We start from the raw sequence: 114,667 nt of genomic DNA, 5'->3' as shown, positions 1-114,667 counted from the left end.
CAGCGTGGTGCGCAGGGCGAGCTCGACATGGCGGTCGTGGGACTTCGCGACGAGGGTGATCACCTCGGCGCCCGACTCCAGAAGCGCTCTGACCTGCGGGTCCTCGGAGGCCTTTGCGCCGGCCCGCCGGGTCGCGCCGAAGGCGACCAGCCGGGCGTGCTGGAAGTCGATCTCCTTCTGGGCGCGGGCGAAGAACTCGGTGTCCCGCGGGTTGGCGCCGGGCCAGCCGCCCTCGATGAAGCCCACGCCGAAGTCGTCCAGGTGCCGTGCGATCGCCAGCTTGTCCGCGACGGTGAGGTTGATGCCCTCCCGCTGGGCGCCGTCGCGCAGGGTGGTGTCGAAGACGTGGAACGAGTCGTCGAGCTCGCTGGTTTCGGTCATGGTGTCAAGGCTCCTGTGTTGGATCTCGGTCTACCGGAATGACCGGCTCCACCGTCCCCAGATGGTCCCTCACGCTCTCGCCTCCGGCTGTGGGTGGGCCAGAAATGCGAAAAACCTCTCGCGGGTGCGAGAGGTCTGCGCGCGGGTCGAGACGACGGTGTCCGCCCGTACCTTGTCGTACGTGGCGGTCACTGCGGACCGGCGCGCCTGCTGCCAATAATCATGGCGAACGAGAGCACGGGGGCATTCTGGCACAACCCGCCCCCGTGCTCACGGCCCGTCTCAGCATGCGAGCCCGCGATCTTCCGCCCGGGACGTCCGGGGCCCGGAAGGCACAGCGGAGTCGGCGGACGAAGCCGTCGTAGTGGCCGTTGGTTTCGTCGCGGCCCGGGGCCCGCCTCTTCGTCGACCGCGGGGCGGTCAGCCCAGCTTGTGCATCCAGCCGTGCTTGTCCTCGGTCACACCCCGCTGGATGCCCAGCAGGGCCTCGCGCAGTCGCAGTGTGACGGCGCCCGGGGTGCCGTCGCCGTGGGTCCAGGCGGAGTCCTTGGTCTTGACGTGGCCGATGGGGGTGACCACGGCCGCGGTGCCGCAGGCGAAGACCTCGGTGAGGGCACCGGAGGCGGCGTCCGCGCGCCACTGCTCCAGGGTGATGACGCCCTCCTCGGCGGTGTAGCCGAGGTCGCGGGCGGCCTGGAGGAGGGAGTCGCGGGTGATGCCCTCCAGGATGGAGCCGGTCAGCTCCGGGGTGACGATGCGGTCGCCGTAGACGAAGGCGATGTTCATGGAGCCGGACTCCTCGACCTTCGTGCGGGTCACCGCGTCGAGGTAGACGACCTGGTCGCAGCCGTTGGCCGCGGCCTCGGCCTGCGGCAGCAGGGAGGCCGCGTAGTTGCCGCCCGTCTTGGCGTCACCGGTGCCGCCGGGGACCGCGCGCACGTGGTCCTCGGAGACCCAGATGGTGACCGGCTTGACGCCGCCGGCGAAGTAGGCGCCGGACGGGGAGGCGATCAGCATGAACAGATACTCGTTCGCCGGGTGCACGCCGAGCGCGGCCTCCGTGGCGAACATGAACGGGCGCAGGTAGAGGGACTCCTCGCCGCCGTGCGGCGGCACCCAGTCGGCGTCCTGGCCGAGCAGCGCGTCGAGGGCCGCGATGAACAGCTCCTCGGGAAGCTCCGCCATGGCCATGCGGCGGGCCGAGCGCCGGAACCGGCGGGCGTTGGCCTCGGGGCGGAAGACCGCGACCGAACCGTCGGCCTGGCGGTACGCCTTGAGACCCTCGAAGATCTCCTGGCCGTAGTGCAGGACGTGGGTCGAGGGGTCGAGGGAGATCGGCCCGTACGGGACGAGCTGCGCGTCGTGCCAGCCCCGCCCCTCCGTCCACCTGATCGTCACCATGTGGTCGGTGAAGTGGCGGCCGAACCCGGGGTTGGCCAGGATCGTCTCGCGCTCGGCGGCGGAGAGCGGGCTGGCGGAGGGCTTGAGCTCGATCGTCGTGGGCGTCGTCATGAGTGGTGTCCTTCACCGGTTGTAGTGACGGGCCGCGCTCACGCCCGTACTGCCAGTGGCCAGTGCTAGGACGTCCGAGCATTCCCTCATTCCGCGGCTCCGCGTCCGATTATCGCAAGCGGGAGTCCGATGGGGGTACCGCCCATGCCTTTGCGGGCGTGGGGGAGGAAACGGCGTGAAATGCGACCCGGGGATGATGGTGGCACCCGGCGGGAACATGCGAAAGCCGCCGGGTACGGAGTGACCCGGCGGCTTACAGGAAGCGGCGGGTCAGCCGGCTACGCGTACGGCGAGCGCGTCGCCGATCTCGGAGGTGCTGCGGGCCGGCTTGCCGGTGCGCTCCGCGAGGTCGACGGCGACCGCCTCGTCGATACGGGCGGCCTCGGCCTCGTAGCCGAGGTGACGCAGGAGCAGGGCGATGGACAGGACCGTGGCGGTGGGGTCGGCCTTGCCCTGGCCGGCGATGTCCGGGGCCGAGCCGTGCACGGGCTCGAACATCGAGGGGAACTCGCCGGACGGGTTGATGTTCCCGCTCGCGGCGACGCCGATGCCGCCGGAGACGGCCGCGGCGAGGTCGGTGATGATGTCACCGAAGAGGTTGTCGGTGACGATCACGTCGAAGCGCTCGGGCTGCGTGACCAGGTAGATGGTCGCCGCGTCCACGTGCATGTACTCGGTGGTGACGTCGGGGAACTCCGCGGCCACCTTGTTGAAGATGTTCGTCCACAGGTGACCCGCGAAGGTCAGCACGTTGTTCTTGTGGATCAGCGCGAGCTTCTTGCGCGGGCGGGCCTGGGCGCGGGCGAACGCGTCCCGGACCACGCGCTCCACACCGAAGGCCGTGTTGACGGAGACCTCGGTGGCGACCTCGTGCTCGGTCCCCTTGCGGATGGTGCCGCCGTTGCCCGTGTACGGGCCCTCGGTGCCCTCGCGGACGACCACGAAGTCGACCTGCGGCTCACCGGCCAGCGGGGTGGCGACACCCGGCAGGAGCTTCGAGGGACGCAGGTTGACGTGGTGGTCGAAGGCGAAGCGGAGCTTGAGCAGGAAGCCGCGCTCCAGGACGCCGGACGGCACCGACGGGTCGCCGATCGCGCCGAGCAGGATGGCGTCGTGCTGCTTGAGGGCGTCGAGGTCGGCGTCGGTGAGGGTCTCACCGGTGGCGTGGTAACGCGTGGCGCCGAAGTCGTAGTCCTTGGTCTCCAGCTTCACATCCTGCGGAAGGACGGCGGAGAGGACCTTCAGGCCCTCGGCCACGACTTCCTGGCCGATGCCGTCACCGGGGATCACTGCGAGATTGATGCTGCGAGACATGTCGGAACCGTACTCCCTGTCCCATGGGATGACATGCGGTGTCCGCGATACGGACACGACAGGGGGAGGTTCGCGTCAACACGTTGCCGTGCGTTCACCCGTACGTATGGCGGGTGTTGTGGCGAGCGTTGAGGTCCGCTGGGAACTTATCCCCATGGAGACACCCGACTGCGGCATTCCGGCCGACCTCGCGCGCCGGATGAGCATGGCCGAGCAGCACGAGTACCTGCGCACCAAGCTGTCCCGGCGCCGCACGCTGGTGACGGCGGGCGCGGTGGCCGGCGGGCTGCTGACGGGGTGTTCGAGCGGCGACGTGCCGCGCGGCGCGGTCAGCCCGACAGCCCTGTCCGCGTCGGCATCCGCCTCCACGTCCGCGTCGGCGTCCCGGGTGAACGGTTCGGCCGTGGCGCCCTTCGGCCGCCATCTCGCCTTCGGTGCCGACCCGAAGACCCAGATGCGGATCTCCTGGCAGGTGCCGCTCGCGGTGCGCAAGCCGTACGTCCGGATCGGTACTCGGCCCGACGAGCTGAGCCGGAAGATCGACGCCGAGATACGCGACCTGCACACTCCGGGTGTGAGCGGGGTACGTCTGGCGCTCGACCAGTTCTACGGGCACGCGGCGCTGGACGGCCTGCTCCCCGGGACGACGTACTACTACGGCGTGGGCCACGACGGCTTCGACCCGGCCGCCCCCGCCCACCGCTCGACGATCGGCTCGTTCCGTACCGCCCCGTCGGCCCCGGAGCGGTTCGTGTTCACCGCGTTCGGCGACCAGGGCGTCAGTCGGGCGGCCGCCGCCAACGACCATGTCCTGCTGCGCCAGAAGCCCGCCTTCCACCTCCACGCGGGCGACCTCTGCTACGCCGACGGCACCGGCCACGGCGAGAAGTCGGACGGCTACGACCCCGGCTACTGGGACCTGTTCCTCAAGCAGAACGAGCAGGTCGCGCGGTCGGTCCCGTGGATGGTGACGACCGGCAACCACGACATGGAGGCCTGGTACTCCCCGGAGGGCTACGGCGGCCAACTGGCCCGCTGGTCCCTCCCGGACAACGGCGTCGACCCGCGTACCGCACCGGGCGTGTACGCGTTCACGTACGGCAACGTCGCCTGTGTGGCACTGGACGCGAACGACGTGTCGTACGAGATCCCGGCCAACCTCGGCCACACGGGCGGGAAGCAGACGGCCTGGCTGGACGCGAAACTGGCCGCACTGCGGGCGGACCCCTCGGTCGACTTCGTTGTGGTCTTCTTCCACCACTGCGCCTTCTCGACCTCCTCGCACGCCTCCGACGGGGGCGTGCGCGAGGAGTGGTTGCCGCTGTTCGCGAAGCACCAGGTGGATCTGGTGATCAACGGGCACAACCACGTCTACGAACGCACGGACGCCATCAGGAACGGCGAGGTGGGCCGGCCGGTCCCGATCGGCGCCTCGACCGACCCGACCCGCGACGGGATCGTGTACGTCACGGCGGGCGGCGGCGGCAGGGACCTGTACGGCTTCCCGGTGGGCGTGAAGGAGAGCTACGAGGGGCACGTCAAGGACCGCGAGTCCGTGGAGTCCTTCCAGTGGACGAAGGCGCAGCAGCCCAGGAAGGAGACCGTGGAGTGGTCCCGGGTGCGCTACCGCGGGTTCTCCTTCCTCTCGGTGGAGGCCCAGAGCGGTACGCGACCGAAGCTCACGGTGTCGGCGCTGGCGCAGAGCGGGGAGCGCATCGACCATTTCGAGGTGCGGCGCGGCGCATGAGCCCGCGCCGCACCTCGTACGGGTGCGGCTCCCGGCTGGTACGGCTCCCGACAGGCGCGTCGGTTGCGACTCCCCGCCGGTACGGCTCCCGACGGGTACGGCTCCCGACGGGTGCGACTCCCGCTGCTGCGGGCTTCGCGCCGACATGGGGCTTCGCGGCTGGTGCGGGCTTCCCTGCCGGTCCGGGCTTCGCGGCTCAGTGGCCGGTCGAGCCGCCGTTGTCGCGGCGGTCGAGGGCGCGCTGGAGCGCGGCGGCGGCGTTCTTGCGGTCGGACTCGCTCGTACGGGAGATGTGACGGACTCGAGGGCGGACGGTCGTCTCGGCCATGGGGAATCGACTCCTTCGAGATCCCGGACTGCGGAACAAGGGTGACGAGATTCCCCCCACTGCCTCACGGGCGTGGGAGGTGCCCCCGGAGGGAGCGGGAAGCGGTGCCGCAGGGATCGCCTGCACGGGCCCGACTCGCGACCGTCATTCGCTGGATGGAGCGAGACGTTCAGCTTCTACAAAGCTAAGGGAGGGCGGCCTGCCTGTCTGCACAATTACTCGGACTTCCTACTATCTGAGACGGTGGAATGAGTCACCCGCCCAGTTGTCCGATGTATTTTGCTGCACAACTTCTTGACAGCCTCATTCGCGACGTCCACCCTCACAGTCATCCGATGACTGTGACTGGGAGAGCCGCATGCCCCCCATACCGGCCCTGTTAAGACCACGCCCCCTCGCACTGACTCTCTGTTCCGCACTGCTCGCCACCGCGGTGGCCGCGCCGTCCGCCCTCGCCGGCCCGACGGACCGGGGACGGTCCTGGGAGGTGGCGGGTCCGCCGGGCTCCCCCACGGCCGTGGTGGCGCTCGACCCGACCGACGGGCACCCCACCCTGGCCGTCAGACGCGGCGGCCGTACGGTCCTGGAGCCCTCGCCCGTCGGCCTGGTCACCGAACGGGCCGACTTCTCCAAGGACCTGACCTTCACCGGCCGCACCAACCGCACGGTGGCCGGGAGTTACACCAGCACGACGGGCAAGTCCGAGCGACGCGTCGTCCGCATGACCGAGTCCCGCTTCCGCTTCCGTACGGCGGCCGGGGCCCGCGTCGACCTGGTGACCCGGGTGGCCCGGGACGGCGTCGCGTACCGCTATGTGCTCCCCCGCGACCAGGGCGACGTCCTGCGCGAGACCTCCGCGTTCACACTGCCCGCGGGCACGGACGCGGTCATCGGCAAGTACCGCGCCGACAACGAGCTGCCCTTCGTCCGGTACGCGTCCGCGACCGAGCCGGCGACGGGCCCGTACGCGATGCAGGCCCTCTTCAAGACCCCAGGCGGCCAGGCTCTGATCGCCGAGTCGGACGTCAACGGCAGCTACTCGGGCGCCCACCTGACGCACGAGGCGGGCTCCTCGACCTACCAGGTCGGCCTCTGGAACGACGAACCCGTTCAGGTCCCGGACGGCTCCGGGCTCACCACGCCCTGGCGGGCGGTCATCACCGGCGACCTCGCGACCGTCACCGAGTCGACCTTCGTCGACGACCTGGCCCCGCCCTCCCGCGTCCGCGACACCTCGTGGATCAAGCCCGGTCCCGGGCTGTGGACCTGGCTCGCGGGCGGCAAGACGGCCGGGCAGAGCCTCGACGCGCAGAAGGGTTACGTCGACTACGCCGCCGAGCGCGGATGGCCGTACGAGGTCGTGGACTCGGGCTGGTACTTCAAGCCGGGCGAGTGGGAGGTCATCGACCCCGACTGGCAGACCAACAGCTGGATGCCCGAGCTGGTGCGGTACGGGGCGGCCAAGGGCGTCAAGATCCAGGTCTGGCTGCACTACACGCTGCTCACGGACCCGGTCGAGCGCGAGAAGTGGCTGTCCACGCTGGAGCGCTGGGGCGTGAAGGGCGTCAAGATCGACTTCATGGACTCGGAGTCGCAGGAGCGGTTCCGCTGGTACGACGACGTCCTGGAGGCCACCGCCCGCCACCACCTGATGGTCAACTTCCACGGCTCGACCATCCCGAAGGGCATGCAGCGCACCTGGCCGCAGGTGCTGACCTTCGAGGGCGTCGGCGGCGAGGAGAAGCGCAACAACACGGCCGAACACCTCGCGTCCCTGCCCTTCACCCGCAACGTCATCGGCTCGATGGACTTCACCCCCGGTGCCTTCCACCGTCCGTACCGGCCCAACGTGGCCTCGGACGCGGGTGAGCTGGGCCTGACGGTGCTGTACGAGTCCGGCATCCAGAACCTCTCCGGGACGCCCGAGTCGTACGAGGCCCGTCCCGAGGCCCGTCGCTACCTGGAGCAGCTGCCCGCGCGCTGGGAGCGGACCCGGCTGCTGACCGGTGATCCCGGACGCGCCGCGGTCCTCGCCCGGCAGGCGCCGGACGGCCGGTGGTTCATCGGCGGTACGTTCGCGGGCGCGGCGCAGACCGTGGACGTACCCCTGCGGCTGGGTGCCGGCCGCTGGCTGGTGGAGACCGTCACGGACGGCCCGGCCGGACTCGTCCGCACCCCGCACGTGGTGCGCGACGGCGCCACCCTCTCCGTACCGGTGATCGCCGACGGCGGCTTCGCCGCGGTGGCGTGCCACTGGCGGGCGGGCCGCACGAGCTGCGACAACTGACCCTCGTCAGTCGCAGCACAGGGCGGTCGCGCCGGTGTCGGAACACCGTCGCGACCGCCTCCTGCGTGGTGGCGCCCCCTTCAGCGAGGGCACCCGTCAGCGCGGGCGTCAGCCCATGTGGGGGTACGGGTAGTCGGTCGGCGGGACCAGGGTTTCCTTGATGGCGCGGGTCAGGGTCCAGCGCATCAGGTTCTGCGGGGCGCCGGCCTTGTCGTTGGTGCCGGAGGCGCGGCCGCCGCCGAAGGGCTGCTGGCCGACGACGGCGCCGGTGGACTTGTCGTTGATGTAGAAGTTGCCGGCCGCGTACCGCAGCTTCTCCATGGTGTACGCCGCCGCGGCGCGGTCGTTCGCGATGACCGAGCCGGTCAGGGCGTACGCGGACACCTTCTCCATCTGCTCCAGCATCGCGTCGTACCGGTCGTCCTCGTAGACGTGGACCGCGAGGAAGGGGCCGAAGTACTCGGTCGTGAAGACCTCGTTCTCGGGGTCCGTGCACTCGACGACCGTCGGGCGGACGAAGTAGCCGACCGAGTCGTCGTACGTGCCACCGGCGACGATCGTGCAGGACGGGTCCGCCTCGGCCCGGTCGATCGCGGCCTTGTTCTTGGCGAAGGCCCGCTCGTCGATGACGGCGCCGACGAAGTTCGTCAGGTCGGTGACGTCGCCCATGGCGATGCCGTCGACCTCGGCCGCGAACTCCTCCTTGAAGCCGGAGTTCCAGATCGAGGCCGGGATGTACGCGCGGGAGGTCGCCGAGCACTTCTGGCCCTGGTACTCGAAGGCGCCGCGGGTCAGCGCGGTCTTCAGGACGGCTCGGTCGGCGCTCGGGTGGGCGACGACGAAGTCCTTGCCGCCGGTCTCGCCGACGATGCGCGGGTAGCCGCGGTACTTCTCGATGTTGGCGCCGACCGTCTTCCACAGGTGCTGGAAGGTCCTGGTCGAACCGGTGAAGTGGATACCGGCGAGCTCCGGGTGGTTCAGCGCCACCTCGGAGACGGCCAGGCCGTCGCCCGTGACCAGGTTGATGACGCCCTTGGGCAGACCGGCCTCCTCCAGCAGCCGCATCAGCAGCACGGCGGCGTGCGTCTGCGTCGGGGAGGGCTTCCAGACCACCACGTTGCCCATCAGCGCGGGCGCGGTGGGCAGGTTGCCCGCGATCGCGGTGAAGTTGAACGGCGTGATCGCGTAGACGAAGCCCTCCAGCGGGCGGTGGTCGAGGCGGTTCCAGACGCCCGGGGAGTTCGCCGGCGGCTGCTCGGCGAGCAGGTCACGCGCGTACGTGACATTGAAGCGCCAGAAGTCGACCAGCTCGCAGGGGCAGTCGATCTCGGCCTGCTGGGCCGTCTTCGACTGGCCGAGCATGGTGGAGGCGGCCAGCGTCTCGCGCCAGGGGCCGGCCAGCAGTTCGGCGGCGCGCAGGATGATCGCGGCGCGGTCGTCGAAGGACATCGCGCGCCAGGCGGGCGCGGCGGCCAGGGCCGCGTCGACGGCGTCCTGGGCGTCCTGCCGGGTGGCGTTGCCGTACGTGCCGAGGCGCGCCTTGTGGTGGTGCGGCTGCACGACGTCGACACGCTCGCCGCCGCCCAGTCGCTTCTCGCCGCCGATGGTGCAGGGCAGGTCGATCGGGCTGTCGGCCAGCTCCTTCAGCTTGGCCTCCAGCCGGGCCCGCTCGGGCGAGCCGGGGGCGTAGCCGTGCACCGGCTCGTTGACGGGGGTGGGGACCTGGGTCACAGCGTCCATGAGTGGGGTAACTCCTTACTGAGCGGGTGGGTCAGCCCTTGGTGACGAGGGAGCGGGCGAAGAAGCGCAGGTTCGCCGGCTTCTCCGCGAGCCGCCGCATGAAGTAGCCGTACCAGTCGGTGCCGTAGGCGGTGTAGACGCGCATCCGGTGGCCCTCGGCGGCGAGCCGCAGGTGTTCGTCGCCGCGGATGCCGTAGAGCATCTGGAACTCGTACTCGCCGGGCTTGCGTCCCGCGCGGTGGGCCAGTTCCTGGGCGATGGAGATGAGACGCGGGTCGTGGGACCCGATCATCGGGTACCCCTCGCCCTCCATCAGGACCTTGAGGATCCGCACGTACGCCTTGTCGATCTCGTGCTTCTGCTGGTGGGCGACCTCGGCGGGCTCCCTGTACGCCCCCTTCACGAGTCGTACGCGACTGCCGTTCCCGGCGAGACGGCGGGCGTCGGCCTCGGTGCGGAAGAGGTAGGCCTGGATGACGCAGCCGGTCTGCGGGAAGTCCTTCCGCAGCTCCTCGTGGATGGCGAACATCGAGTCGAGGGTGGTGTGGTCCTCCGCGTCGAGCGTGACCGTCGTACCGATGGCGGCGGCGGCCTCGACGACGGGCCGGACGTTGGAGAGCGCCAGATCGTGCCCGCCGCCCAGCGCCTGACCGAACATCGACAACTTGACGGACATCTCGGCACGCGGGCCCAGCTCCAGCTGCTTCAGCCGGTCGACGAGCTCCAGGTAGGCGTCCCGGGCGGCGGCGGCCTGCCCGGGGGTGGTGATGTCCTCGCCGACGACGTCCATCGTCAGCTCCAGGCCCCGGCCGGTCAGCTCCCGGACGATCGGGACGATCTCGTCCACCGTCTCCCCCGGGATGAAGCGGTCGACGACCTGCTTGGTCACCGGGGCCGCCGAGATCAGGCGTCGGATCCGGTCACTGCGCGACGCGGCGAGAATCACGGGACCCAGCACGGGGCACCTCCACATACCAACCCGGATGAGGCCGTACCCGACGGTTCGGGAACGGCACGGAGAACCACCGTGAAACCTAAGGATCCCTCCGATCGTCGGCCATCGACAGCTGTCACGCATCCGTGCCGCAGATCTCAGACAGATGTATGAAGGCCGCGCGGAAACGCGGGAGAATGGCCGGGTGACATCGGAATTCAGGGACCCTTTCCATGACCACAAGGGCGACTACCAGGATCTGGTCGACGAGATCTCCGAGCTGCTGGGCGCTCCCGCGACGCTGGAGAGCCGGGACTTCGAGCTGATCGCCTTCGGCGCCTACGACAGCGAGGGCGAGCTCGACGCGGCGGCACTGGATCCGGTGCGCACCCGCTCGATCCTGACCCGCCGTTCGACGGCGGCCGTCCGGACGTGGTTCGAGGGCTTCGGCATCACCCGGGCCACCGGCCCGGTCCGCATCCCGCCGACCCCGGAGGCGGGGGTGTACCGGGGGCGGATCTGTCTCCCCGTGCGACATCGGGGGGTCGCCCTCGGATACGTCTGGCTCCTGGAGGAGGATCCGGGGCCGACCGAGCGGCAGCTGACGGCGGCGATGGAGGTGGCCACCCGCATCGGCGCCCTGCTCGCGGACGAGGCGCAGCACGGGGCGGATCTGAGCCGGGAACTGCGGGCCGTGCTGACCGCCGAAACTGACTGGCAGCACGACATGGCGGTCGCCGAACTCCGCACGGCCCTCGGTCCCCGCGCCGACGCTCTCCACACGGTGGTCTGCGTCGCCCCCTGGCCCTCGGCCGACCCGCAGGACGCGCCGTCGGTCCGCACGGTGCCGGGAGCGACGGCCCTGTGCTCGATCCCGTGGCGTACGACAGCCCACGCCCTCGCCCTGCTGGTGCGACTCCGCTCGGCGGACGTCCTGACACCGGCCACGTCGGCGGCGGGGCGGCTGCTGGAGCGGGCGCGGGAGGGAAACGGGAAGGGGACGGGGCAGGGGAAGGGGAAGGGGACGGGGACGGGTGCGGGTGCGGGTGCGGGTGCGGGGACGGGGACGGGGACGGGTGCTGGGGAGTCGGGGGCGCGCGCCGGGATCGCCGTTCCCCGCACCGGCCTCGCGGAACTGGGCGCCGCCTGGCGGGAGGCGTCCGCCGCCGCCCGGGCCGCCCTGGCCGAGCCCCGGTTCGGGCCGGTCGCCGAGTGGGCGTCCGTCGGCCCGTACCGGCTGCTGACCTCCCTCCCCCCGGACACGGACCACGACCCCGCCGTCCGCGCCCTCCTCTCCCCCGCCCACCGCGAACTCGCCCGCACCGCCGAGGTCTACCTCGACCGCGCCGGCCAGGCCGGACGCACCGCCGCCGAGCTGGGCGTCCACCGCCAGACCCTCTACTACCGGCTGTCCCGGGTCGAGAAGCTCACCGGCCTGGACCTGGACGACGGCGAGGACCGCCTGCTGCTGCACATGGCGCTGAAGCAGGCCCGGCTGCGCCCGCTTGCGGGGTCCACGATTCCGTGAGCTTTTCCGCGTGCTCATGAGCGCTGTCCGGGCACATCCGGGTGATCACGAGCACTGAGCCCTTTCACTGACTCAACGACCGCCTGGCTCACAGGGGCAGCGAATCGACATCGCCGCTCGGCCGCTTCCAGGCGCCATTTGCTGTGGCCGCGTACCGCCTGTTGGCGCCGCTCTTGTCAGGCGGACTGCTCAATCGTGCTTTGAAACGGCATCGATTCCAAGCTGCCACATTTCATAGTTCCCACATTCTGCCGTGATCTCGGCCGTCGCCTGAGCCGCGGTGAAGAAGTCATCGACCAACGGCGAGGTGCGCAATGCCGCCACCGCGAGGCACACCTGGTCGGGCGCCAGCTCCGGGATGGGCACATAGCTGACGTCCGGATGTGAGTAGAACACGGTCGCCGAACGGGCCAGGAACGAGATGCCCCGGCCGGCCGCGACATACTCGAGCGTCTCGTCCATCCCGCGCACCCGGTACCCGGCGTTAGGGTGCGGGCGCCTGGTGGGCTGCGTGCTCGGGTCGGCATGCCAGACCAGCGGTTCGCCGGCCAGGTCGGCCTCGGTGACCTGCTCCTTGCCGGCCAGCCGGTGACCGGCGGGCAGCACCGCCACCCGCGGCTCGGCGTACAGCGGGGTGACGCGCAGGCCGGCCTCGTCGATGGGCAGCCGCACATAGCCGATATCGATGCGGCCGTCGAGCAGCATCGATGCCTGGTCGTCCCATTCGATCCGCTGCACGTCCACGACCACGTCCGGGTGCCGGGATTCGAACGCCCGCGTCGCCGGGATGACCGCGACGCCCGCCCGGAAGCCGACCGTCAGCCGCTGGCTTCCGCGCGCGGCCACGGACACCCGACGGCGGACCGCGTGCGCGGAGGCGAGCAGCGGACCGGCGTCCGCCAGCAGTTGTCGGCCCGCGTCGGTCAGCCCCACGCCGTGGCGATCCCTGGTGAACAGCGAGGCGCCGAGATCCTGTTCGAGCGCGCGGATCTGCCGGCTGAGCACCGGCTGCGCGATATGCAGCTCATCGGCGGCACGGCCGAAGTGCAACTGGTCGGCCACGGCGACGAAGTAACGCAGTTTGCGCAGGTCCAGATCCATGGTTACCTCCCGGCCCGGTGATGCCTCCAGGGTATCACCGCGACTGAAAGAGGTCTTGGACACCCGCTCAAGCAAATGGCAACCTGAATAAGTACCTGATGGGGCCGAAGCGAATTCGGTATAAGACTTCGCCATCGAGGACTTGATGGCAGGGCACAGGCCCATAAATGGGCCCATCAGGAATTGAGCGCCGTTCATCGCGCAATTCGACCGCGCCGACGACGCAATTGTTGACCGGTCACAGCGACAGGGTGGGCATGGCGTCCTGTCCAGCTCCAGAAAGCAGGCATTCCATGAGCAGCATCAGCATTATCGGCCTGGGGAACATGGCGAGCGCCCTGGCCGGCCGGGCGCTCGCCGGCGGCAACGCCGTCGAGATCATCGGCCGCGACCCGGCCAAGGCCAAGGAATTGGCCGCCGCGCTCGACGGCGCCACTGTCGGGACGGCCGGCGCCGCCCCGGCCGGGGACATCGTCATCCTCGCCCTGCCGTACGCCGGCGCGGCATCGGTGGTCAGCGAGTACGGGGACGAACTACACGGCAAGGTCATCATCGACATCACCAACCCCGTCTCCCCCGATTCCCAGGGCCTCGTCACCCCCGACGGCAGTTCCGGCGCACAGGAGATCGCCAAGGTCGCCCCCGCCGGCACGCACGTCGTGAAGGCGTTCAACACGGTCTTCGGTCACATGCTGGCGCAGGGCAACCCGCTGGACGTGCTCATCGCCGGCGACGACGCCGAGGCCAAGGCGACTGTGTCGGCATTCATCAAGAGCCTCGGGCTGCGGCCGATGGACACCGGCCCCCTGGGGATGGCTCGCTGGCTGGAGGGAACGGGCCTGGTGATGATTGGCCTGGGCCAACGTGGCGCGGGGAGCTTCAACTTCACCCTCGACGTCAACACTTCTGCCTGAGCGCGCCCGCACCGCCACTTCTCGCGCCCACATCAATCACAAGGACCAGTAACATGCGCGTTTTCGTCACTGGAGGGACCGGCCATTCCGGTTCGTACATCGTTCCCGAGCTCATCGCCGCCGGGCACGAGGTCACCGGCCTGGCTCGGTCGGACACGGCCGCGGCGGCGCTGTCCGCGCTCGGCGCGAAGGTGCGCCGCGGCGACATCGAGGATCTCGACGGGCTCAAGGAGGCGGCCGCGGACTCCGACGGCGTCATCCACGTCGCGCACAGGCAGGACCTGCTTCCGTCCGGCGGGATCGACGCCGTGGCCGCCGCGGAGCTCCCGGTCATGCTCGCGTACGGCGAGGCATTGAGGGGAACCGGAAAGCCGCTGGTCGCAGCGGGGAGCATCGGCTCGCCCGGGCAGCACCTGGGCCGGCCGGCCACCGAGGAGGACCCTGCCCTTCTCGGCGGCGATGAGCACAAGGGCACCCTGCACGTTCGCAACGTCGTGGAAACCGCCGTAGTCGGCCTCGCTGAGCAGGGAGTGCGATCTTCGGTCGTGCGGATTGCCAACATCGCGCACAGCACGACCGACCGTACCGGCTTCCTCCCCACACTGATCGCGCTCGCGAAGGAGAAGGGCGTCGTCGGCTACCCCGGAGACGGCGCGAACCTGTGGAACGCCGTGCACATCCGCGATGTCGCCTCCTTGTTCCGCCTGGCGCTGGAGAAGGGGCCGGCCGGCAAATACTGGCACGCGGTTGGAGACGGGGCCATCCCGTTCCGCGACATAGCCGAGGCCATTGGCAGCCGTCTGGGCCTGCCCGCCGTGAGCATTCCCGCGGACGTACTGATGGTGCCGGGATACTTCGGGTTCCTCGCGAACATAGTCACGCAGAATTACCCGGCGTCCAACCTCATCACCCGCCGGACCCTTGGCTGGGAACCCGCCCAGCCAAGCTTGCTCGCCGATTTGGACAACGGCCATTACTTCTCCGCCAACTGACGGCAGGGACCCGAATCGCAACGAGCCCGGCATATGACAAGGGTTCGGCTCTTCTGGAAGGCGCTGAGAATATGACGACTGTGGGATTCATCGGAAGCGGATACATCGGCACTACGATCGCGCGGCTCGCCATCCAGGCCGGGCACCAGGTCGTGCTCAGCAACTCGCGCGGTCCCGAAACGCTCGCGGACACGGCTGCGGAACTGGGGCCGCGGGCGTCCGCGGCGACGAGCGGGGAGGCCGCGGCGGCCGGTGACATCGTCGTGGTCACGGTGCCGGTCAAGGCATTCCCTCACGTGCCCGCCGCGCCACTGGCCGGGAAGACGGTCATCGACACGTGCAACTACGGCCCCGAGCGTGACGGGCACATCCCCGAGCTCGACAGCAAGTCGCTCACCTCAAGCGAACTGCTGCTGCGGTACATCCCGGACGCCATGCTGGTGAAAGCGTTCAACAACATCTTCTACAAGCACCTGCTGTCACTCGCCCGCCCGGCGGGGGCGGCCGACCGCTCCTCCCTGCCGATCGCCGCGGACTCCGCGCCGGCGAAGGCGGCGGTGACCGAATTCATCGAATCCATCGGGTACAGCGTGGTGGACGCGGGACCGCTGGCCGATAGCTGGCGGCAGGCGACGGACACGCCGGTGTGGGGGACCCCGTACGGGCCGACCTCGAACGAGAAGGGCCAGCCGGTCGGCGAGGACGCCATCCGCGCGGCACTGGCCACCGCAACGCGGTAACCGCAAGTTGGCGCGGCCTCGGTGAAGCCCGGCCGTGTGACGGCCCCGTCCGGCAGGCGTCGGAGGGGGCCGTTTCCCGTTCCGTACGTGATCTTCCGTACGTGATCCACCGCCGCGACCGCCGAATCGTCCCGTCCCCGAGGACCGGACGCGGGGCGCGGGACACGCGGGTCACTTCCTGGTCGCGGCCTCGATCACCTGGCGCAGTCCCTCGGTGAGCTGCTCCGCGCCGGGCGCGGTCTTCGGGTCGAAGGTCCACTGCGCGATGAGGCCCGTCATCAGGGTCACGTAGAACATGCCGAGGGTGGCGACGGTCTCGTCCGAGACGTCCTCCTCGCGCCCACCCATGAGCAGGGCGATCAGAGCGCGCCCGGCCTCCCGCTGAGCGACCGCCAAGTGGTCGCGGACCTCCGGAAGCTGGTCACCCATGACCACGATCTCCATGCTGAGGCGCCACACAGAACCGGGCCGCAGGGTGCCGATGATGTTCGACCACACCTCCCGGAACCGCTCGACCGAGCCGGGCTCGGTGGTGAGCCCGGCGCTTTCCCCGCCCTCGAAGGTGTCGCCCATCCCCTCGACCAGCGACACGTAGGCCTGCGCCAGCAGCGCGTCCTTCGAGCCGTAGTGGTAACCGATCGAGGCGAGGTTGGTCCGCGACTCCTTGACGATGTCGCGCGCCGTCGTGCGCACGAACCCCTTCTCCAGCAGGCAGCGCTTCGCGCCTTCGAGCAGATCCTCACGGTGTCCCATGCGGTCCAGCCTACCCTTCGATCCATACAAGCGTCCCAGACGTACGACTTAAACAAACGTACTATACAAGCGTACTAGACAACCGTTTAAGACACTCGTACAGTCCTCGCCATGACGAATCCGAAGTGCACTTCCGCGGGCCCGTCGATGGCCGCGGTGCTCCCGGTGATCTACGGCATGAAGGAGATCCCCTCGGAGGGCTGGAACGTCCGCTACGTCGTCTCGATCACCGTCGGGCTGCTCTTCGCGGCCCTCTTCGTCCACCGCCAGCGCACCACGGCCGCCCCGATGATCTCCTCGGCCCTGTTCCGCGGTCGCGGCTTCGCGCCGTCCGTCGCCCTGAACCTCGTCTCGGCGTTCGGGATCATGGGGTCGGCCTACTTCACCACGCAGTACCTGCAGTCGGTGCTCGACAAGAGCGCGCTGGAGGCAGCCCTGTGGGCGCTGCTGCCGTCGCTGCCGATCGGGGCCGCGGCGCCGATCGCGACCACCCTGGTCCACCGGGGCGTCGACCGCGCCCACGTCGTGACCGCGGGCTTCGCGATCGCCTCGTGCGGCTTCGTGCTGCTGGCCCTCGCCGGTACGGACTCGATGTGGCTGGTGCTGGTGTCCTGCGGTGTCCTCGCCGTCGGCGGCGTCATCGTGATGTCCCTGATCATGGACCTCGCGATGGGCACCGTCCCGGTGGAACGGGCGGGCACCGCGTCCTCGCTGATGGAGACCGGCACGGAGTTCGGCGGCGCCCTCGGCATGGCCGTCCTCGGCTCCGTCGGCACGGCGGTCTACCGCCACGAGATCCCGGCCTCGGCACCGGACGCGGCCCACGAGACGCTGGGCGGGGCGTTGGCCGTGGCCGACCGGGTGCCGGGTCTGGCTACGGCGGCACGGGAGGCCTTCACCAGTGGAATGCAGGGTGCGGCGGTCGCGGGTGCGGTGGTGCTGGCGGGAGCGGCGGTGCTGGCGGCGGTGACGCTGCGGCACGTCAGCGTGCGGGAGGCACCGAAGACACCCGAGCCGGAGCGGGCCACGGCCTGAGGAACGTACGCACACGAAAAAACGCCGGACGGGCTGAGGGTTTCTCAGCCCGTCCGGCGTTTGCGGACGAGACCGTTCAGACCGAACCGGGGACCTGGGGGCAGCGGCCGCCCCCGGCCACGCTCACCTCGGCTGACGGCAGTCTCAGACCAGGTTCACCGCTCGCGCGGACGTCGCCCCGATCTCCTCCGCGACCTCGGCCAGTACCCCGGCCGGCACCGCGTCGTCGACGGTCAGCACGGCCAGCGCCTCGCCGCCGGCGACGGCCCGCGACACCTGCATACCGGCGATGTTGATCCCTGCCTCGCCGAAGACACGGCCGACCGTGCCGACGACGCCGGGACGGTCCTCATACCGCAGGACGACCATGTGGTCGGCGAGCGCGAGGTCGACGTCGTACTCGCCGACCGCGACGATCTTCTGCAGGTGCTTCGGCCCGGCCAGCGTGCCGGAGACCGACACCTCCTCGCCACTGCTGAGCGTGCCGCGCACGGTGACGACGTTGCGGTGCTCGGCGGACTCCGAGCTGGTGGTCAGCCGTACCTCGACGCCGCGCTCCTGCGCGAACAGCGGGGCGTTGACGTACGACACCGTCTCGTCGACGACGTCCTCGAAGACACCCTTGAGGGCGCTGAGCTCCAGCACCTTCACGTCGTGCTGGGTGATCTCGCCGTACACCTCGACGTCGAGACGGACCGCGACCTCACCGGCGAGCGCGGTGAAGATACGGCCGAGGCGCTCGGCGAGCGGCAGACCCGGCTTGACGTCCTCGGCGATGACACCGCCCTGGACGTTCACCGCGTCCGGCACCAGTTCACCGGCGAGCGCGAGGCGCACCGAGTTGGCGACGGCGATACCGGCCTTCTCCTGCGCCTCGTCGGTGGAGGCACCGAGGTGCGGGGTGGCCACGACCTGGTCGAACTCGAAGAGCGGGGAGTCCGTGCAGGGCTCCTTCGCGTACACGTCGAGACCGGCGCCGGCGACCCGGCCCTCCTTGAGGGCGGAGTACAGCGCCACCTCGTCGACGATCCCGCCGCGCGCGGCGTTGACGATCCGCACGGCCGGCTTGACCTTGCGCAGCGCCTCGTCGCCGATCAGGCCGAGGGTCTCGGGGGTCTTGGGGAGGTGGACGGTGATGAAGTCGGAGACCTCGAGCAGCTCGTCCAGCGACAGCACCTTGACGCCCATCTGCGCGGCCCGCGCGGGCTGCACGTACGGGTCGTAGGCGACGACCTTCATGCCGAAGCCGGACATGCGCTGGGCGACCAGCGCACCGATCCGTCCCAGGCCCACGACGCCCAGGGTCTTCTCGGCCAGCTCCACGCCCGTGTACTTGCTCCGCTTCCACTCGCCGTTCTTGAGCGCGGCGTTGGCCTGCGGGATGTGGCGGGCGGTGGCGAGGATCAGACCGCAGGCCAGCTCGGCGGCGGTCACGATGTTGGAGGTGGGGGCGTTGACGACCATCACGCCGGCCTTGGTGGCGGCGGAGACGTCGACGTTGTCCAGGCCGACGCCGGCTCGTGCGACGACCTTCAGCTTCCTCGCGGCGGCGACGGCCTCCGCGTCGACCTTGGTGGCCGAACGGATCAGGATCGCGTCGACGTCGGCGATGGCCGGCAGCAGTTCGGCGCGGTCGGCGCCGTTGCAGTGCCGGATCTCGAAGTCGGGGCCAAGCGCGTCCACGGTCGCGGGCGACAGCTCTTCAGCGATGAGTACGACGGGTTTCGAGCTCACGTGAGTCCTCACATATCCCAATGCGGACGGCCGTCCCGACGGCCGCATGCGGTGGAGGGTGCTAGCCGCGTGGAAGACGCACGACGCTGTGGGCCTGACGCGTATGTAGTACGGCAGTGTAGTGGCGCGGCGGAGGTCGTCTTACGCCTCTGCGGAAGGATCACCCGGACGGGAGAGGTCCGGCCGCGGCAGGCGCCACGGCCGGACCCCGACGTCACGCGTCCTCGTCGTTGACCCAGCTCATGAGCTTGCGCAGCTCCTTGCCGGTGGTCTCCAGCAGGGACTCGGCGTCCTGCTTCTTGTACTCGTTGTACTTCTTCAGACCGCCGTGGTACTCGTCCATCCAGGCCTGGGCGAAGGTGCCGTCCTGGATCTCGGCGAGGACCTTCTTCATCTCGGCCTTGGTGGCGTCGGTGATGATCCGCGGGCCGGTGACGTAGTCGCCCCACTCGGCGGTCTCGGAGACGGACCAGCGCATCTTCTCCAGCCCGCCCTCGTACATGAGGTCGACGATCAGCTTCAGCTCGTGCAGGCACTCGAAGTACGCGATCTCCGGCTGGTAGCCGGCCTCGGTCAGCGTCTCGAAACCGGCCTTGACCAGCGCGGCCGTACCACCGCAGAGGACGGCCTGCTCACCGAACAGGTCGGTCTCGGTCTCCTCGGTGAAGGTCGTCTTGATGACGCCGGCGCGGGTGCCGCCGATGCCCTTCGCGTACGACAGGGTCAGCGCGAAGGCGTTGCCGGTCGCGTCCTGCTCGACAGCCGCGATACACGGAACGCCGCGGCCCTCCTCGTACTGACGGCGGACCAGGTGACCCGGGCCCTTCGGGGCGACCATGCAGACGTCGATGCCGGCCGGGGGCTTGATGAAGCCGTAGCGGATGTTCAGGCCGTGGCCGAAGAACAGCGCGTCGCCGTCGCTCAGGTTGGGGGCGATGTGCTCCTCGTAGACCTGGGCCTGGATCGGGTCCGGGACGAGGATCATGATGACGTCGGCCTCGGCGGTGGCCTCCGCCGGGCTCACCACACGCAGGCCCTGCTCCTCGGCCTTCGCCTTGGACTTGGAGCCCTCGTGCAGACCGACACGCACGTCGACACCCGAGTCACGGAGCGACAGCGCGTGGGCGTGGCCCTGACTGCCGTAACCGATGACCGCGACCTTGCGGCCCTGGATGATGGACAGGTCGGCGTCGGCGTCGTAGAACAGCTCGGCCACTTTGGGTTCTCTCCTTGGTGTGCAGGTGTTACGTCCCACCGTATGACGGGGGGCGGAGGGGACGTTTCGGGGTCTCGGTATGCGGGCGGTCGGTGTCCACCGGGGCCGCCCGGATCCGTCGTTATGCCGACCGGTCCAGTGCGCGTAGCGACCGGTCCGTGATCGAACGAGCGCCGCGGCCGATCGCGATCGTGCCGGACTGGACCAGCTCCTTGATGCCGAACGGCTCCAGCATCTTGAGCATGGCCTCCAGCTTGTCACTGCCGCCGGTGGCCTCGATGGTGACGGCCTCCGGGGAGACGTCGACGGTCTTGGCGCGGAACAGCTGGACGATCTCGACGATCTGGGAGCGCGTCTCGTTGTCGGCGCGCACCTTCACCAGAACGAGTTCGCGCTGGACGGCCGATCCGGGCTCCAGCTCGACGATCTTGAGCACGTTGACGAGCTTGTTGAGCTGCTTCGTCACCTGCTCCAGCGGCAGCGCGTCGACGACACCCACCACGATGGTGATGCGGGAGATGTCGGGGTGCTCGGTGACACCGACGGCGAGCGAGTCGATGTTGAAGCCGCGACGGGAGAACAGGGCGGCGATCCGGGCCAGGATGCCCGGCGTGTTCTCCACCAGGACGGAGAGCGTGTGCTTGGACATGTCTCTTGGGTCTCTCTCGCTCAGTCGTCTTCGTTGTCGCCGAAGTCGGGGCGGACGTCCCGGGCGGCCATGATCTCGTCGTTGGAGGTGCCGGCGGCGACCATCGGCCACACCATCGCGTCCTCGTGGACGATGAAGTCCACGACGACCGGGCGGTCGTTGATGGAGTTCGCCTCTTCGATGACCTTGTCGAGGTCGGCGGGGTCCTCGCAGCGGATCGCGTAGCAGCCCATGGCCTCCGACAGTTTCACGAAGTCGGGGACGCGGGTGCCGGAGCTCGGCTGCTTGCCGTCCGCCTCCGGGCCGCTGTGCAGCACGGTGTTGGAGTAGCGCTGGTTGTAGAAGAGGGTCTGCCACTGGCGGACCATCCCGAGGACGCCGTTGTTGATGATGGCGACCTTGATCGGGATGTTGTTCAGAGCGCAGGTGGTGAGCTCCTGGTTGGTCATCTGGAAGCAGCCGTCACCGTCGATCGCCCAGACCGTCCGGCCCGGGACGCCGGCCTTGGCGCCCATCGCGGCCGGGACCGCGTAGCCCATGGTTCCGGCGCCACCCGAGTTCAGCCAGGTGGCCGGCTTCTCGTACTGGACGTAGTGCGCGGCCCACATCTGGTGCTGGCCGACGCCCGCGGCGAAGATCGTGTCCTCAGGGGCGAGTTGGCCGATGCGCTCGATGACCTGCTGCGGCGACAGCGAGCCGTTGTCGGGCTGGTCGTAGCCCAGCGGGTACGTCTCGCGCCAGCGGTTGAGGTCCTTCCACCAGGCGCTGTAGTCGCCGCGGTTGCCTTCGCTGTGCTCCTTCTGCACGGCCTGGACCAGGTCCGCGACGACCTCGCGGGCGTCACCGACGATCGGCACGTCGGCGGCGCGGTTCTTGCCGATCTCCGCGGGGTCGATGTCGGCGTGGACGATCTTGGCGTACGGGGCGAAGCTGTCCAGCTTGCCGGTGACGCGGTCGTCGAAGCGGGCTCCGAGGGCGACGATCAGGTCGGCCTTCTGCAGCGCGGTGACGGCGGTGACCGCACCGTGCATGCCCGGCATTCCCACGTGCAGGGGGTGGCTGTCGGGGAATGCGCCGAGCGCCATCAGGGTGGTGGTGACGGGCGCTCCGGTCAGTTCTGCGAGGACCTTCAGCTCCGCGGTGGCCTGTGCCTTGAGGACACCGCCGCCGACGTAGAGGACGGGCCGCTTCGCGGTGGTGATCAGCTTGGCGGCCTCGCGGATCTGCTTGGCGTGCGGCTTGGTCACCGGGCGGTAGCCGGGCAGGTCCATGACCGGCGGCCAGGAGAAGGTGGTCTGCGCCTGGAGGGCGTCCTTGGCGATGTCGACCAGGACCGGGCCGGGACGGCCGGTGGAGGCGATGTGGAACGCCTGCGCGATCACCCGCGGGATGTCCTCGGCCACGGTCACGAGGAAGTTGTGCTTGGTGATCGGCATCGTGATACCGACGATGTCCGCCTCCTGGAAGGCGTCCGTGCCGATCGCCTTGGAGGCCACCTGCCCGGTGATCGCCACGAGCGGCACCGAGTCCATGTGCGCGTCCGCGATCGGCGTCACCAGGTTCGTGGCACCAGGGCCGGAGGTCGCCATGCAGACGCCGACCTTCCCGGTGGCCTGCGCGTAACCGGTGGCCGCGTGGCCCGCGCCCTGCTCGTGCCGGACCAGGACGTGGCGCACCCGGGTGGAGTCCATCAGCGGGTCGTACGCGGGAAGGATCGCACCGCCCGGAATGCCGAATACCGTGTCGGCCCCGACCTCCTCAAGAGAGCGGATGAGGGACTGCGCACCCGTGACGTGCTCGGGTGCGGACTGTCCTCCGGATCGGGGCCGCGGCTGCGGGTGATGGGCCCCGGTGGCCTGCTCGGTCATCGGCATTCTCTTCTCGATGCTGAGGGTTTCATGCTGGGGGTTACGTGTAGTTTGTGCGGTGTTCGACTGCTGCACGGAAGGCGCCCGTGCAACAAAAAACCCCTCGTGCCATAAGGCAAGCGAGGGGAGCGCGCCGGGTGGGGTCGCTGGGAGTTCCGGGTCCGTCCGGACGTCACCAGCTTCAGCCGACGCGCTTTCCAAGTACGAGAATTCGGGTGCGCATGGCACTGACCCTCTCCCCGGCGCACACCCACTGTCAAGCGGGTGGGACGGGAGTCTCATTATGTGAGCGCAGCGCCGTACCGCCGCTGAGCACGGCGGCCACACTCCCGCTGTACACCCCTGCGCCGCCGCCCGCGAACGCGGGCTCGGCCGGGCCGCGCGGCACCGGATAGCGGCCGCTGCCGAGCGCCCGGCGCAGCCGGTACTCGTCCAGCGGACCGGAGAACGCCAGGCCCTGCCCGTGTGTGCAGCCCATGGCCCGCAGTGCCACGACCTGCTCCGGCAGATCCACGCCGTCCGCCACGGACTGCAGCCCGAGATCGCCCGCGATACGCAGCAGCCCACTGGTGATCTTGTACAGCCGCGTGGACTCGACGACGCCCTCGACCAGATCGCGGTCGAGTTTCAGTACGTCGACGGGAAGCCGCCGCAGGGCGGTGATGGCCGCGTATCCGCTCCCGAAGCCGTCCAGAGCGATCCGGACGCCGAGTCTGCGCAACGCGCTCAGCCGGCGCTCCAGCTCGTCCAGGGAGACCCGGGGATCGATGTCGGACAGCTCGATCACCAGGTCGGCGGACGGCAGCCCGTACCGGGTCAGCAGGGCCTCCAGCGAGCCGGGCGGCGTCGAGCGGTCCAGCAGCCGACGGGCGCCCATCCGGACCGCCACCGGCGCGTTCAGCCCGGTTGCCGCCCGCGCGGCGGCCTGCTCGACGGCCTGCTCGAGCTTCCAGCGGTCCAGTTCGGCGGTCTTGTCGCTGTCCTCGGCCACCCGCAGGAACTCGGCGGGCGTGAACAGCGCCCCTTGCGCGGACCGCCAGCGCGCCTGAGCGGACACGGCCGTGATCCGACCGTCCTCCAGGCCCACCACCGGCTGGTGCAGCAGCGTGAACTCGCCGTCGTGCAGCGCGGCCCGCAGGCGCGTGGCCAGCTCCGCCTTGCGTGCGACGTCCTGCTGCATCTGGGGGGCGTACAGCTCGACCCGGCCCTTGCCGCGCGCCTTGGCGCGGTACATCGCCAGGTCCGCGTTGCGCAGCAGCTCGCCCGCGCCGAGGCCCGGTTCGGCGAAGGCGACGCCGATGGACGCGTTGACCCGGACATCGTTGCCGTCGATGAGATACGGCTGCGAAAGCGTGATCCTGAGCCGGTCGGCGAGCTCCAGGATGTGGCGTTCGCGGGCGGGGCGGTCCCGGGTGCCGTCGCCCACGATCAGAGCCGCGAACTCGTCGCCGCCGAGCCGGGACGCGGTGTCGCCCTGCCGGACCGCGTCCTGGAGTCGGCGGGCCGCCTGGACGAGCAGTTCGTCCCCGGCCTGGTGTCCGATCGTGTCGTTGACGGCCTTGAAGCCGTCGAGGTCGATGAAGAGGACGGCCGTGCCACGCAGGGCGGCGCCCCGGTCGGAGGAGCGGCGGCCGGAGAGCGCCTGCTGGACGCGCCGGGTGAACAGGGCACGGTTGGGCAGGTCGGTCAGCGGGTCGTGCTCGGCGTTGTGCTGGAGCTGCGCCTGCAGCCGCACCCGTTCCGTCACGTCCCGGCTGTTGAAGATGAGGCCGCCGTGGTGCCGGTTGACGGTGGACTCTACGTTGAGCCAGCCGCCGTCCCCGGACCGGAAGCGGCACTCGATGCGGGTGGTGGGTTCTTCGAGGGGACTGGCGGCGAGGAACCGCCGCACCTCGTGCACCACGCAGCCCAGGTCCTCCGGATGGATGAGCGCGGCCAGTTCCGTGCCGACGAGTTCTTCCGCGGGGCGTCCGTAGACCCCGGCCGCGGCCGGGGACACGTAGCGGAGGATGCCGTTCGGCGCGGCGATCATGATGACGTCGCTGGACCCCTGCACCAGAGAGCGGAAGTGGTTCTCCTTCTGCGCCAGCTCCTGGTTGAGGGTGATGTTGTCGAGCAGCATGATGCCCTGGCGCACCACGAGAGCGAGGACCACCGTGCCGCCGGTGAGGAGCACCACGCGGTCGACGCTGCGACCGTTGAGGACGTTGTAGAGGATCCCGAGGGTGCAGACGGCGGCGGCGAGGTAGGGCGTGAGGCCGGCCAGTGAGCCGGCGATGGGCCGGCCGGCCGGGTACCGGCTGTGATCGCCTTCCGGGGCGGGCGGGGGGTACTGCTGGCCCGTGCGCTGCCCGGGCAGGTGCTCACGCACCACGCGCGTGTGCCCGGGCGGGTGCGGTCCGGGGTCGTCGGCTCCGGACCGCGGGGCGGCCCAGGGGGCGTACGCGAGCAGCAGCGAACCGGCGAACCAGCCCGCGTCGAGCAACTGGCCGGAGCGGTAGCTGTTGTGCAGCAGCGGCGAGGTGAACAGGGCGTCGCACATCACGGTCAGCGCGAGCGCGCCGATCGCGGTGTTGACCGCTGTACGGTTCACCGCCGAACGCCGGAAGTGCAGCGCGAGCACCATGCTGACCAGGGCGATGTCCAACAGCGGGTAGGCGAGCGAGAGCGCGGTGTGCGACACGCTCGCCCCCTCGGACTTGGCCGCCTGCGCGAGGGCGAGGCTCCACGACAGCGTGAGCAGGGAGCCGCCGATCAGCCAGGCGTCGAGGCCGAGACAGACCCAACCCGCCTTCGTCACGGGCCGCTTGGCGAGCACCAGCAGGCCCACGATCGCGGGTGGCGCGAAGCACAGGAAGAACAGGTCGGCGTAACAGGGGCTGGGGACCTCGGTACCGAGGACGACCTCGTACCACCCCCAGACCAGGTTGCCCAGGGCGGCCATCGCGGAGGAGAGGGCGAACAGCAGCCACGCGGGCCGGAAGCGGATCCGGCGGCTGCGGGCGTGGAGGAAGCAGGACACGGCCGCGGCGCCCGCCGCGGCGCTCAGCCCGAAGTCGCCCATGATCAGCGCGACTTCGTCTGAACCCCAGCCAACCGCGGAACCGACGGCGTATCCCGCGCACACCAGGGCCAGAACGAGTTGGCGGACCAGGCTCGACCCGCTGCCGGCGGCCAGGGTCCGGGGCGGCGTCTCTCCCGGCGCGGGCTGGACTCGCAGCACCGAGTCGAGGGGGGTCGTGGACGTCGGGGGTGCGCTCACCGGGCCCTCCCGTTCCGTGCCGCTCCGGCGACCCTCGGGTCCCGGGGCGGCAGCTGCGCATGCCTCCTGCGGCTGCTGTGCGTGCGGTGATGGTGGCCGGGTTGGTGATGGTGGCCGGGTTGGTGATGACTGGGGTGGTGATGACTGGGGTGTCCGGCATGACCGCCGCGATGGCTGCCGTGGAGACCGCGGCTGCGCGCGGCCGTGTGCCAGGGTCGCCGTCGGCGGCTCCGCCGCGTCGGATCGTTCGTCCATAGGCCATGCATCGCCCGTCGCCCCCCTCACAGTCTGAAATGTCCTCCCCGGCGCCGAACGGTGTCGACGCAGCCCCTGCCGGGACGATACACCAGACTCGTCACTCAGGGACATAGTTCCTCTACGCTCCGTGACGACCAGCGACGATGCGGGCACGGACCGCGTCCGGGAGGTCGCAGAGGGTACCGAAAACAGATGGCGCCACTGTTGCGCCCTTCGCGCGGATCGCGCGCGTGCGGCTCAACCCGCGGGCGTCAGGCTCCTTTCGGGGCCGTCGTACCGGCGCCCGTTGCGCCCGTTGCGCCCGTTGCGCCCGTTGCGCCCGTCGTGAGGATCACGTTGCGCAGCGGCTCCTGGTTCACGAAACGGTGCAGCTGGTCCACGAGGAGTCGCTTGGCGCGCGGCAGGAACGCCGACGTGGGGCCGCCGACATGGGGGCTGATGAGCAGGCCGGGCGCCTCCCACAGGGGATGGCCCGGGGGCAGCGGTTCGGGGTCGGTGACGTCGAGGGCCGCGGTGAGGCGGCCGCTGTCCAGTTCGGCGAGCAGCGCCTTGGTGTCGACTATCGGGCCGCGGGCCACGTTGACCAGCAGTGCGCCGTCTTTCATGCGGGCGAGGAAGTCGGCGTTCGCCAGGTGTCGGGTGGCCTCGGTGAGCGGTGTGACGAGGACGACGACGTCCGCGTCCGGCAGCAGGGAGTTCAGGTCGGTGAACGGGTGCACTGGCCCGCGCGCTGTGGTGCGCGCGGAGCGCGCCACGCGCGCCACCCGCGCGACCTCGAACGGAACAAGCCGGTCCTCGATCGCCGATCCGATCGCGCCGTAGCCCACGATGAGCACGTTCCGGTCCGCCAGCGCCGGCCGGAACCCGCCACGCCACTCCCCTCGGTCCTGGGCGCGGACGAAGTCCGGTACGCCCCGCAGCGAGCCAAGGATCAGCGTGAGCGCGAGCTCGGCCGTGCTCGCCTCGTGCACCCCGCGCGCATTGCACAGCCGCACGCCCGGGCGCAGGTGGGTAAGGCCCGGCTCGATGGCGTCGGTGCCCGCGGTCAGCGTCTGCACCACCTGCACCGAGCTCAGCCTCGGCACGGGCCGCAGTACGACGTCGACGGGCTTCATGTAGGGGACGACGTAGAAGGCGCAGTCGGCGGGGTCGGCGGGGAAGTCCTCCTCGCCGTTCCAGAAGCGGTAGTCGGGGCCCTCGGGAAGTCCTTCGATCTCCTCCGGCGGGACGGGGAGCCACACGTCAGCAGCAGTCATGTCAGGAGGCTATGTCAGGCGCCTGCGACGGCAGAGGTTAGGTTGGGGGCCAGGGAGAGGGAGGGTCACGAGCAGGTGGAGCGCAGGACGATCGGCGCGGCGGCGCTCGCGGTGGGAGCCGTCGGAGTCGGATGCATGCCGATGAGCTGGGCGTACAGCGGGTCACGGCGGCGCGGCGAGGAGTCGCTCAGGGCCGTGCACCAGGCGCTGGATCTGGGCTCGACGCTCCTGGACACGGCTGACATGTACGGCCCCTTCACCAACGAGCTGCTGATCGGACGGGCGCTGAAGGAACGGCGCCAGGACGCCTTCGTCTCGACCAAGGTCGGCCTGCTGGTGGGCGAGCAGCACATCGTGGCCAACGGCCGCCCCGGCTATGTGAAACGGGCCTGCGACGCGTCCCTGCGCCGGCTGCAGACCGACGTCATCGACCTCTACCAACTGCATCGGGCGGACCCGGAGGTTCCGGTCGAGGAGACCTGGGGTGCGATGGCCGAACTCGTCCAGGCCGGAAAGGTACGGTCGTTGGGGCTGTGCGCGGTGGGCGCGCGGGGCGTCCGCCGGTCCGCCGGCGGGTTGCACGACGCGACGATCCGGCAGCTGCGGCGGGTGCAGCAGGTCTTCCCGGTGAGCGCGGTGCAGGCGGAGCTGTCGGTGTGGTCGCCGGAGGCCACGGAGGCACTGCTGCCCTGGTGCGAGAGCCGCGGTATCGGTTTCCTCGCCGCGATGCCCCTCGGCAACGGCTTCCTGACCGGCACGCTCGTCCCCGGCGAGGGCTTCGAACCGGACGACGTGCGCGCCCGCCATCCCCGCTTCACCGCGGAGATGATGGCTGCGAACCAGCCGATCGTGGCCGGCCTGCGCCGGGTCGCGAGGCGCCACGGCGAGGACGTCACCCCGGCCCAGGTGGCCCTGGCGTGGGTCCTGGCCCGGGGACGCCATGTGATCCCGGTGCCCGGCACCAAGCGGGAGCGCTGGGTGACGGAGAACGCCCGGTCGGCGGCCCTGCGACTGACCGCGCAGGATCTGGCGGAGGTGGCGGAACTGCCGCGGGGGCGGGGATCCTGGGACTAGGGGATCCTGGGACCAGGGGGACCCGTGGTTGTTCACCGGGGTGAGGTGATCGTGGGCCGGCCGTCGGGTGCGGCGTTCGGTCTTGCTGTACAGGACCGCTGGTAGCGGCTGGGAAACCGGCGCACGGTGATCGGCCGGGACGGCCTCGTCGGCTGCACGGTGCGGCGGCACGGTACGGCGCGGTACGGCGCGGTACGGCGGTGCGACGCGGCGACGCGGTACGGCGCGCATCGGGTTTCGGTGATCGGGAACCTGTGAGGCGCGAGCGGTGTATGAAAAGTAGAACCTGCCGCTGAACCGCCCCGTCGAAGGGACCAACATCGTGCAACGTCGAGCTGTGTCGGCCGTGGTGGCCGCGGCCGCGCTCCTGCTGACCGCTGGCTGCTCCTCCGACGGCGGGGGCGGCGGATCACCGTTTGGTGGTGAGAGCACGACACCCGGTCGTGCGGCGTCGGGGTCGTCGCCCTCCAAGAAAGCCGCGGAGGAGGCGCCTCCCGCCAAGGGGTCGGTGAAGGTGGTGCGTACCGTCACCGAGGGCCTGAACACCCCGTGGGGCCTGGCCCCGCTGCCGGACGGCGACCTGCTGGTCTCCTCCCGTGACGAGGGCACGATCACCCGGGTCGACGGGCAGTCGGGCAGGAAGACCGAGCTGGGCGAGGTGCCGGGCGTCTCCCCGGCCGGTGAGGGCGGCCTGCTGGGCATCGCCCTGTCCCCGGACTACGCCTCGGACCACATGGTCTACGCGTACTTCACCTCGGCCTCGGACAACCGCATCGTCCGCATGCTGTACGACGAGAAGAAGCCGTCCGGCGAGCAGTTGGGCGCACCGGACACGATCTTCAAGGGCATCCCCAAGGGAGTGATCCACAACGGCGGCCGGATCGCCTTCGGCCCCGACAAGATGCTGTACGCGGGCACGGGCGAGACCGGTGACACGGGCCTGTCCCAGGACACCAAGTCCCTGGGCGGCAAGATCCTCCGGCTGACTCCGGAGGGCGACCCGGCGCCGGGCGACCCGTTTCCCGACTCCCCGGTGTATTCGTACGGCCACCGCAATGTGCAGGGCCTGGCCTGGGACTCCAAACAGCGTCTGTTCGCCTCGGAGTTCGGCCAGGACACCTGGGACGAGCTGAACGCGATCAAGCCGGGCGGCAACTACGGCTGGCCCGACGCCGAGGGCAGGTCCGACACCTCCTCGTACCGCAACCCGATCGCCCAGTGGCGCACGGACGACGCCTCTCCCAGCGGCATCGCCTACGCCGAGGGCTCGATCTGGATGGCGGGCCTCAAGGGCCGGCGTCTGTGGCGTATCCCCCTCAAGGGCACGGCGGCCTCGGCCGCCCCGCAATCCTTCCTCCAGGGCGAGTACGGCCGGCTGCGCACAGTGGTCGCAGCGGGCGGCGACAAGCTGTGGCTGGTGACCAGCAACACGGACGGCCGGGGTGCCCCGAAGGCCGGGGACGACCGGATCCTGGAGATACAGGTGCGCTAGCGGGGGGCGTGCCGGGCGTCGCGACGGGGCGAACATTGCCTGGCGCGGCACCAGGTGTACTGCCCGGTGAGGCGGGGGCTCGCTGCCGCGCGCTCACTCCTCCGGGGAGTCCTCTTCGTCCGGCGTCGACGGCCGTACGACGACCTTCCCGGACGCGAGATCTATCGGTCCGCGCCCGGGATCGCCGTTGCCGACGTCCTCCCGGGTCAGCTCCAGCCGCTTCTGTTCGTCGCGGGTGTGCTTACGGCCGGGTGCGAACAGCTGCTCGAACATGTTGAACACGGCGCCTCCCTGCCGGTCACTTGTAGCGTACGCCTCAACCCGTCCTCGGCACCTGGGAAGCGGCGGCGGCGAACAGTCCCAGCCGATGGGCCACCGCCGCCGCTTCGCCCCTGCCGGAGACCCCGAGCTTGGCCAGGATGTTCGAGACATGGACGCTGGCCGTCTTCGGGGAGATGAACAGTTCCTCGGCTATCTGGCGGTTGGTGCGGCCGGCGGAGACCAGGCGCAGGACGTCGCGTTCCCTGCCGGTGAGGCCGAGGGCCCGGGCCGGGTCGTCCGGCGTGCCGGTCTCGGCCCCGCCCGGTCCGGCCCCGCCCCGTCCGGCCCGGCCGCCGTTCAGGGCGCGGGTGCCGGTCAGGGTGAGGCGGCCGCGGTGGGCGAGGCGGGCGGCGGATTCGGCGAGGGGGCGGGCGCCCAGGTGCTCGGCGACGGTGTGGGCGAGGCGGAGCAGTTCGGTGGCCCGGGCCCGCTCGGGCTCCCCGCCGCCCGCGAGCAGGGCCTCGGCCAGCCGGTACCGAACACGGGCGAGGTCGTAGGGGTGCTCCAGGGGTTCGAAGGCGGTGACCACCTCCGACCACACTTCGGGGGTGTCCTGCCCCTTCGCTCGGCGGACCTCGGCACGGACCCACTTCTCCACGGCGAGCCAGACGGGTGCGCCCGTGGTGATCTTCTTGACGGCGCCGAGGATGCCGTCGAGGGCGGCGGCCCGGCCCTGCTCTGCGGCGGGCAGGTCGCGGGCGTCGGTCTCGGCCATGGCGGCGGTGAGCAGTACCGGCCAGCCGTAGCGCTGGGTGCCGGGCGGAAAGCCGGCCTTCAGGACCCGGTCCAGTTCGGCGCGGGCGTCGAGCAGACGGCCCTCCCCCGCGGCCACTCCGATCACGATCCGGGCGAGAGGCAGGGCTTGCTGCGGCATGGGGTCGTGGGTGCCGTCATAGGCACGGGCGGTCGCCAGATGGGCGGCGGCCCCGGCGAGATCGCCCCGGACCAGAGCGAGGTGGGCCAGGCGCACCGCGCCGGATCCCTGGGGCTTGGCGCTGTGGCCGACCCGCAGCGCGTTCTCCGCGGCCTCGGCGGCCTCGTCCCAACGGCCCAGCGAGTAGAGGGAGTCGGAAAGGTTGCCCCAGATCCACGCCTCGGCGTCCAGCAGACCGTGCTTGCGGGTGTAAGCGATCCCTTCCTCCAGGATGGGGACCGCTTCCCGCGAGCGGCCGACGGCCTCCAGTTCCGAGGGGAGGTTCACATGGGCGCGTCCGGCCACGTGGGTCACGCCCTCCTCGGCCCCGCGCTCCTTGACCTCGTGCAGCTCGGTCAGTCCGGCTTCGACGTCGCCCGAGTCGACCATGAGGCAGCCGAGGGTGAGGCGGGCGTTGAGTTCGATCTCGCGGGCGCCGACCATGCGCGCGTACTCCACCGCCCGCTCGGCCGCGGAGAAGGCGTCGGCGCCGGGTTCGTGGAGCATGGCCCAGTTGGCCACGGTGGACAGGACCTCGGCGTGCACCTCGGACGGCTGCAGTCCGCGGACGAGCTCCTGGGCGGTGGCCAGTTCCTGTCGGCCGTCGCCGCGGGCCTGGGCCTGGACCAACCGGGAGCGCTGAACCCAGAACCAGGCGGCGCGCAGCGGGTCAGCCTCGTCGTCCAGGAGCCGCAGTGCCCGCTTGCTGATTTTCAGGGCGCGTTCGCGTTCCCCGCACAGCCGGCCGGCGACGGAGGCCTCGGCCAACAAGTCGAGGTAGCTCAGCGGAGTGGCCGCAGGGGCACTGCCGCTGGGGGTCCCCGCACGTCGTTCGGACAGTGGAGGAGGGTAGACCTCGGCGTGGTCGACGGGGCGCAGCCGCCCGTGGACGTCCTCGGGGGCCGTGTCCCACAGCTCCATCGCGCGTTCCAGCAGCCGCAGTTGTTCGGAGTGGGCGTGCCGGCGGCGGGCGGTGACGGAGGCGTCCAGGACGGCGGGCAGGGCCTTGGCGGCGTCGTGGGCGCGGTACCAGTAGCCGGCCAGGCGCATCACACGTTCGTCGGCGGGGACGAGCGTGCGGTCTGCCTCCAGGGCTTCGGCGTAGCGGCGGTTGAGGCGGGAGCGTTCGCCGGGGAGCAGATCGTCGCTGACGGCCTCACGGACCAGGGAGTGGCGGAAGCGGTAGCCGTCGCCGCCCGGCGTGGCGAGCAGGATGTTGGCGCCCACGGCGGCCCGCAGGGCCTCGATGAGGTCGTCCTCGGTGAGCCGGGCGACGGCGGCGAGCAGCCGGTACTCGACGGTGGAGCCGCCCTCGGCGACGATCCGGGCGACCCGCTGGGCGCTCTCGGGCAGGGACTCGACGCGGACCAGGAGCAGGTCGCGGAGGGAGTCGGTGAGACCGGTGCGGCAGCCCTCGTGGGCGGCGACGGTGAGTTCCTCGACGAAGAAGGCGTTGCCGTCGGAGCGTTCGAAGATGGCGGCGACCTGGGCCGGGTCGGGTTCGGCAGCGAGAATGCCGGCGATCTGGCGGCCGACCTCGGCGCGGTTGAAGCGTCCGAGTTCGATACGGCGGACGGTGCGCAGCCGGTCGAGTTCGGCGAGCAGGGGGCGCAGTGGGTGGCGGCGGTGGATGTCGTCGGCGCGGTAGGTGGCGAGGACGACGAGACGGCCGGTGCGCAGGGTGCGGAACAGGTAGGCGAGGAGGTGGCGGGTGGAGGCGTCGGCCCAGTGCAGGTCCTCCAGGGCGACGACGACCGTGCGGTGGGCGGCGACGCGTTCCAGCAGCCGGACGGTGAGTTCGAAGAGGTGTGCCATGCCCTCCTCGTCGTGCCGGCCGGGGGAGGCCTCACCGAGTTCGGGCAGCAGCCGGGCCAGTTCCTCCTCCTGGCCGGCGGCCGCGGCGGCGAGTTCGTCGGGCAGTTCGCGGCGCAGGGCGCGCAGGGCGGTGGAGAAAGGGGCGAACGGCAGTCCGTCGGCGCCGATCTCGACACAGCCGCCGAGCACGACGACGGCATCCCGGCGGCACGCGGCGGTGGCGAACTCCTCGACGAGGCGGGTCTTGCCGACCCCGGCCTCGCCGCCGAGCAGCAACGCCTGCGGCTCGCCCTCGGCGGCGCGCGCGAGCGCGTCGTTCAACGTGTCCAACTCGTCGCCACGGCCGACGAACACGGGACTGACGGACCTGGTCTCCACGGTCCCGAGCATCGCACGCGGGTCCGACCGCACGGCACCGGTTTCCCCCACAGCACCCCACACGGCACCGGTTTCCCCCACAGCACCGCCCGCGACGACCGACTTGGCGTGGCCGGGCACCGCGACGTCCGTGAGGAGAGCAGCAGCAGCGCGGGACGCCCAGCACCCACGACACCGTGCGCCGCGCCACGGGCCTCGGAGTCCTGCGCCGTGCCACGGGCCTCCGAGTCCTGCGCCGTGCCACCAGCCCCGGAGTCCTGCGCCGTGCCACCAACCCCCGAATCCCCCACCGCAACACCGGCCTCGGCACCCCGCGCCGTAGTTCCGCATCGTCGTCACGGGAGGGGTCTTGGACGTGCCGGAGGGGCCCCAGGGGCGTCCGTATGGTACTCACGGATGCCCTGAGGCCCCTCAGGAACTGCGGTGATGCCGCTCGGTCCGTCAGCTGGTGGACGGCAGTCCCAGCAGGAGGTCGGTGTACTTGAGGACGGCCAGCAGAAGGCCGATCACGCCGAGCGCGACACCGCCCCAGGCGACCGACTTGATCCACGGTGCCTGGGGCCTGCCGGGCGCGCCGAACGCGGGCCGGGCCAGGACGACGACGCCGACGATCAGCGCCAGCAGGGCGAACACGCCGCCCCACAGCGCGGCGGCGTGCCAGGCGTCGCCGTACACGTTGATCTGAGCGGCGACGCTCGGGGTCTGGGACATGTGCAGCTGGCCGTCGAGCGTCTCACGGGCGGAGGCGACCGTGGAGATCCAGCCACCGGTCAGCGACACGACCCCGAGCGCGGCGGAGACGACCGCACCCGCGCCCTGGGCGACACCGGAGGAACGCTCGCCCTCTGTCTCCCCCGCAGCGAGATCCTCGACATCCGCGTCCTCGACATCCGCGTCCTGGACATCCGCGTCTCCGGCATCCGCGTCTCCGGCCGCCCTGTCGGCGCCTGCTTCGGCTCCGGACTCCGTCACCTCGTCGTTCTTGGTGACGTTCACCTTCTCCTCGTCGGTCGTGGTCTCGGCACCCGTCGTGGCACCGGTCTCGTCAGCTGTCTTGGTTCCCATGGTGCGCACCGTACGGATCCTGTCTGAGAAGTTTCTTAATGATCGCTGTGTGGGGCACGCGCCCGTACCGCGCGCCATTCGGGGGCGAGGATCGACCACACCTCGAGGTCGAGCCGTACGCCGTGGTGGGGGCGGCTCTCCCGCCGCACCCCTTCCCGGGTCATCCCCAGGCGCCGGGCCACGTTCAGGCTGGACCGGTTGTCCACGGCCGCTACCCACTCGACCCGGTGGATGCCGCGCTGCTCGATCGCGAAGTCGAGGAGCACCCGCATGGCCCGGGTGACCAGACCGCGTCCGGTACCGGCGGGTTCCAGCCAGCAGCCGACCTCGCAGTTGCCGTTCTCCGCGTCGAAGTTCAGGAAGAGCACCCCGCCGACGAGCTTCCCGTCCAGCCACAGGCCGTGCAGGGAGGCGCTGTCGGCGGCGCGCAGGTCGGCGTACCGCTGGAGCATCGCTCGGGCGCCGTCCAGGTCCGTGGCGTTCTCGCCGAACGGAATGAAGCGGTTGATGAACTCGCGCCCCCGGTCCAGATGGGCCAGGAACTCCTCGGCGTGCCACGGCTCCAAGGGGCGCAGATCGGCTCCGTCGTCACCCAGAGATATCGCGTACATCCCGTTCTTCCCACCCCTTCGCCAGTACGTCCGCCACCCCGGCGTCCGTCGCGGCGGCCAGCCTCTCATGGGCGGCGCGGCACTCGGGCGGCTCGATGCTGATGCGGGGCATACGGCGGTCCAGCCAGCCCGGCACGCGGAGCCGGTGACGACGGCGGCTGTGCCGACCGAGCCGAGGGTGAGGAGCCACAGCAGGACGACGACCGGATCATCAGAGTCGAATCTGCCATCTCAGTCGAATCTGCCATCTCAGTCGAGCTGATCACCCCACGCCATCACCATCGCCCCCGCGACGAGCAGCCACAGGGCCCGCCGGGTACGTCCCCGGGAGCCGAGGACCGACGCCAGCACGCACACCGAGGCGCCGACGGCATAGGCGGTCGCGGCGAGGGCCGGCGCGGATCCGGTGAGGCGGAGCAGCGAGGCGGCCAGGCCCGCGAGGGCCAGCAGGGCCCCGCTCCCGGCAGTCGTCCAACGGGCCCGCCGCACCTCTCCCGCCTCCCCCGTCCCCGTCCCCGGCCCCGGCGGAGAATCCGGGTGCGGGGCGGACCGGAGCGCTGCCGGCGTCCCGGCGTCCGTCGTCCCCGGCATATCGCCGCCGACAGAAGCAGGTGCATTGTTCGAAGGTCCGACCGAGCTCCTCTGCATCTCCTTCCCCTACGAAGGACTCAAGGAGCCCGTTCACCGATGTCCGAAATCACACCTGACAATGCGCCTGACGCACCTGGGGGGCTGATCACACACCTGGGGGACGCATCGCAACCGATGCGTCCCCCAGGTTGCCGTCCTACGGCGGGCCTCAGCCCTCGCTGACGCCCAGCTTCTCCAGGATCAGTTCCTTGACGCGAGCCGCGTCCGCCTGACCCCGGGTGGCCTTCATGACCGCGCCGACCAGGGCGCCGGCCGCGGCCACCTTGCCGCCGCGGATCTTGTCCGCGACGCCCGGGTTGCCGGCGATGGCCTCGTCGACGGCGGTGGTGAGCGCCCCCTCGTCGGAGACGACCTTCAGTCCACGCTTCTCGACGACCTCGTCCGGGGTGCCCTCGCCCGCGAGAACGCCCTCGATGACCTGGCGGGCCAGCTTGTCGTTCAGGTCGCCGGAGTGCACCAGCTCGGTGACCCGGGCGACCTGCGCCGGCGTGATCGCCAGCTCGTCCAGCGACCTGCCCGACTCGTTGGCGCTGCGGGCCAGCTCGCCCATCCACCGCTTGCGGGCGGAGGCCGCGTCGGCACCGGCGTCGATGGTGGCGACGATCAGGTCCAGCGCACCGGCGTTGACGATCGACTGCATCTCGTTGGCGCTCACCCCCCACTCCTCGCGCAGGCGGTTGCGGCGGACCAGCGGCAGCTCGGGCAGGGACGACCGGATCTCCTCGACCCACTCGCGCGAGGGGGCCACGGGCACCAGGTCCGGCTCCGGGAAGTACCGGTAGTCCTCGGCCTCCTCCTTCACGCGGCCTGAGGTCGTGGACCCGGTGTCCTCGTGGAAGTGCCGGGTCTCCTGGATGATCGTGCCGCCGCTGTTCAGCACGGCCGCGTGCCGCTGGATCTCGAAGCGGGCCGCACGCTCCACGGACCGCAGCGAGTTCACGTTCTTCGTCTCGGACCGCGTGCCGAACTTCTCACGGCCGTGCGGGCGCAGCGACAGGTTCACGTCGCACCGCATCTGGCCCATCTCCATCCGGGCCTCGGACACGCCGAGCGCCTTGATGACCTCGCGCAGCTCACGGACGTACGCCTTCGCCACCTCGGGAGCGCGCTCGCCCGCACCTTCGATCGGCTTGGTGACGATCTCGATGAGGGGGATGCCGGCGCGGTTGTAGTCGAGGAGTGAGTGCGAGGCGCCGTGGATACGACCCGTCGCGCCGCCGACGTGCATGGACTTGCCGGTGTCCTCCTCCATGTGGGCCCGCTCGATCTCCACGCGGAAGGTCTCGCCGTCCTCCAGCTGCACGTCGAGGTAGCCGTTGAAGGCGATCGGCTCGTCGTACTGGGAGGTCTGGAAGTTCTTCGGCATGTCCGGATAGAAGTAGTTCTTCCGGGCGAAGCGGCACCACTCGGCGATCTCGCAGTTCAGCGCGAGACCGATCCTGATCGCGGACTCGATACCGATCGCGTTGACGACCGGGAGCGCGCCCGGCATGCCGAGGCAGGTCGGGCAGGTCTGCGCGTTGGGCTCGGCGCCCAGCTCGGTCGAACACCCGCAGAACATCTTGGTCTTGGTGCCGAGTTCGACATGGACCTCAAGGCCCATCACGGGGTCGTACGACGCCAGCGCGTCCTCGTACGACACCAGGTCGGTCGTGGTGGTCACGGTGAAACTTCCCTCTCAGCCCAGCAGGACGTCGTCGTCGCCCAGCCGCTTCAGCTCGCGGTAGAGGATGGCGAGGCCGGTGACGATGGCGACGGCGGACACGGTGGCGTCGATGAGGACCAGGGTGTCCTTGTCGGCGCGGGCCTTCTTGAGCCGCTTGGCGACGCCGAACGCGCCGAACGCGGTCCCGGCGATGGACAGGTACGTGCCGGACTTGGACTTCTTGAAGCCCTTGGCCTTGGTCAGTGCGCTCACAGCGACGGAGCCTCCTCGATCAGCGGGTGACCCCACCTTTCCACGAAGGCGGCCTCCACAGCAGCGCCGACCCTGTAAAGACGGTCGTCCTTCAGCGCGGGGGCGATGATCTGCAGCCCGACCGGGAGGTTGTCCTCCGGGGCGAGACCGCAGGGCAGCGACATGGCCGCGTTGCCCGCCAGGTTGGTCGGGATGGTGCACAGGTCGGCGAGGTACATCGCCATCGGGTCGTCGGCACGCTCGCCGATCGGGAAGGCGGTGGTCGGCGTCGTCGGCGAGACGATGACATCCACCTGCTCGAACGCCTTCTCGAAGTCCCGCGTGATGAGCGTACGGACCTTCTGGGCGCTGCCGTAGTACGCGTCGTAGTAGCCGCTCGACAGGGCGTAGGTGCCGAGCATGATGCGGCGCTTGACCTCGGGGCCGAAGCCCGCCTCACGGGTGAGGGAGGTGACCTCCTCGGCCGAGTGGGTGCCGTCGTCGCCGGTACGGAGGCCGTAGCGCAGGCCGTCGAAGCGGGCGAGGTTGGAGGAGCACTCGGACGGGGCGATCAGGTAGTACGCCGACAGGGCGAGGTCGAAGGACGGGCAGTCCAGCTCGACGATCTCGGCGCCCAGTTCCTTGAGGAGGGCGACGGACTCGTCGAAGCGCTGGATGACGCCGGCCTGGTAGCCCTCGCCGCGGAACTGCTTGACGACGCCGACGCGCATGCCCTCGACGCTGCCGTTGCGGGCGGCCTCGACGACCGGCGGGACCGGGGCGTCGATGGAGGTGGAGTCGAGCGGGTCGTGTCCGGCGATGACCTCGTGGAGAAGCGCCGCGTCCAGGACCGTACGGGCGCAGGGCCCGCCCTGGTCGAGGGAGGAGGAGAACGCCACCATGCCGTAACGGGAGACCGCCCCGTAGGTCGGCTTCACGCCGACCGTGCCGGTGACGGCGGCCGGCTGGCGGATGGAGCCGCCGGTGTCGGTGCCGATGGCGAGGGGCGCCTGGAAGGAGGCGAGCGCGGCCGAGGAACCGCCACCGGAGCCACCGGGGATCTTGGTGAGGTCCCAGGGGTTGCCGGTCGGGCCGTAGGCGCTGTTCTCGGTGCTGGACCCCATGGCGAACTCGTCCATGTTGGTCTTGCCGAGGATGACGACGTCCGCGTCCTTCAGCTTCTTGGTGACGGTCGCGTCGTACGGCGGGATCCAGCCCTCGAGCATCTTCGAACCGACGGTCGTCGGGACGCCCTCGGTGGTGAAGATGTCCTTGAGCGCGAGCGGCACACCGGCGAGGGGGCCGAGCTTCTCGCCCTTGGCCCGCTTCTCGTCGACGGCACGGGCCTGCGCGAGCGCGCCCTCCCGGTCGACGTGGAGGAAGGCGTGCACCTTCTCGTCGACGGCCTCGATACGGGCCAGGTGGGCCTCGGTGACCTCGACCGCGGTGAGCTCGCCGGAGGCGATCTTCGCGGCGGTCTCGGCGGCCGTGAGCTTGATGATGTTGACGTTGTCCGTCATGGCGGTTAGTCCTCCCCCAGGATCTGCGGCACCTTGAAACGCTGCTGCTCCTGGGCCGGGGCGCCGGAGAGCGCCTGCTCGGGGGTGAGCGACGGACGGACCTCGTCCGCCCGCATGACGTTCGTCAGCGGGAGCGGGTGCGAGGTCGGCGGTACGTCTTGGTCGGCGACCTCACTGACGCGGGCGACCGCGCCGATGATGTCGTCCAGCTGTCCCGCGAAGTGGTCGAGCTCTTCGGGCTTCAGCTCCAGACGCGCCAGCCGGGCGAGGTGGGCGACCTCCTCGCGCGTGATGCCAGGCATGCAGCGATCCTCTGGGGTGAGTGTGTGCGGTTGGGGCCAGGGTTTGTCGTCACTTCCCGCCGTCCGCCCGAGGGGCGGGTGCCCGGAGGGCGGGCGGGAAGGTGACGTCAGGCCCTAATCCTATGGGGCGGGGGGCCGTGGCCGTTAAACGGATTCCCGGGGCCGGGTATTGGGGGCGGCGCGCAGGGCGGTGCCGGAACGGCCGACGGCGACCGGTCCCCGTGCGACGTCCGCGTCCGCCACGTCCGTGCCGGCGTCGGTGTCGGTGTCTGTGTCGGCGTCGGCATCGGCATCGGCGTCGGCATCGGCATCGGCATCGGCATCGGCATCGGCATCGGCATCGGCATCGGCATCGGCTACGTCCTCCACGAGGTCCCAGCGGCCGACGGCGGTGACTCCCATGGCGACGGCGGAGCAGGGACTGCGGGGTCGGCGACCCGATCGGGCGGAGACATCACTCGGCGGCGGGGAGAGCCGCCCGTGGCCGCTGCCACCCCCGGGACCCTCGCGCCCGCAGCCACGCCGTCGTCTCCTCCGGAGGCATCGCCGCCGCCACCAGCCACCCCTGTACGGCGTCACAGCCCAGGTCCCGCAGCCGCTCCCACGTCTCGTCGTCCTCGACGCCCTCCGCGACGACGAGCAGGCCGAGGGAGTGGGCGAGGTCGACCGTGCAGCGCACGATCGCCGCGTCCTCGGTGTCGACGGCGAGCCGGGCCACGAAGGAACGGTCGATCTTCAGCTCGCTCACCGGCAGCCGACGCAGGTGCACCAGCGAGGAGTACCCCGTACCGAAGTCGTCCAGGGACATCTTCACCCCGTGCCCGGCCAGCCCCGCGAGGGTGTCGGCGGCGCGCTGCGGGTCCTCCAGGAGGACATGCTCGGTTATCTCCAGTTGGAGCGATCCCGCGGGGACACCGTGCCGGGCGAGCCGGGCGGCGACCGAACCCGCGAAGCCGGGCGTGTGGACATCGCGCGGGGAGACATTGACCGCCACCGGCACATACAGCCCCTGCGAGCGCCACTCGGCGACCTGCCCGAGAGCGGTGTCCAGGACGTACTCCGTGAGGTAGGGCATCAGCCCGGACGACTCGGCGATGGCGATGAACTCGTCCGGTGGGACCTTGCCGCGTTCGGGGTGCACCCAGCGGACCAGGGCCTCAAGGCCGGCCACCTGTCCGTCGAAGCGGACCTTGGGCTGGTAGTGCAGCTGGACCTCGTGGGCCTCCAGCGCCCGGCGCAGATCGCCGAGCAGCCCGAGCCGGTCCGGGGTGTTGGAGTCCCGCTTGGACTCGTAGACCTCGACGCCCGTACGGTCCCGCTTCGCCTGGTACATCGCCACGTCCGCCCGGCGCAGCATGCCCTCGGCATCGAGGGCGTGATCCGGGAAGATGGCGACTCCGGCGCTGGCCTCCAGCACGAGGGTGAGACCGTCGAGGTCGAGCGGTGAGCTGAGGGCGGTGACCAGCCCGCGGGCGATCCGGGTCGCGGAGGTCGTGGAGTCCGCGACCGGCAGTAAGACGGCGAACTCGTCGCCCCCGAGCCGCGCCGCCTCCGCACCGCGCGGCACCGCCAGGCGGAGCCGGTCGGCTATCTGCAGGAGCAGCCGGTCACCGGCGAGATGGCCGAGCGTGTCGTTGACCGAGCGGAAGCGGTCGAGGTCGATGAGCATCAGGGCGGAGCGGGCGCCGATGCGTTCGGCGTCGTCCAGAGCCATCCAGATGCGTTCCAGCAGCCACTGGCGGTTGGGCAGCCCGGTCAGCGGATCGCGCAGTTGTTCCTCCGCCCGGGCCCGGGCTATCCAGAGGGTGGAGTCGAGGGCGATGAGGGGGATCGCGAACAGCGGCAGCAGGATGGGCTTGGCGGTGGCGACCACGCAGACCAGGGGCGCGATGCCGAGCAGCGCGACCGCGACCAGGCCCTGTCTGACCAGGGCGGTGCGGGCGACGGTGGGCAGGCCGCCGGAGCGCGGGGCGTGCAGATACCAGCCCACGGTGCGGCTGACCGCGAGATAGGCGACCGCGACCAGCACCACCTGGGGGGCGGTGTAGAAGGTCCAGGTGTCGGAGCTCCAGGGGTGCTCGACCGACGGCACCCGGCCGAAGGCGCGCAGCAGCAGGGCTCCGGCGGCGATGCCGAGGATGTCCACCGATCCGTGCAGCACGCCCTGCCGCCAGCGGTGGCGCCGGGCCACGCCGACCAGCAGGACGACGGTCAGGCTGACTAGACCGGCCGACACCCAGCCGTACAGCAGCAGGACCGAAAGGGTGAGAGCGGCGCCGGAGCCGGTGCCGCCCCACCAGCGAGCACGGCCGAGCGCGACCAGGTGGCCGACGATGACACCGGTCAGCAGGGCCAGCGACCAGCCGACCGTGCCGGACGGGAAGAGGGCGTGGCCGTCGGTGAAGGCCCGGTAGAAACCGGCGCCCAGGACGAACCCGGCCGCCGCGACGACCGCCGCGGGCAGGGCGGGCCAGGACGGGTGCCGTTCCGGCTCGTCGCCCGGCAGCCCGGACGAACGTTCGGCGGTGAGTGGGGAGGCGCCGCGGCCTTCGACCGCCGTATAGGGTCCGGCCGGGTACTGTCCGGCGGCGGGTCCCTCCCCGCCCGGACGCTCCCCGGGTCGCCCGGTCCGCCGGCTGTCCTGCCATGCGCCGACCATCCGGCGCAGCCGTGAGTCCGGAGCGGCGCTCTCGCTCGGTTCCATTCCCGTCCCTCTCACAGCCGGCGGTGCCGCCACGCGACCCGATGCCCGACAACAACCCTCGACGGCGCCGTGTTGGAAAACCCTTCTCTCCGCTCCTGAAGGTCCTTCAGGAGCAAAGGGGCGCCCCTGCCGCGGCTGGGCACGGCAGGCGCACATCCCCACAGTAGGCCGGAGAGGGCTTTCACGGGCACCGGTCGTCGGCGGTTGCCCCAATGCGCCCCGGCCACCCGTATGCATCTGGTATGCGCCGATCGGGTGGCCTTCAACCGCTGCTCCTCGCTACTCCTCTGCCGGCAGCGCGACTTCGGCAGCCGCTTCAGGGCCCTGTTCCAGCAGGACGGCGAACCCGTCCTCGTTCAGCACCGGAACCTTCAGCTGCATCGCCTTGTCGTGCTTCGATCCAGGATTGTCACCCACAACGACGAACGACGTCTTCTTCGAAACAGAACCGGTCACTTTCGCGCCACGACTCTGCAACGCCTCCTTGGCTCCGTCCCGCGTGAAGTGCTCCAGCGTGCCGGTCACGACGACGGTGAGCCCTGCGAGGGGACGCGGGCCCTCGTCCTCGCCGGAGCCCTCCTCCTCCATGCGGACGCCGGCGGCCTGCCACTTTCGGATGATCTCGCGGTGCCAGTCCTCGGCGAACCACTCCTTGACGGCGGCGGCGACGATCGGGCCGACGCCGTCGGTGTTCTTCAGTTCCTCCTCGGTGGCCTGGTCGATCCGCTCGATGGAGCGGAACTCGCGGGCCAGCGCGACAGCGGCGACCGGACCCACGTGACGGATCGACAGACCGGTCAGAACGCGGGCGAGCGGGCGCTCCTTGGCGGCCGCGATGTTCTCCAGCATCGCCAGCGCGTTCTTCTTCGCGTTGCCCTCCTGGTTCGCGAAGATGGTGACGACCTTCTCCTCGCCGCTCTTCGGGTCCCGCTTGGGCAGGCCGCTGTCCTGGTCGAGAACGTACGCCTTGATGGGCAGCAACTGCTCGATGGTGAGGTCGAACAGGTCGCCCTCGTTGGTGAGCGGCGGCTCGGCGGGCTCCAGCGGCTGGGTGAGGGCGGCCGCGGCGACATAGCCGAAGTGCTCGATGTCCAGCGACTTGCGCCCGGCGAGATAGAACAGACGCTCGCGCAACTGGGCGGGGCAGCCGCGGGCGTTCGGGCAGCGCAGGTCGACGTCGCCCTCCTTCATCGGCCGCAACGCCGTATCGCACTCGGGGCATTCGCTCGGCATCACGAACTCGCGCTCGCTGCCGTCGCGCAGGTCGGCGACCGGGCCGAGGATCTCCGGGATGACCTCACCGGCCTTGCGCAGCACGACGGTGTCGCCGATCAGCACGCCCTTGGCCTTGACCACGTCCTGGTTGTGCAGGGTGGCGAACTCGACCTCCGAACCGGCCACCGTGACCGGCTCGACCTGCGCGTACGGCGTGACCCGGCCCGTACGGCCCACGCCCACGCGGATGTTGATGAGCTTGGTGTTCACCTCTTCCGGCGCGTACTTGTAGGCGATCGCCCAGCGCGGCGCACGCGAGGTGGAACCGAGGCGCCCCTGCAGCGGGATCTCGTCGAGCTTGACGACGACTCCGTCGATCTCGTGCTCCACGGAGTGACGGTTCTCGCCGTAGTACGCGATGAACTCCCGTACGCCGTCGAGGTCGTCGACCACCTTGTTGTGCGGGGAGGTCGGCAGGCCCCAGGTCTTCAGCAGGTCGTACGCCTGGGAGAGACGGGTCATGCCGTCGAAGCCCTCCAGGGCCCCGATGCCGTGGACGACCATGTGCAGCGGCAGGGTCGCGGTGACCTTGGGGTCCTTCTGGCGCAGGGAACCCGAGGCGGAGTTACGGGGGTTGGCGTACGGCTTCTCGCCGGCCGCCACCCGGCGGGCGTTGAGGTCCTGGAAGGCCTCCATCGGGAAGTAGACCTCGCCGCGGATCTCGACGAGCCGCGGGACCCGGTCGCCCTTCAGGCGGTGCGGGATCTCCGCGATCGTCATCACATTGGGGGTGATGTCCTCGCCCATGCGTCCGGTGCCCCGGGTGGCGGCCCGGGTCAGCCGGCCGTCCTCGTACGTCAGGTTCACCGCGAGGCCGTCGACCTTGAGCTCGCACAGCAGGTGGTAGTCGGGCCTGCCGACGTCCTTGGCGACGCGGTCGGCCCACGCGGCCAGGCCCTCGTCGTCGAAGACGTTGTCGAGGGAGAGCATGCGTTCGCGGTGCTCGACCTCGGCGAGGTCCGTCTCGTACTCGACAGCGACCTTCTGGGTCGGCGAGTCGGGTGTCCGCAGCTCCGGATGCTCCTCCTCCAGCGCCTCCAGAGTGCGCAGAAGCTGGTCGAACTCCGCGTCGCTGACGACGGGAGCGTCCTTCACGTAGTACCGGAAGCGGTGCTCCTCGATCTGCTCAGCGAGCTGCGCGTGCTGCTCCCGTGCCTCGGTGGGCACCGTGGTCTCCGCTTGCTCTTCGCCGGCCACCGTGTCGTCCTCCCGTTACTCTGGGTTGTCCGCGAGGGATCTCGCCGCCCGGGCGCAGTGGGCCAGTGCCTCGCGTGCGTACGCCGGGGAAGCCCCCGCGAGTCCGCACGACGGAGTGACCGTGACCGCCTCCGCGAGAAGCCCCGGGTGCAGCCCCAGCCTGCGCCACAACGTCCTGACACCCATGACGCTACCGGCAGGGTCTGACAACGGGCCGTCCGTGCCCGGCACGACACCGACGAAGAGCCGGGTCCCCCCTTCCACCGCCTCACCGATCGCGTCGTCGTCACGTTCGGTGAGAAGCGAGAAGTCGAAGGAGACCGCGGCCGCGCCCGCCCGTCGCAACAGGGCGAACGGGACCTCCGGTGCGCACGAGTGGACGACGACCGGTCCGCCACCGTGAACCCCGACGACGTCCCGGAGTGTGGCCTCGATGACCTGGCGGTCGACGGCTCGGTGGGTGCGGTAGCCGCTGGCGCTCTTCACCTGGCCGCGCAGTACGGCGATGAGGGACGGCTCGTCGAGCTGGACGACGATCTGGGCGCCCGGTACGCGCCGTCGGACCTCCTCCAGGTGCAGCCGCAGGCCCTCGGCGAGGGACGCGGCGAGGTCCCGGCAGGCGCCGGGATCGGAGAGGGCGACCTCGCCGTTCCTCAGCTCCAGGGCGGCGGCGAGGGTCCAGGGGCCGACGGCCTGCACCTTCAGCTGTCCCTCGTAGCCCTGCGTGAACTCCTCCAGCGCGTCCAGGTCCTCGCCGAGCCATGACCAGGCCCGCCTGGTGTCCCGTCCCGGCCGGTCACCGATCCGCCAGCCGCTGGGCTCCACGCGCGCGTACAGCTCGACGAGCATCCCGACGGTCCGGCCGATCATGTCGGCGCCGGGGCCCCGGGCGGGGAGCTCGGGCAGGAACGGGAAGTCCTCGAAGGAACCGGTGGCGGTTTTCGCGGCCTCCCGGGCATCACCGCCGGGCAGGGAACCGACGCCGGTGGCGGGGGCGAAGCTGAAGTGTGCGTTCACAGGGGAAGCCTACGTAGGTTGCGGGGCGCGGGGCCCGGGAGGAGTCCCCGACGACAGCGGCCTCAGCGTCCCGGCCGTACCGTCAGATCGTTGATCTCCGCGTCCCTCGGGAGGTCGAGAGCCAGGAGGATCGTCGTGGCGACCGATTCGGGGTCGATCCACTGGGCGGGGTCGTACTCCTTGCCCTCCTGCTGATGGACCTTGGCCTGCATGGGGCTGGCCGTACGGCCGGGGTAGACCGTGGTGACGCGGACGCCGTTGTCGTGCTCCTCGTGGCGCAGCGAGTCCGCGAGGGCCTTCAGGCCGTGCTTGGAGGCGGCGTAGGCGGACCAGTCGGCACTCGCCCGCAGGCCCGCGCCCGAGTTCACGAACACCACATGGCCCCGTGCGGCGCGGAGTTGGGGCAGGAAGTGGCGGGTCAGTTCGGCGGGCGCGATCAGGTTGACGTTGAGCTGGTGACGCCAGGATTTGGGGGTCAGCTCGGCGACCGGGCCGAGGTCGACCACCCCCGCGATGTGCAGGAGCGAGTCCACGCGGTCCGGAAGGGTCTGGTGGGAGAAGGCCCAGGAGAGCTTGTCGGGGTCCGCGAGATCGCCCACCAGCGTCTTAGCTCCGGGAAACTCCGCCGCCAACTCCTTCGCCCTGCCCGCGTCGCGCGCGTGCAGCAGGAGATCGTCCCCGCGCGCGTGCAGCCGACGGGCGACGGCCGCGCCGATACCGGACCCGGCTCCGGTGATCACATGTGTAGCCATGCCCGCCATGCTCGCATCACCCACTCCCGCCCCACACCCGCCTCACCTCACTCGACGTTCTGGCCTCACTCGATGCCCTGGCTCTCCTCCAGGTACGCCAGCGCCCCCACCGGCTCCTCCGCGAAGAACACCAGGTCGGTCAGCGGACGGGGCAGGAACCCCTCGTCCTCCATGCGCCGGAACTGCTCCTTGAGACCGTCGTAGAAGCCCGCGGTGTTGAGCAGGACCACCGGCTTGTCGGTGTGGCCGTGCTTCTTCTGCTCAAGGATCTCGGTGGCCTCGTCGAGTGTGCCGGTGCCGCCCACCATGATCACCACCGCGTCGGCGTTCTCCAGGAGGAGCTTCTTCCGCTCGGCGAGGTCCTTCGCCACGACCATCTCGTCGGCACCCGCGCGCGTCCTGGCCGCCAGGAAGTCCACGGAGACCCCGTGGAGTCGGCCGCCCGCCCCCTGCACCCCGTCGGCGACCACCTTCATCAGACCGACGTCGGAGCCGCCCCAGACCAGAGTGTGCCCGCCCTTGCCGATCAGTTCGGCGAACTCCCGCGCGGGCCGGGTGTACCGCTCGTCGAGGTCGGCGGCGGAAAGGAAGACGCAGATTCGCATGCGGTCACCGTACCCGGGAAGAACCGGGGGCCCGCGAGTGCTTTTCCGGTATGGCCGATGCACAGGTGACACCTGACAGGACACACACGATCACGATCGAGCTGGGCACACGACGCGTACGGGTCACGCAGGGCGACCAGGTGCTTGCGGAGAGCGAGCGACCCCTCCTCCTGCGGGAGACGGGCTGTCCGGTGCGGTACTACCTCCCGCCCGAGGACGTACGGCTCGACCTGCTGACCCCCTCCGAGACCCACACGTACTGTCCGTTCAAGGGCACGGCCTCCTACTGGTCGCTGCCGGACGCGGCGGACCTGGTGTGGGCGTATCCCGAGCCGAAGCCGGACGTGGCCGGCATCAAGGACCACTTCTGCTTCTACGAAGTAGAAGTGTTGTGACCGATTAGTTCGGTGCTTTCGGGCAGTCTTCACAGTCATGGACAAGAAGACCCTTTCGCGCGACGGAACGCCCCTCGCGTACGAACGCACCGGACAGGGCCCGGCGATCGTCCTGGTGAGCGGCGCGATGTCGACGGCCGGCACGGTGCGGCCGCTGGCCGCGGCCCTGTCGGACCGTTTCGATGTCCTCGTGTACGACCGCCGGGGCCGTGGCGAGAGCGGCGACACGGCCCCGTACGCGGTGGAACGCGAGGTCGAGGATCTCGCCGCGCTGATCGAGGTGACGGGCGGCGAGGCGGCGCTGTACGGCATCTCGTCGGGCGGTGCGCTGGTGCTGCACGCGGCGGCGAGCGGGCTGCCGGTGCGCCGGGCAGCGGTGTACGAGGTGCCGTTCGCCGTGGGCGAGGGCGGGGCGAAGGAGCGCGCCGAGTACACCGAGAACCTGACGGAGGCGCTCGCTCAGGGCCGGCGCGGGGACGCGGTCGAGCTGTTCCTGAGGCTCACCGGCCTCGCCGAGGAGATGATCCAGGGCGCCCGCCGCTCCCCCATGTGGCCCGGCATGGAGGCCATCGCCCCGAGCCTCGCCCACGACGACGCAGTGATGGGCGACGGCCGGGTCCACCGGGACCTGCTGGCGTCGATCACGTTGCCCGTCCTGTCCGTCGCGGGCGGGGCGAGCCCCCCGTGGCTCCGAGAGGCCGCCCGAGCGGTCGCGGACGCGGTACCCGGGGGCGCGTACCGGGTGCTGGACGGGCAGACCCACATCGTGGACCCGCAGGCGCTGGCGCCGGTGTTGGCGGAGTTCTTCGGGGACTCGCCCCCGCACACCTAGGTTCAGCCACTCCGGTTCGCGCCGATGTCCGGGCCGGATAGGGAACTCCGGATGGAGAACCACGGGTTGTACCGGGGCTTGAAGGCGGCAAGCAGAACGCTGGTGTCGGCCACCGCGAGTGTGACGGGGACGGTCATGCGGAGCTCCCGCCGCGCAGGTAGTCGTGCACGCGGCTCGCGAGATCGGGGGCGACGGTGGGCGGGGCGAGGGGCAGGCCCGCTGTTCTTCCCCTCTCGCCGACCCAGTTGGAAACTTCCGCCTGCGGCTGGACTTGGCCGAGCAGGCAGCGTTGGCTCCGAAGAAGTCCGCGGATTTCATCCGCAGGATCGCCAAGGACTTGTCAGAGGGACCATGTCTTGCCCGAGCCGGGCTGGCTCAAGCCGTCCTTCTCCGGAGAGGGCGGCAACAACTCCGTCGAGATAGCCGCGACGGCCCCTGAGGACATAGCGCTCCGGGAAAACGAAGCCCCGCCAGTGCTTTGAGGACGGACCGGGCTGCGTTGAAGGCGCTGATACGGACCCTGAAGGTGGGGCCGCGGAGCTGAGCGGGCGTCTGTGACACGTTCAGCAATGGGCGGATTTGTATCAGCGAGCACGACACCTAGCAGGCGTTTCAACAACCGACTCGGGAAGAAACCCACCAATCGCACGCCGAGCACCGCGCGAACTGCTCCGCCGTGCGAGCTGTTCGGACCTGCCGGTCTACGGTTCCTGAGGGCTTCGGCGAAGTCGCGGGATGCCCGTTTGTGTTCGTGAGGTCCCAGGAGGTGAGGGGCGCCGAACGTCGCAGGCCCCACGAACTCGCGTGCTGATAGCTTCGCGTCCGTGATCGTGTATCCGCTGTGGCATGTCGGCCACCAGAACGAAGCCGGCGACGACGGATCGACGGTGCACGCCGATGAGAGCGGCGTGTTCTGCGACGAGGCGGACGGCGACGACGTAAAGCTGCTCGGTATCTACTCAACCCTCGAACGGGTTGAAGAGCGTGTGCGCCAGGCACGACTGCTACCGGGATTCAGTGAGGAACCCGAGTGCTTCTCCTTCGACGCCTGCGAGCTCGATGAGGACTATTGGACCGAGGGCTTCGTTCGAGTTCCGGCGGGCGAGTAGGCCCCTGGGCAGAGTCTCGGTGGGATGCCGTTCCGTGGGCACGTGAGCCCCAACACCGCGCGGATCTCGCGGGTCGGGCACCTCGTGCAGTCGCGGCTTTAGGCCCGGGATCTCCCCGGGAACGGCTTGGGGCTGCGGGCGGAGTTGGTCAACGGCAGGCGGGGTCGGCAATGACTCGCCCGTAGGCGGGGTCTTCCACCGGGATCACAGGCCGTCGACAACTCCCTGATCTTGGAAGTCCGCACCCGTCACGTTCCCGGAACCCCGCCGGGCCGGCAGATCATCACAAACCGGACGTCATCACGAACCGGACGTCAAGCGCCTACGCCGAATCCCTGCGGTTTCCGGGCTGGTCAGCCACGTACCGCAGCCAGGCACTCGTCGTACAGATCCATGATGTCGCCCTTGCCGTCATCGTCGACCCACGTCATCGATGCGGCATCCAGGCATGCGAACGCCGTCGCGATCACCGCGCGGGCCCTCGGAGCCGTACTGCCGACAGCAGCGTCCATGCGCGCCTCGATGAGCGGCAGCAGGTCCTCTTGGAACCGCAGTCGCTTTTCGAGCCAACCGGCACGCAGCGAGGCGGTGTTGTGCAGGAGACGGAACCGCTCCAGGGCCTGCTCGGGGCTGTCACGCAAGGCCAGTACGGCAGCAACCCCTGCCCGCAGGGCCTCCCAGACACCGACTTCGGCCGGTAGTTCGCTGATCGTGTCCGTCAGGACTTGCCCGAACCGGTCCTGGTCAGCGCCGAGAAGGTCCTCCTTGGCGCCGAAGTAGCGGAAGAGGGTGCGCTGGGAGACGCCGGCCTCCCTGGCGATCTGGGCGACGGTCGTCTCGTCGTAGCCCTGCTCGGTGAACAGGCGCAGAGCCGTCTCGAGGATCGCCTGGGAGGCCAGCTGCCGCGTCCGGTCCCACAGCGTGGTCGGTGCGCCCGTCGCTGTCTTGGCTTCCTGCTTCATGCCACCAGATTACCCGGCACTGCCAGACTGGCAGTCACTTCACACTTGGCAGTCACTGCCAATCAGTCGTACGCTGCCAGAAAGGTGGTCGCCGTCGCGTCCCGGTCCAGCCCGCCGTCCCACGGCAACCCGGAACCGCTCACCGATCACCCCTTACCTCCCAGAAGCACGCAAAGGAACGCATCATGTCCGCACCTGCAGCTTTGATCACCGGTGGAACCAGCGGTATCGGCAAGGCGACCGCTGAACTGCTCCGCTCCCGCGGCTACCGCGTCATGGTCACCGGCGTCAGCAGCCTCGCCGACGCCGCACTTCCCGAAGACGTCACGGTCGTCCAGGCCGACGCACGATCCCTGCCGGACATCGACCATGCGGTGGAGCAGGCACGCCGGCAATTCGGCTCCCTCGACCTGCTCTTCCTCAACGCGGGCATCTCCCGCCCCGGCCCGATCGAGTCAACCGACGAAGCCGCCTTCGATGCCCTGTTCGACATCAACGTCAAGGGCAATTTCTTCACCCTGCAAAAGGCGCTCCCGCTCCTCAACGAGGGCGCATCGGTCGTATTCACCGTGGGCGCCGGCGAAGGGGTCGGAGCCGCCATGACAGCCGCCAAGGGCGCACTGTTGCCCCTCATGCGGTCCCTCGCGCTCGAACTCGCCCCCCGCCGCATCCGCGTCAACGCCGTCAGCCCAGGACTGATCAACACCCCTGCCTACAGCAAGATGGGCGTCTCCCAGGAAATGATCGACTCCTGGGCTCGGGACGTCCCGCTCGGCCGCGTCGGCGCTCCCGCCGACATCGCCGAAGCCGTGGCCTTCCTCGCCTCGGACTCGGCCGGCTACATCACCGGCGACAACCTCGTCGTCTCCGGGGGTCTCGGTGTTCACGCCCGCCCCTGACGAGCAGTTCCGCACTCGGCTCTGACCGGGAACGTTCACCGGGGCCGGCGATCAGGCTGCGGCCTTTGTGAGCCGCTGACTCCAGCGGATGCCCTTCTCGCTGCGGATACGTGCGCGCTCCCGGCCGATGCGGATCGGCCCGGTGGGTAGGCGCCGCACATGCTCGGCGAGTGCTCGGCAAGCGCACAGAGGGAGTGCGGCACTTCCACGTGAAGTGCCGCACTCCTGTGGCCGGTTGCCCGGCCGGGCGGATCGACCGGCGGGATCAGGCCGCGAGCGTGGGCGCCATCGGTGACGGCGGGAAGGGCAGGTTCAGCTCGAACCAGATCGTCTTGCCGGAGGGCCCGTACGGCCCCTCGCCCGTGCCGCAGCCGCCCCAGCGGTCGGCGAGCAGATCGAGGATCAGGAGACCCCGCCCCCTGTCCGCGTGCGCCGGTACGGCCGGGGGTGGCACGAGTGTCGGCAGGTCAGGGCTCATGTCCCACACGCTGACCCGGAGTACGGGATCCAGCCAGTGCAGGCGGACGAACGCGGGCCCCCTGGTGTGCCGCACGGAGTTCGTCGCGAGTTCGGACGTCAGAAGTTCCGCCCGCTCTACGAGTTCGGCGAGGCCATGAGCGGTGAGGACGGCTCGGAGGGTGAGGCGGGTGATGCCGGGGGCGCGGGGGTCACAGGGGAAGTGGAGCTCGTAGCTCCAGGGTGCGGTGAAGGGGAGCGGGCTGGGGTGTGGAGGGGGTTCGGGGTCGTCGGCGTGGGTGGTGAGGGCGTCCGGGGCGGTGGGGGTGGTGGGGGTGGTGGGGGGGTGGGTCACGCGGCACCTCCGTTGGTGCGAGTGGCTGTGGTGGGTGCGCGCGGTTACTGATCGCGCGGGTGGGCCGTGGCCTCCGGCTCCCGGTGGGTGCGGTGTCTCTGTCGGCACCCTTGCCGCCCTCCGGATGGGCGATTGGGGTGCCGGTGCTCTTCCGCTGGGCGGGGCGGGGGTGGTGGCCTGAGTCACACCATAGCGAGAGGGATTTAACCCGTGCCATTCACATCACTGGAACGGGTGTAGTTTTTTTGCGAGATGGACTCAGAGCGCGACCATCGGCACACTGTGCGCGAAAAAGGAGGGGCTTGATGGCACCGAACACCCCGACCATCCGGCAGCGGCGCCTGGGTTTGGAGTTGCGGCGACTTCGTGAAGCGGTTGGCATGTCAGCCCCCGCGGCTGCCGGCGCGCTCGGTACTGATCGCACGAACATCTCGAACATCGAGGCAGGGCGTTACGGCATCGGTGAGGAGCGACTACGACGACTGGCCAGCATCTACGAATGCAACGACGAGGACCTGATCGACACGTTGGCCGCGATGACGGGTGGTCGCAAGCCAGGCTGGTGGGACGAGTACCGGGGCAAAGTGCCTCCAGGGCATCTCGACATCTCCGAGATCGAGCACTACGCCGTACACCTGCGCACCGTGCAGACGTCCCATCTCCCGGGGCTGTTCCACACCGAGGACCACGCCAGAGCGATCTTCGACCTCGTCGTGCCGAAACTGCCGCGTCTGGAAGTCGAGTTGCGGATCGCGCACCGGCTCACACGGCGGCGTGTACTCACGGAGGACAAGGCGGTGCCCTACATCGGGATCATTCACGAGGCCGCCCTGCGGATGCAGTTCGGCGGTCGAGACGTGGCGCGCGCCCAACTTCATCACTTGCTGGACGAGAACGAGCGTGACAACGTGACCTTGATGGTGATCCCGTTCGCCAACGGAGGCTTCCCCACGGTGGGGGACGCCGTCCTGTACGCGAAGGCCACCAACCCACACCTGGACACCGTGCACATGGATTCACCAGCCGGCCCCCTGTTTTTCGACTCGCCGACCCAGTTGGAGAACTTCCGCCAGCGCCTGGACCTGGCCGAGCGAGCGGCGTTGACTCCGACAGAGTCGGCCGATTTCATCCGCGCGATCGCCAAAGACATGTAAGAGGAGCGGGTCTTGTCGGAGTTGTGCTGGTTGAAGTCGTCCTTCTCCGGGGAGGGCGGCAACAACTGTGTCGAGATAGCCGCGCCGAGCCCCGAGGGCATCGCCCTGCGCGAGAGCGAGAGCCCGGCCCGGGTTCTCACCACGGACCGGGCTGCGCTCGGGGCGCTGGTGAAGAGCATCAAGGCGGGGCTTGGCAGTTGAGCAGGCGGCTCCGCTCAGGCAGCTGAGGGCTCGGCCCGCCCGAGCAGCAGGTCCTCGATCACTGCCCGTTGGACAGCCCTCAGCTTGGCGATCTGCGTCTACAACGCCCCCGAACGCCTCGTGACCCCGCGAATCGGGCGGCGAACGATGTACGTACCTGGCGGACGATCCGCAAGCAGAGCCTACGACGGCGGCGGGGCCGGGGGCGGCCCCGAAGATCTTCTCTAGGCCACGCCGACGGAAGCCCGCACCGTAGCCGCGATCGTCGCCGACCCCACCACGCGCGTGCCGTCGTACAGCACGATCGCCTGGCCGGGGGCCACCCCGCGGACCGGCTCCGCGAAGGTGACCTCCAACGTGCCGTCGACCACCGCCGCCGTCACCTCTGTCTCGCCGCCGTGGGCGCGGAGCTGGGCGGTGTAGGTGCCGGGGCCGGTGGGGGCGGCGCCGCACCAGCGCGGCTTGACGGCCGTGAGCGCGTGCACGTCGAGGGCGTCGGCCGGGCCGACTGTCACCGTGTTGTTCACCGGGGAGATGTCGAGGACGTAGCGCGGCTTGCCGTCGGGGGCCGGGGTGCCGATCCGGAGGCCCTTGCGCTGGCCGATGGTGTAGCCGTACGCGCCCTCGTGCGTGCCGAGCTTCGTGCCGGACTCGTCGACGATGTCACCCTCCGCCTTGCCGAGGCGGGAGGCGAGGAAGCCCTGGGTGTCGCCGTCGGCGATGAAGCAGATGTCGTGCGAGTCGGGCTTCTTGGCGACGGCGAGGCCCCGGCGCTCGGCCTCCGCGCGGATCTCGTCCTTCGTGGTGAGGGTGTCGCCGAGCGGGAACATCGCGTGGGCGAGCTGTCGGTCGTCCAGCACGCCGAGGACGTACGACTGGTCCTTCGCCATGTCGGAGGCGCGGTGCAGCTCGCGCGTGCCGTCGTCGCGCACGATCACCTGGGCGTAGTGGCCGGTGCAGACCGCGTCGAAGCCGAGGGCGAGCGCCTTGTCGAGCAGGGCCGCGAACTTGATCTTCTCGTTGCAGCGCAGGCAGGGGTTCGGGGTGCGGCCGGCCTCGTACTCGGCGACGAAGTCGTCGACGACGTCCTCGCGGAAGCGGTCGGCGAGGTCCCACACGTAGAACGGGATGCCGATGACGTCCGCCGCGCGGCGGGCGTCGCGTGAGTCCTCGATGGTGCAACAGCCACGCGCGCCCGTACGGAACGACTGGGGGTTCGCGGAGAGGGCGAGGTGGACGCCGGTCACATCGTGCCCCGCCTCGGCCGCACGGGCGGCGGCGACGGCGGAGTCGACTCCGCCCGACATGGCGGCGAGGACGCGAAGAGGACGGGTGCGCTGCGTGGTGTCAGTCATAACCCTTCCAGGGTACGGGGCCGCGGGAACCGGAGCTCACGAGTATCCGTTCACGGTCACATGGGGGAGACACGAGCCAACGAGAAGGACGCCGACCGGCGCATCGGTCGGCGTGCTCTGCTGATCGGCGGTGCGGTGGCCGCGGCGGGCACAGCCGTGCTGGCCCGCGGCGAGCTGACGCGGCTGTGGTGGCGCGCGCCCGGTGTCGAGAAACCGCGTAAGGAGGGCGAGGTCGACTCCGTGGGCGCGCGGTGGGTGTCCGCGTCCGACGCGAACTGGCGGCGCGCGGACCGGCCCGACGACTACCGCATAGACATGGTGGTCGTCCATGTCACCCAGGGCAGTTTCGACAGCGCGGTCAAGGTGTTCCAGGACCCGGGGCACGGAGCCGCCGCGCACTACATCGTCGGCAAGGACGGCCGTGTCACGCAGATGATCCGGGAGCTGGACGTGGCCTTCCACGCGGGTAACCGGGTCTTCAACGAGCGCAGTGTCGGCATCGAGCACGAGGGCTTCGTCGACCGGCCGGAGGACTTCACGGACGCGATGTACGAGGCCTCGGCGCGGCTCACCGCCGGGATATGCGCGCGCTACGGCATCCCGGTCGACCGCCGGCACATCATCGGCCATGTGGAGGTGCCGGGGACGGACCACACCGACCCCGGGAAGCACTGGAACTGGGACCGGTACATGAGGCTCGTACGACAGGCGCGTACGGCCGTGGCGTGAGCGTGCCCCCCCAAGGCTCCCAAGGCTCCCAAGGCTCCCGGGAGCGTTGAGGACGTCCCGGGGCGCCCAAAGCTCCCCAGGTCCTGGGTCCTAGCTCAGTCCCGCCGCCCGGGCCCGCTCCACCACCGGGCCGATCGCCTTGGCGACCGCCTCCACGTCCGCCTCCGTGGAGGTGTGGCCTAGGGAGAAGCGGAGGGTGCCGCGGGCGAGGTCGGGGGCGGTGCCGGTGGCGAGGAGGACGTGGCTGGGCTGGGCGACGCCCGCGGTGCAGGCGGAGCCGGTGGAGCACTCGATGCCCTGGGCGTCCAGCAGGAGCAGCAGGGAGTCGCCCTCGCAGCCCGGGAAGGTGAAGTGCGCGTTGGCCGGGAGGCGGCCACCGGGAGCGGGGTCGCCGCCGAGGATCGCGTCGGGGACCGCCGTACGGACCGCCTCGACCAGGCCGTCGCGCAGGGCGCCGATCTCCCGGGCGAACCACTCGCGCTGCTCGGTGGCCAGTCGGCCGGCCACCGCGAAGGACGCGATCGCGGGGACGTCGAGGGTGCCGGAGCGGACGTGGCGCTCCTGGCCGCCGCCGTGCAGGACGGGTACGGGGGTGTACTCGCGGCCCAGGAGCAGAGCGCCGATGCCGTAGGGGCCGCCGATCTTGTGGCCGGAGACCGTCATCGCGGCGAGCCCGGAGGCGGCGAAGTCGACGGGGATCTGACCGAATGCCTGGACGGCGTCGGCGTGCAGGGGAATGTCGAACTCGGCTGCCGTTTCGGCGAGTTCACGGATCGGCAGGACCGTGCCGATCTCGTTGTTCGCCCACATGATCGTGGCCAGGGCCACGTCGTGGGGGTTGCGGGCGATGGCTTCGCGGAGCGCCTCGGGATGGACCCTGCCGTACCGGTCGACCGGGAGGTACTCGACGGTGGCGCCCTCGTGTTCGCCGAGCCAGTGGACGGCGTCGAGGACGGCGTGGTGCTCGACGGGGCTGGCGAGGACCCGGGTGCGGGCCGGGTCGGCGTCGCGGCGGGACCAGTACAGGCCCTTGACGGCGAGGTTGTCGGCCTCGGTGCCGCCGGCGGTGAAGACGATCTCACTGGGGCGGGCACCGAGCGCTTCCGCGAGGGCTTCCCGGGCCTCCTCCACGGTGCGGCGGGCCTGCCGGCCGGACGCGTGGAGGGACGAGGCGTTGCCGGTGACGCTCAGGTGCGCGGTGAGTGCCTCGACTGCCTCGGGAAGCATCGGGGTGGTCGCGGCGTGGTCGAGGTATGCCATGGTGACGCCGATTCTACGGGCCGCCCTCGGCGGGGCGCCCCACCCCCGCTCCACTCATGAGCTCCAGGAGATCAGAAGCTCCAGGACACCGAGTTGTCCAGCTGCATGAACGTCACGAGGACCACCAGATCGGCGATTCCCAGGCCCAGGCCGAGACAGGCACGGCCCTTGCGGGTGGTGCCCCGCCAGAGCGACACCGCGGCCAGCACGATGGCGATCGGGCCGAGGAAGAGGTTGAGGACCAGCAGGCCGAGCAGGCCGAGGATGAAGGACGCGACGGCCATGCCGTCGGCGTCGTGGATGCCGGTGCGGCGGCCCGTGGTGGTGTTGTTGTCGGTAGTGGCGGCCCGTGCGGTGAGTTGCATGACGGGTCAGCTCCCTTGGGTCGAGTCGGTCGTACGGTCGTACGGACGGCTGGTCGGTGCACAGCTGGAGGTGTACGGCGGTCAGCGCGGCGACCGGTCGGTGCACAGCCGGTCACGCTGCGACCGGTCAGTGCGTGCGACCGGTCAGTGCGCTGACGTGCCGTGTCGGCGGCCGTGGCGCTCGCGGAGCGCGAAGATGCCGAGCCAGACGGCGATGACGACGGCCGCGACGAGGGAGAAGGTCAGCGGGGCGTGGGCGACGGTGCCCAGAACCGCGCCGAACAGCAGGAGTGCGGCGACCAGGAACAGCATGGCGGGGATCCCCCTCCGTTTACGTTTCGGTGAACGCTTGTAGTCACAGTCGTTCACTGACTCTCAAGTCTAACGCGCCCGCTCGCTTTGCAATTCCAGAGAACAGTTGTTAACTGCATGGCATGAGTCACACTCTCGGCATCCGGCAGGCCCAGAAGCAGCGGACCCGGCAGGCACTCCTGGACGCGGCGTTGGGGCTGCTGGAGGAGCAGAGCCTGAGCAGCCTCGGCCTGCGCGAGGTCACTCGCGCCGTCGGCGTCGCCCCGACCGCCTTCTACCGCCACTTCCGCTCCATCGCGGATCTCGGCGTGGCCCTGGTCGAGGAGGCGCTGAGCAGCCTGCACCCCATGGTCCGGACGACGGTGTCCACGACGGACGACAGCACCCAACGCATCACGCGCGCAGTCGAGCTGATCGCCCGTCACGTAGACGCGCACCCCGCTCATGTCCGTTTTATCGCCCGGGAACGACATGGCGGGGTCCAGCCGGTCCGAGAGGCGCTACGGCAGCAACTGGCCAGGTTCGGCCAGGAGGTGAAGGTCGAGCTGGCCAAGGACCCCGAGGCCGCCGCCTGGAGCGACGACGACCTCCTCATGCTCGCAGGCCTCTACGTCGACCGGATGCTGAGCACCGCCTCGCTGTTCCTGGAGGCACTGGAGTCCTCGGAGCAGGAACGGGAACGCGTCGCGCGGGTAGCCGAACGTCAGATGCGGCTCATCAGCATCGGCCGCCGGTACTGGCAGGACTGAGCCGGACAACGGAACGGGCGCGAAGACGCCCCCTGCAACCGCCTCCAGGTGATTCCTTCCACGGCCGCCCCCATTACGACCGCCCCGCTACGACCGGCCCCGCTACGGCCACCCCTACAGCCTGGCCCGCGCCAGTTGCCGCGACTGCGCCACCAGCCGGTCCGCGCTGTCCCATACCTCGGCGTCCTCCTCCAGGAAGCCGCCGGCGAGGTTGCGTGTGGTGATCGACACGCGCAGCGGGCCCGGTGCCGGACGGGCGCGGACGTGAACCGTCAGTTCGACCGTGGGCACCCAGCCGGACAGACCGAGTTCGAAGGCGGTCGGCGGCAGTGCGTCGACCGCGAGCAGCAGCGCGAGGGGGTCGGCGTCGCGGCCGTCGGCGAGCCCGAACCAGGCTCGCATCTCACCGATGCCGGAGGGTGCGCCGAGCGCCCAGCCCAGGGTCGACGGGTCGAGCTTGAGCGTCAGCCGGTCGGCGAGGGCGGAGCTGCCGTCGACCGGGGTCGGCCCGTCCTCGGGGCCGAAGCACTGCTCCATGGGCGGGATCGTGGGCGGCTCCGCCGCCGTCCGCACGTCGTCGGGCAGGGCGTCCAGGTCTCCGTAGGAGGCGAGGACGCGGATGCGTTCGATCTCGCGGCCCTGGTCGTCGTACTGGAAGAGCGAGGCCTGGCCGGTGGAGAGGGTGCGGCCGGCGCGGACGACGTCCGTACGCACGACCGCCGGGCCCGGCAGGGAGGCGGTCAGGTAGTGCGCCGAGAGGGTGAACGGATCGGCGTGCGGCAGGGCGTCGGCGAGGGCGCGGCCGAGGACGGCCAGCAGATAGCCGCCGTTGACGGCGTTGATGATCGTCCAGCCGGCGGAGAGGTCGATGTCGTAGACCCCGGGCTCACGGCGGGTGAGCGCGGTGTCCCGGTCGAACTCGCTGTCGCCGATCACGGCGCGCACGGTGGCTGCTTCTTGCATGCCTGAACGGTACAACAGGTCATTACTAAGCGGTAGCTTGCCTGCTTTCATCGTGGCGGGCACATGGCACCTGGCAGGTGAGACCCGGACAATTTCTCGGTAAGTGCCCGCACTCATCCGTAAACCCGAAGCCCCGGCTTTCCCTCTGTAGAAGCATGAGCCTTACCGGGACTTCGTTTCTCTACAGCCTGATCGCCCTGGCCGTCGTCGCCCTCACGTTGCCGCTCCTCCTGTGGTCGCGGATCCGCGGGCCCCGGGTCCTGCGGGCGGCGGGCCGGGTGCTGATGCTGCTGTTCGCCCAGGGAACGGCCGTGGCCCTGGTCTTCGTACTCGTCAACAACGAGAACAACCTCTACGACAACTGGGCCGACCTGCTCGGCACCGGCGACCATGTGCAGCAGGCCGCGGACCTGGGGGCGGACGGTACCGGCGGGATGACGCTGGAACGGCTGCCCAAGGTCCGGCAGGAGTTCAAAAAGGTCGCGGGGGGCGTGACGGTCACCCAGCTCAAGGGCCGGGTGTCCGGCGTGAACGCCGAGGTCTACGTCTGGCTGCCGCCGCAGTACCACGAGCCGGCCTACCGCCACCGCACGTTCCCGGTGGTGGAGTTGCTGCCGGGCTATCCCGGCTCGGCAAAGGCCTGGTTCGGGTCGCTGCACGTGCAGAAGCAGCTGCGGCCGCTGATGCGCGACGGCCGGGTGGCACCGTTCATCCTGGTCGCGCCGCGCACCAACCTGCTGGCCGGGGTGGACACCGGCTGTGCCAACATCCCGGGCACGGTGAACGCCGACAGCTGGCTCAGTGTCGACGTGCCGAAGATGGTCATGGACAACTTCCGCGCCGACCGCGCTCCGGCGGGCTGGGCGGTCGCCGGGTACTCGGCGGGCGCGCACTGCGCGACCAGGCTCGCCGTCGCCCACCCCGACCGCTACCGGGCCGCGGTCAGCCTGTCCGGCTACAACGACCCGGTCAGCGAACGCAACTCGCTGACCGCGCAGAGCCCGGCCCTGCGGAAGGCGAACAACCCCTGGCAGATGCTGAGGGAGGCCCGCACCCCGCCCCAGATCGCGCTGTACCTCTCCGGCCAGCCGCATGACGGCTACGAGGCCGCCCTGGCCCTGGAGCAGAGCGCGAAGGCACCGACGACCGTGCACGTGGTCTACATCCCGCGCAGCGCGGGCGGCCACACCATGGCGCTGTGGCGGCCGCAGATGGTCCCGTCGTTCCTCTGGCTGACCGAGGAGATGGGCCAGAGCCGTACCGCGTTGGGCGCTACTCCTCCCGTACGGTCGAACGCCGGTTCCACGCACGCGGCGCTCGCCAGTGGAACCGCATCGCGAGCAGCCGCAGCACGAAGGCCGTGACGACCGCGAACGCGCTGGTCAGCGGGGTGAGAGCGGCGTAGCGCAGGCACAGTACGACCATGGTGGCACCGACCATCGCCGGGACCGCGTACAGGTCGCGGTCCCAGCGCAGCAGCGAGGGCACCTCGTTGGCGAGCACGTCCCGCAGTACACCGCCGCCCACCGCGGTGGCCAGGCCCAGGGCCGCCGACGCGGTGAGCCCGAGCCCGTACTCGTACGCCTTCGTCGTGCCGGCGACGCAGAACAGACCGAGGCCGGCCGCGTCGAAGACGTTCACCGCGACCTGGATGCGCTCCATCTGCGGATGCAGGAAGAAGACCAGGAGAGCGGCGAGCAGCGGGGTGACGAAGTAGCCGAGGTCGGTGAAGGCGGCGGGCGGAACGGCCCCGATGACCAGGTCGCGGAACAGCCCTCCGCCCAGCGCGGTGACCTCGGCGAGCACGGCTATGCCGAACACGTCGAAGTTCTTGCGGACGGCCAGCAGCGCGCCGGAGATGGCGAACACGAAGATGCCGACGAGGTCGAGCGTGTGCTGGACGGAGGGGGTGAACAGTTGATGGAGCACCCCATATTGTTACTCAGACCGGGGGTGCGCCTTGCAAACCAAGGTTCACAGGGTGGGTTTCCCTGTGGTGAACAGCCAGGTCTGGAACAGGTCGTCCAGCTGCTTGCCGCTGATCCTCTCGGCGAGGCGGATGAAGTCGGCGGTGTCGGCGTTGCCGTACCGGTGCAGCTTGGTCCAGGTGGGCAGCAGCTTGAAGAAGGCGGTGTCGCCGATGCGTTCGCGCAGTACCTGGGCCTTGGGGACCAGCGGAACAGCCAGTAACGCCAAGCACTCGATCACGGTCGTGAAGAGGTGCGAGTAGCGGGATACCTGCCTACTCGGCTCCGTCAGACTCGCCGGTCTGGTGCCGCCGGGCACGCTCGTTGTTCCAGTTCACGGCCGCCTCGATCTGCTGATCAGTCAGTCCGGTCTCACGTCGCAACTGCTTGGGCTTGATCCCGTTCGGATAGGAACCCATCGCGCGGGCGATCTTGCCTGCCCACAACTCCGGCTCTGAGTAGGGCCGCTCCGCCTACTGCCGCTGTAGCTCCTTGAGGTGCTCGGGCGAGCACACGGTTACTAGTCGTCTGCCGTCCATCTTCGGGTCGCTGGTGTGGATGGCGGAGGAGTCGTCGACAAGCGCCAGCAGCTCCGCCTCTTCGTCCAGGAGTTGCCCGCAGAGATCACAGGTGTCCGGGACGGCAGTTTCGTCCGGTTCCATGCCGACGGTCCACCCCGCCCCGAGGACCGATGGAGCTGTTTCGCGTTCGGCACAGCCTGTGACGCTGAGACCGATCTCGCCGGCGCTGAGCTGGACAGGCTGGGCCGGGTCGCTCGCCCCGCGAGCCGACCCGCCATTTTTGCGCCAAGACCACGAGAGCACTCCTTCACCAGAAGGCGCACAAATCACCACAAGTGCGCCATAAAAGATGCCCCTACCGGAGACATCAAGTCACAGGAGCCTCTAATTCCACTTTATGGCATTGATTTAATGTGCGGCTACACATAACTTTTTTATCGGGCCGGAACCCCGGCCCTTTATCGCAGAGAGATTGAGGTGGTCCTCATGTCCATCACCATCAAGCCCGTCGAGAAGCCCGCGATGAGCAAGGTTGCCGGCGCTGTTCTCTGTGGCTGACGCCCATCACTAATGGAGGGGAGGCGCATCGCGCGCCTCCCCTCCATTTCGCAACGAAAGGATTGCTGCATGCTTAAGCGTGACCTCGAATTCCGCCCGCGCCTCAGGCATTGCACCTTCTTCGTCCCCAGCCGCGGGGACGACGTGCTCATGATCGTCGGCGACCAGCACTTCCAGCTGGAGCAGCACGGTGCGCAGCTCAAGGACTTCCTGAACCTCAAGCGGTACCTGGACGGCCGGCACACGGTCCAGCAGATCTCGGAGATCACGGACGTCACCCCGGAAGATGTACTCGGGGTAGTCAACGCATTCGCGGAGCAGGGCCTGCTGCGCGAGGAGAATCCCGACCTCGAGAACATCCCGGTCGACGTATTCCTGAAGCAGATCGACAAATCTACGGCCATGTGGACCGAGCAGATCGGCTACCACCGCCTGTGGTCCGGCCTGGAGAATCAGGAATACCGCAAGGAGGTATTCCTGGGCCTCATCCTGGAAACATACCACTACATAAACTCGGCGAGCCGCCACATCTCCACGGCCATTTCCCACTGCTCGGACCCGCAGTGGAAGAGACTGCTCTCGGAGTACCTCGCCGAGGAATACGATCACGCCTGGATGGCCCGGGACAGCCTCATCCGCATGGGCCTGTCCAAGGAGGAGGTCGAGAACGCCCACCCCATCATCGGCACCTGGTCGTGGACCAACAACCTCTGCGAGATCGCACGTGAGGACACCCTCGGGTACCTGGCGTGCACGAAGCTCTTCGAGGCCCGTGGCACGGAGACCCTCGAAGGCGCCGAGACCCTGCAGCGGCTGGCCGAGGCCTACGGCTACCCGAAGGACTGCCTCGAACCCCTGGTCTCCCACGTCAGGACGGACGTCGAGGCGAACCACACCGGCCTGCTTGAGGAGGCTCTGGAGGGACGCAAGTACATTCCCGCGGAGCAGGCGCATCGCGCAGTCAACAACTTGCACGACCTCAAGCACTCGTTCGACCAGTACAACGATGGCATCGTCCTGTACTACTCGGACGTGTCGAACTACATCCCTCGTCTGAAGGTCGACTACTTCAGCCTGTGACGATCCAGCCGATCCCGAAGTCCCGCCCGCCGGCCGCCACTCCGGCAGCCCGTCGTTTTGCCCGCCTGTGGACCGCGTACACGGTCAACGTCGCCGGGGACGAGTTTTACGTTCTCGCCGTACCGCTGATCGTGTACCAGGTGGGCGGGACAGCCGCTGCCATGAGCCTCGTCTACGCCTGTGCCCTGCTCCCACAGGTTTTCATGGGCGTCTGGGGCGGCGTGCTGGCGGACCGCCAGGACCGTATCAAGCTGCTTCGGCTGTGTTACCTGTGCTCGGCGCTGATGCTGTTGCTGGCCTACGCGGTGTTCTCCGCCACCCTTGTCAGCGTCGGGGGACTGGCCGTCACTGCTGTCCTGCTGGGCGTCACGGCCCCGGTGGCCGCGGCGAGCTTTGACAGTGCCCTGCCCCACTTCGTTCCTCACCACACGCTGCCCCGCGCGAATGCCGCCACCGAGGCATCTCGAACGGCCTGCGTGGTATTGGGTCCTGCGGTGGCAGGATTCGCTGTCAGCCATCTGGCCCCTGAACAGGCTGTGCTGTTCAACAGCGTCTCCTTCGTCGTGGCCTACCTGCTGCTCTACCGCATCATCTCCCCGGCAATCCCAGTGGAGCGCGCTCACAGGGGCCTGGCGAGCCAGTGGCGGGATCTGACCACCGGACTGCGGTATCTCGTCACCGGAAATGCCGCCGTTCGTACGGGAGTCCTCACGAGCACCGTGGTCAACTTCGTGTTCGGCGCGTATGAACCCATGGTGGTCTACCGCATGCGGCACGGTCTCAGCCTGGGAGCTGACACGGTGGGACTCGTTTTCGCGGTGTCCGGGGTGACGTCGGTCGCGGTCGCGGTCCTGCTCTCCTGGAAGGCGCCCTCTCGTGGCTACCTCGTGGTCATGGGGCTGTCCGTGGCTCTGCAGGGTTTGGCTGTGGCTGGCCTGGGAGTCTTCACCTCGCTGGGTGCCGTCATCAGCGCGCAGGTCGCCTTTGCCACTGGCACTGTGCTCTACACCGTGTACTGGCGTGCCATGCGCCAGACCGTCGTTCCCGTCGAACTACTGGGACGCGTTGCCGGGACATGCCGGTCCATTGCCTACGGAGGAGCGTTCCTCGGCAGTGCCGTCTCGGCCGTGGTACTCAACAGGTTCGTCGGTGTCGACACCGCACTGATGCTGGCCGGTCTTGTCTCTACCGCCTTGGGCGCCACGGTCGCCGGCTACGTCTTCTGGACAAGAACGGTCTCCGGAAAGAGCGCCCCATGACAGTCCTCCTCGGCACCGCTGAACTGCAGCAGCTACTCACACCGCAGGCCTCTTTCAGGGCGCTGCGCCAGGGCTTTGTCTCAGCCCTCCACGCGCAGGCATCCCCGCAGCGCGTACGCCAGAGCCTGCCGTCGTCCCCCGGGGGCATCGCCGTACTGCTGCCGGGACTGCTGACGGGCATCCCCGCCTACACAGTCAAGGTGAACGCGAAGTTCCCCGATGCATCCCCGGCCATCACAGGCATCGTCTGTCTCCACGACCTGACGAACGGGAGACTGCTCGCGTTGTTGGACTCAGCCTTTGTGACCGCGTGGCGGACTGGACTTTCGGCGGCTTTGGCCACTGACCTGCTCAGCTCGGCCGGAACTCACACCGTGGGAATCATCGGTGCTGGATCCCAGGCGGACATGACCTTGCGCGGGCTGACCCAGCTACGCACGCTTAAGCGAGTCGTCATTCACGATGTCGACGGTGGACGGGCTCACCGGATGGCCGAGCTCTGGCAGCAGGCCGGTCTCGAATGCCAGGTCGTCGGCAGCGCGCGAGAGGTCGCCCGCGACTGCGACAGCATCGTCACCGCGACATGGTCCCGCCGCCCGCTGCTGCGCCTTCCTGACCTCCGGCCGGGCTCGCACATCACCTCGCTGGGAGCGGACGAACCGGGTAAGGCCGAACTCGATGCCCAGTTGCTGCAGCATGCTCGAGTCATCGTGGACGACCTCGACTTGGCCATGACGTCCGGCGCGCTGGGCACCGCAGGCCTACAGCGTGGGGATGCCGCAGCACTCCTGGGCCAGATCATCGACGGGACCGTCCCGGCGAGAACCGATGCCGAGCAGGTAACCGTCTACACCCCGGTCGGACTGCCCTGGCAGGATCTCGCGCTCTCCTGGGCCGCATATCAGGCAGCGCTCCACCATGGGGTTGGTGTCGACTTCCAGTTCCACCCGCATTCGAAGGGCGAAGGCAGCGTATGAGTGCGACCACAACATCCCCTGGATCAGGCCCTCTTGCAGACATGCGGCTGGTCGACGTGGCACCGTCGGCGGTCCCCCCGCTCGCCCTGTACCAGAGCCCGTGGACGATTGCGCTGGCGATCGCTTTCGCGTTCCGCGGCGCCGGGACGTACGTCATCGACGACATCGACAACGCAGGAGTCGCCCGCGGCAAGGAGGAGCGACAGGACTTCCGCACCATCCGCAAGGAAGTACTGAGCAAGAAGGGGTGGACCAACTGCCGGCCGCTGGCCGCCTTCTGCCCCGATGGGCTGCTGTTTGCGAATCTGTCGCGCGCCGACTACACGGCGCTGGACCGTCGAATGCCGCTCGCCGTGCTGGCCAAGCACCGCTCCACGACCGTCGAGCGACTCATCCGCGAGACCTCCCGCGAGCACGGCATGTGGAGTCTGACCGGCCCCGACCAGGCGATCACCGCCGTCCCCCTGCGGACCGCGGCGACCGGGCTGCGCGACATCATCGCCAAGCACGAGGCAGCCGTCCTGCGCACCCTGGCCCGCCCCCAGGACCATGAGCCGGCACTGCGTAGGCTCCGCCACCTCATGCCGGAACCCGAACCAGAGGGAAGCCTGCTGGACTACTTCCAGCAATGCCTGCGCCGGGGCCTGGAACTTGTGGGCAGCGATGCCCCCGTCCTCTCTGCCGCACGCGACTTGATCCCCTCCGACGGAGGCCGCCTACTGCCCCGTTTCCTCCAGGGCGACCCCAAGACCATCGACGTCTACAACGCCGCGGCGGCGGTCCAAGGCAGCAGGCTCATCGATGCTGACCACCCGCTTCCCTACTACACCGTCGGTCTCTCCGACGGTGTGCGCGCCGACCTGACCCACGCGATACGACCAGCCACGGACCAGGTCATTGCCCCCAAGATCCTCGCTCTGGAAGGGGTCGCCGGAATGGCCCTGCCGAGGGCGACAGCGCCCCGGAGCACGATCCTGGCCCGTGAGCACGCCTACCGCGGGCTCGCGAGCGGCTCCAGCCAGGTGTTCTTCGACACCGACTGGCTGGAAGCCCTCGGCTCGTGCGGGACGGAAGTCCACGTGGACGGCATCTTCCAGCCGCTGATCGGCGGCCGACAGACAATGCCGCTTGGCGACCTTGTGGTCGAACTACTCCGCCACGACGAAGCCGATGAAGAAGACCACCAGCAGGACCCCATCCGGCTGTGGACGCGCTGGGCGCTCCACGAAACCCTGGCGGACCTGCGGACGTGGCACTACCCGGTGCTCGCCTACGCGGTTGCCGGAGACAGATGGGTGGAGCAGCTCAGCCTGCGCTCGTACACCGAATACCGCTCCTTCTTTCCGACGAGCCCGTTCCCTTTCGGAAACGAAGAGGAGAGTTCATGGACGTCATGACGGCTGTACTGACCCGCCGCAGCGAACACAGACTCCCGTTCCACCGGCTCCGCGAGGCGCTTCATGTCCCTGAACTGGCCTCCAGCGCGGGTGCCAACCCTGCGCTCCCCGAGGACGAGATGGCCGCTGTCCTGGACAGGGCCGGCGTTCCCGCCTGACCGCCGAGCAGAACCGCCCGGCCCTGCGCCGCTCCCCTACGGCTCGTCCGGGCGGTCCCCAGATACGAAGGCCATGATCGACCGGACATCCCCTAGTGTCCGGCCTCGGGGCGCGGCCCGACGTCGGTGAACCGGCGGATCCGGTCCTGTTCGTTGGTCTCGTCAGAGGCGTCGAAGTGCCGCACCTGGTTCCACCAGCGATCATGGTCATAGCCCTCGCAGTGGTTGAACTCGTGGGCCGTACTGCGTAGCCGCTGCCACTCGCGCACGATCGCGGCCCGCTGCCACGTCTCTGGCCGCTCCACTGCGAGCAGGGTGTGCAGGAGCCCGGCCGAGTCGCAGACCAGGATGAGCAGAGACCGCATCGCGAAGGACGTCTCACCAGTCTCGCCGACCTCCTCGTACACCCGCCCCAACTGGACGTTGAGGAACGTCTCCAGGGCGTGAACGTCCTCAGGCCTGAGGTCTTCCGCGTAGATGAGGGTGCGCTCGGACGGCGGGGTGGTCACTGGTGGACCCTTTCTGTTGCGGGCACCAGTGAGGAGAGGAAAGAGGCCACCGCGGCAGCGAGAGCCCCTGAACGTGCCGAACGGGAGAGCGGCATGAGTCGTCCCTTCGAACGTGTGCCGATAGGCCGGACACGGACGACTCTGCGCTCTCCCGTTTGGGCATGTGCATGACTTTGTCAACTCGTCATGCGTTACTTGTCGGTTGCCTCCTGGCCCTCACCGGCACCGTCGGTCTTCGCGACGGGCTCGGAACCCTCGGCGGGCTCGGCGGCCTTCGCGGGCCCGGCCTCAGCGGGCTTGTCGGCCTTAGCAGGCTCTCCCGCCTTCACCGGCTTACCGGCCTTCGCGGGCTCGGTGACCTCAGAGGGCCCGGTGACCTCAGAGGGCTTGGCGGCCTTCGCGGGCTCAGCGGCCCCCGCCAGCTCGGTGACCTCAGAGGACTCGGCAGCCTCCGCCGCCTCAACGGCCTCCGCGGGCTCAGCCACCTCGGCCGGCTCAGTGACCTCGGCGGGCTCGACAGCCTCCACCGGCTCAGCGACCTCCGCCGCCTCAACGACCCCGGCAGGCTCCGCGACTTCCGCGGTCTCCGCCGCCACCGCCGCCTCAACGACCCCCGCAGGCTCCGCTACTTCCGCGGTCTCCGCGACCTCCGCCGCCACCGCCGCCGACGTCTCCGCCGACTCCTCCAGCACCGCCTCCGGCACCAGCTCCGCCGCTTCCCGCGCGGCGGAGAGCAGGACCGTCTCCTGCGGGGCCTGGTCCTCGAAGTTCTCCGGGTGGTGGCAGGCCACCTGCTGGCCCGGCTTCAGCTCCAGCAGCGGCGGCTCGGTGGTCTTGCAGATCTCCGTCGCCTTCCAGCACCGGGTGTGGAAGCGGCAGCCGCTCGGCGGGGAGATCGGCGACGGTACGTCGCCCTTGAGCAGGATGCGTTCGCTCTTGACCCCCCGGCGCTTGGGGTCCGGGATCGGCACGGCCGACATCAGCGCCTTGGTGTACGGGTGCATGGGCGCCTTGTACAGGGAGTCCCGGTCGGCCAGCTCGACGATCTTGCCGAGGTACATCACCGCGATCCGGTCCGAGACGTGCCGGACCACCGAGAGGTCGTGCGCGATGATCACGTACGTCAGGCCGAGCTCCTGCTGGAGGTCGTCCAGCAGGTTCACCACCTGCGCCTGGATCGACACGTCCAGCGCGGAGACCGGCTCGTCCGCCACCACCAGTTTGGGGTTGAGCGCGAGCGCGCGGGCGATGCCGATGCGCTGGCGCTGACCGCCGGAGAACTCGTGCGGGTAGCGGTTGTAGTGCTCGGGGTTGAGACCGACCACCGACAGCAGCCGCTGCACCTCCTTCCTGACCCCGCCCTCGGGCGAGACGCCCTGGAGCTTGAAGGGGGCGCCGACGATGGTGCCGATGGTGTGGCGCGGGTTCAGCGAGGAGTACGGGTCCTGGAAGATCATCTGCACATCGCGGCGCAGCGGGCGCATCCCGCTCACGTTGAGGTGCGTGATGTCCTTGCCCTCGAACTCGACCGTGCCGCCCGTCGGTTCGAGCAGCCGGGTGATCAGCCGGCCCATCGTGGACTTGCCGCAGCCGGACTCGCCCACGACACCGAGCGTCTCGCCGGAGCGGACCTCGAAGTCGAGTCCGTCGACCGCGTGGACCGCGCCGACCTGCCGCTGAAGCAGCCCTTTCTTGATCGGGAAGTGCTTCTGCAGCCCGGTCACCTTCAGCAGGACCTCGCCGGGAGCGGGGTCCTTGGAGAGCGTGGCGGCGCCGGTGCTCTGTGCAGGGATGACCACTGCTTTGTCCTCTGCGTTCTCGCTCACAGCTTCGGCGCAATCTCTTCGGTCCAGATACGCTCCCGCTGCTCCTGCGTCATGTGGCAGGCGGCCCAGTGCTTGCTGCCGACCTCGGTCAGCTCGGGGCGGACCGTACGGGTGACGTTGTCCTTGGGTACGTCCGCGTACGAGCAGCGCGGGTTGAAGGCGCAGCCGGACGGGATGTTGATCAGCGAGGGCGGGGAGCCCTTGACCGGGATCAGACGTTCCTGCTGCTCACGGTCGAGGCGCGGCATCGAGCCGAGCAGGCCCCAGGTGTAGGGGTGGCGGGGCTCGTAGAACACGTCCTCGGCCGGACCGCGCTCGATGCAGCGGCCGCCGTACATCACCAGGATGTCGTCGGCCAGTTCGGCGACCACACCCAGGTCGTGGGTGATGACGATGACCGCCGACCCGAACTCCTTCTGCAGGTCGCGGATCAGGTCGAGGATCTGCGCCTGGACGGTCACGTCCAGGGCGGTCGTCGGCTCGTCCGCGATCAGCAGCTCGGGGTTGTTGACCAGCGACATCGCGATCATCGCGCGCTGGCGCATACCACCCGAGAACTCGTGCGGGTAACTGTCGACGCGCTTGTCCGGCTGCGGGATGCCTACCCGGTCGAGCATCTCCACGGCACGGCGCTTGGCGGTCTTCTTGTCCACGTCATGGTGGATGCGGTACGCCTCCACGATCTGCTGGCCGATCGTGTAGTACGGGTGCAGCGCGGACAGCGGGTCCTGGAAGATCATCGCCATGTCGCGGCCGCGCAGCTTGCGCACGTGGTCCGGATCGGCGGTGAGCAGCTCGGTGCCGTCCAGCCAGATCTCACCGGAGATCTGCGCCTTCTTCTTGCCGTACTGACCGGCGGTGTGCAGACCCATGATGCCGAGCGAGGTCACCGACTTGCCGGAGCCGGACTCGCCCACGATGCCGAGGGTCTTGCCCTTCTCCAGCTGGAAGCTGAGCCCGTCGACGGACTTGACCAGGCCGTCGTCGGTCGGGAAGTGCACCTTGAGGTCGCGCACTTCGAGGAAGGCGGTCGGCGCGGGCGAAGTGTCGGTGGGCTCGCCCACGGCCGCTCCGCTCTTGCTGAGGTCGGTCATGCGAGCCTCACTCGGGGGTCGATCACGGCGTACAGGACGTCCACCACGAGGTTGGCGAGCAGCACCGCGAGAGAAGTGATCAGGGTGACGCCCAGGATGATGGGCAGATCCTGGTTCCTGATGGCGTCGAGCACGGCACGGCCGAGACCGGGCAGGTTGAACGTCGACTCCGTCAGGATGGCGCCGCCGATCAGGGCGCCGAGGTCCATGCCGAGCATGGTCAGGATGGGCGTCATCGTGGAGCGCATGGCGTGCTTGCCGATGACGACCTGTTCCTTGAGGCCCTTCGCACGCGCGGTGCGGATGTAGTCCTCGCCGAGGATCTCCATCATGGTGGCGCGGGTGATCCGGGCGTACATCGCCGCGTACAGGAACGCGAGGGTGATCCACGGCAGGATCATGCCGCCGAGCCAGCCGCCGAAGCTCTCGGCGAGGGGCACGTACTGCGCGTCGATCCACTTCAACCCAAAGGCGAAGATCGCCAGGCTGAGCAGACCGGTGAAGTAGATGGGGAGGGAGACACCCGCCAGGGCGATGACCATCGCACCGCGGTCCCAGATGGTTCCCCGCTTGAGCGCGGAGAGGACACCGGCCGCGACACCGAAGATCAGCCACAGCACGGCGGCACCGAGCGCGAGCCCCAGGGTCACCGGGAAGCGGTCGGTGAGCACCGGCCAGACGGCCTGCTCGCTGCGGAACGAGTAGCCGAAGCACGGCGCGGCGCATTGGGTGACGTCGCCGCCGCCCGAGTAGGTGCGACCGACGAAGACGCCCTTGAAGAACTCCCAGACCTGGGAGTAGATCGGGTCGCTCAGGCCCAGCTTCTGCCGTACGGCTTCGACGGAAGCGGGGTCGGCCTGCTTGCCCACGAAGCTCGAGGCGATGTCGACGCCCGCCCACTTGGGGACGAGGAAGAAGATGCCGAAGACCACCATGATGATGACCACGAGCATCACTGCGGCGGCGAACAGCCGCCTGATGAGGTAAGCGAGCACAGCTTACGGCCCGCCGCGGGACCGAGGGCCGCCTGCGGTATCCCCCACTGTCTTCTGGACGTGGGAGGTACCCCAGGTGGCCCGCGATCCCGCCGCGCCGGCCTTCACCTGCCTTTCGTGCCGTTCGGCGGGTGTGCCGGGGTTTACTTCTTGGACTTCAGACCGAGGTTGACGAAGTCGTACGCGCCGCTGTAGTTGTCCGTCGTGTAGACGTTCGCCAGGTTGTCCGAACGCCAGTTGATGAACTTTTCGAAGACGAAGGGCAGGTAGTAACCGCCCTCCATGACCTTGTGGTTGATCTCCGTGGCGATCTTGGTCTTGCCGGCGTCGTCCAGCGTGGTGACGTACTGGTCGAACAGGCCGTCGATCGTCTTGTCCTTGATGAGCGCGTAGTTCGAGTTACCGCTCGGCAGGATGTACTTGCTGTCCCACAGCGGCAGACCGAAGCCCTGGACGGTCGGGAAGTCCGGACCCCAGCCCATGATGATGATGCCGTAGCGCTTCTTCTTGACGTTCTCGGGGCTGCCGATGATGCCGGTGGTCTGCGAACCGTCGTACTGGTCGATCTGCGCGTTGATGCCGATCTTCTTCAGCGACGCCTGCAGCGACTGGGCGGTGGCTACCTCGACCGGCTTGTTGTTGCGGACCGCGATGGTGGTGGAGAAGCCGTTCGGCTTGCCGCAGGCGGCGAGTTCCTTCTTGGCCTCGGCCGCGTTGCCGTTCTTGTTGTCCGAGGCGAGCTTGTACGGGTCGTACTTCTGGCCCTCGGCGCCCGGGACGGACGGCGGCAGCATGTTGGTGCCGATGTCACCACCGGCGATGGGGCCACCGCGGGCGGTCTGCAGCGACACGTGGTCGGCGCCGTAGATCACGGCCTTGCGGCAGTGCTCGTTGTCGAACGGCTTCACGCTCTGCGGGAAGACCGCGTAGCGGATGTAACCGGAGACCGGGTTGTCCAGGTTGGCCTTGTGCTGCTTGAGGGCGGTGGTACGGCCCTGCGGCGACATGCCGGTCTGGTTGATGTCCAGGTCCAGGTCACCGTTGAGCAGGCGCTGGTCCATCTGGTTGGCGTCCGAGAAGAACTTGACCGTGATCTTGTCCGGGTACGCCTTGCGGATCGGGTCCGAGGACTGCTTCCACTCGGGGTTGCGGACCAGGGTCAGGTCCTTGCCCGGGCTGTAGGACTGGAACTTGTACGGGCCGGAGGAGAACGGGTGCAGGCTGTACTTGGACTTGGTGTCCTTGTCCTGGCGGACGGGAGAGGCCGAGACCAGACCCAGCACCTCTTCGAAGTCCGAGTTGGCCTTCGGCAGGTGGAAGACGATGGTCTGGTCGTCCGGCGTGTCGATCGCCTTGAGACCCAGCTTGTCCTTGGAGGTGTCCTTGTACGGGCCCTTGTACTCGCCCTTGGGGTCGAGGATGTCCTTGAGGTAGACCGGCCCGCCGGACAGCACGTCCTGCGCCCAGACGCGCTCTATCCCGTACTTCACGTCCTTGGACGTGATCGGCTTGCCGTCCTCCCAGGTGACCCCCTCACGCAACTTGTACGTGTAGGTCTTGCCGTCGTTCGTGACCTTGGCGGTGCTGACGGCCAGGTCCGGAGTGATCTCCGCGCCTGCCGAGCCCGACTCCGCCTTGCCCGTGACGAGCTGACGGCTGTAGTAGCGGGCGAAGTTCCACATGAAACCGTAGTAACCGCGCGTGGTGTCCCACGAGTCGGCGTCCTGGGCGCCGCCGAACTTCAGCGTGCCACCCTTCTTGGCCAGCGAGGCCTGGGCGACCTTGTTGTTGGCGGCGTCGAAGCCGGCCGCACCGTTCTTCGACCCTCCGCCATCGTCATTGCCACCGCCGCACGCAGCCGTGGTCAGCAGCGCGGCGACCGCGGCAGCAGCGGCCAGGGCCTGCTTTCGCTGCCCTGAGGTGCGTTGGGTAGTCACGATCTCGGATCCTCCGGATGTAGATGAGAGACCCCGTGTCGATGCCACGGGAAGCTTTGAGTACGGCAGTTCAGCGGGAGCCCTTCGGGTCCAGCGCGTCCCGCACGCCGTCGCCGAAGAGGTTGAAGGCAAGAACGGTGATGAAGATCGCCACACCCGGGACCACCATGTACATGGGGTCCGACTCGTAGTAGTCGATCGCGCTCGAGAGCATCTGCCCCCAGGAGGACGTGGGCGGCTTGACGCCCACACCCAGGAAGCTGAGTGCCGCCTCAGTGAGGATGTTGGTGGGGATCATCATCGTCGTGTAGACGACGATCGGCGCGACAAGGTTGGGCAGCAGTTCCTTGAAAAGGATGTAGAACCGCCCGGCGCCCAGTGACCGGGCGGCCTCGACGTACTCGCGCTCACGCATCGAGAGCGTCTGACCGCGCACCACGCGTCCGATGTAGGGCCAGCCGAAGAAGCCGATGACCAGGATCATCACGAACACGCGCACGTTGGACCCGTTCAGGCCCAGCATGCTGCTCGGCATGACGGAGACCAGGGCGATCGTGAACAGCAACTGCGGGAAGGCGAGCAGAGCGTCCATCACTCGGCTGACGAGCGAGTCCACCCAGCCGCCGAAGAAGCCTGCCAGGATGCCCAGCACCGTGCCGAGGACCACGGCGACCACGGCCGACAGGAAGCCGACCAGGAGCGAGACCCGGGCGCCGTAGAGGATGCGGGCGAAGATGTCGCGGCCGTTGACCGGCTCGACGCCCAGCAGGTGGTCGCCGCTGATGCCGCCCAAGGAGCCCTTGGGGGTGCCGAACAGCGGGTCGATGAGGTTCTCGTGGTAGGCGTCGGGGTCCTGCCCGAGCAAGCTGGTGATCACCGGCGCGAGCACGGCGAGCAGGATGAGGACGAGGACGACCGCGCCGCCCGTCAGCGCGAGCTTGTCCCGCTTGAGGCGCTCCCAGGCGATCCGGCCCAGGGAACGTCCTTGAACAGCCTTCGTTCCGGCAGCGGCGACCGCCGCTTCTTGGGCCGCGCTCGGGGCCGCTTCCGCGGTCGGCTCGTGCAATGGTGCCGTCATCAGGCAGGGACCCCTCTCAACCGGCGGTAGCCGGTCCGCACTTGCCGCTGTGGCGGCGTGATCAGTCCGTCGTACTCAGGGCGAACCGCCCCTGGAGCCGGAGTCTTCAACGCTTTGGCGATCTGTTGCCAGACTTGACGGTGAAAGGATGCATAAACGTGATGCACCCAGTAGGGTTCCGTTATCCGGACGCCGGGTAACGAGGGTCGGACGGTGGCTAAATGGGACAAACAGGAAAACAAGTGGATCATTCACCCTTATCTACGCGCGAAGACAACACGGGGTCGTTGTCTGTGAGACGCCGGAGAGACACCGGGAAGCGATCGGCTCAGTAGCCGCCACGGGCCTGCGGATACCCGTATCCGGCCGCCGGGGACCGGGCGGGGGCGCCGTGCGCCTCGCGGTCGTAGAAGGGGCGGGCATTGGCCCGCATCCACAGGGCGACCGGGTCGTACTCGTCGGACATCGCCACCGTCGACACCGGCAGCCCGTCCGGGACCGCGCCGATGGACTGCTGCATCATCGCGCGCACGGAGTCCACGGCCGGCGGGCTGGTGTCGTACACATCGAGACCGACGGCGAGATACGGCGCCCCGAGCGCGGGCTGCACCCAGGCGCGGCGCAACGCGCGGACCGCCGGGGTGCGGTGGGCGTTCTGCGCGAGCAGGGCGTAGAACTGCGGAATCTCGATCGCAGGCTCGGACAGTCTCAGGGGCCCCGCGGGCTGACGCTCCAGCCCGGTGGCGACACGGCGCAGATCGAGCCAGGGGATACCGACGCCGCCGCCCGGGGCGTGCGGGTTGAGCCAGAGGCCGTAGTGGTCGGGGTAGAGGGTGCGGGCCACATCGAGGCCGTCGACCACCTCGTACGACCTGTTCCAGCCACTGGCGGACAGTTCCTGCGCGGAGGTCACGCAGGGCGCGTATCCGTACCCCTCGACCTGCATGTTTCCGTACTGGGCGTCGGGGGAGCCGGCCTGGCCGTGCCACAGCAGCATCCACACCTGGCCCGAGGAGGGGGTCGCGAGCGCGCGCAGGAGTGCCTCATAGGCGTCGTAACGCCCGGGCGTCACCTGGCGCAGCATGTGCTCGACCTGCCCGGTCGCGATGCCGCTGGCGCTCACCTGTACCGCCCCTTCGAGAGTGTGCCCCGGATATGAAACCAGCTTAGGTCTCTCCACCGACAACGGCCGCCAAGAGCTCGGGGGTCGTCCGGGGTCTGCGGGTGGGGACTGCGGGGGCTGGTCGCGCGGTTCCCCCCCCCGGTGAGACGCCCCCGGGTGAGACGCCCCGAGGGCGAGCCACCCAGGGGCGGGTTGCTCCTGACGGAGTCTCCAGTGGTCAGTGGTCCCTGGTGTAGAAGGGCCGTACCTGTTCTCGCATCCAGTGGCCCACCGGGTCGTCCGTCACGTCCAGGAGGACGAGGTTGACCGGCCAGGGCGCCGGGACCGCGCCGAGGGCCCGGGCCAGGGCTTCCATGGGGAGGGCCCGCAGGTCGCCCTCCCACTGGGCGAGTTCGACGCCCACGAACATCACCGGGTCGGCTGTTTCGATGGTGGCGAGACAGCGGCGGCCGGTGAGGACCACGCCGGTCGCGGCGAACTCGCCCGAGGCGGCGGCCAGGAAGTCCACCGGGTCGTCCTGCCAGTCGGGCTCGTAGAGCTTGACCCGGCCGCCGGCCGCCTGGCCGTCCAGCGCGGTACGGCCCGCCCGGCACAGGTCGGCGACCGCCGCCGGCGGGAGCGGGACGCCGACCACACCGTCCGGGTTCACCGCGAGGCCGACCTGGGGCGGCAGACCGCGGGCGAACTCGACGGCCGGGGCGATGGTGTACGACATGTGCGAGCCGACCACCTGACGGAACTGTTCCTCGGAGCTGAACACCGGCACGTAGGCCTGGCCCTCGATCTCCAGCGTGGGCAGGTCGAGGGGACCGCTGTGCGGGCCGCCGCCGTTGGGCAACGGCACCCAGACGAAGCTGCGGCCGAGCACCTCGATGATCCGCCCGCCCGCCCCGGGGATACCGAGGGAGACGGAGAGCACCTCCTCCAACTCGTTGCCGGGCCATCCGCCGTGCGGGTGGGGGTGGGGGTGCGCCTGTGCCGGGAAGCCCGAAAAGCCCGGAAAGTCAGCGGGAAGATCCGCCGGGAAGTCCATCTGCCTGCCTACCGCCTGCCGAGTGCCGCTTGCTGTGGCTGAAAAGGCTAGCGGGTACGGAGCGCCCCCGAGAGGCCCCGGACCGCTGAACCGTTGGCTCGGCCCTCTCCACCCGGAAGACCAGCCCGGCGCGACCGGTGGAACCGGTGGAACCGGTGGAACCGGTGGAACCGGTGGAACCGGTGGAACCGGTGGAACCGGTGGAACCGGTGGAACCGGTGGAACCGGTGAGCCCTGACCGCCCGAACCACCCGACCCGACGGAACCCGTGAGCCCCAACCACCCGAACCACCCGACCCGACGAAACCGGTGAGCCCCAACCACCCGAACCACCCGACCCGACGGAACCCGTGAGCCCCAACCACCCGAACCACCCGACCCGACGGAACCCGTGAGCCCCAACCTCCCGACCGACGAAACCGGTGAGCCCGCGCCCCTCAGCCCGTGAAGCCGATCCGGCGCAGCACGTTCGCCGCGTCCCGGTCGATCAGGACCGCCGAGCCGCAGCCCGGGGGCAGGTCGCCCTTCTCCACGGAGCTGATCAGGCGGGAGGCCGCGCCCCGGTGACGCAGGAACGCGTACCGCGAAACCCCGCGGCCACGCTCGCGCTGGCCCTCCAGGGCGGTGTCCGGCGTGACGTCGAGCAGCAGCAGGTGCAGGGTGCCTGCCCGGCGGCGGGCCTCGCGGGCCAGCCAGGAGCGCACCCAGGCCTGCGTACCGCAGTCGTGCACGACGACGCCCGCACCGGAGCGCAGGGCGCTGCGCAGACCGGCGTAGTGCGCGAGACGGACGAGCGGGCGGTAGACCGCGTACGGCAGGAAGCGGCGCATCCGCGCGTCCCAGCGGTCGCGGGTGTCCTGGGAGTCGATGCGTGCGCCCTTCACCGTGCGCCGCATCAGCGTCGACTTGCCGCTGCCGGGCAGACCCGTGATCACGACGAGGTCCTGGGGGCCGAAGAGCAGGGCGTGCGGGCTGTGACCGCCGCGCTCACGCAGGTCACGGACGACGGCTGCGCCGAGCGGGCCGCAGGCCTCTCTGACAGGGGCCGTCGGCTGCTGGGACAGCGCGAGTGCCGAGGTGGTCGCGTACGCCGTGTACGCCGTAGGCCTGTTCACCGTGATCGTCCTCCCCTGGGGTGGTCACGAGTCCCCTCCCCGTCGAGTGTAAAGAGAAGGTAATGCGCGGCGTCTCGCGTTTTCATGCCCGCCCTGCCACAAGCCGGTTACAGATGCCGCCCTGCCGTACGCGAGCGATGCGTGCAATGATGTCGGCGCCAACTGCATACCGGCCGCTTGAATCCGCGCGGGAGAGTTCCGGGTCGTACGTACGTCCTACGTGTGTCGTATGTCGTACGGGTGCCCGGGCGCCGAAGGAGCAAGTCCCTCCCTTGAATCTCTCAGGCCCCCTTACCGCGTGGGCGAGGCACATCTGAAAAGCGGGCCGCTGTTTCCGGTGGCTCCACCCACGGTGCAAGTCGTGGTCCACCGTTCGCGGGGTCCCGACGAACCTCTCAGGTTCCGATGACAGATGGGGAGGAACCACCTCGCCCTCCCTCACGCCCGGCTTCGCCGGCGCGGGGGACGCCATCGCCTTGGGAGACAACCGTCCGATGAGCAGCACCGCACCCCCCGACAAGCGCCGCACCGCGCTCGACGCCCTGCATCGTTCACTCGGCGCGACGATGACCGACTTCGCCGGCTGGGACATGCCCCTGCGCTACGGCTCCGAGCGCGACGAGCACAACGCCGTGCGGACGAGGGCCGGGCTCTTCGACCTCTCCCACATGGGCGAGATCACCGTCACCGGTCCGCAGGCCGCCGCACTCCTGGACCACGCCCTCGTCGGCAACATCGGCGGCGTCACGGTCGGCCGCGCCCGCTACACCATGATCTGCCGCGCCGACGGCGGCATCCTCGACGACCTGATCGTCTACCGGCGGGCCGAGACCGAGTACCTCGTCGTCGCCAACGCCTCCAACGCCCAGGTCGTCCTGGACGCGTTGACCGAGCGGGCGGCGGGCTTCGACGCCGAGGTCCGCGACGACCGGGACGCCTACGCCCTGATCGCCGTGCAGGGTCCCGAGTCGCCGGGAATCCTGAAGTCCCTCACCGACGCCGACCTGGACGGCCTGAAGTACTACGCCGGCCTGCCCGGCACGGTGGCGGGCGTCCCGGCGCTGATCGCGCGCACCGGCTACACCGGCGAGGACGGCTTCGAGCTGTTCGTGAAGCCGGAGCACGCCGTGGAACTGTGGCAGGCGCTGACCGAGGCGGGCGAGGGTGTCGGCCTGGTCCCCTGCGGGCTGTCCTGCCGGGACACCCTGCGCCTGGAGGCGGGCATGCCCCTGTACGGGCACGAGCTGTCGACCTCCCTCACCCCCTTCGACGCGGGTCTCGGCCGGGTCGTGAAGTTCGAGAAGGAGGGCGACTTCGTCGGGCGCGAGGCACTCCGGCAGGCCGCCGCCCGTGCGGAGACGGACCCCCCGCGCGTCCTCGTCGGCCTGGTCGCCGAGGGCCGCCGCGTCCCCCGTGCCGGATACGCGGTCGTCGCCGACGGCCAGGTGATCGGTGAGGTCACCTCCGGGGCCCCCTCCCCCACGCTGGGCAAGCCCCTCGCCATGGCGTACGTCGACGCCACCCACGCGGCGCCGGGCACCCCCGGTGTCGGGGTGGACATCCGGGGCAGTCACGAGCCGTACGAGGTCGTGGCGCTGCCGTTCTACAAGCGCCGTAAGTAGGGACTCCTCCAGGCCCCGGAAGGTGGAGACTCCTTCCAGGCGCCGAAGGTGGAGACTTCCCCAAGGCGCCGGACGTGGAGACTTCCCCAAGCCCCGTGAGGAGAGACCGGAAGCAGCCGGTGTGCGGAACCCTGCACACAGGTTCGCTGCTCACGCACGTTTCCAGCAGCCCCCGTACACCAGCAGGCCCCGTACACCAGCAGGCCCCGTACACCAGCAGGCCCCGTACACCAGCAGCCCCCCGTTCACCAGTCACTCCCCCGCGTACAGGAGAATTCAGGTCATGAGCAACCCCCAGCAGCTGCGCTACAGCAAGGAGCACGAGTGGCTGTCGGGCGCCGAGGACGGCGTCTCGACGGTCGGTATCACGGAGCACGCGGCCAACGCGCTCGGTGACGTCGTCTTCGTCCAGCTCCCGGAGGTCGGTGCCGGCGTGACCGCGGGCGAGACCTGCGGCGAGCTGGAGTCGACCAAGTCGGTCAGCGACCTGTACTCCCCGGTGACCGGCGAGGTCACCGAGGTCAACGAGGACGTCGTCAACGACCCGTCGCTGGTGAACTCCGCCCCCTTCGAGGGTGGTTGGCTGTTCAAGGTGCGCGTCGCCAAGGAGCCCGGCGACCTGCTCTCCGCCGACGAGTACACCGCCCTTTCCGCCGGCTGAGGAGTCGTACACCTGATGTCTGTTCTGAACACGCCCCTGCACGAGCTCGACCCCGAGGTCGCCGCCGCTGTCGACGCCGAGCTGGTCCGCCAGCAGTCCACCCTGGAGATGATCGCCTCCGAGAACTTCGCGCCGGTCGCGGTGCTGGAGGCGCAGGGCTCCGTCCTGACCAACAAGTACGCCGAGGGCTACCCGGGCCGCCGTTACTACGGCGGCTGCGAGCACGTCGACGTGACCGAGCAGATCGCCATCGACCGGGTCAAGGAGCTGTTCGGCGCCGAGTACGCCAACGTCCAGCCCCACTCGGGCGCCTCCGCCAACCAGGCGGCCCTGTTCGCGCTGGCCCAGCCCGGCGACACCATTCTCGGCCTGGACCTGGCGCACGGCGGCCATCTGACCCACGGGATGCGGCTGAACTTCTCCGGCAAGCAGTTCAACGTGGTCGCCTACCACGTGGACGCCGAGACCGGCCTGGTCGACATGGCCGAGCTGGAGCGGCTCGCCAAGGAGCACCGGCCGAAGGTGATCATCGCGGGCTGGTCGGCGTACCCGCGGCAGCTGGACTTCGCGGAGTTCCGCCGGATCGCGGACGAGGTCGAGGCCTACCTGTGGGTCGACATGGCGCACTTCGCGGGTCTGGTCGCGGCGGGGCTGCACCCCAACCCGGTGGAGTACGCGGACGTGGTCACCTCCACCACCCACAAGACGCTGGGCGGCCCCCGCGGCGGCATCATCCTCGCCAAGAAGGACTTCGCGAAGAAGCTGAACTCGTCCGTCTTCCCGGGCTTCCAGGGCGGTCCCCTGGAGCACGTGATCGCGGCCAAGGCGGTCTCCTTCAAGGTCGCCGCCTCGGAGGACTTCAAGGAGCGTCAGCGCCGCACGGTCGAAGGCGCGCGGATCCTCGCCGAGCGGCTGACCGCGCCGGACGCCCGCGAGGCCGGCGTCAACGTGCTCTCCGGCGGCACCGACGTGCACCTGATCCTGGTCGACCTGCGGGAGTCCGAGCTGGACGGCAGGCAGGCCGAGGACCGTCTCCACGCGGTCGGCATCACGGTCAACCGCAACGCCGTCCCGAACGACCCGCGCCCCCCGATGGTCACCTCGGGCCTGCGCATCGGCACGCCCGCCCTGGCCACCCGCGGCTTCACGGCCGAGGACTTCGCCGAGGTCGCGGACGTCATCGCGGAGGTCCTGAAGGCGCCCGCGACCTTCGGGGAAGCCGACGTGGAGGCCCTGAAGTCCCGGGTGACGGCACTGGCGGACAAGCACCCGCTGTACCCCGGTCTGACCAAGTAGGCCCAAGTAAGTCCCGGTGGGGCACCCGGCCCCGGGTGCCCCACCACCCGCACTGAACCGGGGTGCCCCACCACCCGCACTGAGGAGTCCCCGTGGCCCTATCGGTCTTCGATCTGTTCTCGATCGGCATCGGCCCGTCCAGCTCCCACACGGTCGGCCCGATGCGCGCGGCACGCATGTTCGCCCGCCGGCTGCGCAACGAGGGCCTGCTGGATACGACCGCCTCCGTACGGACCGAGCTGTACGGCTCGCTCGGCGCGACCGGTCACGGCCACGGCACGCCCAAGGCGGTGCTGCTCGGCCTCGAAGGCGACTCGCCGGGCACGGTGGACGTCGAGTCGGCCGACGACCGGGTGGCACGGATCAAGGAGACGGGCCGCATCCGCCTCCTCGGCGAGCACGAGATCGGCTTCGCCTTCGACGACGACCTGGTCCTGCACCGCCGTAAGACCCTCCCGTACCACGCGAACGGCATGACCCTGTGGGCGTACGACGCCTCGGGGGCGGAGCTGCTGTCGAAGACGTACTACTCGGTCGGCGGCGGATTCGTGGTGGACGAGGACGCGGCGGGCGCGGACCGTATCAAGCTCGACGACGCGGTCCTGAAGTACCCCTTCCGCACCGGCGACGAGTTGTTGCGGCTGACGAAGGAGACAGGTCTGTCGATCTCCGCGCTACTGCTGGAGAACGAGCGGGCCTGGCGCACCGACGACGAGATCCGCGCGGGGTTGCTGGAGATCTGGGGGGTGATGCAGGCGTGCGTGTCACGGGGTATGTCTCGTGAGGGCATCCTCCCGGGCGGCCTGAAGGTCCGCCGCCGCGCGGCCGTCTCCGCCCGCCAACTCCGCGCGGCGGGCGACCCGTTGCCGCACGCGATGGAGTGGATCACGCTCTACGCGATGGCGGTGAACGAGGAGAACGCGGCGGGCGGCCGGGTGGTGACGGCGCCGACGAACGGCGCGGCGGGCATCATCCCGGCGGTGCTCCACTACTACATCAACTTCGTGCCGGGCGCCGACGAGGACGGAGTGGTCCGCTTCCTGCTCGCCGCCGGCGCCATCGGCATGCTCTTCAAGGAGAACGCGTCCATCTCCGGCGCCGAGGTCGGCTGCCAGGGCGAGGTCGGCTCGGCCTGCTCGATGGCGGCGGGCGCGCTGGCGGAGGTCCTGGGCGGATCCCCCGAACAGGTCGAGAACGCGGCCGAGATCGGCATGGAACACAACCTCGGCCTCACCTGCGACCCGGTCGGCGGCCTGGTCCAGATCCCCTGCATCGAACGCAACGGCATGGGCGCGGTGAAGGCGGTCACAGCCGCCCGGATGGCGATGCGCGGCGACGGCTCCCACAAGGTGTCCCTGGACAAGGTCATCAAGACCATGAAGGACACCGGCGCGGACATGAGCGTCAAGTACAAGGAGACGGCACGGGGCGGGCTCGCGGTGAACATCATCGAGTGTTAGTGGAACTGACCCTGCCCAGCGCGTTCGTGTCCCTCGGCGCTGTCGGGCATTCCCTGCTCACACCGCGGAAAGTTCCCCGCGAGCGGAAGTCCACGCCGGGCTGTCGGTGGCGGGTTGGCAGGTTGGCGGGTGAACCGTTTGTCCACTTCCTCCAGGCATCGACCACGCAGAGCTTCGCGCGGATCACCCCCACCTCCCCCACAGAAACGATATCGATTACCGGGCAATAGCGGTATCGTTCACTGAACTGAAACATCACGAAGGGAGACATTCACATGGCGAGGACCGTCATCGACCTCGACGAGGACATGGTCACCGAAGCCATGCGTATCTTCGGCACCAAGACGAAGGCGAAGGCCGTGCGTCTCGCCATGGAGGACGCCGTCAAGCGCCACCTGCGGCAGGAGTTCTTCGACGCCATGGACGCCGGCGATCTCGACTTCAGCGAGATCGTGGACACCACCGGCCCCCGGAACACCGACGGCTCCCTCAAGCGTGACAACGGGCACGACGGAGGCCGCGCCGCCTGATGCAGGACCGCTACCTGATCGACAGATCCGCCCTGGCCCGCTGGACGAAACCGGGCGTGCGAGAAGCACTCAAGCCGCTGCACGAGCGCTACCTGCTCTCTGTGTGCCGACCCACCGAGTACGAGATGGTCCACTCGGCGCGGGACAGCGCGGAGGCGATGCGCATCAGCACGTGGCTCCACGCCTTCGCATACCTGCGCACGGAGGACGACACCTTCACCCGCGCTCTGGAAGTGCAGCGCCACGCGCTCGACGCGGGCCTCCACCGCGCACTCTCACTACCCGATCTCCTCATCGCCGCCACCGCGGAGCTGAACCGGCTGACGGTCCTCCACTACGACGGTGACTTCGACATGATCGCCTCCCTCACCGGCCAGCCCACCGAATGGGTCGTCCCACCCGGCACCGCCGATCGCTGATCGTGCCAGCCGTGTGCGGCTCACCAGTTTCCTCGTACAGCTCACGCACTGCGGTCTCGGTGATGGGCTCGCCCGGTTCGCTCTTGCCGACCGGCAGATCACACGCTCAGTGATCGACGAAGTCGACGTTTCCACGTCACGCGTGGATCACCCGTGCCATGGTGGATTCCAGTCACCGGCCAACTCCTGTCCCCCACAGGCACTCAAGGAGTCCCCATGCTTCGCGGCATCGACGTCAGCGCGTACCAGTCGTCCTCCTACGACACGGACGGCCTCTCCTTCGTCTTCATCAAGGCGACCGAGGGGCGTTCGTACGTCAACCCGAAACTCGCCGCCCAGACGAAACATGGCCGCGCCGCCGGACTGGTCGTCGGCTTCTACCACTTCCTCTGGCCGGGGAACCTCACCGCCCAGGCGGAGTACTTCGTCCAGCACACCCCCGAGAAGGCGGGCGACATCCTCGCCGTCGACTGGGAGACGAACGGCGAGGGCACGCACGCCGGCAACGCGGAGAAGGACAGCTTCATCCGCAAGCTGAGGGCGCTGCGGCCGAACAACCGGGTCGTCCTCTACTGCAACCGGGAGTACTGGCTCAACGTGGACGACACCTCCTACGCCGGCGACGGTCTCTGGATCGCCGACTACGTGACCGCCGGCAAGCCCCGGATCAAGGCGAAGTGGCGCTTCCACCAGTACAGCGACGACCCGCAGGACAAGAACGTGGCGAACTTCGCCAGCAAGGCCGCGCTTCGGGAGTGGGCGAAGAGGGACTGAAGGGGCCTGGCAGCCCTCCCAGGACCCTCCCAAGGGCCGGCTCCGGCACCACGAAGAGACACTCGCCCCCGCACAGCGAAGGGACGCCCGTTCCGGAAACCGGACGGACGCCCCCGCGCGCGCGTCACTTGTTCAGGTGCGCCCAGAACTCGTCGAAGGAGAGGACCTTGTCGCCGTCGAGGTCGCGGCTCTTGATGATCACCTCGGCCACCGACTCCGTGACGTTCCAGTCGCCCTGCTGAGCCAGGGCCGTCTTGAACTCGGCAGCGGTGATGAATCCGTCACCGTCAGTGTCGATCCGCTGGAAATGCTTGCGTGCCTCTTCGATGTCCGCCACCGATCCGCCCCTTTTGTTCGTGTTTCTCATGCCGTGCTGGCGTCTGACTGACGCAGGTCAGACTAACGACCCGGGCGAGCCGCCAGTGCGGCGACCACCCAGGCGAACTCCTCCTCGTGCGCAGGTATGCAGGAGTCGGGAGATCAGCGGAAGATCCCCGTGTGTCCCAGGGAGTAGCGGCCCGGCTGCGGGTACACCGCGAGGCCGTGCGGGCCGCTGCCGACCTTGATGCGGGCCAGCAGCTTGCCGGTGCGGGTGTCGATGGCGTACACCTCGGCGTCGTAACGCCCCGACAGCCACAGGACCTTGCCGTCGGCCGAGACACCGCCCATGTCGGGGCTGGCGCCGTCGCTCAGGTGCCACTTCCTGATGAGCTTGTTCTGCCTGAAGTCGAAGACGGAGACGGTGCCCTCGCCTCGGTTGGACACGTACATCTCGCGGGAGTCGCGGCTGACGTAGAGGCCGTGGGCGCCCTTGCCGGTGCGCAGGAGGGCCGGCTTGGTGAACGTGTCGCCGTCCAGGACCCACATGCCGTCGGCCGCCATGTCGGCGACATAGAAGCGCTTCCCGTCGGGCGAGACCTTCACGTCCTGCGGCATGGCCCCTTCGAAGGGCAGCTTCAGTTTTCCGACGACCTTCATCCTCTCGGTGTCGACCTTGAGGAGTTCGCCGCTGAACTCGCAGGAGACGATGAAGTACCGGCCGTCCAGGGAGAAGTCGGCGTGGTTGACGCCGTAGCAGGCGACCGGCTCGGCCTTGATGCGCTTCATGGTGTGCGGGTCGCGGAAGACGAGTTCGCGGTCGAGGGAGGCCATCACGACGGCGTACCTGCCGTTCGGCGTGAAGTAGAGGTTGTACGGGTCGTGGACAGCGACCTCCTTGCCCACTCTGCCGGTCTTCGGGTCGATGGGGGTGAGGGTGTGGCCGCGGTTGTTGTTGACCCAGAGGGTCTTCAGGTCCCAGGAGGGCACGACGTGTTGGGGCTGCCGGCCGACGTGGATCGTCTTCACGACCTCGTACGTCTTCGGGTCGATGACGGAGACCGTGTCGGACTCGGTGTTGGGGACGTAGACCAGGGAGGGGAAGTCCTTGACCACCGGGGAGAGGTTGTTGGGGCGGTCGGCCGCGTAGACGTCCCTCGGGTCGAGGACGGGCGGCATGCCGGGCAGGCCGCTCTGGACGGGCTGCTTCTTCGTCGGTGCGGGGGCGGCCGCCTTGGTGCGGGGCGGCTCGGCGGCGGGGTCCTTGCTCCCGGTGCCGCACGCGGCGAGGGCGGTGAGTGCGGTGAGGGCGGCGCCGAGGAGCAGGGCATGCGTCAAGAGGGTGCGGTGTGTCAAGAGGGTGCGGTGCGTCATCAGCTCAGCAGCTCCGTGGTGGTCACCGCGGAGAGGCCGCGGCGGTCGAGTTCTTCCAGTACGGCGGGGAGAGCGGCGACCGTGTCCGGGTAGCCGAAGTGCAGGCTCACCACGGATCCGTTGCGGATCTCGCCGAGGACCTTGCGGGTGACGGCTGCGGCGCCGGGCGAGGTGAAGTCGAGGGAGTCGACGTCGTAGGAGAGGACGTGGGGGTAGCCCGCTCGCTGGGCCAGGCGTTCGACGAGGGGTGAGGCGCGGGCGGCGCGGGAGGGACGGAACCAGGTCCCGATGGAGCCGGTGAGGCGCCTGAGCCGGTCGGCGCAGCCGGTGATCTCCGCCTCGGCCTCGGTCTCGGGCTTCGCGTTGATGTCGAGGTGGCGGAGGGTGTGGTTGCCGAGGTCGTGACCGCCGTCGAGGACGCGGCGGGCCAGGTCGGGGTGTTCGTCCAGCCAGGTACCGACGGCCAGGACGGTGACGCGGGCGCCGTGCCGTTCGGCTTCGCCGAGGAGCGCTCGGGCGATGGCGGGGTCGCCCTGGCCGTGGAAGGTGAGGGCGACGCGGGGATGGGTGCGGGGGCCGTGGGTGACTTGGGTGGGGTGGGCCGGGAAACGGCGGGGGGCCGGGGCGGCGGTGCGGGAGGGGTGGGGGCCGGGCTCGGCGGGGCGGGAGGGGTCGGGCTCGGCGGTGCGGGACGGGTGGGGGGTCGGCGCGGCGGGGGCCGGGTGGGCGACGGCACCGCCGGTGGTGGAGCATCCGGCGGTGAGCGCGCTCCCGGCGAGCAGGCCGGTGCCCGCGCGCAGCGCCGTGCGGCGGTCGGTCGTGGTCACCGCACCATTTAAGGGGGATTACGGGGGAAAGTTGCCGATTAACCCGAACGGCGGCCGGTGCGGGTGTTGCTCCTCCAGGGCGCTCCTCCCCTGGTAGGGCAACACCGGCTCAACGGTCCGCCACTCTCATCTCGAACCACGTCGTCTTGCCTCGGGGCAGCAGGTCGACTCCCCAGCGGTCGGACAGCGTGTCCACGAGGAACAGGCCCCGGCCGCTGATGTCCAGGCCCTGGACCGGCATCAGACAGGGCAGGCCTCGGGAGGGGTCGCGGACCTCGATGCGGATCCAGCCGCGGCGGCGGCGCATGCGGAGGCCGAAGACTCGGGCGCCGGTGTGACGGACGGCGTTGCCGACCAGTTCGGAGACGAGCAGGACGACGTCCTCGGTCATCTTGGGGGTCAGGCCCCACTCACGCAGGACCACCACCTGGGCCAGCCTGCGGGCCGTGGCGGCGGACTCGGGGCGGGACGGCAGCGGTACCTCCGCCTCCGTCGGATTGCCGAACAGTTCGAGCGCCTTGAGTGCGCGTTCGTCCTCGACCGTCGGAGACCAGCGCGCCGCGGTCGCACGGCCCTCTCCCCGCGGCTGTTCGATATCCTCCAGCCCCGCCATTCCCCCATCATTGCCGCCCAGGACACCCTCTGGGGCCGTTCCGGGGGAATGCGCCCCCCGGAGTCCCTCATTCCGCCGGAGTCGATCGACATATGCCAGAGGCACTACTACAAGCGGTTCAGAGGAATTTCGCCTTGCCGGGGCCTTCTTCGACGAAGCTCTTCATACCGCGTTCGCGGTCCTCCGTGGCGAACAGGCCCGCGAACCAGTTCCGTTCGACGGCCAGGCCCGTCTCGATGTCCGTCTCCAGACCCGTGTCGATCGACTCCTTGGCCGCGCGCAGCGCGAGCGCCGGTCCCTTCGCCAGCTTCGCCGCCCAGGCGTGCGCCTCGGTGTACACGTCGGCGGCCGGTACCACGCGGTCCACCAGGCCCAGGATCAGCGCCTCGTCCGCCTTCACCATCCGGCCGGTGAAGATCAGGTCCTTCGCCTTGGAGGGGCCGATCAGCCGGGCCAGCCGCTGGGTGCCGCCGGCGCCCGGGATCAGGCCGAGCAGGATCTCCGGCTGGCCCAGCTTGGCGTTGTCCGCGGCGATCCGGAAGTCCGCGCAGAGGGTGAGTTCGCAGCCGCCGCCCAGCGCGTAGCCCGTGACGGCCGCGACCACCGGCTTGGGGATCCGGGCCACCGCGGTGAACGAGTCCTGCAGGGCGCGGGAGCGCAGGACCATCGCCGTGTGGTCCATGGTCTGCATCTCCTTGATGTCCGCGCCGGCCGCGAACACCTTCTCCCCGCCGTAGAGCACCACGGCCCGTACGTCCTCGCGGCGGGTGGCCTCCTCGGCGAGCTCCTTCAGCCGGTCCTGGGTGGCCACGTCCAGCGCGTTCATCGGCGGGCGGTCGAGGCGGATGGTGCCCACGCCCTCGGCGACTTCGAGATTCACGGTCATGCAGGCCAGGTTAACGGCCACTAACGGCGACGGGCCCGGTGCCGTACCTCACACCAGGACCGCCGTCACATCAGGACCGTCACATCAGGACCGTCACTCCGGGACCGTCACACCGCCCGCCGCTCGACGACCGCCGCTCGACAGCGGCCGTTCAACAACCACCGCTCATGCCGTCCACTTCGCCCACGACATGTTCCAGCCGTTGAGCCCGTTGTCCGGGGCGACCGTCGCGTCGGCGGAGTTCTTCACGACGACCACATCGCCGACCATGGAGTGGTTGAAGAGCCAGGCGGCCGGGGCGCCGCTGTCGTAGCCGCCCTTGACGTCGCTCAGGCCGACGCAGCCGTGGCTGGCGTTGTAGTTGCCGAAGGCGTCGCCGCCCCAGTAGTTGCCGTGGATGAAGGTGCCGGAGGTGGTCAGGCGGATGGCGTGCGGGACGTCCTTGATGTCGTACTCGCCGCCGTAGCCGACCGTGTCGCCGTTCATCCGGGTCACCGTGAGTTTCTCGCTCATGACCATCTGGCCGTTCCAGGTGGCGTAGCCGGACTTGCCGGTGGTGACCCGGATGGTCTTGACGACCCTGCCGTCCTGGGTGACCTTCATCGTGAGCTTCTTGGCGTCCACGACGGAGACCTGGTTGCGGCCGACGGTGAAGGAGACGGTCTTGTCCTGCTTGCCGTAGACGCCGTCCCGGCCCTCGACGCCGTCGAGGTTCAGCTTCACCGTGACCTTGGTGCCGGACTTCCAGTACTTCTCGGGGCGGAAGTCGAGGCGGTCGTTGCCGAACCAGTGGCCCGCGACCTCGACGGCCGGTTCGGTCTTGATGCTGATGGCCTTGTCGATGTCCTCGGGGTGGGTGATGCCCCGGGTGAAGCGGATCGAGAACGGCATCCCGACGCCGACCTTCGAGCCGTCCTCAGGGGTGAAGTCACCGACGAAGGTGTTCTTCGGTGTGAGGGTCGTGAAGCTGGAGTCCTCCGCGGCCGTACGGCCCTCGGAGTCCCTGGCGACCGCGTGCACGGTGTACCGGGTGCCGGCCGCCAGATGCGTGGCCGGCGTCCAGGAGGCCCCGCTGCCGGTGATCGTCCCGGTTATCGCGGTGCCCTTGGTGTCCTTGACCTCGACCTCGGTCAGCTTGCCCTGGCCGGCGCTGACCTTGAGGGCACCGCTGGTGTCGACGGCCTTGGCACCGTCCTTCGGGACTATGGAGACGACCGCCTGCGACTGCTTCGTCCCCGCTGCCCCGGCGTTCTCGCCCTTCCCGTCGCCCGGCCCCGCGTCGGAGCCGCCACTTCCGCCGCACGCGGTGACGGCCAGCAGCAGAACCCCGGATATCAGCGCCAGGACCCCCTTGCCACTCCGCCCCCGCGCGTCAACCGACGCCCCCGATATCGGTCGCACGTTCAATTCTGCTCCCCTCGCCGGGCCTGGTCGGGCCCGCGCCCCTGCGCGCTTCACTCACGCGTCGGCGCATAGTAACCATCGGTTTTTGAGCATCGTGTGAGCCAAAGGTCACCGTTCCGTCCCAACATCAACAGAAAGCCGGGGCACCCGTCCCTGGCGTGCCCCTCCCCTGCGCTCCCCTCTCCGGCGCACCCTTCCCTGGCATGCCCCTCCCCGGCGCTCCCCTCTCTGGCGCGCCCCTGTCCGGTTACTTCACCGCGCTGCCCGCCTTCCACTCCTTCCAGCCCATGTTCCATCCGCCGAGACCGTTGTCGGGGGCGACCTTCTTGTCCTTGCTGTGGACGACCTCGACGACGTCCCCGACGAGACTCCGGTCGAAGAACCAGCCCGCGGGCGTGTCCGAGCCGCCGCCCTTCACGTCCCTCAGGCCCACGCAGCCGTGGCTGACATTGGTCCGGCCGAAGGCGTCCGGTGCCCAGTAGTTACCGTGCAGGAAGGTGCCGGAGTCGGTCAGACGCATGGCGTGCGGGACGTCCGGGATGTCGTACTCGCCGTTGCCGTTCTTCTTCTTGAAGCCGACCGTGGCGCCGTTCATCCGGGTCACCTCGAGCATCTCGGTGACGACCATCCGGCCGTTGTACGTGGTCGTCTTCGGGGCGCCTGCCGTGATCGGCACCGTGGTCAGCAACTCGCCGTCGCGCCGCACCTCCATGGTGTGCCTGGCCGCGTCGACCAGGGATGCCTGGCTGCGGCCGACGGTGAAGGTGAACGTCCGGTACTGGAGGCCGTAGACGCCGGGCGCGCCTTCGACGTCCCGCAGGCGCAGGGAGACCGTGACCTGGGTGCCGGGTTTCCAGTACCGCTCGGGGCGGAAGTCGAGACGCCCCCCACCGAACCAGTGCGGGCGGATCTCCACGGGCGGCTCGGCGCTGACCTGGACGGCCCGTTCGACGGCCGCACGGTGCTCGATCTCCCGGCTGAAGTCCAGGGAGACGATCATCCCGGTGCCGACGGTGGAGCGGTTCTCCGGGGTGGCGTATCCGATGAAGCGTTCCTCGGGGACGTACGTGGTGAAGGTGGTGTGCCGGGCGGAGCGGCGGCCGTGGCCGTCCAGGGCGACCGCGTCGACGGTGTACTTCGCGGCCAGCGCCAGTTTCTCCTCCTCGGGCTCCCAGCTCAGGGCGTCGACGGAGAGACGCCCGGGGACCGGGGACTCCTGCGCGTCCTGGTACTTGACGACCTTCACCGACTCCAGGCGCCCGCTGGGCACCCGTACCTGCAGGCCGTCGCCCGGCCGTACGCCCTTGCCTCCGTCGTCCGGGGTGATCCGGATGGTGTCCTCGGGGGCCGGGGGTTTGCCAAGCCCCCCGATGTCGATGCCGCCCGTGCCGTCCGCGGTACAGCCGGCGGCTCCGGCAAGCAGTCCTGCCCATGTCATTACGGCGGCCAGTGCGACCCCCGCGCGCCCTGCGCGCCCAGTTACGTGCCTCACGACGACCCCAACGACCGGGCACGCTTCGGGGAAACGTGAGTGCGACCCAAGCTCTGGGCAGAACAGTGGGGAGAACGACGCGAGAGGGTGTGCGACCGGGACGCCGTACGCCCTTTTCCCCGTCGTACCATGAGCCGTGGGAGGCTGAACGGTGTCCAGCGCAGCCGAGCAGGAGGCGGTGGCCGGGGAACGCGCCACCGAGGACGTACGCCCCGCCGCCGCGAACGGCACATACCCGCGCAGGGCGCCCGGCGTCCCGGTGTGGCCGGGGGCGCCGATGCCGTTGGGGGCCCGTTTCCGGGTCGGTCCGGACGGGGTGGCGGGCACCAACTTCGCACTGTGGGCGGGCGGCGCGGAAGCCGTGGAGCTGTGCCTGTTCGACGAGGCCGGCCAGGAGACGCGCGCCCGGCTCACCGAGCTCACGCACGAGATCTGGCACGGCTTCGTCCCCGGGGTGATGCCGGGCCAGCGCTACGGCTACCGGGTGCACGGCCGCTGGGACCCGTGGACCGGCGGCCGGTGGAACCCGGCGAAGCTGCTCCTCGACCCGTACGCGCGCGCGGTGGACGGCGACTTCGGTCTGTCGCCGGAGGTGTACGGGCACGTCCGGGACTGGCCGCAGCAGCAGGTCGCGGACACCGTGCGCGACGAACGGGACTCGGCGCCGTACGTCCCGAAGGGGGTCGTCGTCCACGACGACACCACCGACGACGAGTGGATGGACGACCGCCGCCCGAAGACGCCGTGGGCGGACTCGGTGATCTACGAAGTGCATGTACGGGGCTTCACGCGACGGCACCCGGGGATTCCGGAGGAGCTGCGCGGGACGTACGCCGGTCTCGCCCACCCGGCGGCGGTCGAGCATCTGGTCAAGCTGGGCGTGACGGCGGTCGAACTGCTCCCGGTCCACCAGTTCGCGCACGAGGACCATCTGCTGCGCCGGGGCCTGAAGAACTACTGGGGCTACAACTCGATCGGTTACTTCGCGCCGCACGCGGCCTACGCCGCCTCCGGTACGACGGGTCAGCAGGTCGGCGAGTTCAAGCGGATGGTGCGGGCGCTGCACGAGGCCGGGATCGAGGTCATCCTCGACGTGGTCTACAACCACACGGCGGAGGCGGGCGAGCTGGGCCCGACGCTGTCCCTGAAGGGCATCGACAACCAGGGCTACTACCGGCTCCAGTCGGACGCCCGCCGGTACACCGACTACACGGGCTGCGGCAACACCCTGCACGTCGTCCAGCCGCACGTGCTCCGTCTGATCACCGACTCCCTGCGCTACTGGGTGACGGAGATGGGCGTCGACGGCTTCCGTTTCGACCTGGCGGCGGCGCTGGCCCGCTCCATGCACGACGTCGACATGCTGTCCCCGTTCCTCGCCGTCATCGCCCAGGACCCGGTACTGCGGCGGGTGAAGCTGATCGCCGAGCCGTGGGACGTGGGGTCGGGCGGCTACCAGGTCGGTGCGTTCCCTCCCCTGTGGACGGAGTGGAACGACCGCTACCGCAACGCGGTCCGGGACTTCTGGCGGGGCGCGCTGCCGGACGTACGGGACCTGGGGTACCGCCTGTCGGGGTCGAGCGACCTGTACGCGTGGGGCGGCCGGCGCCCCTACGCCTCGGTCAACTTCGTCACCGCGCACGACGGTTTCACCCTGCGCGACCTCGTGTCGTACGAGCGCAAGCACAACGAGGCGAACGGCGAGGGCAACCGGGACGGCACGGACGACAACCGGTCGTGGAACTGCGGCGTGGAGGGGGAGACGGACGACCAGCGCGTACAAGCGCTCAGGCGCCGCCAGCTGCGGAACCTGCTCACCACGCTGCTCCTGTCGACGGGCGTGCCGATGCTGGTCGCGGGCGACGAGCTGGGACGCACGCAGGGGGGCAACAACAACGCGTACTGCCAGGACAACGAGATCGGCTGGGTCGACTGGAGCCTGCTGGAGGACCCGGGCTGGAAGGCTCTGTCCGACCTGACCTCCCGCCTGATCGGGCTGCGCCACCGCCACCCGGTCCTGCGCCGCCGCGCCTTCTTCTCCGGCCGCTCCCACTCGGCGGACGGCCTGCGGGATCTGGCCTGGTTCACCGCGCGGGGAGAGGAGATGACGGAACAGGACTGGTACGCGCCGGCCGCCACGCTCGGCATGTACCTCTCCGGCCGGGACATCCCCGGCCGCGACGAACGCGGCGTCCCGATCGTCGACGACAGCTTCCTCGCCGTCCTGCACGCCGGCGACCGCCCCGTGAGCTACGTCCTGCCGGGGCCGCCGTGGGCCGAGCGGTACGAGGTGGTCGTCGACACGTCGAGGGAGGACCAGGCAGAGTCGCCCGGGGTCGTGCACCGGGCGGGGGCGGCGATCACGATGCCGGCGCGGGCGGTGCTGTTGCTGCGGGTGGTCGACTGAGGGGGCGACTGAGGGGGGGCGACTGAGGCGACGTTTCAGGATCATGACCGCCCCGGACAAGCCCGAGTTGCTGGCCGAGCTGAAGAGGGCCTGGGAGAAGACCGCGGGTGGGCTGCTGCCGTACCCCGCCTCCTGATCAGCCCAGGATCCGGCGGTCGTACGCCGTCGCCACCGCCGCCGCGCGGTCCTTGACGCCCAACTTGGCGTACAGGTGGGTGAGATGGGTCTTCACGGTGGCCTCGCTGATGAACAGCTCGCGGGCGATCTCGCGGTTGGAGGTTCCCTTGGCCACCAGGGCCAGCACCTCGCGCTCGCGGGCGGAGAGGGGCTCGTTGCCGGGGGCGCGGGGCGTACGGACCGCGGAGACCAGGCGGGAGGCGACGGCCGGGGACAGGACGGTACGGCCGTCCGCCGCCGCGCGGACGGCGGTGAAGAGCTCGTCGCGCGGGGCGTCCTTCAACAGGTAACCCGTCGCTCCCGCCTCGATCGCGGGCAGGGTGTCGGAGTCGGTGTCGTACGTGGTCAGGACGAGGACCTTGGCGCGGGCGCCCCGCCGGGTCAGCTCGGCGATCGCGTCGACTCCGCCGCCGCCCGGCATGCGCAGGTCCATGAGGATCACGTCGGGGTCGAGGTCGGTGGCCTGCTCCAGCGCCTCGACGCCGTTCGCTGCCTCACCGAGGACCGTGAACCCGGGTGCCGACTCGAACATGCCGCGCAGACCGTCCCGTACGACGGGATGGTCGTCGACGATCAGCAGGGAGATCAACGCTTCGTCACTCATGGCGGACCAACGGTACGCGAGCGGACACCGCCGTGCCGTGGCCCGGCTCCGACTCGACGGTGAGGGAGCCGGCGATGCGTTCGGCGCGGGCCCGCATGCCGTCGAGGCCGAAGCCGCCGATGGGGGTCCCCCCGCTCGAGCGAAGTCGAGAGTGGGGGAGGGTGCGTTCGGGGCGGGCGAGCGGGTCGAAGCCCTGCCCGTCGTCGCGGATGTCGAGGATCACCTTGTCGCCCAGGAAGGAGAGGGTGACGCCCACGCGGGTGGCCCGGGCATGGCGGGAGGCGTTGGAGAGGGCTTCCTGGACGATGCGGAGCAGCGTCGCCGCGACCTCCTCGTGGAGCTGTTCCCCCGTCCCCGTGACCGTGAACTCGGCGCGTACGCCCGTCCGTTCGCCCCATTCGGCGACCGTCTTCTTCAGGGCTTCCGCAAGTCCGTCGTGCTCCAGGGCGACAGGGGCGAGGTTGTGCACGGAACGGCGGGCCTCGCCGAGGCTGTGGCGGGCGAGGGCCGAGGCACGGTCGAGGTGGGTGCGGGCGACGTCCAGGTCGGGCGCGTTCGCCACGACCTGGAGCTGGGCGATGATGCCGGTCAGACCCTGGGCGAGGGTGTCGTGGATCTCCGCGGCGAGGCGGCGACGTTCGTCGGCGACCCCGGCTTCCCTTGCCTGGACGAGGAGTTGGGCGTGCAGGGCGGCGTTCTCGTCGAGGGCCTGTTGCAACGCCGCGTTGGTGCGTTCGAGTTCGGCGATGGTGGCGGCCCGCTCGCGGGCGCGCTGCTCCTCCTGCTCGGTGAGGTGGGCGATCACCGTCTGCAGACCGAAGTTGGCGACAATGAGCGCGGCGAACGCGGCCCACTGAGCCCAGCTCTTCGGCGGCAGCCCGCCGGACTGGGCACCGGCCACGGTGACCACGCTCGCGAACAGCCCGAGCCGCTGCCACCGCCGGCCCGGGATCGTCTCGTCGGCGTCCATGTAGCCTGCGGCGGCGTAGAACGCGAAGAACGGGTTCATCCAGGTGAGAGCGAAGGCGAGGGCCCAGCGGACGGTGTAGTACGCCGTACCGGCCCAGGACGGGGTCCGGCCGCGGTCGGGCCGGCGGAGGCGGGCCCCGTGCCGGCACAGCTGGAGCGCGACCGCGGCGCCGATCAGGGACCAGGCGGTGTACCACCTGGCCGCGCTGGACGTCGGATCGGCCGAGGCAAGACCGAGGACGACGCTGATACCGAGCAGCCCGTACGGCCCCCAGGTGTGCAGTTGGTCCCAGCGCCGCTCGATCTGCCTGTCCGTCGGTGACAGTGACCGTGGCGCCCAGTTCGTGGAGTTTCTGCGCGACGGCGAGGTGGTCATTTCCCCAGTCTGCACGGCCCGTCACCTACTCCCAGCGGAACCAGCGGCTCGCGGCGCCCGTGAGCAGCAGCGTCCACATCGCCAGCACGCCCAAGTGCCCCCACCCCGGCCAGTCCCCCGCCGCCGCCTGGTTCAGGGCCTCGGCCGCCGCGCCGAACGGGGTGTAGCCGACGCACCGGGCCAGCACGTCCGGCATGGTCTGCACCGGCGCCCACACGCCCGCGCAGAACATCGCCGGGAAGAACACGGCCGACCCGATCGCACCCGCGATCTTCGTGGTCCGCGACAGGGCGGAGACGACCGCGCCGAGCGCGAGGGTGGCCAGGATCGCCAGGACCAGGGCGACGGCGTACCCGAAGGGCTGCTTCGGCAGTCGTACGTCGAAGGCGTACCGGCCGACCCCGAGGGCGAGCAGCGCCGACGCCAGGGCGGCCCCGCCGTACACCAGCATCTGCGCGGACAGCAGCGCGGCGGGCCGGACCGGTGTGGTGGACATCCGGCGCAGGATGCCGCGCTCGCGGTAGCCGGTGAGGGTCTGCGGCATGGACTGGAGACCGCCGACGATCATCCCGAGCAGTACGGCCACCGGGACGTAGATGTCGATCGTCCGCAGCCCGCCGAGGGACGGCTCGGGGTCCCGGAAGGACGGGATGGAACCGAGGATCACCAGCAGCAGGGTCGGGAACCCCAGGATCCAGAAGAGGGCACCGGGTTCGCGGCGGAACAGGCGGGCCTCGGTCTTCAGTACGGCGGTGTCGACGACGGCCGTGCTCATGCCGCTGCCTCCTTCGTGAGGTCGAGGAACGCGTCGTCGAGCGTGGCGTCGGTGACGCGGAGCTGGTGGGCGGTGATGTGGGTGCGGGCGAGGAGGGTGAGGACGGCGTTGACGGTCTCGTCGGTGCCCGAGAGTGTGATCCGGCCGTCCTTGTGCTCGACCGAGGCGAGCGCGGGCAGCGCGTCCAGGTCACGGTCGTCCAGGGGCGCGGACGGGGTGAAGCTGATGACCGTGGCGCCCGCCGAGCGCCGGATCAGACCGGCCGGGGTGTCCAGCGCGGCCACCCGCCCCCGGTCGATCACGGCGATCCGGTCGCACAGCCGCTGCGCCTCCTCCATGAAGTGGGTGACCAGGAGGACCGTGACGCCCCTTCGGCGGATGTCCTCGATCAGCTCCCAGGTGTCCCGGCGGGCGCGGGGGTCGAGTCCGGTGGTCAGCTCGTCCAGGACGACGATCCGGGGGTTGCCGATGAGGGCCAGCGCGATGAACAGGCGCTGCTTCTGGCCGCCGGAGAGCTTGCCGAACCGGGTGGTGAGCTTGGCGGTCAGGCCGAGGCGTTCGGCGAGCGGCCGCCAGTCGAGCGGGCGCGGATAGAACGCGGCGTACAGCTCCAGCGCCTCACGGACGGTCAGCTTGGCCTGCACCTCGCTCTGCTGAAGCTGGACGCCGAGCACCTCGCGGGTCGCCCGGTGCTCGGCGACGGGGTCGAGGCCGGTCACCCGGACCCGGCCCGCGTCGGGGACCCGCAGACCCTCGACGCACTCGACGGTGGTGGTCTTGCCGGCGCCGTTCGGGCCGAGGACGCCGAAGATCTCGCCCTCCTCGACGGCGAAGGAGACACCGTCGACGACGGCCCGGCCGCCGTAGGACTTACGCAGGTCGCTCACTTCGATGACGGACATGGCACCAGCGTCCCGCCGAGCGGCCCGCACGCACATCGGCCGTCACGCTCGAAGCGGCATCAACCGATCGGTTGATGCCGTGCTACGACCTCGGCCACGACGTTGGACGACTCCGTTGTCCCACCGCTGTCCGACTCCGCTGTACGACTGTGCGACTCCTCGAACACGCAGGTCGTAGGACCAGCGGCCGGTCCGGGTCCGGCGAAAACTCGGTGGGCGATGTCAGTGCCGGTCCGTAGGCTCGCTGTTGATGGCCACGACACCTGCACCGACACGTGCAACCACCAAAGACCACTCGGCCGTAAGAACCCTGCTGCGCCTGTGGCCGTACGTCCGCCCGGTGCGGACGCGGCTGTTCACCGCCGCGTTCGTCGCCGTGCTCGCCTCCTGTACGGGGCTGGTGATCCCGCTCGTCCTGAAGTGGATGGTGGACGGGCCGGTCGCCGACCGGGACCCGGCGGGGGTGTGGCTCGGGGCGCTGTACCTGCTGCTGCTCGGGCTCGCGGAGGCGTTGCTGTTCGGGCTCCGACGGTGGCTGGTGGCGCGGCCGTTGTCGCATGTCGAGGCGGAGATGCGGGCGGATCTGTACCGGCATCTGCAACGGCTGCCGGTGGCCTTCCACGACCGGTGGGCGTCGGGGCAGTTGCTGTCCCGGGGGACCACCGATCTGATGCTGCTCCGCATGTTCCTCGCCTTTCCGCTGACATTCCTGCTGGTCAACGGCGTGACGATCCTGGTCGGCGTGGCGATCATGCTGATGCAGGACTGGTCGCTGGGTCTGGTGATCCTGGTGCCGGCCATCCCCGTGATGGTGACCTGCGTGATCTTCGAGAAGCGGTACGCCCTGGTGGCGCGGCGCGCGCAGGACCAGGTGGGCGACCTGACGACGGTCGTCGAGGAGGGCGTGCTCGGCATCCGCATCATCAAGGGGTTCGGCCGGCACCGCAGCCAGGCCCGGGCGTTCCGTGAACTGTCCGGCACCCTGCGCGGGACCGAGCTGCGCAAGGCGAAGCTGCTGGCGACGATCTGGGCCGTCATCGTGACGCTGCCGGAGCTGGCCATCGGGGCGGCCCTGGTACTGGGCGCGGTGCAGGTGGCGGACGGGGAGCTGTCGGCGGGCACGCTGGTCGCCTTCCTGTCCACGGCCCTCGCGCTGCGGTGGCCGGTGGACTCGATCGGCTTCCTGCTGGCGATGAGCCAGGAGGCGGCGACGTCGACGGAGCGGTACTTCGAGGTGATGGACGAGGAGCCGGAGTCGCGCGCCGGTACCGCCGCGACGCGCGGCAGTACCGCCGCGACGCGCGCCGACACCATCGCGTCCCGTGCCGACACCACCACAACGAGCGCGGGTACCACCCCAACGCACGCCGGTACCACCCCAACGAGCGTGAGTATCACCGCAACGCGCTCCGAGGACAGCGGACTCCGCTTCCACCACGTCCGCTTCCGCTACCCCGACGCCCCGGAAGACTCCCCGCCCCTCCTGGACCGCATCGACCTCCACATCCGCCCCGGCGAGTCCATGGCCCTCGTGGGCGCGACGGGAAGCGGCAAGACCACCCTCACCGCCCTGGTCCCCCGCCTCCACGAGGTGACGTCGGGCCGGATCACCCTCGACGGGCAGGACATCACGGCCATGTCCAGGGAGGAGCTCCGCTCCAGGGTCGCCGTGGCCTTCGAGGAACCCACCCTCTTCTCCGCCGCCGTGGGCGAGAACGTCCTCATGGGCGCCGGAGGCGGTGCGGGGACCGTCGAGCTGGAGCGGGCCCTCGCCGTGGCGCAGGCGGACTTCGTGTACCGCCTGCCCCAGGGCACCGACACCCAGGTCGGCGAGCAGGGCCACAGCCTCTCCGGCGGCCAGCGGCAGCGCCTCGCGCTGGCCCGGGCGGTCGTCGGCAAGCCCCGGTTCCTCGTGCTGGACGACCCGTTGTCCGCCCTCGACGTCCACACCGAGGCGGCCGTGGAGGCGGCCCTGCGGGACGTCCTCGCGGACACCACCGCCCTGATCGTGGCGCACCGTCCGTCGACGGTCCTGCTCGCCGACCGGGTCGCGTTGCTGTCGGGCGGCCGGATCACCGCCGTGGGCACCCACCACGAACTACTGCGCTCGAACGCCGAGTACGCCCACCTGATGGCCGGCACCGACGAGGAGGAGGGCGGATGACGGCGCCCACGACCACGACCACGACCACCGCACCGGGCAAGAAGCAGCCGGCCGGGGAGTCCCACGGCTCGGGCGACCCCTTCGACGGGGACGTCCTGCCCACTCCCCCGGGCGCCACCGCCGCCCTCCTGCGTTCCCTGCTCGCTCCGATGCGGGCCCGGGTCGCGTTCACGTCCCTCCTGCTGCTGCTCCAGCAGGCGGCGGTGCAGGCGGGCCCGCTGCTGGTGGCGTACGCCATCGACCGCGCGGTACCGGCGTTCCGGGACCACGACAACGGCCCGCTCATCGCCGTGGCCGTCGGCTGTCTGCTGTGCGCGCTGATCTCCGGCGCCCTGCAGTACGGGTTCATCATCGCCGCCGCCCGCGTCAACCAGGACGTGCTGCTCGACCTGCGCGGCCGGATCTTCCGCCATGCGCAGGCGCTGAGCGTCGACTTCCACGAGCGGTACACCTCGGGCCGGCTGATCTCCCGCTCCACGACGGATGTCGAGTCCCTGCGCGAGCTGCTCAGCGAGGGGTTGCAGGAGCTGATCACGGTCGTCCTGTCCTTCGTCTACATCTCGGTGCTGCTGCTCTGGCTGGACCTGGGACTCGGCGCGGTCGCGGTGGCGTCCTTCGTGCCGCTGTATCTCCTCGTACGGATGTACCGGCAGCGTGCGGCGCGGGTGTACGGGAAGCGGTCCACGGCGATGGCCACCGTGATCGTGAAGTTCGTCGAGACGATGAACGGCATCCGCCCGGTGCGCGCGTTCCGCCGCGAGGCCGCCAACGACGCCGACTTCGCCGTACTGAACCAGCGGCACGAGCGGACCAACGGGGACGCGCTGCTGGAGATGGCCCGCTATGTCGTCGGCTCCCGGCTGGTCGCGAACACGGCGGTCGCGCTGATGGTGCTGTGGGGCGCCTACCGGGTGGCGGACGGCTCGCTGGAGCTGGGGGTGCTGGCGGCGGCGGTGCTGTATCTGCGGCGGCTGTACGACCCGATCGACCGGCTCGGGATGTTCCTGAACTCGTACCAGTCGGCGGCGGCCTCGCTGGAGAAGATCGCGGGGCTGCTGGCGCAGACGCCGTCCGTGCCGGAGCCGTCGGCGCCCCGGGAACTTCCGCCTCTCGCGTCGGAGTTCCCCGGCCGCGAGGTGCTCTTCGACGGGGTCCGGTTCGCCTACCGCACCGGCGGCGAGGTGCTGCCCCGCTTCGATCTGACGCTGCCGGCCGGGCAGACGGTCGCGGTCGTCGGCTCGACCGGCGCCGGCAAGTCGACCCTGGCCAAGCTGCTCGCCCGTTTCTACGACCCCTCCGCGGGCCGGGTCCTCCTCGACGGCGTCGACCTGCGCGAGCTGACCGTGCCCGAGCTGCGGCGCGGGGTGGTCATGGTGACGCAGGAGGCGTTCCTGTTCTCCGGCACGGTCGCCGAGAACATCGCGATCGGACGGCCGGACGCCACCCGTGACGACATCGAGCGGGCCGCGAAGGCGATCGGCGCGCACGAGTTCATCAGCTCCCTGCCCGACGGCTACGACACGGACGTCCGCAAGCGAGGCGGCCGTATCTCCGCCGGTCAGCGTCAACTCGTCGCGTTCGCACGGGCGTTGCTCGCTGATCCGGCGGTGCTCATCCTCGACGAGGCGACCAGTTCCCTCGACATCCCGGGCGAGCGGGCGGTGCAGCGCGCGATGGCGACGGTTCTGCAGGGCCGTACGGCGGTGGTGATCGCGCACCGGCTGTCGACCGTGGAGATCGCCGACCGGGTCCTGGTCATGGAGCAGGGCCGCATCGTGGAGGACGGCACCCCGGCCGAACTGATCGCGGAGACGGGCCGGTTCGCGGATCTGCACCGGGCGTGGCGGGACAGTCTGGCGTGATCTTCCAGGGTGTAGGTTCCGCGACTTCGTCAGCAATGAAGGTGGTTCGTCAGCAGTGGATCAGCAAATCCGCGATCCCGTGGCAATGACTACGTGCAGTGGCGATCCCCGCTGACGCAATTGCGTCTGGGTAACTTATCAATTCAGCTACTTGCACTTGATGTTAAGTGATGGCCTCCCTAACGTTCTCGGCATGAACCTCACCGTCCTCGCGGCCTCCGGCCAGACCGGAATCGCCCTCACCCGGCAGGCGCTGCGACGTGGTCACACCGTGACCGCCATCGCGCGTGATCCCGAGCGGATCGCCCTGCCCGACTCCCCGAACCTGCGGAAAGTGGCGGGCGACGTGAACGACGCGGCCAGTATCGCCGCCGTCGTGGACGGGGATTCCGTGGTCCTTTCCGCGCTCGGCACGGACCGGGCCGGGATTCTTCTGACCGGCGCCCGGGCCGTCGTCGCCGCCGGCCCACGGCGCGTCATCTGGCTCGGCGCCTACGGCACGGGCAGGTCAGCCGAAGTGGCCGGGGAGGGCGCGGGCGTGCTCGCCAAGGTGCTGGGCGACCGGCTCGCGGACAAGGTCGAAGCCGACAACACCGTTCTCGCGGCCGGGGGCACCGTCTTCCACGCCGGGATGCTCGCCGACGGGCCGGAAAGCCCCCGTAGGCGCACGGTCGGTCTGGAGGCCGGGCCTCCCTTCGACCTCGGTGCGAAGGTCAGCCGGGAAACCGTGGCCGCGGCGATGCTCGACGAAGCCGAGGCGCCTGGTCATCCCGGTGCCGTGGCCCTGCCACTGGCGGAATAGGGGAAGTGGTCAGCAGGCGGAGTGGGCGGAGCAGTCAGCAGGCGGTGATCTCCTCGATCGATGCCCGGACCTGCTCGCGGAGCCAGGCGTGGGCGGGGTCGGAATCGTAGCGCTGGTGCCAGTTGCAGTTGATCGTCGCCGCAGGGGACTCGATCGGCAGCGGCCGGGCGAGGAGCCCGAACGCCTCGATGAGCGGGCGGCCGAGGATCGCCGTACAGGTGACCAGCGCGTCGCCACGGGCCGCGATCTGCAGGGCGGTGGACACCGTCGCCACCGCCGCGACCACCCGGCGCCGCAGGCCTTCGGCGGCCAGCGCGTCGTCGATCGGCGCCGTGAGGCGGCCACGCCGGGAGATCACCACATGCGGCTGCGCCGCGTAGGAGGCCAGGTCGAGTCCGGCGGCACAGGGGTGCTCCGCGCGCATCGCGACAACGAGGCGATCGACGCCGAGCGGCTCGGACCGGAACTCGGGCAGGCTGGGCCTGCCGCCACCGAGTTCCAGCTCGACGCGGCCGTGTCGCAGGTCGTCGGTGTCGACGGAGTTCTCCGCCAGCACCCGCAACTGCACCCCGGGAGCCCGCTGCTGGATCCTCCCGACCAGTACCGGTAGCAGTGACGCGGCCACCGCGTCGTGGCACTGGATCGTGAAGGTGCGATCCATCTCGGCCGGGTCCAGCTCACGGATCGGCGAGAGCACTTCGTGCGCTTGCCTGACCAGTCGGCGCACATCCTCCCGCACCGACACCGCGTACGGGGTGGGAGCCATCGAGTGGCCGGTGCGCACCAATATGTCGTCCCCGGTGACGGCGCGAAGTCTGCCGAGGGTGCGGCTGACCGCGGGCGAGGACAGGTGCAGCCGCTCGGCTGCACCCATCACGCTGCCCTCTTCGAGCAGGGCGTCCAGCACGGTCAGCAGATTCAAGTCCAATTGCATGAACGTAAATCTTAACAAGACATAGATTCACTTCGATCAATTCCAGGAGCATCCCATGAGCCAGGAACTGCTTGCCGCCACCGTCGCCGCCGTCCGCCACGCCGGCGCCCGGATGATGACGCGCTATTCCACCGAGTCCCGCCCGCCCGCGCTCCCCGAACTGCTCGCGAACCTCCAGGCCAATGACGCGGCCGTGGTCGACACGTTGCGCCCGGCGTTGACCGAGGCCCTGCCGAGCGCGGGCTGGCTCAACGACGAACACGGATCGGGACCGCTGGCCATGGGCGAGTGGTGGCTCATCGACCCGGTCGGCGGCAACGTCAACGCCGTGCAGGGCATGCCCGACTGGAACATCGGCGTGAGCCTCGTCCGTGACGGCCGCCCGCTGCTGGCGGTGGTCTACTTCCCGGTCCACGACGAGATGTTCACCGCGACCGAGGGCGGCGGGGCGTTCCTCAACGGTGTACGGCTGCGGGTTTCGGTCAAGACGTCGTTGGACGGCGCACTGGCCGGGACCGGCCAGGCCCAGCCGGGTCACGACCCCGAGCTCGCGCAGCGGATGGGCTCCGCCTTCACCGCGATGACAAACGCCGCCCTGCATGTGCGGGTCTCCGTCCCTGTGACCCACCAGCTCGCCCAGGTCGCCGCGGGCCGCATGGACCTGCACTGGCAGTTCGACAACGTCCGGTCCCACACGGCAGGTGTGCTGCTGGTCCAGGAAGCCGGAGGCGTCGTGACCAACCTTGAGGGCAAACCGTGGGAACTGGCCGACGGGAGCTACCTCGCCGCCGCGCCGGGTGTGCACGCCGCCGCGCTGGAAGTCCTCACTGCCTGAGGGAAGTACCGCCTGAGGGAAGTCCGGATCCGTAGACCACCGGGCGGGATGAGCCGAGGATCGCCGCCTGGAAGGACAAGGCAGGCCAGGGCCTGAGGCCGCCCGAAGGCCGCACGGGGAACCACCGTGGCCACACCCCCGTCGTGCGGGTCACCGCCGCAAGGACCCAACGCGTCTCGATGGCCGCACTGATCCGCACCAAAGCCGGCGCCATTGAAGAACCCCAGAGGTCTCCCGCGGTTGATCGGTCTCCCGCGGTTGATCGACCGCACCTGACCCGTACCCCATGCACTCCGCAGACAAGGACGACCATGAGTTCCCTCACCACACCCCGAACCACTCCGCCGGCACGGGCGAACCGAGTCCGCTGGCGCATCCCGGCTCGGCTGCGCAAGAGCATCCTGGTCACGCATGTCGTGTCGGCGGGAGCCTGGATCGGCATCGATGTCATCTCCGCCGTTCTGGTGGTGATCGGCTGGGTACGCGCGGGCGACGACCGCACCGCCGTATACCGGGCACTCGCGGACTTCTTCGTCGTTCCCCTGCTGCTGTCGGCTCTCGCAGCGGGGGTGGTCTGCCTTGTCACCGGTGTCCTGCTGGGGCTGGCGTCCAAGTGGGGACTCGTTCGCTACCGGTGGGTCGCGGTGAAGCTGTCCCTCAACGTCATCGCCTGTGTGATGATGCTGGCCTTCTTGGGCCCGATCACCGAACTCGCCTCGGGCGAACAACCGTTGCAGGACATCTGGTTCGTCGCGTTCCTCGCCATCACGGCCATGGTGCTGCTGAGTTTCGCGATGGTGCTCTCGGTCTTCAAGCCGTGGGGCCGAGTCCGCACGTAGTTCTCGCCCGGTCAGCACTGATCAGGTGCCAGAATAGGAAGACCTGACGACTACTCGCGCGCGCCGACGTACGGCAGCCTTCTCCACAGTCGAGGCGATCACCGGCAGGCGAAAGCGCGACGCACCCGAGAGGGAGAAGGCCGGGACCGGCATCCGATCGAAGTTCCGCACCTCGCGGGGCGCCTGCCCCGCAGGTGCCAGTGCTCATCAAGTCGCGGATCCTGCACGGGGGGAACGGTGATCGACGCGTACGAGGTCTGGTTCGCCCTGCGCTGGTATCTGCGCCGGGCCCGGGACGCCTATCTCGCCGAGGGCGCCGCGAACTCGGAGGTCGCCGAGACTCTCGCGGCGACCGCGGCGGGGGCCCGCGCGGTGGAGGCGTTCCGGCTGCGGGAGCGCCGGGTCGCGGTGAACCGGGAGGCGCTGGAGCAGTCCCGGCGCAGACGCCTGTACACGCTGTATCTGCGCACGGTGTTCTTCCCGGTGGTGGAGGTGTCGTACCTGTTCCCGGTGGCGGGGGTGCTGCTGCTCGGCGGGTGGCTGCACGCGCGCGGGACGGTGAGTCTCGGGGCCGTCGTGGCGGCGGCGCTGTATCTGCGCCAGTTCGAGGGGCCGCTGGACGAGATCCTGGTCCGGATCGAACAACTGCAGAGCAGCGGCGCCTCCTTCGCCCGGGTGGAGGGCCTCGCCGGCGCCCCGCGGGCCGACGCGGACCACGGCTCCCCCGACGCCCCGGCGAACGACCGCATCGACGTGACCGACGTGCGCTATGCCTACGACCGTGGCCGCCAGGTGCTGCACGGGGTGGACCTGACCGTGCGTCCCGGGGAGCGGCTGGCGGTCGTCGGTCCCTCCGGAGCCGGGAAGTCCACGCTGAGCAGGCTGCTGGCGGGCGTCGACGCACCGAGCACGGGGGCGGTGACGGTGGGCGGGGTGCCCGTGGTCGGGCTGGGCCCGGAGCAGCTGCGCCGGCAGGTCGTCCTCGTCACGCAGGAGCACCATGTGTTCCTGGGTACGGTCCGCGACAACCTGCTGATCTCCGAACCGGCCGCGACGGACGAGCAGTTGTGGTCCGCTCTGACGGTGGTCGGCGCCGACAGCTGGGTACGGGAGCTGCCCGACGGGCTGAACACCGCGCTGGGCGAGGGCGGTTGCCGTGCGGACGGCTCTCAGGCACAGCAACTCGCCCTGGCCCGGGTGGTCCTGGCCGACCCGCACACCCTGATCCTCGACGAGGCCACGGCCCTGCTGGATCCGACGACCGCCCGGCACACCGAGCGCGCCCTGGCCGCCGTACTCCAGGGCCGTACGGTCATCGCGATCGCGCACCGGCTGCACACCGCGCACGACGCCGACCGGGTGGCCGTGATGGAGGACGGCCGGCTGACCGAACTCGGCACGCACGAGGAGTTGGTGGCGGCGGGCGGGGCGTACGCGGCGCTGTGGCGGTCGTGGCACGGGGATTCCGGGCCACAGCACTGATCCCCGGCAACCTGTCCGTATGGCCTGATCGTCGGCTTGTCACTGGTCGTGTACCCACACGATGCCCCCGCCGGGTGACGGGGGTGCATCGCCGCGAAGGCGCCGAGGCGACGGCGACGCGAGCGCGAGCGCGAGGCCGACCGAGGCACGAGAGCGGCGGAACCCCCTCCAAGAACGCGACCGCCGTATCGATTCCGGACAACGACCCCGCCCCCCAAGAGCTCCCGTTCCTCCGCCCCCACGGACAGCGTGAACATCACCTGCACGGCAAGCGCATTCTGTGAAGATGCCGCGACCGGCGGCCAACTCCCCGGGGTGGCAACCTCGTTCACATTCCCGAAACACAAACCGGACAGTCGGCTTTCAGCCAACATCACTCGGGGGTCATGACATGTACGCGGCGCAGTGCCACTCTTCCCTCAACCGCCGCACAGCTTCCCAGCAACCCCCCACTCCAAGGAGTTTGTGTGTCCTCTCTCTACGCGCGTCACCGCCGCTCCACTCTGGCCGTCGCCACCGCCGTCGCCGCCGGAGCACTGCTCGCCACCGGTCTGACCACCGGTTCCTCGGCCGCCGTCCAGACCGCGGCCGACACCGGCAGATCCACGCTGGCCGCCGCCCCGCAGCAGCTGTCCGCCGCCGCCCGCACCTCGCTGATCCAGGAGCAGCAGGCCGACGCCGCCGGCACCGCCCAGGAGATAGGCCTCGGCGCCAAGGAGAAGCTGGTCGTCAAGGACGTCGTGAAGGACGCCGACGGCTCGGTCCACACCCGCTACGAGCGCACCTACGCGGGCCTGCCGGTCCTCGGCGGCGACCTGGTCGTCCACCAGTCGCCCACCGGTGCGACCAAGGGCGTGACCAAGGCCGCCAAGGCGTCCATCAAGGTCGCCTCGCTGACGCCGAAGATCGCCGCCGGCAAGGCGGAGAAGCAGGCCCTGACCGTCGCACAGGCCGCGGGCTCCGAGAAGACGGCCGCCGACCAGGCCCCGCGCAAGGTGGTCTGGGCCGGCTCCGGCACCCCCGTCCTCGCCTACGAGACCGTCGTCGGCGGCTTCCAGGACGACGGCACCCCGAACGAGCTGCACGTCGTCACCGACGCGGCCACCGGCAAGAAGCTCTACGAGTACCAGGGCATCGAGACCGGCACCGGCAAGAGCCTGTACTCCGGCACCGTCACCCTCGGCACCACCCTGTCGGGCTCGACGTACCAGCTGACCGACGGGGGCCGCGGCAGCCACAAGACGTACAACAAGTCGCACACCACCTCCACCTCCGCGGGCACCCTGTTCACCGACGCGGACGACACCTGGGGCACCGGCGCGGCCTCCAACTCCACCACCGACCAGACCGCGGCCGTCGACGCCGCCTACGGCGCCCAGGAGACGTGGGACTTCTACAAGTCCACGTTCAACCGCAACGGCATCAAGAACAACGGTGTCGGGGCCTACTCCCGGGTCCACTACGGCAACGCGTACGTGAACGCCTTCTGGGACGACAGCTGCTTCTGCATGACCTACGGCGACGGCTCGGGCAACACCCACCCGCTGACCGCGATCGACGTGGCCGGCCACGAGATGAGCCACGGAGTCACCTCGAACACCGCCGGCCTCAACTACAGCGGCGAGTCCGGGGGCCTGAACGAGGCCACCTCCGACATCTTCGGCACCGGCGTGGAGTTCTACGCCAACAACACCAACGACGTCGGCGACTACCTCATCGGCGAGGAGATCGACATCAACGGGGACGGCTCCCCGCTGCGCTACATGGACAAGCCCAGCAAGGACGGCGCCTCGTCGGACTCCTGGTCCTCCACCGTCGGCAATAAGGACGTGCACTACTCCTCGGGCGTCGCGAACCACTTCTTCTACCTCCTCTCGGAGGGCAGCGGCGCGAAGACGATCAACGGCGTGTCGTACAACTCGTCGACGTCGAACGGCACCACGGTCACCGGCATCGGCCGTGCCAAGGCCCTGCAGATCTGGTACAAGGCGCTGACCACGTACTTCACGTCCACGACCAACTACAAGTCGGCCCGCACCGGCACGCTCTCGGCGGCCAGTGCCCTCTACGGCGCCACCAGCGCCGAGTACAAGGCGGTCGCCGCCGCCTGGTCCGGGGTCAACGTCAGCTGACTGTCGGGCAGTTGACAGCGGTGTGACAGAGGAGCGACAGCTGGCGTGACAGGGCGGCACCCGGACCGAAGTCCTTCCCGGGTGCCGCCCTACTCTTGGGACTCATGTCCTTCACGTACGACGACGTCGGCGCGACCCGGGAGGCCGGCTACTGCCCGCCCGGCTTCCACCCCCTGCACGTGCGCACCCGTATAGGTGAGGGCGAGCGGGTCTTCCGCAGAGCCTCCGAGGCGGTCCTCACCTGGGAGATGCACCGGGAGCTCGGCGTGGGCCTCGACGCGGGCGCGGACCGGGCCGCCCCCGACGTCGACGTCACCGTCACCCTCGCCGGCCTCATCAAGGCGCCCTGCCGCGTCGTCTGGACGGTCGAGGAACCCCGCCGCGCCGGCTGGGCGTACGGCACGCTGGCCGGTCACCCGGAGTGCGGCGAGGAGTCCTTCCTCGTGGACCGCACCGGCGACGGCACGGTCTGGCTGACCGTGTCCGCCTTCAGCCGCGGCGCCAAGTGGTACTCCCGCGCGGGGGGCCCGGCGACCCGGGGGCTGCAGCACGCGTACGCGCGGCGGTGCGGGGCGGTACTGCGCAGGCTGTGCGCGGAGTTCGAGTGACCGCCGGGAGCCCGGCGACACCCTCACCTCAGCAGCAGCCTCACCTCAGCAGCACCCCCGCCGCCTCCACCACCTCCTCCGACGGCAGCGCCACCAGTCCCGGTTCGGCGCTGGACGCCAGCAGACGGTGGGCGGGCAGGACGCGGACCGTGTAGCCGTAGGGGCCGGTGCGGTCGAGGGACAGCGGGCCCTCGTACAGCCAGCGTCCCTCCGGGTCGGGGCCGTCCGCCGGTTTCAGCGGGACGGCCGTGGCGTCGGTGATGCGGTCCTCCTCGTCCACCCGGCCGGAGACCGCCTGTACCTCGACGTCGTCCGGCCCGAGGTCGCCGAGGGCGACCCGCACCCGCAGCCCGAGGGTGGTACCGAGTTCCGCGGTGGCCGTGGCGGCGGTCGTCTCGACGTGGTCGACGGTGACGCCGTGCCAGGCCGCGCGCAGCCGGGCCTTCCACTCGGCGATCTCGCGTGCGGAGTCCGGGTCCGTGGTGCGGTGGGCGTGGGCGGCCGGGGCGTAGAGCCGCTCGACGTACTCGCGGACCATACGGCCGGCCAGCACCTTGGGGCCGAGGAGGGTGAGGGTCTGGCGGACCATCTCGATCCACCGGTCGGGCAGGCCCTGCTGACCGCGCTCGTAGAAGCGGGGGGTCACCCGCTGTTCGAGCAGGTCGTAGAGCGCGGCGGCCTCCACGTCGTCGCGCCGGTCGGGGTCGGTGCCGACGCCGTCGGCGGTGGGGATCGCCCAGCCGAAGTCGGGCTGGAACCACTCGTCCCACCAGCCGTCCAGGACGGAGAGGTTGAGGCAGCCGTTGAGCGCGGCCTTCATCCCGCTGGTCCCGCAGGCCTCCAGCGGCCGGAGCGGATTGTTGAGCCAGATGTCGCAGCCCGGGTAGAGCTTCTGGGCCATCCCCATGCCGTAGTCGGGCAGGAACACCAGCCGGTGCCGCACCCGCGGATCGTCCGAGAACCGCACCAGCTCCTGCACCAGCCGCTTGCCCCCGTCGTCCGCGGGGTGCGCCTTCCCGGCGACGACGATCTGGATCGGCCGCTCGGAATGCAGCAGCAGGTCCGTCAGCCGGTCGCGGTCGCGCAGCATCAGCGTCAGCCGCTTGTACGACGGGACGCGCCGCGCGAACCCGATGGTGAGGACATCGGGGTCGAACACACCGTCGATCCAGCCCAGCTCGGCCGTCCCCGCGCCGCGCTGCCGCCAGGAGGCGCGCAGCCGCTCGCGCACCTCCGTCACCAACTGCTCGCGCAGGTTGCGGCGCAGCTCCCAGATGTCCTGGTCGGGAATGTCAGCGACCGCGTCCCACCGGTCCGAGCCGCCTCCCGCCATCGCGTCCTCGGTGCGCTGGGCGCCGATCTGCCGGGCGCCGAGCCGGAACACCTCCGGGGCGACCCAGGTCGGGGCGTGCACGCCGTTCGTCACGGAGGTGATCGGCACCTCCTCGGGGTCGAATCCCGGCCACAGGCCCGAGAACATCTCCCGGCTGACCCTGCCGTGCAACAGGGAGACGCCGTTGGCGCGTTGGGCCAGGCGCAGGCCCATCACGGCCATGTTGAAGAGGTTGGGTTCGCCGCCGGGGTAGGTCTCCCGGCCCAGCTCCAGGACCCGTCCGACATCGATGCGGGGCAGTTCGGCGTCGGGGCCGAAGTGGCGGGCGACCAGTTCCCGGTCGAAGCGGTCGATACCGGCCGGGACGGGGGTGTGCGTGGTGAAGACGGTCCCGGCCCGCACGGATTCGAGCGCGGAGTCGAAGTCGAGCCCCTGGTCGCCGAGTTCGGCGATCCGCTCCAGGCCGAGGAAGCCGGCGTGACCCTCGTTGGTGTGGAAGACCTCGGGCTCGGGGTGCCCGGTGAGCCGGCAGTACGTCCGTACGGCCCGCACCCCTCCGATACCGAGCAGCATCTCCTGCAGCAGCCGGTGCTCGCTGCCGCCGCCGTAGAGCCGGTCGGTCACCCCGCGCTCGCCCAGCTCGTTCTCCTCGACGTCGGAGTCCAGCATCAGCAGCGGCACCCGGCCGACCTGGGCCAGCCAGATCCGGGCCCGCAGCCGCTTGCCGCCGGGCAGGGCCAGGGAGACGTCGGCCGGGGTGCCGTCGGCCTCCCGCAGCGGGGCGACGGGCAGCTCGTGCGGGTCCAGCACCGGGTAGTGCTCCTGCTGCCAGCCGTCCCGGGACAGCGTCTGCCGGAAATACCCGTGCCGGTACAGCAGGCCGACCCCGATCAGCGGTACGCCGAGGTCACTGGCCGCCTTGAGATGGTCGCCGGCGAGGATGCCGAGGCCGCCGGAGTACTGGGGCAGCGCGGCCGTGATGCCGAACTCCGGGGAGAAGTAGGCGATGGCGGCCGGGAGTTCGCTCGCCCGGGTCTGGTACCAGCGGTCGCCGGTCACGTAGTCGTTCAGGTCGTCGACGGCCGTGGTGAGCCGGCGCAGGAAACGGCGGTCCTCGGCCAGCTCGGCGAGCCGCGCGGGACGCACCCCTCCGAGCAGCCGCACCGGGTCGCCGTCCGAGGCGGCCCAGCGTTCCGGATCGACGGACTGAAAGAGATCTCGTGTCTCAGCGTGCCAGGACCAGCGCAGATTCCGCGCCAGATCACTCAGCGGTCGGAGGGGTTCGGGGAGAACGGGACGGACGGTGAATCGACGGATCGCCTTCACTTGCCACCTCGACGCGTTCGCTGGAGGACGCACGACAGTGTGCGCAGCGTTCACCGAAACCGTACCGGCGTTTGTGCCCCGCTCGCTGGAGGTCCCGCCGTCCGGCCCCCGAGCCCGATATGGCCGGTTCCGCACCCTCAGGCGTTCTTGTGGTGCTTCGCGCCGCGCGAGAGGCTGCCAGTGGCGTCCCGGCCGGGGGGAAGCGTTCAGCGCCTGGACCGCGGCTGCCGGACGCCGTCTCAGGAGGGGGTACACAGCCATGGCACGGACGCGAACCCGGCGTCTGCGCGTGGCGGGGGGTCTGACCGCGGTGACCTGTGTCGCGGCGCTTTCGGCCATCACCCTGCCCGCGCACGCCGCACCGGAGGGGCGGATAGTCGGCGCCGGACAGCCCGGCTCCGTCGGCGGAAGTTACCTGGTGACGCTCAAGGGGGGAACGAAAGCCCTGTCGGCGGCCGGAAAAGGCCTCGCCGAGAAGTACGGGGCGAAAATCAGCCAGACCTACGGCACCGTACTGAACGGGTACGCGATCAGGGCCGACCAGAGACAGGCTCGGCTCCTCGCGGCGGACCCGCGGGTCGCCTCGGTCGTCCAGGACAGCCGCGTGAGCCTGGACGGGGTGCGGAAGAACCCGCCGCCCTGGGGCGCGGAGGGGGTGCGGAAGAACCCGCCGCCCTGGGGCGTGGACCGGACGCAGAAGAACCCGCCGTCCTGGGGCGTGGACCGGCTCGACCAGGCGCGTCTGCCGCTGGACGGGACGTACACCTCGCCGGACTCGGGGGGTTCCGGCGTGACCGTCTATGTGCTCGACACCGGTATCCGGACCAGCCACCAGGACTTCGGCGGGCGGGCGAGTCTCGGCTGGGACTTCGTCGACGGTGACCGCGGTGCGGGCGACGGCAACGGACACGGCACCCATGTCGCCGCCACCGTCGTCGGCACCCGGTACGGGGTGGCCAAGAAGGCCAAGGTGGTGTCCGTACGTGTCCTCGACGACACCGGGGCGGGCACCACGGCCCGGGTCGTCGCGGGCATCGACTGGGTGACGGAACACGCCAGGAAACCGGCGGTCGCCAACCTCAGCCTGGGCGGCTACCACAACGCGCAGCTGGACGCCGCCGTACGCGCCTCGATCAGGTCCGGAGTGGCGTACACGGTCGCGGCGGGCAACGACGGGCTGTCGGCCTCGCTCTACTCCCCCGCGGGTGTCAAGGAGGCGATCACGGTCGGCGCCACCGACCCCAGGGATACGAAACCGGCCTTTTCCAACTTCGGCCCGGCCGTCGACCTCTTCGCCCCGGGCGTGTCGATCACCTCGGCATCGCGCGCCGACGACACCGCCCGGGCGACCTACTCGGGTACGTCGATGGCGGCACCGCACGCGGCCGGCGCCGCGGCACTGTACCTCGCGGACCATCGACGGGCCACCCCGGCCCAGGTCGGCAAGGCACTTGTCGCCCAGTCAGTATCCGGAAAAGTATCCGCCCGGGGTCTCGGTTCGCCGGACAAACTGCTGCAGGTGACGCACTGACGCGGAACACTTCCGGTACCGGCCCCGTTCGGCCAGAACGGGGCCGGTTGTGTGTCTGGACATACGCACGAGTAGTTAACAATGTGCCGGAATGCTCACCCGAATAGGGTGGGAAGGCTCCACCGGTACAGCCCGCAGGTCACCAACCGGCAGGCCTCTGGGATGCCCCGCAGGACCCCCTCCCCACAGCCATCCGCCCACCCAGTCTGACGCGGACAGGAGCGGTCATGCCCGCCACGCAGCACTCGTCAGCCCCTCCGACACCCAGCACCGAGGCGTACCCCGTGCGTCCGGCCGACAGCGGCCCGCCGGCTCCGGAGTCACCCTCAGCGGCCGGCGGCACGGCCGTCGGGCGCATACCCGTCCTCGACGTCCGCCCGGTCGTCCAGCACGGCCGCAGGCCCGCCAAGGCGGTGACCGGCGAGTCGTTCGAGGTCTCGGCCACCGTGTTCCGCGAGGGTCATGACGCGGTCGCCGCCAACGTCGTCCTCACGGACCCCGAGGGCCGCCCCGGCCCCTGGACGCCCCTGCGGGAGCTGGCCCCCGGCACCGACCGCTGGGGTGCCACCGTCACGGCCGGCGAGCCCGGCCGCTGGACGTACACCGTGGAGGCCTGGGGTGATCCCGTCACCACCTGGCGGCACCACGCGCAGATCAAGATCCCGGCGGGGATGGACACCGAGCTGGTCCTGGAGGACGGCGCGCTCCTGCACGAGCGCGCGGCCGACGGGGCGCCGCAGGACGGGCGGAAGGTCCTCCTCGCTGCCGCCGACGCCCTGCGGGACGGGAGCCGGTCCGCCGCGGCCCGTCTCGCGGCGGCGTTGACGCCGGAGGTGGACGCGGTGCTGTCCCGGCATCCGCTGCGGGAACTGGTCACCGCCTCGCACCCGCTGCCGCTGCTGGTGGAGCGGGAGCGGGCGCTGTACGGCGCCTGGTACGAGTTCTTCCCGCGTTCCGAGGGCACACCGGAGCGGCCGCACGGCACCTTCCGCACCGCCGCCCGGCGGCTGCCGGCGATCGCGCGGATGGGCTTCGACGTGGTCTACCTGCCGCCCGTCCACCCCATCGGGCA

101 protein-coding genes, 4 pseudogenes and 1 riboswitch (1 of these 106 cut by a window edge) are annotated in these 114,667 nt (G+C 69.9%); of the genes and pseudogenes, 41 read left to right on the top strand and 64 right to left on the bottom strand.

Features of this window, described 5'->3' with window-relative positions:
* The 3 genes from cimA to M2271_RS09170 all read right to left on the bottom strand — a co-directional run.
* Positions 1–381: the 5' portion of a citramalate synthase gene (cimA, locus tag M2271_RS09180; protein WP_280886617.1), read on the bottom strand. It extends 1,224 nt beyond the left edge of the window; 381 of the gene's 1,605 nt are visible here — the first part of the coding sequence; it begins with the start codon at positions 379–381; its stop codon lies beyond the left edge, outside the window.
* 420 nt (positions 382–801) lie between these two features.
* The gene (locus tag M2271_RS09175; protein ID WP_280886616.1) at positions 802–1,893 is read right to left on the bottom strand and encodes a branched-chain amino acid aminotransferase; all 1,092 of its coding nucleotides are present in this window, start codon (positions 1,891–1,893) and stop codon (positions 802–804) included.
* Positions 1,894–2,163: 270 nt separating this feature from the next.
* Entirely contained in the window at positions 2,164–3,207 is a 1,044-nt protein-coding gene (locus M2271_RS09170) for a 3-isopropylmalate dehydrogenase (protein WP_280886615.1), read from the bottom strand.
* Positions 3,208–3,361: 154 nt separating this feature from the next.
* Here M2271_RS09170 and M2271_RS09165 point away from each other — a divergent pair, with 154 nt between their 5' ends.
* A complete protein-coding gene (locus M2271_RS09165; RefSeq protein ID WP_280886614.1) occupies positions 3,362–4,954 on the top strand; it encodes a metallophosphoesterase family protein in 1,593 nt (530 codons plus the stop codon).
* A 196-nt stretch (positions 4,955–5,150) separates the two neighbouring features.
* On the opposite strand, the gene M2271_RS09160 is transcribed toward M2271_RS09165, so the two are convergent.
* A complete protein-coding gene (locus M2271_RS09160; protein ID WP_280886613.1) occupies positions 5,151–5,282 on the bottom strand; it encodes a hypothetical protein in 132 nt (43 codons plus the stop codon).
* 358 nt (positions 5,283–5,640) lie between these two features.
* Between M2271_RS09160 and M2271_RS09155 the strand changes: the two genes are divergently transcribed.
* Complete coding sequence (locus M2271_RS09155; RefSeq protein WP_280886612.1) at positions 5,641–7,569, top strand: glycoside hydrolase family 97 catalytic domain-containing protein; 1,929 nt, start codon at positions 5,641–5,643, stop codon at positions 7,567–7,569.
* Positions 7,570–7,677: 108 nt separating this feature from the next.
* On the opposite strand, the gene pruA is transcribed toward M2271_RS09155, so the two are convergent.
* Positions 7,678–9,309, bottom strand: coding sequence for an L-glutamate gamma-semialdehyde dehydrogenase (pruA, locus tag M2271_RS09150; protein ID WP_280886611.1), 1,632 nt, complete (start codon positions 9,307–9,309; stop codon positions 7,678–7,680).
* A gap of 31 nt (positions 9,310–9,340) precedes the next feature.
* A complete protein-coding gene (locus M2271_RS09145; RefSeq protein WP_280886610.1) occupies positions 9,341–10,267 on the bottom strand; it encodes a proline dehydrogenase family protein in 927 nt (308 codons plus the stop codon).
* Between the two features lie 142 nt (positions 10,268–10,409).
* Between M2271_RS09145 and M2271_RS09140 the strand changes: the two genes are divergently transcribed.
* Entirely contained in the window at positions 10,410–11,771 is a 1,362-nt protein-coding gene (locus tag M2271_RS09140) for a helix-turn-helix domain-containing protein (protein ID WP_280886609.1), read from the top strand.
* Between the two features lie 189 nt (positions 11,772–11,960).
* On the opposite strand, the gene M2271_RS09135 is transcribed toward M2271_RS09140, so the two are convergent.
* Entirely contained in the window at positions 11,961–12,872 is a 912-nt protein-coding gene (locus M2271_RS09135; protein ID WP_280886608.1) for a LysR substrate-binding domain-containing protein, read from the bottom strand.
* Positions 12,873–13,165: 293 nt separating this feature from the next.
* Here M2271_RS09135 and M2271_RS09130 point away from each other — a divergent pair, with 293 nt between their 5' ends.
* From M2271_RS09130 to M2271_RS09120, 3 genes are all read left to right on the top strand, one after another.
* Complete coding sequence (locus tag M2271_RS09130; protein ID WP_280886607.1) at positions 13,166–13,786, top strand: NAD(P)-binding domain-containing protein; 621 nt, start codon at positions 13,166–13,168, stop codon at positions 13,784–13,786.
* A 53-nt stretch (positions 13,787–13,839) separates the two neighbouring features.
* The gene (locus tag M2271_RS09125) at positions 13,840–14,778 is read left to right on the top strand and encodes an SDR family oxidoreductase (RefSeq protein WP_280886606.1); all 939 of its coding nucleotides are present in this window, start codon (positions 13,840–13,842) and stop codon (positions 14,776–14,778) included.
* An 80-nt stretch (positions 14,779–14,858) separates the two neighbouring features.
* Complete coding sequence (locus M2271_RS09120) at positions 14,859–15,518, top strand: NAD(P)-binding domain-containing protein (RefSeq protein ID WP_280886781.1); 660 nt, start codon at positions 14,859–14,861, stop codon at positions 15,516–15,518.
* A gap of 171 nt (positions 15,519–15,689) precedes the next feature.
* Here M2271_RS09120 and M2271_RS09115 read toward each other — a convergent pair whose 3' ends face one another.
* Positions 15,690–16,271, bottom strand: a complete 582-nt coding sequence (locus M2271_RS09115) for a TetR/AcrR family transcriptional regulator (RefSeq protein ID WP_280886605.1) — start codon at positions 16,269–16,271, stop codon at positions 15,690–15,692.
* Between the two features lie 144 nt (positions 16,272–16,415).
* Here M2271_RS09115 and M2271_RS09110 point away from each other — a divergent pair.
* Positions 16,416–17,306: pseudogene (locus M2271_RS09110) on the top strand (MFS transporter); the annotation flags it as partial.
* 144 nt (positions 17,307–17,450) lie between these two features.
* Here the strand turns inward: M2271_RS09110 and serA are convergent.
* The 6 genes from serA to M2271_RS09080 all read right to left on the bottom strand — a co-directional run bounded on the left by serA (position 17,451) and on the right by M2271_RS09080 (position 27,549).
* Complete coding sequence (gene serA, locus M2271_RS09105) at positions 17,451–19,040, bottom strand: phosphoglycerate dehydrogenase (RefSeq protein WP_280886604.1); 1,590 nt, start codon at positions 19,038–19,040, stop codon at positions 17,451–17,453.
* 214 nt (positions 19,041–19,254) lie between these two features.
* Positions 19,255–20,256: a ketol-acid reductoisomerase gene (gene ilvC / locus M2271_RS09100; protein WP_280886603.1), complete on the bottom strand. Its 1,002-nt coding sequence runs from the start codon at positions 20,254–20,256 to the stop codon at positions 19,255–19,257.
* A 121-nt stretch (positions 20,257–20,377) separates the two neighbouring features.
* Positions 20,378–20,905, bottom strand: coding sequence for an acetolactate synthase small subunit (ilvN, locus tag M2271_RS09095; protein WP_280886602.1), 528 nt, complete (start codon positions 20,903–20,905; stop codon positions 20,378–20,380).
* Between the two features lie 20 nt (positions 20,906–20,925).
* Positions 20,926–22,779, bottom strand: coding sequence for an acetolactate synthase large subunit (locus tag M2271_RS09090; RefSeq protein WP_280886601.1), 1,854 nt, complete (start codon positions 22,777–22,779; stop codon positions 20,926–20,928).
* 250 nt (positions 22,780–23,029) lie between these two features.
* Entirely contained in the window at positions 23,030–26,035 is a 3,006-nt protein-coding gene (locus M2271_RS09085) for an EAL domain-containing protein (protein WP_280886600.1), read from the bottom strand.
* Positions 26,036–26,544: 509 nt separating this feature from the next.
* Positions 26,545–27,549 (bottom strand): 2-hydroxyacid dehydrogenase, encoded by a 1,005-nt coding sequence (locus M2271_RS09080; protein WP_280886599.1) that lies wholly within the window; start codon positions 27,547–27,549, stop codon positions 26,545–26,547.
* A 75-nt stretch (positions 27,550–27,624) separates the two neighbouring features.
* On the opposite strand from M2271_RS09080, the gene M2271_RS09075 reads away from it, so the two are divergent.
* Positions 27,625–28,623 carry an aldo/keto reductase gene (locus M2271_RS09075; RefSeq protein ID WP_280886598.1) on the top strand — a complete coding sequence of 333 codons (999 nt, stop codon included), beginning with the start codon at positions 27,625–27,627 and terminating at the stop codon, positions 28,621–28,623.
* 322 nt (positions 28,624–28,945) lie between these two features.
* Positions 28,946–30,115 (top strand): PQQ-dependent sugar dehydrogenase, encoded by a 1,170-nt coding sequence (locus tag M2271_RS09070; protein ID WP_280886597.1) that lies wholly within the window; start codon positions 28,946–28,948, stop codon positions 30,113–30,115.
* A 93-nt stretch (positions 30,116–30,208) separates the two neighbouring features.
* Here the strand turns inward: M2271_RS09070 and M2271_RS09065 are convergent, their stop codons facing one another.
* The 15 genes from M2271_RS09065 to M2271_RS08995 form a co-directional block, all read right to left on the bottom strand.
* Positions 30,209–30,397 (bottom strand): DUF6191 domain-containing protein, encoded by a 189-nt coding sequence (locus M2271_RS09065; RefSeq protein ID WP_280886596.1) that lies wholly within the window; start codon positions 30,395–30,397, stop codon positions 30,209–30,211.
* A gap of 34 nt (positions 30,398–30,431) precedes the next feature.
* The gene (locus M2271_RS09060; protein WP_280886780.1) at positions 30,432–33,554 is read right to left on the bottom strand and encodes a helix-turn-helix transcriptional regulator; all 3,123 of its coding nucleotides are present in this window, start codon (positions 33,552–33,554) and stop codon (positions 30,432–30,434) included.
* A 429-nt stretch (positions 33,555–33,983) separates the two neighbouring features.
* Positions 33,984–34,607, bottom strand: coding sequence for a hypothetical protein (locus M2271_RS09055; protein WP_280886595.1), 624 nt, complete (start codon positions 34,605–34,607; stop codon positions 33,984–33,986).
* Between the two features lie 35 nt (positions 34,608–34,642).
* Positions 34,643–35,218: a GNAT family protein gene (locus M2271_RS09050; protein WP_280886594.1), complete on the bottom strand. Its 576-nt coding sequence runs from the start codon at positions 35,216–35,218 to the stop codon at positions 34,643–34,645.
* A gap of 249 nt (positions 35,219–35,467) precedes the next feature.
* A complete protein-coding gene (locus tag M2271_RS09045) occupies positions 35,468–35,809 on the bottom strand; it encodes a hypothetical protein (RefSeq protein ID WP_280886593.1) in 342 nt (113 codons plus the stop codon).
* A gap of 208 nt (positions 35,810–36,017) precedes the next feature.
* A complete protein-coding gene (gatB, locus tag M2271_RS09040; protein ID WP_280886592.1) occupies positions 36,018–37,532 on the bottom strand; it encodes an Asp-tRNA(Asn)/Glu-tRNA(Gln) amidotransferase subunit GatB in 1,515 nt (504 codons plus the stop codon).
* 15 nt (positions 37,533–37,547) lie between these two features.
* Positions 37,548–37,787 carry a hypothetical protein gene (locus tag M2271_RS09035; protein WP_030040520.1) on the bottom strand — a complete coding sequence of 80 codons (240 nt, stop codon included), beginning with the start codon at positions 37,785–37,787 and terminating at the stop codon, positions 37,548–37,550.
* Positions 37,784–39,286 carry an Asp-tRNA(Asn)/Glu-tRNA(Gln) amidotransferase subunit GatA gene (gene gatA, locus M2271_RS09030; protein WP_280886591.1) on the bottom strand — a complete coding sequence of 501 codons (1,503 nt, stop codon included), beginning with the start codon at positions 39,284–39,286 and terminating at the stop codon, positions 37,784–37,786. The genes M2271_RS09035 and gatA overlap by 4 nt, the downstream gene beginning before the upstream one ends.
* A 5-nt stretch (positions 39,287–39,291) precedes the next feature.
* Positions 39,292–39,588: an Asp-tRNA(Asn)/Glu-tRNA(Gln) amidotransferase subunit GatC gene (gatC, locus tag M2271_RS09025; RefSeq protein ID WP_018531282.1), complete on the bottom strand. Its 297-nt coding sequence runs from the start codon at positions 39,586–39,588 to the stop codon at positions 39,292–39,294.
* Between the two features lie 144 nt (positions 39,589–39,732).
* Positions 39,733–39,990: a hypothetical protein gene (locus M2271_RS09020; protein ID WP_280886590.1), complete on the bottom strand. Its 258-nt coding sequence runs from the start codon at positions 39,988–39,990 to the stop codon at positions 39,733–39,735.
* 52 nt (positions 39,991–40,042) lie between these two features.
* On the bottom strand, positions 40,043–42,292 hold the full coding sequence (locus M2271_RS09015; protein WP_280886589.1) for a bifunctional diguanylate cyclase/phosphodiesterase: 2,250 nt from the start codon (positions 42,290–42,292) through the stop codon (positions 40,043–40,045).
* Between the two features lie 279 nt (positions 42,293–42,571).
* A complete protein-coding gene (gene ligA, locus M2271_RS09010) occupies positions 42,572–44,764 on the bottom strand; it encodes an NAD-dependent DNA ligase LigA (RefSeq protein WP_280886588.1) in 2,193 nt (730 codons plus the stop codon).
* 15 nt (positions 44,765–44,779) lie between these two features.
* Positions 44,780–45,781: a methionine synthase gene (locus M2271_RS09005; RefSeq protein ID WP_280886587.1), complete on the bottom strand. Its 1,002-nt coding sequence runs from the start codon at positions 45,779–45,781 to the stop codon at positions 44,780–44,782.
* A gap of 62 nt (positions 45,782–45,843) precedes the next feature.
* Positions 45,844–46,533 (bottom strand): SDR family oxidoreductase, encoded by a 690-nt coding sequence (locus tag M2271_RS09000; protein WP_280886586.1) that lies wholly within the window; start codon positions 46,531–46,533, stop codon positions 45,844–45,846.
* A gap of 65 nt (positions 46,534–46,598) precedes the next feature.
* A complete protein-coding gene (locus M2271_RS08995) occupies positions 46,599–47,138 on the bottom strand; it encodes a TIGR00730 family Rossman fold protein (RefSeq protein WP_280886585.1) in 540 nt (179 codons plus the stop codon).
* A 50-nt stretch (positions 47,139–47,188) separates the two neighbouring features.
* On the opposite strand from M2271_RS08995, the gene M2271_RS08990 reads away from it, so the two are divergent.
* Both M2271_RS08990 and M2271_RS08985 read left to right on the top strand, forming a co-directional pair.
* Positions 47,189–47,533, top strand: coding sequence for a DUF427 domain-containing protein (locus tag M2271_RS08990; protein WP_280886584.1), 345 nt, complete (start codon positions 47,189–47,191; stop codon positions 47,531–47,533).
* Between the two features lie 37 nt (positions 47,534–47,570).
* Positions 47,571–48,365 (top strand): alpha/beta hydrolase, encoded by a 795-nt coding sequence (locus M2271_RS08985; RefSeq protein ID WP_280886583.1) that lies wholly within the window; start codon positions 47,571–47,573, stop codon positions 48,363–48,365.
* Positions 48,366–48,367: 2 nt separating this feature from the next.
* On the opposite strand, the gene M2271_RS08980 is transcribed toward M2271_RS08985, so the two are convergent.
* Positions 48,368–48,502, bottom strand: coding sequence for a hypothetical protein (locus tag M2271_RS08980; protein ID WP_280886582.1), 135 nt, complete (start codon positions 48,500–48,502; stop codon positions 48,368–48,370).
* Positions 48,503–49,189: 687 nt separating this feature from the next.
* Between M2271_RS08980 and M2271_RS08970 the strand changes: the two genes are divergently transcribed.
* On the top strand, positions 49,190–49,474 hold the full coding sequence (locus tag M2271_RS08970) for a hypothetical protein (RefSeq protein ID WP_280886580.1): 285 nt from the start codon (positions 49,190–49,192) through the stop codon (positions 49,472–49,474).
* Positions 49,475–49,827: 353 nt separating this feature from the next.
* Here the strand turns inward: M2271_RS08970 and M2271_RS08965 are convergent, their stop codons facing one another.
* A complete protein-coding gene (locus M2271_RS08965) occupies positions 49,828–50,436 on the bottom strand; it encodes a helix-turn-helix domain-containing protein (protein WP_280886579.1) in 609 nt (202 codons plus the stop codon).
* 185 nt (positions 50,437–50,621) lie between these two features.
* Here M2271_RS08965 and M2271_RS08960 point away from each other — a divergent pair, with 185 nt between their 5' ends.
* Positions 50,622–51,335 carry an SDR family oxidoreductase gene (locus M2271_RS08960; RefSeq protein ID WP_280886578.1) on the top strand — a complete coding sequence of 238 codons (714 nt, stop codon included), beginning with the start codon at positions 50,622–50,624 and terminating at the stop codon, positions 51,333–51,335.
* Between the two features lie 265 nt (positions 51,336–51,600).
* Here M2271_RS08960 and M2271_RS08955 read toward each other — a convergent pair whose 3' ends face one another.
* On the bottom strand, positions 51,601–52,146 hold the full coding sequence (locus M2271_RS08955; protein WP_280886577.1) for an ATP-binding protein: 546 nt from the start codon (positions 52,144–52,146) through the stop codon (positions 51,601–51,603).
* A gap of 305 nt (positions 52,147–52,451) precedes the next feature.
* On the opposite strand from M2271_RS08955, the gene M2271_RS08950 reads away from it, so the two are divergent.
* Entirely contained in the window at positions 52,452–53,300 is an 849-nt protein-coding gene (locus tag M2271_RS08950; RefSeq protein WP_280886576.1) for a helix-turn-helix transcriptional regulator, read from the top strand.
* Between the two features lie 12 nt (positions 53,301–53,312).
* The gene (locus M2271_RS08945; protein WP_280886575.1) at positions 53,313–53,501 is read left to right on the top strand and encodes a DUF397 domain-containing protein; all 189 of its coding nucleotides are present in this window, start codon (positions 53,313–53,315) and stop codon (positions 53,499–53,501) included.
* Between the two features lie 224 nt (positions 53,502–53,725).
* Here the strand turns inward: M2271_RS08945 and mnmA are convergent, their stop codons facing one another.
* Positions 53,726–54,856 carry a tRNA 2-thiouridine(34) synthase MnmA gene (mnmA, locus tag M2271_RS08940; RefSeq protein WP_280886574.1) on the bottom strand — a complete coding sequence of 377 codons (1,131 nt, stop codon included), beginning with the start codon at positions 54,854–54,856 and terminating at the stop codon, positions 53,726–53,728.
* Positions 54,857–54,916: 60 nt separating this feature from the next.
* Between mnmA and M2271_RS08935 the strand changes: the two genes are divergently transcribed.
* Positions 54,917–55,585, top strand: coding sequence for an N-acetylmuramoyl-L-alanine amidase (locus M2271_RS08935; RefSeq protein WP_280886573.1), 669 nt, complete (start codon positions 54,917–54,919; stop codon positions 55,583–55,585).
* 90 nt (positions 55,586–55,675) lie between these two features.
* On the opposite strand, the gene M2271_RS08930 is transcribed toward M2271_RS08935, so the two are convergent.
* The 3 genes from M2271_RS08930 to M2271_RS08920 form a co-directional block, all read right to left on the bottom strand.
* Positions 55,676–56,845, bottom strand: coding sequence for a cysteine desulfurase family protein (locus M2271_RS08930; RefSeq protein ID WP_280886572.1), 1,170 nt, complete (start codon positions 56,843–56,845; stop codon positions 55,676–55,678).
* 71 nt (positions 56,846–56,916) lie between these two features.
* Positions 56,917–57,210, bottom strand: a complete 294-nt coding sequence (locus M2271_RS08925) for a DUF4190 domain-containing protein (RefSeq protein WP_280886571.1) — start codon at positions 57,208–57,210, stop codon at positions 56,917–56,919.
* Positions 57,211–57,354: 144 nt separating this feature from the next.
* The gene (locus M2271_RS08920; protein ID WP_280886570.1) at positions 57,355–57,522 is read right to left on the bottom strand and encodes a hypothetical protein; all 168 of its coding nucleotides are present in this window, start codon (positions 57,520–57,522) and stop codon (positions 57,355–57,357) included.
* 122 nt (positions 57,523–57,644) lie between these two features.
* Between M2271_RS08920 and M2271_RS08915 the strand changes: the two genes are divergently transcribed.
* Positions 57,645–58,271: a TetR family transcriptional regulator gene (locus M2271_RS08915; protein ID WP_280886569.1), complete on the top strand. Its 627-nt coding sequence runs from the start codon at positions 57,645–57,647 to the stop codon at positions 58,269–58,271.
* 114 nt (positions 58,272–58,385) lie between these two features.
* On the opposite strand, the gene M2271_RS08910 is transcribed toward M2271_RS08915, so the two are convergent.
* Positions 58,386–59,234 (bottom strand): thioesterase family protein, encoded by an 849-nt coding sequence (locus tag M2271_RS08910; protein WP_280886568.1) that lies wholly within the window; start codon positions 59,232–59,234, stop codon positions 58,386–58,388.
* A gap of 155 nt (positions 59,235–59,389) precedes the next feature.
* Between M2271_RS08910 and M2271_RS08905 the strand changes: the two genes are divergently transcribed.
* Complete coding sequence (locus tag M2271_RS08905; RefSeq protein ID WP_280886567.1) at positions 59,390–60,598, top strand: alpha/beta hydrolase-fold protein; 1,209 nt, start codon at positions 59,390–59,392, stop codon at positions 60,596–60,598.
* Here M2271_RS08905 and M2271_RS08900 read toward each other — a convergent pair.
* From M2271_RS08900 to M2271_RS08885, 4 genes and pseudogenes are all read right to left on the bottom strand, one after another.
* Positions 60,507–61,163: a trimeric intracellular cation channel family protein gene (locus M2271_RS08900; protein WP_280886566.1), complete on the bottom strand. Its 657-nt coding sequence runs from the start codon at positions 61,161–61,163 to the stop codon at positions 60,507–60,509. The genes M2271_RS08905 and M2271_RS08900 overlap by 92 nt on opposite strands.
* A gap of 45 nt (positions 61,164–61,208) precedes the next feature.
* Positions 61,209–61,394, bottom strand: a pseudogene (locus M2271_RS08895) (M1 family peptidase); the annotation flags it as partial.
* Between the two features lie 82 nt (positions 61,395–61,476).
* Positions 61,477–61,620 (bottom strand): hypothetical protein, encoded by a 144-nt coding sequence (locus M2271_RS08890; protein WP_280886565.1) that lies wholly within the window; start codon positions 61,618–61,620, stop codon positions 61,477–61,479.
* Positions 61,621–61,674: 54 nt separating this feature from the next.
* On the bottom strand, positions 61,675–61,863 hold the full coding sequence (locus M2271_RS08885) for a hypothetical protein (protein ID WP_280886564.1): 189 nt from the start codon (positions 61,861–61,863) through the stop codon (positions 61,675–61,677).
* A 486-nt stretch (positions 61,864–62,349) separates the two neighbouring features.
* On the opposite strand from M2271_RS08885, the gene M2271_RS08880 reads away from it, so the two are divergent.
* From M2271_RS08880 to M2271_RS08860, 5 genes are read left to right on the top strand one after another with little or no spacing between them, the layout of a single operon-like run.
* A complete protein-coding gene (locus M2271_RS08880) occupies positions 62,350–63,360 on the top strand; it encodes an iron-containing redox enzyme family protein (protein WP_280886563.1) in 1,011 nt (336 codons plus the stop codon).
* Positions 63,357–64,619, top strand: a complete 1,263-nt coding sequence (locus M2271_RS08875; protein ID WP_280886562.1) for an MFS transporter — start codon at positions 63,357–63,359, stop codon at positions 64,617–64,619. The genes M2271_RS08880 and M2271_RS08875 overlap by 4 nt, the downstream gene beginning before the upstream one ends.
* Positions 64,616–65,596 carry an ornithine cyclodeaminase family protein gene (locus M2271_RS08870; RefSeq protein ID WP_280886561.1) on the top strand — a complete coding sequence of 327 codons (981 nt, stop codon included), beginning with the start codon at positions 64,616–64,618 and terminating at the stop codon, positions 65,594–65,596. The genes M2271_RS08875 and M2271_RS08870 overlap by 4 nt, the downstream gene beginning before the upstream one ends.
* 41 nt (positions 65,597–65,637) lie before the next feature.
* A complete protein-coding gene (locus M2271_RS08865) occupies positions 65,638–66,993 on the top strand; it encodes a hypothetical protein (RefSeq protein ID WP_280886560.1) in 1,356 nt (451 codons plus the stop codon).
* Positions 66,981–67,151 (top strand): hypothetical protein, encoded by a 171-nt coding sequence (locus tag M2271_RS08860; RefSeq protein WP_280886559.1) that lies wholly within the window; start codon positions 66,981–66,983, stop codon positions 67,149–67,151. Before M2271_RS08865 ends, M2271_RS08860 begins: the two co-directional genes overlap by 13 nt.
* A gap of 92 nt (positions 67,152–67,243) precedes the next feature.
* Here M2271_RS08860 and M2271_RS08855 read toward each other — a convergent pair whose 3' ends face one another.
* The 9 genes from M2271_RS08855 to M2271_RS08815 all read right to left on the bottom strand — a co-directional run bounded on the left by M2271_RS08855 (position 67,244) and on the right by M2271_RS08815 (position 77,867).
* Positions 67,244–67,660 carry a hypothetical protein gene (locus M2271_RS08855; RefSeq protein WP_280886558.1) on the bottom strand — a complete coding sequence of 139 codons (417 nt, stop codon included), beginning with the start codon at positions 67,658–67,660 and terminating at the stop codon, positions 67,244–67,246.
* Between the two features lie 191 nt (positions 67,661–67,851).
* Entirely contained in the window at positions 67,852–69,459 is a 1,608-nt protein-coding gene (locus M2271_RS08850; RefSeq protein WP_280886779.1) for a dipeptide ABC transporter ATP-binding protein, read from the bottom strand.
* A 23-nt stretch (positions 69,460–69,482) separates the two neighbouring features.
* The gene (locus M2271_RS08845; protein WP_280886557.1) at positions 69,483–70,580 is read right to left on the bottom strand and encodes an ABC transporter ATP-binding protein; all 1,098 of its coding nucleotides are present in this window, start codon (positions 70,578–70,580) and stop codon (positions 69,483–69,485) included.
* Entirely contained in the window at positions 70,577–71,575 is a 999-nt protein-coding gene (locus M2271_RS08840; protein WP_280886556.1) for an ABC transporter permease, read from the bottom strand. The genes M2271_RS08845 and M2271_RS08840 overlap by 4 nt, the downstream gene beginning before the upstream one ends.
* A gap of 143 nt (positions 71,576–71,718) precedes the next feature.
* Positions 71,719–73,512, bottom strand: coding sequence for an ABC transporter substrate-binding protein (locus M2271_RS08835; protein ID WP_280886555.1), 1,794 nt, complete (start codon positions 73,510–73,512; stop codon positions 71,719–71,721).
* A gap of 70 nt (positions 73,513–73,582) precedes the next feature.
* Complete coding sequence (locus tag M2271_RS08830) at positions 73,583–74,590, bottom strand: ABC transporter permease (protein ID WP_280886554.1); 1,008 nt, start codon at positions 74,588–74,590, stop codon at positions 73,583–73,585.
* A gap of 328 nt (positions 74,591–74,918) precedes the next feature.
* Entirely contained in the window at positions 74,919–75,713 is a 795-nt protein-coding gene (locus M2271_RS08825; protein ID WP_280886553.1) for an enhanced serine sensitivity protein SseB C-terminal domain-containing protein, read from the bottom strand.
* A gap of 217 nt (positions 75,714–75,930) precedes the next feature.
* Entirely contained in the window at positions 75,931–76,746 is an 816-nt protein-coding gene (locus M2271_RS08820; protein ID WP_280886552.1) for an enhanced serine sensitivity protein SseB, read from the bottom strand.
* A gap of 437 nt (positions 76,747–77,183) precedes the next feature.
* Positions 77,184–77,867 (bottom strand): AAA family ATPase, encoded by a 684-nt coding sequence (locus M2271_RS08815; RefSeq protein WP_280886778.1) that lies wholly within the window; start codon positions 77,865–77,867, stop codon positions 77,184–77,186.
* A gap of 172 nt (positions 77,868–78,039) precedes the next feature.
* Positions 78,040–78,168: riboswitch (glycine riboswitch) on the top strand.
* 187 nt (positions 78,169–78,355) lie between these two features.
* Between M2271_RS08815 and gcvT the strand changes: the two genes are divergently transcribed.
* From gcvT to M2271_RS08785, 6 genes are all read left to right on the top strand, one after another.
* The gene (gene gcvT, locus M2271_RS08810) at positions 78,356–79,483 is read left to right on the top strand and encodes a glycine cleavage system aminomethyltransferase GcvT (protein ID WP_280886551.1); all 1,128 of its coding nucleotides are present in this window, start codon (positions 78,356–78,358) and stop codon (positions 79,481–79,483) included.
* Positions 79,484–79,766: 283 nt separating this feature from the next.
* Complete coding sequence (gene gcvH / locus M2271_RS08805; protein ID WP_280886550.1) at positions 79,767–80,144, top strand: glycine cleavage system protein GcvH; 378 nt, start codon at positions 79,767–79,769, stop codon at positions 80,142–80,144.
* A gap of 15 nt (positions 80,145–80,159) precedes the next feature.
* Positions 80,160–81,440 carry a serine hydroxymethyltransferase gene (gene glyA, locus M2271_RS08800; RefSeq protein WP_280886549.1) on the top strand — a complete coding sequence of 427 codons (1,281 nt, stop codon included), beginning with the start codon at positions 80,160–80,162 and terminating at the stop codon, positions 81,438–81,440.
* Between the two features lie 92 nt (positions 81,441–81,532).
* Positions 81,533–82,900, top strand: a complete 1,368-nt coding sequence (locus tag M2271_RS08795; RefSeq protein ID WP_280886548.1) for an L-serine ammonia-lyase — start codon at positions 81,533–81,535, stop codon at positions 82,898–82,900.
* A gap of 275 nt (positions 82,901–83,175) precedes the next feature.
* On the top strand, positions 83,176–83,430 hold the full coding sequence (locus M2271_RS08790; protein WP_280886547.1) for a type II toxin-antitoxin system VapB family antitoxin: 255 nt from the start codon (positions 83,176–83,178) through the stop codon (positions 83,428–83,430).
* Complete coding sequence (locus M2271_RS08785) at positions 83,430–83,849, top strand: PIN domain nuclease (protein ID WP_280886546.1); 420 nt, start codon at positions 83,430–83,432, stop codon at positions 83,847–83,849. Before M2271_RS08790 ends, M2271_RS08785 begins: the two co-directional genes overlap by 1 nt.
* A gap of 22 nt (positions 83,850–83,871) precedes the next feature.
* Here M2271_RS08785 and M2271_RS08780 read toward each other — a convergent pair.
* Positions 83,872–83,949: pseudogene (locus tag M2271_RS08780) on the bottom strand (NUDIX domain-containing protein); the annotation flags it as partial.
* A 116-nt stretch (positions 83,950–84,065) separates the two neighbouring features.
* Between M2271_RS08780 and M2271_RS08775 the strand changes: the two are divergent.
* Positions 84,066–84,623 carry a GH25 family lysozyme gene (locus M2271_RS08775; protein WP_280886545.1) on the top strand — a complete coding sequence of 186 codons (558 nt, stop codon included), beginning with the start codon at positions 84,066–84,068 and terminating at the stop codon, positions 84,621–84,623.
* Positions 84,624–84,747: 124 nt separating this feature from the next.
* Here M2271_RS08775 and M2271_RS08770 read toward each other — a convergent pair whose 3' ends face one another.
* From M2271_RS08770 to M2271_RS08740, 7 genes are all read right to left on the bottom strand, one after another.
* Positions 84,748–84,960, bottom strand: coding sequence for an EF-hand domain-containing protein (locus tag M2271_RS08770; RefSeq protein ID WP_280886544.1), 213 nt, complete (start codon positions 84,958–84,960; stop codon positions 84,748–84,750).
* Between the two features lie 143 nt (positions 84,961–85,103).
* Entirely contained in the window at positions 85,104–86,315 is a 1,212-nt protein-coding gene (locus M2271_RS08765) for a hypothetical protein (RefSeq protein WP_280886543.1), read from the bottom strand.
* Complete coding sequence (locus tag M2271_RS08760; protein WP_280886542.1) at positions 86,315–87,142, bottom strand: polysaccharide deacetylase family protein; 828 nt, start codon at positions 87,140–87,142, stop codon at positions 86,315–86,317. Before M2271_RS08760 ends, M2271_RS08765 begins: the two co-directional genes overlap by 1 nt.
* A gap of 109 nt (positions 87,143–87,251) precedes the next feature.
* Complete coding sequence (locus M2271_RS08755) at positions 87,252–87,755, bottom strand: ATP-binding protein (RefSeq protein WP_280886541.1); 504 nt, start codon at positions 87,753–87,755, stop codon at positions 87,252–87,254.
* Positions 87,756–87,873: 118 nt separating this feature from the next.
* Entirely contained in the window at positions 87,874–88,641 is a 768-nt protein-coding gene (locus M2271_RS08750; protein ID WP_280886540.1) for an enoyl-CoA hydratase-related protein, read from the bottom strand.
* A 165-nt stretch (positions 88,642–88,806) separates the two neighbouring features.
* Positions 88,807–90,048, bottom strand: a complete 1,242-nt coding sequence (locus tag M2271_RS08745; RefSeq protein WP_280886539.1) for an Ig-like domain-containing protein — start codon at positions 90,046–90,048, stop codon at positions 88,807–88,809.
* A 244-nt stretch (positions 90,049–90,292) separates the two neighbouring features.
* Positions 90,293–91,483, bottom strand: a complete 1,191-nt coding sequence (locus M2271_RS08740; protein WP_280886538.1) for an Ig-like domain-containing protein — start codon at positions 91,481–91,483, stop codon at positions 90,293–90,295.
* Positions 91,484–91,688: 205 nt separating this feature from the next.
* Here M2271_RS08740 and glgX point away from each other — a divergent pair, with 205 nt between their 5' ends.
* Positions 91,689–93,944: a glycogen debranching protein GlgX gene (glgX, locus tag M2271_RS08735; protein ID WP_280886537.1), complete on the top strand. Its 2,256-nt coding sequence runs from the start codon at positions 91,689–91,691 to the stop codon at positions 93,942–93,944.
* A 136-nt stretch (positions 93,945–94,080) separates the two neighbouring features.
* On the opposite strand, the gene M2271_RS08730 is transcribed toward glgX, so the two are convergent.
* The 4 genes from M2271_RS08730 to M2271_RS08715 form a co-directional block, all read right to left on the bottom strand.
* A complete protein-coding gene (locus tag M2271_RS08730; protein ID WP_280886536.1) occupies positions 94,081–94,725 on the bottom strand; it encodes a response regulator transcription factor in 645 nt (214 codons plus the stop codon).
* Positions 94,718–96,019, bottom strand: coding sequence for a sensor histidine kinase (locus tag M2271_RS08725; RefSeq protein ID WP_280886777.1), 1,302 nt, complete (start codon positions 96,017–96,019; stop codon positions 94,718–94,720). Before M2271_RS08725 ends, M2271_RS08730 begins: the two co-directional genes overlap by 8 nt.
* A gap of 76 nt (positions 96,020–96,095) precedes the next feature.
* Positions 96,096–96,845 (bottom strand): ABC transporter permease, encoded by a 750-nt coding sequence (locus M2271_RS08720; protein ID WP_280886535.1) that lies wholly within the window; start codon positions 96,843–96,845, stop codon positions 96,096–96,098.
* Complete coding sequence (locus M2271_RS08715; RefSeq protein WP_280886534.1) at positions 96,842–97,747, bottom strand: ABC transporter ATP-binding protein; 906 nt, start codon at positions 97,745–97,747, stop codon at positions 96,842–96,844. Before M2271_RS08715 ends, M2271_RS08720 begins: the two co-directional genes overlap by 4 nt.
* A gap of 250 nt (positions 97,748–97,997) precedes the next feature.
* Between M2271_RS08715 and M2271_RS08710 the strand changes: the two genes are divergently transcribed.
* From M2271_RS08710 to M2271_RS08700, 3 genes are all read left to right on the top strand, one after another.
* A complete protein-coding gene (locus tag M2271_RS08710) occupies positions 97,998–99,911 on the top strand; it encodes an ABC transporter ATP-binding protein (RefSeq protein WP_280886533.1) in 1,914 nt (637 codons plus the stop codon).
* A complete protein-coding gene (locus M2271_RS08705; protein ID WP_280886532.1) occupies positions 99,908–101,773 on the top strand; it encodes an ABC transporter ATP-binding protein in 1,866 nt (621 codons plus the stop codon). Before M2271_RS08710 ends, M2271_RS08705 begins: the two co-directional genes overlap by 4 nt.
* A gap of 193 nt (positions 101,774–101,966) precedes the next feature.
* Positions 101,967–102,575, top strand: a complete 609-nt coding sequence (locus M2271_RS08700; RefSeq protein WP_280886531.1) for an SDR family oxidoreductase — start codon at positions 101,967–101,969, stop codon at positions 102,573–102,575.
* A 34-nt stretch (positions 102,576–102,609) separates the two neighbouring features.
* On the opposite strand, the gene M2271_RS08695 is transcribed toward M2271_RS08700, so the two are convergent.
* Complete coding sequence (locus M2271_RS08695) at positions 102,610–103,509, bottom strand: LysR family transcriptional regulator (RefSeq protein ID WP_280886530.1); 900 nt, start codon at positions 103,507–103,509, stop codon at positions 102,610–102,612.
* Between the two features lie 55 nt (positions 103,510–103,564).
* Between M2271_RS08695 and M2271_RS08690 the strand changes: the two genes are divergently transcribed.
* The 5 genes and pseudogenes from M2271_RS08690 to M2271_RS08670 all read left to right on the top strand — a co-directional run bounded on the left by M2271_RS08690 (position 103,565) and on the right by M2271_RS08670 (position 109,405).
* Entirely contained in the window at positions 103,565–104,344 is a 780-nt protein-coding gene (locus M2271_RS08690; protein ID WP_280886529.1) for an inositol monophosphatase family protein, read from the top strand.
* 311 nt (positions 104,345–104,655) lie between these two features.
* Positions 104,656–105,183: a hypothetical protein gene (locus M2271_RS08685; protein WP_280886528.1), complete on the top strand. Its 528-nt coding sequence runs from the start codon at positions 104,656–104,658 to the stop codon at positions 105,181–105,183.
* 255 nt (positions 105,184–105,438) lie between these two features.
* Positions 105,439–106,665 (top strand): annotated as a pseudogene (locus M2271_RS08680) (ABC transporter ATP-binding protein); the annotation flags it as partial.
* A 467-nt stretch (positions 106,666–107,132) separates the two neighbouring features.
* Positions 107,133–108,797 (top strand): M4 family metallopeptidase, encoded by a 1,665-nt coding sequence (locus tag M2271_RS08675; RefSeq protein ID WP_280886527.1) that lies wholly within the window; start codon positions 107,133–107,135, stop codon positions 108,795–108,797.
* Positions 108,798–108,901: 104 nt separating this feature from the next.
* The gene (locus tag M2271_RS08670; protein ID WP_280886526.1) at positions 108,902–109,405 is read left to right on the top strand and encodes a DUF1990 domain-containing protein; all 504 of its coding nucleotides are present in this window, start codon (positions 108,902–108,904) and stop codon (positions 109,403–109,405) included.
* 40 nt (positions 109,406–109,445) lie between these two features.
* On the opposite strand, the gene M2271_RS08665 is transcribed toward M2271_RS08670, so the two are convergent.
* Positions 109,446–112,064, bottom strand: coding sequence for a glycosyltransferase family 1 protein (locus M2271_RS08665; protein ID WP_280886525.1), 2,619 nt, complete (start codon positions 112,062–112,064; stop codon positions 109,446–109,448).
* 259 nt (positions 112,065–112,323) lie between these two features.
* Here M2271_RS08665 and M2271_RS08660 point away from each other — a divergent pair, with 259 nt between their 5' ends.
* Complete coding sequence (locus tag M2271_RS08660; RefSeq protein ID WP_280886524.1) at positions 112,324–113,595, top strand: S8 family peptidase; 1,272 nt, start codon at positions 112,324–112,326, stop codon at positions 113,593–113,595.
* 227 nt (positions 113,596–113,822) lie between these two features.
* The coding region (locus M2271_RS08655) for a maltotransferase domain-containing protein (protein ID WP_280886523.1) at positions 113,823–114,667 on the top strand (845 nt) is incomplete at its 3' end.

This window comes from Streptomyces sp. LBL (assembly GCF_029893585.1).
In the GTDB taxonomy this organism is placed as follows: Bacteria; Actinomycetota; Actinomycetes; order Streptomycetales; family Streptomycetaceae; genus Streptomyces.
Note: the sequence above shows the minus strand (reverse complement) of the source record. Positions and strands in the feature narration are given on the sequence as shown.

What these genes read in the sequence shown, in the direction of transcription:
- M2271_RS09175 (WP_280886616.1), bottom strand. Translation starts at nt 1,893, where the DNA reads ATGACGACGCCCACGACGATCGAGCTCAAGCCCTCCGCCAGCCCGCTC.
- M2271_RS09170 (WP_280886615.1), bottom strand. Translation starts at nt 3,207, where the DNA reads ATGTCTCGCAGCATCAATCTCGCAGTGATCCCCGGTGACGGCATCGGC.
- M2271_RS09165 (WP_280886614.1), top strand. Translation starts at nt 3,362, where the DNA reads ATGGAGACACCCGACTGCGGCATTCCGGCCGACCTCGCGCGCCGGATG.
- M2271_RS09160 (WP_280886613.1), bottom strand. Translation starts at nt 5,282, where the DNA reads ATGGCCGAGACGACCGTCCGCCCTCGAGTCCGTCACATCTCCCGTACG.
- M2271_RS09155 (WP_280886612.1), top strand. Translation starts at nt 5,641, where the DNA reads ATGCCCCCCATACCGGCCCTGTTAAGACCACGCCCCCTCGCACTGACT.
- pruA (WP_280886611.1), bottom strand. Translation starts at nt 9,309, where the DNA reads ATGGACGCTGTGACCCAGGTCCCCACCCCCGTCAACGAGCCGGTGCAC.
- M2271_RS09140 (WP_280886609.1), top strand. Translation starts at nt 10,410, where the DNA reads ATGTATGAAGGCCGCGCGGAAACGCGGGAGAATGGCCGGGTGACATCG.
- M2271_RS09135 (WP_280886608.1), bottom strand. Translation starts at nt 12,872, where the DNA reads ATGGATCTGGACCTGCGCAAACTGCGTTACTTCGTCGCCGTGGCCGAC.
- M2271_RS09130 (WP_280886607.1), top strand. Translation starts at nt 13,166, where the DNA reads ATGAGCAGCATCAGCATTATCGGCCTGGGGAACATGGCGAGCGCCCTG.
- M2271_RS09125 (WP_280886606.1), top strand. Translation starts at nt 13,840, where the DNA reads ATGCGCGTTTTCGTCACTGGAGGGACCGGCCATTCCGGTTCGTACATC.
- M2271_RS09115 (WP_280886605.1), bottom strand. Translation starts at nt 16,271, where the DNA reads ATGGGACACCGTGAGGATCTGCTCGAAGGCGCGAAGCGCTGCCTGCTG.
- ilvN (WP_280886602.1), bottom strand. Translation starts at nt 20,905, where the DNA reads ATGTCCAAGCACACGCTCTCCGTCCTGGTGGAGAACACGCCGGGCATC.
- M2271_RS09090 (WP_280886601.1), bottom strand. Translation starts at nt 22,779, where the DNA reads ATGCCGATGACCGAGCAGGCCACCGGGGCCCATCACCCGCAGCCGCGG.
- M2271_RS09080 (WP_280886599.1), bottom strand. Translation starts at nt 27,549, where the DNA reads ATGACTGCTGCTGACGTGTGGCTCCCCGTCCCGCCGGAGGAGATCGAA.
- M2271_RS09060 (WP_280886780.1), bottom strand. Translation starts at nt 33,554, where the DNA reads ATGCTCGGGACCGTGGAGACCAGGTCCGTCAGTCCCGTGTTCGTCGGC.
- M2271_RS09055 (WP_280886595.1), bottom strand. Translation starts at nt 34,607, where the DNA reads ATGGGAACCAAGACAGCTGACGAGACCGGTGCCACGACGGGTGCCGAG.
- M2271_RS09050 (WP_280886594.1), bottom strand. Translation starts at nt 35,218, where the DNA reads ATGTACGCGATATCTCTGGGTGACGACGGAGCCGATCTGCGCCCCTTG.
- M2271_RS09045 (WP_280886593.1), bottom strand. Translation starts at nt 35,809, where the DNA reads ATGCCGGGGACGACGGACGCCGGGACGCCGGCAGCGCTCCGGTCCGCC.
- gatA (WP_280886591.1), bottom strand. Translation starts at nt 39,286, where the DNA reads ATGACGGACAACGTCAACATCATCAAGCTCACGGCCGCCGAGACCGCC.
- gatC (WP_018531282.1), bottom strand. Translation starts at nt 39,588, where the DNA reads ATGCCTGGCATCACGCGCGAGGAGGTCGCCCACCTCGCCCGGCTGGCG.
- M2271_RS09020 (WP_280886590.1), bottom strand. Translation starts at nt 39,990, where the DNA reads ATGGGAGTCACCGCCGTCGGCCGCTGGGACCTCGTGGAGGACGTAGCC.
- M2271_RS09015 (WP_280886589.1), bottom strand. Translation starts at nt 42,292, where the DNA reads ATGGAACCGAGCGAGAGCGCCGCTCCGGACTCACGGCTGCGCCGGATG.
- M2271_RS09000 (WP_280886586.1), bottom strand. Translation starts at nt 46,533, where the DNA reads ATGGCTACACATGTGATCACCGGAGCCGGGTCCGGTATCGGCGCGGCC.
- M2271_RS08995 (WP_280886585.1), bottom strand. Translation starts at nt 47,138, where the DNA reads ATGCGAATCTGCGTCTTCCTTTCCGCCGCCGACCTCGACGAGCGGTAC.
- M2271_RS08990 (WP_280886584.1), top strand. Translation starts at nt 47,189, where the DNA reads ATGGCCGATGCACAGGTGACACCTGACAGGACACACACGATCACGATC.
- M2271_RS08985 (WP_280886583.1), top strand. Translation starts at nt 47,571, where the DNA reads ATGGACAAGAAGACCCTTTCGCGCGACGGAACGCCCCTCGCGTACGAA.
- M2271_RS08980 (WP_280886582.1), bottom strand. Translation starts at nt 48,502, where the DNA reads ATGACCGTCCCCGTCACACTCGCGGTGGCCGACACCAGCGTTCTGCTT.
- M2271_RS08965 (WP_280886579.1), bottom strand. Translation starts at nt 50,436, where the DNA reads ATGAAGCAGGAAGCCAAGACAGCGACGGGCGCACCGACCACGCTGTGG.
- M2271_RS08960 (WP_280886578.1), top strand. Translation starts at nt 50,622, where the DNA reads ATGTCCGCACCTGCAGCTTTGATCACCGGTGGAACCAGCGGTATCGGC.
- M2271_RS08950 (WP_280886576.1), top strand. Translation starts at nt 52,452, where the DNA reads ATGGCACCGAACACCCCGACCATCCGGCAGCGGCGCCTGGGTTTGGAG.
- mnmA (WP_280886574.1), bottom strand. Translation starts at nt 54,856, where the DNA reads ATGACTGACACCACGCAGCGCACCCGTCCTCTTCGCGTCCTCGCCGCC.
- M2271_RS08935 (WP_280886573.1), top strand. Translation starts at nt 54,917, where the DNA reads ATGGGGGAGACACGAGCCAACGAGAAGGACGCCGACCGGCGCATCGGT.
- M2271_RS08930 (WP_280886572.1), bottom strand. Translation starts at nt 56,845, where the DNA reads ATGGCATACCTCGACCACGCCGCGACCACCCCGATGCTTCCCGAGGCA.
- M2271_RS08925 (WP_280886571.1), bottom strand. Translation starts at nt 57,210, where the DNA reads ATGCAACTCACCGCACGGGCCGCCACTACCGACAACAACACCACCACG.
- M2271_RS08920 (WP_280886570.1), bottom strand. Translation starts at nt 57,522, where the DNA reads ATGCTGTTCCTGGTCGCCGCACTCCTGCTGTTCGGCGCGGTTCTGGGC.
- M2271_RS08915 (WP_280886569.1), top strand. Translation starts at nt 57,645, where the DNA reads ATGAGTCACACTCTCGGCATCCGGCAGGCCCAGAAGCAGCGGACCCGG.
- M2271_RS08910 (WP_280886568.1), bottom strand. Translation starts at nt 59,234, where the DNA reads ATGCAAGAAGCAGCCACCGTGCGCGCCGTGATCGGCGACAGCGAGTTC.
- M2271_RS08905 (WP_280886567.1), top strand. Translation starts at nt 59,390, where the DNA reads ATGAGCCTTACCGGGACTTCGTTTCTCTACAGCCTGATCGCCCTGGCC.
- M2271_RS08890 (WP_280886565.1), bottom strand. Translation starts at nt 61,620, where the DNA reads ATGGGTTCCTATCCGAACGGGATCAAGCCCAAGCAGTTGCGACGTGAG.
- M2271_RS08885 (WP_280886564.1), bottom strand. Translation starts at nt 61,863, where the DNA reads ATGGAACCGGACGAAACTGCCGTCCCGGACACCTGTGATCTCTGCGGG.
- M2271_RS08880 (WP_280886563.1), top strand. Translation starts at nt 62,350, where the DNA reads ATGCTTAAGCGTGACCTCGAATTCCGCCCGCGCCTCAGGCATTGCACC.
- M2271_RS08870 (WP_280886561.1), top strand. Translation starts at nt 64,616, where the DNA reads ATGACAGTCCTCCTCGGCACCGCTGAACTGCAGCAGCTACTCACACCG.
- M2271_RS08865 (WP_280886560.1), top strand. Translation starts at nt 65,638, where the DNA reads ATGCGGCTGGTCGACGTGGCACCGTCGGCGGTCCCCCCGCTCGCCCTG.
- M2271_RS08860 (WP_280886559.1), top strand. Translation starts at nt 66,981, where the DNA reads ATGGACGTCATGACGGCTGTACTGACCCGCCGCAGCGAACACAGACTC.
- M2271_RS08845 (WP_280886557.1), bottom strand. Translation starts at nt 70,580, where the DNA reads ATGACCGACCTCAGCAAGAGCGGAGCGGCCGTGGGCGAGCCCACCGAC.
- M2271_RS08830 (WP_280886554.1), bottom strand. Translation starts at nt 74,590, where the DNA reads ATGACGGCACCATTGCACGAGCCGACCGCGGAAGCGGCCCCGAGCGCG.
- M2271_RS08820 (WP_280886552.1), bottom strand. Translation starts at nt 76,746, where the DNA reads ATGGACTTCCCGGCGGATCTTCCCGCTGACTTTCCGGGCTTTTCGGGC.
- gcvT (WP_280886551.1), top strand. Translation starts at nt 78,356, where the DNA reads ATGAGCAGCACCGCACCCCCCGACAAGCGCCGCACCGCGCTCGACGCC.
- gcvH (WP_280886550.1), top strand. Translation starts at nt 79,767, where the DNA reads ATGAGCAACCCCCAGCAGCTGCGCTACAGCAAGGAGCACGAGTGGCTG.
- glyA (WP_280886549.1), top strand. Translation starts at nt 80,160, where the DNA reads ATGTCTGTTCTGAACACGCCCCTGCACGAGCTCGACCCCGAGGTCGCC.
- M2271_RS08790 (WP_280886547.1), top strand. Translation starts at nt 83,176, where the DNA reads ATGGCGAGGACCGTCATCGACCTCGACGAGGACATGGTCACCGAAGCC.
- M2271_RS08785 (WP_280886546.1), top strand. Translation starts at nt 83,430, where the DNA reads ATGCAGGACCGCTACCTGATCGACAGATCCGCCCTGGCCCGCTGGACG.
- M2271_RS08775 (WP_280886545.1), top strand. Translation starts at nt 84,066, where the DNA reads ATGCTTCGCGGCATCGACGTCAGCGCGTACCAGTCGTCCTCCTACGAC.
- M2271_RS08765 (WP_280886543.1), bottom strand. Translation starts at nt 86,315, where the DNA reads ATGACGCACCGCACCCTCTTGACACACCGCACCCTCTTGACGCATGCC.
- M2271_RS08755 (WP_280886541.1), bottom strand. Translation starts at nt 87,755, where the DNA reads ATGGCGGGGCTGGAGGATATCGAACAGCCGCGGGGAGAGGGCCGTGCG.
- M2271_RS08750 (WP_280886540.1), bottom strand. Translation starts at nt 88,641, where the DNA reads ATGACCGTGAATCTCGAAGTCGCCGAGGGCGTGGGCACCATCCGCCTC.
- M2271_RS08740 (WP_280886538.1), bottom strand. Translation starts at nt 91,483, where the DNA reads ATGACATGGGCAGGACTGCTTGCCGGAGCCGCCGGCTGTACCGCGGAC.
- M2271_RS08730 (WP_280886536.1), bottom strand. Translation starts at nt 94,725, where the DNA reads ATGAGTGACGAAGCGTTGATCTCCCTGCTGATCGTCGACGACCATCCC.
- M2271_RS08720 (WP_280886535.1), bottom strand. Translation starts at nt 96,845, where the DNA reads ATGAGCACGGCCGTCGTCGACACCGCCGTACTGAAGACCGAGGCCCGC.
- M2271_RS08715 (WP_280886534.1), bottom strand. Translation starts at nt 97,747, where the DNA reads ATGTCCGTCATCGAAGTGAGCGACCTGCGTAAGTCCTACGGCGGCCGG.
- M2271_RS08710 (WP_280886533.1), top strand. Translation starts at nt 97,998, where the DNA reads ATGGCCACGACACCTGCACCGACACGTGCAACCACCAAAGACCACTCG.
- M2271_RS08705 (WP_280886532.1), top strand. Translation starts at nt 99,908, where the DNA reads ATGACGGCGCCCACGACCACGACCACGACCACCGCACCGGGCAAGAAG.
- M2271_RS08700 (WP_280886531.1), top strand. Translation starts at nt 101,967, where the DNA reads ATGAACCTCACCGTCCTCGCGGCCTCCGGCCAGACCGGAATCGCCCTC.
- M2271_RS08695 (WP_280886530.1), bottom strand. Translation starts at nt 103,509, where the DNA reads ATGCAATTGGACTTGAATCTGCTGACCGTGCTGGACGCCCTGCTCGAA.
- M2271_RS08690 (WP_280886529.1), top strand. Translation starts at nt 103,565, where the DNA reads ATGAGCCAGGAACTGCTTGCCGCCACCGTCGCCGCCGTCCGCCACGCC.
- M2271_RS08685 (WP_280886528.1), top strand. Translation starts at nt 104,656, where the DNA reads ATGAGTTCCCTCACCACACCCCGAACCACTCCGCCGGCACGGGCGAAC.
- M2271_RS08670 (WP_280886526.1), top strand. Translation starts at nt 108,902, where the DNA reads ATGTCCTTCACGTACGACGACGTCGGCGCGACCCGGGAGGCCGGCTAC.
- M2271_RS08660 (WP_280886524.1), top strand. Translation starts at nt 112,324, where the DNA reads ATGGCACGGACGCGAACCCGGCGTCTGCGCGTGGCGGGGGGTCTGACC.